The following is an 81,188-nucleotide window of genomic DNA, read 5'->3' as shown; positions in this document are numbered from 1 at the left end:
CGCCGGTTCAGGAGGCCTTCCTTGCGGACCTGCTTCAGCAGCACCGAGTAGGAGGCGACGACGTCGTTCGGCCTGGAAATACGGACGGTACGCGCAGCTGCGGGGGAATCCGGGCGGGTCGGCAGTGCACCAGTGGTCGCGGTGTCGGTCATGATCGTCCTTCGTGGGTGAGGGAACGATCACGCCGGCCGGTGCACGGCGGAACGTCCCCTTCAGGTCCTGAAACGGCTGATGACCAGTGAGGCCCAGGCGTCATTGAGGTAGGTACTTCGTTGTGGGGGCGTTCCCCGATGGGTGTTCAGCCGATGATGGACAGGACCCGGGGCACGCTGTCGATCGTGATATCCGTCTTCGCTTCCACGGATTTCACTTCGCCGTCGATCTGGTAAGGCATGGGTTTGACCGTCGAGAACCGGTACTGCGCGTAGCTCGGCTGGTCGCCCAGTCCCTTGGTCGTGGCGCGCAGGGCTGTGAGCAGGACCCGCCACTTGGCCATATGGGGGAACGTGATGACCTCGAACTTCCCGTCCGCGGGGTGGTCCCCGGCCTCGCTCAGGGTCGCGTACTTCGCCATCTGTGAGATGTTCGCGAACACCAGGCTGTCGAAGGTGCGGTGCTTTCCGTCGCTCTGGCGGATCTCGAAGGGTTTGAACTTCCGGAAGGTTCGCGCGACGGAGAACATCTCCTTGATCGCACCCTTGCTGCCCTTTTCGAGATCGATCGCCATGACCGGCGTCAGGCCGAAGCCGATGTAGGAGTGTGCATAGACCGCCGTCGCATCCGGTTGGCCCATGCTGATGCGCAGCAGGTCGATCCGGCGTACCTGGCCCTCGGTGATGGCTTCGGCCAGGGGTTTGCGCCCGACGACGCGGCTGTGGTCATTGGCATTGCCTGCAGCCAGGACCGCACACACGGCGTCCTCGCTGCCGCTGTCCATGACGCCGTTGACGACCTCGTTGTACCCGCCATCCCCACTGACGGAGACGATCAGCGCATTGCCGGCGGATGCCGCCTCGCGAGCCAGATCCACCGCATGCCCGGCATGCTCCGTGGGCCGCAGCGTTACATCCGTGGCCGGAAGTGCTGCTGTCAGCTCATGGTGGAGGTCCTCAGCAAGCTTCGGGGCGTCCCCGGTGCTGTTCGGATTGAAGATGATCCTGATCGTGTCGAACCTACGCGGCGAATCCATTGCCAACCTCTCCTGATCATTGCACCTGGCAATGGAACGGCAACACCTGCCTCCTCGTATAGTAAGCGCCCTTTGCAGTATTACGTGCATGGCAGAACCGTGCCATGGGAGACGTTGACGTCATGCGCCTCGCTGGTCGTGCTCGTGCCGGTTCCTTGAGACTCAGCGTCGGAGGATCACCTTCGACGTCTCTCCGTCGATCGGCGCCGAGGTGTGCTCGTGCACGATGAGCCATCCGTCTCCCCGGCGCTGCAGGACCCAGGTCAACCGGTTCTGCATGGAGCCCACCTCGTTTCCGGCAGCATCGAGCTCCCGGTAGGTGATGATCGCGTGCACGCTCGCGAGGTCGTCGGCCACGGAGGAACGGACGTCGTCGAAGCCGACGCCCACCTTCTGCTCCCCGAGCGAGCCGAACCACTCGCCGATCGCGCCCCGCCAGGCTTCCTTGCCCTCGTAGGTCCACTCGGACCACAGGTCGAAAACCCGGACGTCGTCGTCGTACAGGGCCAGGAGGGCCTCGGCGTCCTGGTCGAGAACGGCTGCGGTGTAGGCCGCGAGGACGTGGTCGATGCTGGTTTGCCCGGTCATGATGCTCCCTTTGATCGCTGTGCCGGATGATGGCTCATGCCTATGGGACGAGGCGCGGAGCCGGGAATCATCGCTGGGTCCGAACCTGCTCGCAGTGGGTGATGCGGTGGGCGCCCCGCACCATCATCGGAGTCAGGACAGTTCCGACCGTGATCACGATCAGTGTGTTCGGAATGCAGTGCAGGACCGTGCCTCTCCTACCGCGCGCTTTTCTGGCGTGCCTCGGCTGCCCGGTCCGCCCTGTCGATGCTCGCAGGGTCCGCCAGGTCCACGCCGGCACGCGACGCCGCCTTCCGGGCGGCAGGGCTCTTCAGATCCGGCAGTGCGAACTCCTTCGGGGTGATCCGGGCGTCCTGGGCTGCATGCTCCGCCTGCTGCTCGGCGAGGGCCGGCGCCGCGTCCTCGGCGGACCTCAGCGTTTGCTGCGTGACGCTGACCCGGCTCCCTGTCAGGGAAGCACCGATCAGCGGGACATACCCCGAGGCATGTCCTGCCCGGTTCGGGTGGTAGGAATCGGCGACGGGCCGCGAAAGGCCATTCAGCCATTCGACGTCGTCGCACACGGCGTGGCCGGTGAAGGGCGTCGTCGGAGTCCGGAACGTGAATCCCGCGGTGGCGGCAGCGGCCGCAGCCGTCCGGTTGAGGAGGTCGGCCGTCTCGTTCAGCCGGGCCTCCTCCCCGGGCGAGAACCAGGTGCCCGCGTTGCAGTCCTCCCCGTTGAAGATCCGGGGGTAGCCCGCGACCGTCACGGACGCCAGCGGTACGCGCGCCCTGATCTGCGCGTACAGCGACGCGAGGCTTCCCGGCAGCTGGGCCGATATGACGGCCTGGGCGCGGTCGATCGCCGCATTGCAATCGCTCATCCACGCCGGCTTCGCGCACTCGGTCAGCACCGCGACGAACGAGGCGTCGTTTCCGCCGACACTCAGGGAGACATACGACGTCGTCGGCGTCAGTGCCTCGAGCTGGGTCGCTACGACGTCGGCGGTGGTTGCGCCGGAGCACGCGCGCAGGTTCAGCGCGTACCCCTTCGCGCTCGCGATGAGCGACGGGTAGGCGTAGGCGGATCGCTGGCAACTCGTCCCGTCGGCCAGGTAGGCCCGCGTCCCTGTGCCCGAGGAGTAGGAATCGCCGAGGGCTACATAGGAGGCGCCCGCAGCGGTGGCCGGCGGAGCAGGAAGCACGACGGCGGCCAGCAGGACCAGGGCCGCGACGACCGGACGGTAACGCAACATCGACATCGGGCTCCAGGTGCTCGGTGGGTACACGCCTACGCTAGCGCCGCGACGGTGCGGGCGCAGGGCGGCACGCCCCCTTTCGGTACGAACCTTCCCCGGCAGGTCGCGGCCCGTTCTTTGCCTCTCCTCCGCGCCGCGCGGTAAGCTGTGGGACGGCTCACGCCGTTGAACCCCCAACTGAATACGCCCTTGATCTGCAGCGGGAGAGTTTGCCGTTGACTCACACACCGGCAGGCGCCGTAGGAGCAAATCCTCCCCAGGAATCTCTCAGGCCCAGTACCGCTGCGGCTAGGCAACTCTGGAAAGCAGCCCCGGGACTTCTCCGGCGCTCACCGACGGTGCAAGCAGGCGACGAGCCATGCGGAAACTCTCAGGTCCCCTACAGAGCGGGGAGGAACCCGACCAGGCACGCGCGCGCCCGCGCCCCCTTCTGACGTACGGAGTTCCCATGACCGCCTCACCCGACACGGCATCCGGCACAGTACCCGCCCCCGCATCGACATTCGCCGACCGCCACATCGGCCCGCGGTCATCGGATGCAGGGCACATGCTGGAGGTCCTCGGCTACCCGAGCCTCGACAAGCTCGTGGACATGGCCATCCCCGCCGGCATCCGCCTGGACCGCGCGCTCAACCTGCCCGGGGCCCTCAGCGAGACCGAGGTCCTGGCGCAGCTCCGCCGGATCGCCGACCGCAACCGGACTGCCGTGCAGATGATCGGCCAGGGCTACTTCGACACCGTCACACCGCCGGTCATCCGTCGCAACGTCCTGGAATCGCCCGCCTGGTACACGGCCTACACCCCCTACCAGCCGGAGATCTCCCAGGGCCGCCTCGAGGCCCTCCTGAACTTCCAGACGATGGTGCAGGACCTCACTGCCCTCGATATCGCCAACGCCTCACTGCTCGACGAGGCGTCCGCCGTCGCCGAGGCCGTCCTCCTCATGCGCCGGTCCGGCAAGAACAAGGGCCGCACCGTCATCGACGCCGACGCGCTTCCACAGACCGTCGCCGTCGTTCGTGGCCGCGCCGAGGCCCTCGGCTTCGACGTCGAGGTCGCCGACCTCTCCGCCGGCCTGCCCGACGGCGACATCAACGGCGTCGTCCTGCAGCAGCCCGGCGCGTCGGGAGCGCTGCGCGACCACGCCTCCGTCATCAGTGCCGCCAAGGAGCGCGGTGCCCTCGTCACGGTCGCAGCCGATCTCCTGGCCCTGACGCTCATCACCGCGCCGGGTGAGCAGGGCGCGGACATCGCCGTCGGCTCCGCCCAGCGCTTCGGCGTGCCCCTCTTCTTCGGCGGTCCGCACGCCGCCTACATGGCCGTGCGCAAGGGACTCGAGCGCATGCTCCCCGGCCGCCTCGTCGGGGTCTCGAAAGACGCCGACGGTGCCCCCGCCTACCGCCTCGCCCTGCAGACCCGCGAGCAGCACATCCGCCGCGAGAAGGCCACGAGCAATATCTGCACCGCACAGGCGCTGCTGGCCATCGTCGCCTCGATGTACGCCGTCTACCACGGGCCGGAGGGGCTGAAGGCGATCGCCCGCACCACCCACCAGCGCGCCGTCGAGCTCGCCGCCGCCCTCAAGGGCTCGGAGGCCACCGTCGTGCACGGCGCCTTCTTCGACACCCTCCTGGTCTGCGTGCCAGGCAGGGCGGTGGACTACGCCGACGCCGCCGAGGCCGCCGGCTACAACCTCCGCCGCATCGACGCCGACCACCTCGGCATCTCCTGCGACGAGACGACGACGCCGGACCACGTCGCGGCCGTCGCCGCCGTGTTCGGAGGCACGGTCGACGGCGCGGCCTCCCTCGGCGGGCACATCCCGGAGCAACTGCGCCGCACCTCCGGATTCATGACCCACCCCGTCTTCTCGCTGCACCGCTCCGAGACCGCGATGCTCCGCTATCTTCGCAGGCTCTCCGACAAGGACCTCGCCCTGGACCGCACCATGATCCCGCTCGGCTCGTGCACCATGAAGCTCAACGCCACCGTCGAGATGGAATCCATCTCCTGGCCCGAGTTCGCCTCGATCCATCCCTACGCACCGGACAGCCAGACCGAGGGCTGGCGCGAGCTGATCACCGACCTCGAGGAACGGCTGGCGGAGATCACGGGTTACGACCGGGTGTCCCTGCAGCCCAATGCCGGGTCCCAGGGTGAGCTCGCGGGCCTCCTCGCCATCCGCGGCTACCACCGCTCGCGCGGTGACGAGAACCGCACCGTCTGCCTCATCCCGTCCTCTGCGCACGGCACCAATGCGGCTTCGGCCGTGCTCGCCGGGATGAAGGTCGTGGTGGTCGGCACGGCAGCCAACGGCAACATCGATCATGACGACCTGCTTGCCAAGATCGAGCAGCACGCCGGGAATCTCTCGGCGATCATGATCACCTACCCTTCCACCCATGGCGTGTTCGAGGAGGACGTGCGCTGGGTCTGTGAGAAGGTCCACGAGGCGGGCGGCCAGGTCTACATCGATGGCGCCAACCTCAACGCCCTCGTGGGTCTCGCCCAGCCCGGCGAGTTCGGTGGCGACGTCTCGCACCTGAACCTGCACAAGACGTTCTGCATCCCGCACGGAGGCGGCGGACCCGGTGTCGGCCCGGTCGCCGTCGCCGCGCACCTGGCGCCGTTCCTGCCGGGCGACGCGAACCGCGACGTCGCCACGGACGGCGGACCCGAGGCCGAGGGCGGTACACCCGTCTCCGGGTCGATGTACGGCTCGGCCGGCGTCCTGCCGATCTCCTGGGCGTACATAGCGCTCATGGGATCCGAGGGACTCACGAGCGCGACGGCGCATGCCCTGCTCGCCGCCAATTACGTGGCCGCGCGCCTGACCGAGCACTTCCCGGTGCTCTACACGGGAGTGCAGGGGCTGGTAGCCCACGAGTGCATCCTCGACCTGCGCCCTCTGACCGCGGCCACGGGCGTCACGGCCGAGGACGTGGCCAAGCGCCTCATCGACTACGGCTTCCATGCGCCCACGCTGTCCTTCCCCGTCGCGGGAACCCTCATGGTGGAGCCCACGGAGTCGGAGGACCTCGCGGAGCTGGACCGTTTCGTCACCGCGATGATCGCGATCAAGGGTGAGATCGACCGCGTGGCCGCGGGCGACTTCACGATCGAGGAGAGTCCGCTGCGGCAGGCCCCGCACACGGCGCAACTCCTCGTTGGTGACGAGTGGACGCAGGCCTACCCGCGCGAGCTGGCCGCCTATCCGTTGCGCTCGCTCCGCCACGACAAGTATTTCCCTCCGGTGCGCAGGATCGACGGCGCCCACGGCGACCGTAACCTCGTCTGCTCCTGCCCGCCCATCGAAGCCTTCGAAGACTAGGATCACGCCCTTCATGAGCGAAGAGAGCAAGCACACCTCCCTGTACACCCGGCACAAGGCGCACGGTGCGGCCTTCACCGACTTTGGCGGCTGGCAGATGCCCCTGAAGTACCGCAGCGAGCTGGAGGAACACCACACCGTGCGGAGAGCCGCGGGCCTCTTCGACCTCTCGCACATGGGAGAGGTCCTCGTCTCCGGTCCCGAGGCCGCGGCGTTCCTCAACTACGCGCTGGTGAGCAACCTCGCGGTCATCCCCGTCGGCAAGGCCAAGTATTCGCTGATCTGCAACGCCGAGGGCGGGGTGATCGACGACCTCATCACCTACCGGCTCGCCGAGGACGCCTTCCTCGTGGTTCCCAACGCCTCGAACGCCCCCGTGGTCGCGGAGGAACTGCGCGTCCGGGCCGCCGGATTCGACACCGTCGTGGAGGACCAGTCCGAGACCACGGCGCTGGTCGCCGTGCAGGGGCCTGCCGCGGAGGCCGTACTCCTCGACCTCGCGCGTCCGGAAGACGCTGGAACCATCCGAGAACTGAAGTACTACGCCGCGGTGCGGGTGGAACTTTCCGGGCTCCCCGTGCTGCTGGCCCGCACGGGCTACACGGGCGAGGACGGTTTCGAGCTCTTTCTCGGCAGCGACGTCGCTGGGCGCCTGTGGGATGCGGCCCTGCAGGCCGGCGAGGTCCACGGGCTCCTGCCGTGTGGCCTCGCGGCCCGCGACTCCCTTCGGCTGGAGGCCGGTATGCCCCTCTACGGGCACGAACTCGGCCTCGAGACGAATCCCTTCGAGGCGGGCCTCGGTCCCGTGGTCAACACCAAGAAGACCGACGACTTCGTCGGGCGCTCGGTGCTCGAGCCGCTGAAGGCGGTAGAGCCCACGCGGCGACTCGTCGGCCTTCGCGCCGTCGGCCGCCGCTCGGCGCGCGCCGGGTACGACGTCGTCGTGGACGGCGTGCCCGTGGGCACCGTGACGTCGGGCCTCCCCAGCCCCACGCTGGGCTACCCGGTAGCTCTTGCCTACGTCGAGTCCGCCCATGCCGCACTCGGCACCGAGGTGCTCGTGGACCTCCGCGGCCGGCCCGAGCCCTTCACGGTGATCCCCACGCCGTTCTACCGGCGCGAGACGCTTGCCGGGCCCGCGAAGTGACGATCAGCGCGTTCGACCTCTTCAAGATCGGGATCGGTCCCTCGAGCTCGCACACCGGCGGACCGATGACTGCGGCCTACCTCTTCACGGAGGTGCTCCGGGCCGACGGCCTGCTGGCCGACGTGCATCGCGTCCAGGTGGACCTCTTCGGTTCGCTCGGAGTAACCGGACACGGCCACGGGACGGTGAAGGCTGTGTTGCTCGGTCTCGAGGGGGACCAGCCGCACCTCATCGATCCGACCTCGGCCGATGCCCGGGTGGCTCATATCGGCGAGAGTCGCTCCCTCAACCTCGCTGCGGAGCACCGCATCACTCTCGATCCCGAAAAGGACGTGCTGCTGCACCGCCGGCAGCGCCTCGACTACCACACCAATGGCATGCGCTTCTCGGCATATACAGCCACGGGTGAATTCATGCGGAGCAGGGAATACTTCTCGGTCGGCGGAGGATTCGTGCTGGACGAGGACCAGATCGGCGCGGAGACGGCGATCCTGAAGCCCGTGCCGGTGTCCCACCCCTTCGACACGGCGGATCAGCTGCTCGACGTCTGCCGGACCATCGGCTGGTCCTTCTCCGACGTCGTCCTCGCCAACGAATTGTCCTGGCGCACGGAGGAGGAGGTGCGGGCGGGCCTGCTGGACATCTGGTCCGTCATGCAGGACACCATCCGCAGGGGAACCACCACCGGCGGAATCCTGCCCGGGGGCCTCAGCGTGCGCCGCCGGGCCGAACGCCAACGGCAGCTGCTCGAGAAGGCCGACGATCCGAACGACCGTCTCGGCACCATGGAGTGGGTGACGCTCTTCGCCCTGGCAGTCAATGAGGAGAACGCTGCGGGTGGACGCGTGGTGACCGCGCCGACCAACGGCGCCGCCGGCATCATCCCCGCGGTCCTGAAGTACTACGTGGACTTCGTGCCGGGAGCCGACGACGACGGCGTCGTGCGATTCCTCCTGGCGGCCACGGCGATCGGTTCGTTGTTCAAGAAGAACGCCTCCATCTCCGGTGCGGAGGTCGGCTGTCAGGGCGAGGTCGGCTCGGCCTGCGCCATGGCGGCAGGGGCGCTGGCCGAGGTTCTCGGCGGCACTCCCGAGCAGGTCGAGAACGCCGCGGAGATCGGGATCGAGCACAACCTCGGGCTGACGTGCGATCCCGTGGGCGGACTCGTGCAGATCCCATGCATCGAGCGGAATGCCGTCGGTGCGATGAAGGCGATCACCGCCGCTCGCATGGCCGTCCGCGGTGATGGTCAGCACCACGTCTCACTCGACGTCGCCATCAAGACGATGCGTGATACGGGTGCGGACATGATGGACAAGTACAAGGAGACCGCCCGGGGTGGGCTGGCCCTGAACGTCGTGGAGTGCTGACGCTCCGTGATTGACGTGCCTGTCCGGGTCGAGGTCATCCCCGGGAAGGACCTCGTGGAGCGTCTGCGCACCCACCTTGCGGCTCCCGCCGTCGTCACCGTCACGTGTCTGCCGCATCATGGGCCGCGCGAGGCCGTCGAGGTGGCGGTGCAGTTGGCCGATGCGGGGTACACCGTCATTCCGCACCTGGCCGCGCGCTCGATAGGGAACCGTGCCGACGTGGGCCGCTACGTGGCCCAGTGCCTGGACGCCGGCATCAGCGACGTCTTCGTCATCGGCGGCGACGCTGCGGAGGCTGCGGGCCCCTACGCCTGGAGCGGGGCGCTGATGGAGGACATCGCGGAACTGTCCGCCGGTGCGCTGGGCATGGGGATCGCCGTCTACCCGGAGGGTCATCCGGCCACCGGGGACGAGGAGTTGGCGACGGCGCTCCGTGCCAAGCAGGAGCTCGCCTCCTGGTGCGTCACGCAGCTCTGTTTTTCCCAGCAGACACTGAGGGCCTATCCCGCACGCTTGCGGCGCGACGGCGTCACCCTGCCCGTCTGGGCCGGAATTCCCGGCCCCGTCCGCATGAGCCGGCTGCTGCGCCTGGCCGGGAACATCGGGGTGGGCCAGTCCCTCGGTTTCGTCAAGCGTTCCGCCGGAGGTGCCAATACCGGGTCCGTGGTCCGGCAACTGCTCTCGTCTGCGTCCTACGATCCGGCGCCGTTGGTCGACGCGCTGGACGGCGCCGGCTACGAGGGTCTGCACGTCTACAGCTTCAACGACCTCGCGGAGCTGGCTGCGTCAGGCCTGACCGGGGCGCCCGCATAAATCCCTGTACGCAGTGTCCTGCTGGGTAGGACGACCGCTCAGGCGGTTCCACGGGAGTGCTACGTGTGGTTCAGTAGTGGCTTTCCGCGTAGCCGGGACGTATTGGCCGGAGCTGGACGTTCCTTCGCTGCATGCGCTTGCCCGGCGAGGACACCAGTGACGAGTTCAGTGAGTGAATCGGAAGGTCGGAGTCCCATGTCTTCCTCGAGTTTTTCCTGGTAGCGCTGGTAATTCCGAAGCGCTGCGGCAGGATTGCCGTGCTGCAACTGACCCTCGATGAGTATTCGGACAGCCGCCTCATACAGAGGTTCGATCTCCAAAGCCGCCTCGGCGGCCGCGCCTGCGGTTTCGCAGTGTCCTTGGTCGAGGGACTGCATGGCGATGACGGTGAAGGCGCGAAGACGCTCTTGCTGTAACCGGCCCTGTTCGAACACGACCCAGTCGTCATACCAACCGGGTAATAGCCTTGCATCGCGCAGATCACCCAACAGTGCGGCTGCACATACCTCTGAGGTCACGCTCCTGAAATCTCGAAGACGCGCTCGGACGGTGTGCAGATCCACGTCGACCCGGTCGCTCAGGGACAGCATCGGGCCGTCGTTCACGATCAGGCCCGGAAGCTGACGGGAAACCAGGTGCATGCTGACCCGTAGACTTTCCAGGGCCTTTGCGTCGGGGTACTCCGGCCACAGCAGACCGACGAGGTGACTTCGAAGGCTTGGGCCCTTCACGGCGAGCGCAGCGACAAGACGCTGCTGGCGTGTAGCGACGTGAACGATCACTCCATGCCTGTAGAGCATCCAGGTCCGCAGAAGGTGGAGTCTGAATTCTCCACAGTCGGAGTTGCCCATGGAACCTGATTCCGGTTCGTCGGAACGATGGGGTGTGCAGGAACTACGATCCTCACCCCGCTGGACGGTGTCAACGGGACCTCGCACTATTTCGCCCCGCTCATTTCTCTGGACTCCTTCAACCTCTGTATCAGCTCGAATCGACTCGGCTGCCGTCCGCAGCGATGGCGACCGCCCGGCGACCGGCTGCGACCGCTCGCCGCCTCGTCGTGGGAGATGCGGGTGGTAACGGCGCAGTAACGCCGCGGTAACGCCAACGGCGGTGCAATGGAACCTCGGCGCCCGTCTCGGTCGTCCGGGCCCGCCGCCAGGGTAGCTGCGAGATACAGCTGCTCCATGGTCGTGGGCGGCAGCACCTTCCACCTGGGAAAGCAGGAATTGTCGATGTCACCTCAACCCCCGGCCGCGGAACCCGGCCCCCATACCGCCGGCGGGCGCCGTCGCACGGCAACGCTCGCGGCGCTGCTGTTGTGCGTGGCCGCACTTCCGGCCCCCGCCGCCGCAGCCACCGAAGTATCCCCGGGATCGGCCCAGGAGGAGTCCTCCCAGGGCGGCAATGATTTCCAGCCCGGGACACCCGGGCTGGGTGATTCCTATTTTCCGCTCGACGGCAACGGCGGCTACGACGTCGAACAGTACGAATTGGATCTGAGCTACGATCCGCTGACCGACGTGCTGGGCGGGACGGCGACCATCACCGCCGAAGCCACACAGGATCTCTCGGCCTTCAACCTGGACCTGGAGGGCCTGACCGTCCGCGAGGTGACGGTCAAGGACAGTTCGGCCGAATTCACGCACGACGCCGGCGAACTCACCGTTACTCCGCCACGGGGTATCAGGGACGGCAGTCGATTCATCACCGAGGTACGCTACGACGGCGTTCCGGAACCCCTCACCGACCAGTTCGGGCAATCCGGGTTCTTCCACACCGACGACGGCTCCCTGGTCATCGGGCAGCCGCACGTGGCAGCGACCTGGTTCCCGGTCAATGACCATCCGCTGGACAAGGCCTCCTACACCTTCCGGATCACCGTTCCCGAAGGGCTCGAAGTCGTGGCCAACGGGCGCCTGCGGGACGAACGGACCCGGGACGGCCTCACGACCTGGACCTGGGAGGCGCGCGAACCGATGGCGTCCTACCTCGCCACGGCCAGTGTCGGGGAGTGGGACTTCGATCAGTACGAGGTGGAGGGGATCAACTACCTCGACGCGCTGGACCCCGACCTCTTCGACCCGGTGGCGGAACCGCGGACCGGCACCGATTTCGCCTGGTCCCAGGCATCGGACAATTCCTACAAACGGCTCACCCGAACCATCACCGTCCCGGCCGGCGGGGCGCAACTGTCCTTCTGGCTGACCCGTGACACCGAGTCCAACTGGGACTTTGTCTTCGTGGAGGCCCGTACGGCCGGTGCCGACGACTGGACGACCCTGCCCGATGCCAACGGGCACACTTCTGAGGAGACAGGCGCGGTCTGCCCCGCGTGGCACGAACTCCATCCGTTCCTGACGCATTATCAGACGGACAACGGTGCAGGCGGTTGCACGGCGGCGGGCAGTTCCGGCGCATGGCGGGCTGCCAGCGGTGCCAGCGACGGCTGGGAACAGTGGTCGGTCGACCTGGCCGGCTTCGCCGGCAAGAACGTCGAAGTGTCCATCAGCTACGTGGGTATCACTTCGCGCCCCGGCGTGTTCGTCGACGATGTGGTGGTCTCCTCGGGCGAGGGCAGCACCTCCTTCGAGAAGGACGACAATACCCTGGACGGGTGGACCGTACCCGGTCCGCCTGCGGGTAGCCCGGGCAACGAGAACGACTGGATCGTGACGGCCGATTCTCCCCCGGGCATCGGTGAGAACGTGCGGGCCTCCTTCGCCAGACAGCCGGAGATCATCGAGTTCCTCGAAGGCTACTTCGGCCGGTATCCGTTCCGGGACGCCGGCGGGATCGTGGACGACTTCCGGGGGCTGGGCTTCGCTCTGGAGAACCAGACGCGGCCCATCTACGCCAGGGATTTCTTCACCGACCAGCAACTGGGCGATTCCGTGGTGGTGCACGAGCTGGCGCACCAGTGGGTGGGCAACAGTGTCTCCGTTGAGGACTGGCGACATATCTGGCTCAACGAGGGAAGCACCACTTTCACCGAATGGCTGTGGAGTGAACGCGAAGGCCTGGGAACCGTACAGGAGATCTTTGATTCCTTTGCCTCGATTCCTGCTGACAGTCCGTTCTGGAGCGTCAGGATCGGCGATCCTGGGGCCGACGCACTCTTCGACTACGCGGTCTACGCCCGGGGCGCCATGACCATGCACGCGCTGCAGCAAGCGGTCGGCGACAAGGATTTCTTCCGTATCCTGCGCGAGTGGGCGCAACTCAACGCCGGCGGCAACGTGTCCACGGACGAGTTCATAACCCTCGCCGAGGAAATCTCGGGCGAGGAACTGAGCCCGCTCTTCGACGAATGGCTGTTTAGCGGCGAAAAGCCGGCCGGTCTGGTGGCGGCGGAGGCGCGCAGCGCGGCACCCGGCACCAGTGCGGCACCCGGCGTCAACGATGTGCCACCGGCCGTCCGGAGCCTCGAACGCAGGACCGGCGACGGCAAGAGCCGCTGACCCAGCGGCACAGCTCCAGTGCGCAGGTAACGCCCTCGCGGAAGGGCGTTACCTGCGGTTCCTGGTTCAGGGAGCCCACCGCACTCATACCCACCCTGATCGCGCCACGTCCCCCAACCGCTTCACCAGCCATCAAGATGCGGGCCCTCCCGGTCAGGTGGAGAAATGCGTCCGGGCCGGTTCCGCGGAGATACCGGCGACGATCCGCTGGGCGATATCCCGCACCTTCACGTTCTGGGCGTTCGAGGCGCGGTTGAGGATGGTGTACGCCTCGGCCTGGGTGCAGCGGTTCTGGCCCATCACGATGCCGATCGCGATGTCGATGGTCGTCCTCGACTCCATGGCCGCCTTCAGGTTCGACGAGGTGTTGGCGTGCCTGGACACACGGAGCACCATCTGGAGCGCCTTGGCCGCCTGTAGGGCGAAGCCTTCCGCGAGTACCTGGGCACTGCTCGTGAAGGTCTGTGGCTTCGCGGCATAAAAGTTGAGTGCCGCCCCACCATCGGGTCCGAGGACCAGGGGAACGCCCATCATGGCGAAGAACTCGTGGCCGGCCACCACCTCGAAGTAGTCCGGCCAGCGGCCATCGGTACGGACGTCGTCGACAACCACGGTGCTGCCCGTGCTGATGGCGTGCAGGCAGGGGCCGTCGCCGAAGCCGTACTGGATCTCGTCCAGGACACGCGCCTCGTCGCTACTGCAGGCCACTGTCGTCGCCAGGTTGCGGTGGCGGTAGGTGACCCCGCACTGGACCTCGACCGAGTCACCCAGGACCCGGGAGGAGAGGCTGGCGAGGTCGTCGAGGAACTGGTCCACGCTCTCGTTGCTGAGCATGAGGTCCTGCAGTCGAGCGATCGCCGTAGCTTCGTTCTGTTCGTCGTTCACCCGGACATTTTACGGCACCTAGTTAGACTGTCTAGCAAAGATCCGCCCGGCCTACTCCTTCACCACGCGGATGGTCTTCAGGGAGGCGTCGCCCGGGTCGGGGAGCACCATCCCGGCCTCGACACCGCTTCGCAGGTACCTCACCGCGGCCTCGTTGATGCGCTCGCCTGGCAGGAAGACGGGGACACCCGGGGGATACGGCGTCGCGAGTTCCGCGACGATCCGGCCGACCGAATCCTCCACGGAGATATCCTCGACCGGTCCGAAGAAGGCATCGCGCGGCAGCATGACGGTTTCCAGATCCAGTTCGCCCTCATCGGGAATGAGGATGGGAGGGGATTCGGGAAAGTCCGGTGCTGCGTCGATCAACAGCCGGAGCCCGTCCATCAGGCGCTGGACGGTGGACTCGTCGTCGGCGATGGACATCGTGATCTCGAAACGACGGTGATCGGTGGTGCCGAAATCGAGCCGGCAGTTCTCCCGCAGCCAGTCGTGGGCCTGGTAACCGGTGATCCGCAGGCCGGACACGTCGACCAGGATGTGCATGATGTCGAGATCCTTCGAGGCCTCGTGGGAGGTGAGCTCCTCCTCGAGCACGTGCAGGCCGGGCAGTTCCTCGATCTGTTCCCGGACACGGCGCGTGAGGGCCAGGGCGCGGTCGATCATGTCGTGCCCGTCCTGGACCATCTGGCGTCGCCAGCCGTCCATCGCCGCGTAGATCAGGGTGCTCGCGCTAGTGGTCGCGAGGAAGTCCGCGCAGTGCGCGAGCCGGATCGGGTCCACGAGATCTCCCTGGAGGTGGAAGACGGAGCCCTACTCGAAGCCTGTGCCCATCTTGTGGACGCTCACGACGCAGACATCCGCACCGGCGGACATCGCCCAGGTGGGGTGTCGGAATGGAAGGGAAGCTGAGCCCCCCACGCTTCGTCGATGATCAGCGGCTTGCCGCGGTCGTGGCAGATTTTGGCGATCGCCTCGATGTCGGCGCAGGTCCCGTAGGGCGTCGGGCTCACGATGAGCGCAGCTGACGCATCAGGGTATTTCTCCCACATCGCCTCGACCTCCCGGGGAGTCGGGGGATGGGCGAGCTTCAGCTCGTTGTCCCAGCTCGGCCGGATCCACCGGGGCTGCAGACCGCCGAGCACGAGCGCTGACACCACGGACTTGTGGGCGTCGCGGCCGATCAGGATCTCGCCTTCGCCATGAGTGACGGCAAGGATGGCCGCCTTCACGGCCAGCGAGCTGCCGCAGGTGGAGAAGAACGTCATATCCGCTCCGACCGCGTCCGCCATGAGGTCCTGGGCCCGCTGGAGGTAGCCGTGGGACGTCGTCCTGTCATCGAGCCCCGAACTGGCGAGGACGTCGGACTTGAAGGTCTGCTCGCCCAGGACCTCCAGGACCCGCGGGTCCACGCCTCGTCCCTGGCGGTGTGCCGGCGGCGTGAAGCCGTAGCGGTCCACCTTCTGGTGTTCGGCCAGGGCGGTGAGGACGGGCGTCTCGTTCTGATCCATCAGATTCCCTCAATCGACTACTAAGCATACTGATCGATCAAACCTGTCAAGCAGGTCAGGGCACGTCAAGGAGGAATTGGCGCACCGCTGGCAACCCCACTGTGTAGGGCGGGTCGGGTGACAGAAGAACGGCCGTCCAGAAGGACGGCCGTTCTCGGTGCTTCGGAAGGATCAGGAGCCGTCGATCAGACGATGGCGGCTGTCGGCTTCTGCCGCTGCGGAGCGAGTTCGCCGACGATGCCGTGCAGAAGGCTGCGCAGCTCGAAGGACTCGAGGCCTTCTCCGACCATCAGGGTGCGCTCGATGTCCTCGGCCTGGGCGAGGGCGTGGGTACCGGCAGGGCTGATGGTGATCCGCTGGCTCCGGCGATCGATGCTGTCACGGATGCGGGAGATGAAGCCCTGGCGTTCGAGCTTCTCGATGGTCTTGCCGATGGTCTGCGCCTGGACGTGCACCGCGAGAGCGAGTTTTGCTCCCGTCATCGTGCCCTCGCGGGAGAGGACACCCAGCGTCGTGTAACCGGCATGAGTGATTCCGATGTTCAGCAGCCTCTCGTTCCACGCGTGGTCGACGAGACGTGCGGCAGTAGTGAGCAGGCGGCTGGTTGACCACTCTTCCAATTCGGACATGCGATGTTCCTCCAGAGGACTTGGAACACCCGGCCGGTACTGCTTACCAGCTCGGCCGGGTGTCGTGTCGTTGCAGCTGATCGGTGAAACAACGGACGGAACCAACTGTTGTACGTCTACTATGCGCCCCAATCTTCAAGTTCTACCGCCGACCCGTCCGAAGCTTGGGTCAAGGGGCGCGCTCCGGTCCTCGTGGACCGCCGGCTGAAGGCCGCGATCTCCGCCGCGACAGCGCCCGCGGCAGAGTGCTGCACGACGTGTGGCTGGCCCTCGATCTCGACCAGGGCACCGTCCTGGGCACGGTCCGCGAGTTCCCGGCACCACCGCCGGCGCGCTACCGGATCCCGTCCGCCTCGGATGATCAGCACCGGACAGCCCACGCGCTCGATGGCACGCTCCAGCGGGTATTCCATCATGGGTACCAGCTGGCGCATGTACCAGCGGAGTCCCGTCCGCACGTAGTCCGTGTACACGATCAGGTTGGCGGATGCACTCTCGCGAAACGTGTCCTGCCCGAGCGACACCGCCTGCTGCACCACGGTGCGTCGAAGCCGATCGACGACCGGCCCGATGAGAACGATCCGCTCCACGACGGCGGGTGCCTGAAGGGCGGCAGCTGTGACGAACTGCACACCCATCGAGTGCCCCACCAGAGTGCAGGAGCTGATGCCCAGTACGCCGAGCGTCCCGATGATCAGTGCTGCATGGTCCTCCACGCCGAGGTGCACGCGCGGTTGCGGGTCCCGACCGAAGCCGGGCAGGTCCAGGGAGTGCACGACGGCGTCAGCCGCCAGTGCGCCGCGCAGCCGGTCGAGATAGCGGTGGGTCATGCCGAGGCCGTGGACGAGGACGTACGGACCCCGGGGCGGCGAGGAGTCCTCCGGTCCCGGCGTGGAGTGCACGCGGACCGTGAACCCGTTCACCTGCGCGGTGGAGAGGCTGGCGGAGGGCATCCGGGAATTCTACGGTGCCAGGCGGGCCTCGGGAGAAGCCGGAAAAGTATCGCGCCTGGCCCTGCTCGGGACCGATGTATGAAATTCTTGGATCATGTCCGTTACCACGCAGCAGCGCACGGCGCTGATCGTCGAGGACGATCCGGATATCCGCGAACTGCTCTGCACCACGCTGCGCATGAACGGCTTCACCATCGTCGAGGCGTCCTCCGGACACGAAGGCCTGCTGGCCGTGAGGGAGCACCAGCCCGACCTGATCACGCTCGACCTCAACCTTCCGGACCTGGACGGCGTCGAGGTGTGTCGTCAGTGCCGGGCGGTGAGTGATGCCTACATCGTCATGGTGACCGCCCGGCAGGACGAGATCGACCGGCTGGTCGGCCTCGAAACCGGAGCGGACGACTTCCTAGGCAAGCCCTTCAGCCCACGGGAGCTCTCGGCGCGGGTGTCGGCGATGTTCCGTCGTCCCCGCACGGGCGCGGCGATGGCGGCCTCGAGCACGATGACGGGCGGACAGCCGACCGCCGGTACGACGGCGGCGCCCGAGGTCGGGGGCCGATTCGCAACCAACGAGATGCTCCGCCACGACGACCTCCTGATGGACGTCGAGGGACGCGTCGTCACCCTGGACGGCCGGGAGCTCGCGCTGACCCGTATCGAGTTCGACCTCCTCGAGACCCTCATGACCGGTTCCCAGCGCGTCTGGACGAGGGAAGCGCTGCTCAGCCGGGTGTGGGGAGATGGTTGGAGCCAGGATCACCACCTCGTCGAGGTCCACATCCGGAACCTGCGGAAGAAACTCGGAGAGGACCGGACCGCCCCCCGATTCATTCGGACCGTGCGTGGGGTGGGTTACCGGATGATGCCGGTCGACGCCCAGCGCTGAGTGCGGGCGCGCGTGCAGCCGGCTCGTTCCTGGATGGAAGACTGGAGGGGTGGCACACCTCGACATCTCCGGCATCGACTACTTCCTTTCCGACGGCAGGCAATTGCTCAACGGCGTGTCCTTCAAGGTCGGTGACGGACACAAGACGGCGCTGATCGGCCCGAACGGCACCGGCAAGACCACGCTCCTGCGTATCGTCTCCGGTGACCTGGTACCCGACGAGGGCTCGGTCAGTCACTCCGGCACCATGGGCATCATGCGGCAGTTCGTCGGCCAGGTGCGCGATGACACCACGGTCCGCGACCTGCTCGTCACCGCAGCCCCGCCGATTCTGTCCGCGGCGGCGGCGAGGATCGATGCCGCAGAACTGGCCATGATGGAAGCCGACGACGAGCCCACGCAGATGGCATACGCGCAGGCGATCGCCGACTGGGGCGATGCAGGCGGCTACGAGCTGGAAACCACCTGGGACGAGGTCACCATGGCGGCGCTCGGCGTCCCCTTCGACCGGGCCCAGTACCGGGCAGCGTCGTCGCTCTCCGGCGGTGAGCAGAAGCGGCTGGTGTTGGAGGCCCTGTTCTCCGGTCCGGACCAACTCCTCCTCCTCGACGAGCCGGACAACTACCTCGACGTCCCCGGCAAGCGATGGTTGGAGGCGAAGCTCCGCGACTCGAAGAAATCCGTGCTCTTCGTCAGCCACGACCGCGAGCTCCTCGCCAACGCGGCAACGCGCATCGTCACCCTCGAGCCCGGGGCCCTCGGAGCGTCGTCGTGGACGCACGGCGGTGGGTTCAAGACCTACCTGAAGGCGCGGGAGGACCGGAACGCGCGATTCGAGGAACTGCGCAAGCGCTGGGACGAGGAGCACCTCAAGCTCAAGGAACTCGTCAACATGTACAAGAACAAGGCTGCGTTCCGCTCCGACATGGCCAACAGGTATCACGCCGCGCAGACGCGGCTCGCGAAATTCCTCGAGGCAGGGCCGCCCGAGGCAATCCCCCTCGAGCAGAACGTGTCCATGCGGCTGCAGGGCGGACGAACCGCCAAGCGCGCCGTCGTCGCCCAGAAGCTCGAGCTGACCGGCCTCATGAAGCCGTTCAGCACGGAGGTCTGGTTCGGGGACCGTGTCGGGGTGCTGGGCTCCAACGGCTCCGGCAAGTCCCACTTCCTGCGGTTGCTGGCCAGTGGCGGCTCGGATCCGGACAAGGAGCACATGCCGGTGTCCGACGTCGACATCGCGCCGGTTCCGCACGAGGGCTCCGTGAAGCTGGGCGCGCGGATCCGGCCGGGCTTCTTCGCGCAGACGCACTCGCGCGCCGACCTCCTCGGGCGCACGCTCATCGACATCCTGCACCGCGGTGACGAGCACCGGTCGGGGCTGGGCCGTGAGGCCGCCTCCGCCGTACTCGACCGCTACGGACTGGCACCGCAGGCCGAGCAGTCCTACGATTCGCTGTCCGGGGGCCAGCAGGCCCGCCTGCAGATCCTGCTGCTGGAACTCTCCGGCGCCACGCTCCTGCTGCTCGACGAGCCGACGGACAACCTGGACCTGCACTCGGCGGAGGCCCTGGAGCACGCCATCGACGCGTTCGAGGGAACGGTGATGGCCGTGACGCACGACCGCTGGTTCGCACGGAGCTTCGACCGGTTCCTCGTCTTCGGCGCAGACGGCAAGGTCTATGAGACGAAGGAACCCGTGTGGGACGAGAGCAGGGTGGTCCGGGCGCGCTGAACTGCGCTCGTCCACACGCTACCCACAGGGTTATCCACAATCGGTGGATAAGTTCGACGGGAATCACCACGCGCCGCGCCTTCCGCTGTGCGCAGTGCGTCCTTGTACAGTGAACGGCGGCGTCGACGGATGCCGGAGCCGACCGGAACGGGGGATCGATGGAGACGGGCGCGACAGAGCTATCAGCTGATGCACCGGTGTCAGCGGATGTACTCAGGGCTCCCTCGAAGGCCCGGCGTGTCAGGGCGACCGCCCTCGGTGGCGCCGGTGTCCTCATCGTCCTGATCGCGGGATTCGTCACCGTAAACGTTGTCAATACCTCTGCGTTCGGGCCCCACCGGCCGGTCGAGGCCTACCTCGATGCCCTTGTGGCGGGGGATGCCGACCTGTCCCGCACCCTCATCAGCAGCGGTGTGGGTGGCGACGAGGACGCACTCCTGTCCGACGCCGTCTACGGGGAGGCAGGGGGCCGTCTCTCCGGATACGAGGTGCAGGAGGTCTCCACCACCGACGGCACGGCTACCGTGACGGCCGATGTGGTGCAGGGAGGGTTGACCACGAGCATCGACTTCACCCTCACGCGCACCGGAAGGGCGGTGCTGCTCTTCGACGAGTGGCGACTGGACGGCCCCGAGCCAGTCCGGGACATCAGCATGGTGGTTGCCGAGGACCTTCAGGCCGTCACCGTGAACGGTGCGGAGGTGGCACTGCCCTCGGGCGGGACCGGGCCCTACGCCGGCCTGAGGTCGGTCGCCCTGCCGGCGCTTCCCGGGGACTATGTCGTCTCGCCGCCCGCGCCGTCCACCTACCAGTCCTACGGCGACGAGCAGCGGATCACGGTGTCGGTGGACGCCGACTCCGCCCTGAGCGGCGTCCTGTTCCGGGCCGAAGCGACCCCGGCCGCCGAGTCCGAGGCGATCGCCAGGGTCACCGAGAGGCTGGCCGCATGCCTCGCCAGCACGGAGCCGGCCCCGGGAGGATGCCCCAACCGGTCCTTCATGTTCGGCGATCCGGAGGACGTCAGGAGCCCTCGCTGGACACTCGACAGGGAGCCCACCTTCGTGTTCGAGGAGTCCTACGAGCCCGGCGTGTACGGTCTCAGGTCCGTCGACGCCGAGGCCACGTTCTCGTACGAGCGCAACACGGAGTTCGACCGCACCAAGCCGCCGCGGTGGGAGCGCGCGGAGGACACGCAGACCCTGCTGATCAGTGCGACGGTGACGGTGACCGGCGAGGAGCTGCAGGTGGAGCTGGACTAGGGCGTTCCGTGGAAGCGTCCCGTTTGTGGCCCGCGGCGTGTCCGCCTACGGTTGCTTAGGTGAAGCCAGCCGTCCGAGCCGCAATGTTCGCCACCTACGCCATCTTCGGGCTGAACGGTCTCGTTTTCGCGAGCTGGGCCGCACGGATCCCCGCCGCCTCGAACACCCTCGGCCTGGGCTCGGGCCAGATGGGCGCGCTCCTGCTCGTGGGCGCCATCGGTTCGGTCCTGTCCCTTCCCCTCGCCGGCATCCTCGCCGCGAGGTTCGGCACCGCCGGCACCGTCCGCATCGGTGGGGCCGCTGCTGCCATTGCGGCAGGTGCCGTGGCGATGGGCCTGGCCGCCGTGTCGGTGCCCCTGGTGGCCGTGGGCCTGTTCCTGTTCGGGTGCGGGGTAGCGCTCTGGGACGTGGGCCAGAACATCGAGGGGGCCGACGTCGAGCGCCTGGTCGGCCGGACCATCATGCCGCGATTCCATGCCGCGTTCAGCGGAGGTGCTTTCGTGGGGGCGCTGGTCGGGGCGGGTCTGTCCGCGCTGGGTGTGGGTCTCTCGGTGCACCTCGTCGCCGTCGCCGTCCTAAGCCTCACCGTCTCCTTCTGGACACCCCGCCACTTCCTGCCCGAGGCGACGTCGGCCGAATCAGGGACGGCGCACGACGGCGCCCGCGGCAGGGGGTTCGGGGCGTGGGGCGAGCCGCGCACGCTGCTGATCGGCCTCGTGGTGCTCGGGGCCGCCCTGACCGAGGGGGCTGCGAACGACTGGGTGGCCAAGGCCAGCGTCGACGGACTGGGCACCAGCGAGAGCACGGGCGCGATCATGTTCGCCGTATTCGTCGCGGCGATGACGGCGCTGCGCTTCGTGGGCGGAGGACTGATCGACCGCTTCGGTCGCGTGCGGGTGCTGCAGGCGAGCCTCGGTTCCTCCCTCGTGGGGCTCGTGGTGTTCGTGGCCGCACCGGGCGTGCCCCTCGCCGCCTTCGGAGCGATCCTCTGGGGTGCGGGTGCTGCCCTCGGTTTCCCCATGGGGATGTCGGCGGCCGCTGATGAGCCCGAGCGAGCGGCAGCGCGCGTCTCCGTCGTCTCCACCATCGGCTACACGGCATTCCTCGCAGGTCCACCCCTCATCGGTTTCCTCGGCGATGTCGTCGGTATCCGGAATGCGTTGCTCGCCGTCGGGATCGCGGTTCTCGCGTCCTTCCTGGTGGCTCCGGCAGCTCGCGAGCGGGCCGCTCTTCCCGCCACACCATTGCGGACAGCTTCTGACCAACGGCACTAGGAAAGCCCTGTCTGCGGTCCTAGCCTTTCGGCATGGCGATTATCGAGGCAGAACGTCTGAAGAAGACATATCCATCGAAGAGCGGGCCGGTCCACGCGCTGGACGGCATGGACCTCTCCGTTCCCCAGGGAACGGTCAAGGCCCTGCTCGGGCCGAATGGTGCTGGAAAGACCACCGTGGTCAAGATCCTGACCACCCTCATCCAGCCGACGGCCGGCACGGCGCACATCAACGGCATCGACGTCCTGCGGGACCCGAAGGCCGCACGCCGCATCATCGGCGTCTCCGGGCAGTACTCGGCCGTGGACGAGAACCTGACGGGGTTCGAGAACCTCGAGATGGTGGGGCGGCTCTACCACCTGGGCGCGCGTGAATCGAAGCGCCGTGCACAGGAGCTCATCGACCAGTTCGAGCTGACCGAAGCCGGCAACCGGCCGGTCAAGGGTTTCTCCGGCGGCATGCGGCGGCGGATCGACCTCGCCGGAGCCCTCGTCAACCACCCGAAGATCCTGTTCCTGGACGAGCCGACCACCGGCCTGGATCCGCGGAGCCGGCTGTCCCTGTGGGGCATCATCAAGGACCTTGTGAGGGACGGCACCACGCTGCTGCTCACCACGCAGTACCTCGAGGAAGCGGACCAGCTCTCCGACGACATCGCGGTGATCGACGGCGGCAGGACCATCGCTGAGGGGACTGCGGACCAGCTCAAGGCCCAGATCGGCGGACACCGGGCGGTGGTGTCCCTCGTCGATGCCTCCGACGCAGCTGCCGCGCGGCAGATCCTCGGCCGGCATGGCGACGGCGAACCCGTCATCGGGGACGACGGCCGCAGCATCGAGGTCGCGGTGATCGACGGACCGCGGGCACTCCAGTACATCCTGTCCGACCTCGGCGAGAGCGGCATCGACCTGCACGACGCCTGTATGCGGCGCCCCAGCCTCGATGACGTCTTCCTCACGCTGACGGGCCGCCGAACCGAGGACACCGACGAAACAGCACACCAGAAGGAGGCGGCAGCATGAGTGTCATCGCACCCGAGGGTAGGCAGCCCGAGAACCAGCAGCCCCGGTCCCACCGCCCCGCACCGCTGGAGCCGCCGGCGGATCTCGCCATGTGGTTCTCCGACGGCTGGACCGTCACCAAGCGGAACCTCACCAAGCTCAAGCGCTCGCCGGACATGCTGGTCTTCGCGATCCTCCAGCCCATCATGTTCGTGCTGCTCTTCAGCCAGATCTACGGTGGGTCCATCCAGGTGGAAGGCAGCAACTACACGCAGTACCTGATGGCCGGCATCTTCGCCCAGACCGTGATCTTCGGATCGACGTTCTCGGGTTCGGCGATGGCCCAGGACCTCAAGGACGGCATCATCGACCGCTTCCGGACGCTTCCCATGAGTTCGTCAGCTGTTCTGGTCGGTCGGACCAACAGCGACCTTGTGCTCAACACGCTCTCGGTGATCATCATGATGGGCACCGGTCTTCTCGTCGGCTGGCGGGTCAACACCTCTGTCGGCAGCGCACTCGCAGGGATCGGCCTCCTGCTGCTCTTCTCCTACTCGTTCAGCTGGGTGATGGCGCTGCTCGGGATGTCGGTGAAGTCCCCGGAGGTCATCAACAACGCGTCCTTCATGATCCTGTTCCCGTTCACGTTCATCTCGAATGCCTTCGTGCAGGCGCAGAATCTGCCGGGTCCGCTGGAGACGTTCGCCAACTGGAATCCGGTCTCCGCGCTGGTTCAGGCCGTGAGGGAGTTGTTCGGGAACACGGGGACGGTTCCCGTTCCTGACGCCTGGCCGATGCAGAACGCACTCCTGACGGTCCTGATCGGCGCCACCCTCATGCTGGTCGTCTTCGTGCCCCTCTGCGTCCGCAAGTTCGCGTCGATCAGCTCCCGCTGATGCGGGGTGGTCGTCCGAAAGAGGTACGACCCTCCCGTCCGTGATCATCCCTGGGGCCGGTGACCCGTCACCGGCCCCAGGCCTACTGTGGGTTGTACCGGGACTCCGCGCACGCGGGATCCGTGTCACCACCAGTCGAAGGAAGCACCCATGATCGAGGCACAGGCCCTATCGAAGCGGTACGGCGCGAAGGCCGCCGTCGACGCCGTCTCCTTCACCGTGCATCCGGGCAAGGTGACCGGGTTCCTCGGCCCCAATGGAGCCGGCAAGTCCACCACGATGCGCATGATCGTGGGCCTCGACCTTCCGAGTGGCGGCCGTGTGACGGTCAATGGTCGGCCCTACGCGCAGCACAGGGCGCCCCTCCGCGAAGTGGGAGCGCTGCTGGACGCCAAGGCCGTGCACACCAAGCGCTCCGCCTACAACCACCTCCGGGCCATGGCGGCGACACACGGCATCCCCAACAGCCGCGTCAAGGAGGTCATCGAACTCACCGGTCTCGGCCCCGTCGCGAAGAAGAGGGTCGGTGGGTTCTCGCTCGGCATGGGTCAGCGACTCGGCATCGCAGCAGCCCTCCTCGGCGATCCACACACCGTCATCCTCGACGAGCCGGTCAACGGCCTTGATCCTGAGGGTGTGCAGTGGGTGAGGCACCTCGCTAGGGGACTCGCCTCCGAAGGCCGTACCGTCTTCCTGTCCTCACACCTCATGTCGGAGATGGCACTGACGGCTGATCACCTCATCGTCATCGGCCGCGGTCGGATCATCGCGGACGCCCCCATCCAATCGATCATCGACGGCCAGGGCAGGGCGCGTGTGAGGGTGAGAGCCGACCGCCCCCAGGATCTGCTCGGGAGTCTCGCGGGAGAAGGAGTCACCTCACAGGTGCTGGAACCGGAGCTGATCGAGATCACCGGTGTCGATGCCCGCCGCATCGCGGAGGTCGCCCTGCGCGAGCGCGTCCTCGTGTACGAACTCACGCCGCTGCAGGTGTCCCTCGAGGATGCCTACATGCAGCTCACCCAGACCGAAGTCGAATACCACTCACACGACCTGCCTGCCGTCGGCCAGACCACGGCACCAGTGGAAGGACGCTGACCATGGCCACGTCGATCTCACCAGCCCCGGCCCAGCAGAGGCCGCGGCAACCCAGCACTACCGGCTCCGGCGTCACCTTCGGACGTGTCCTGAGGTCCGAATGGATCAAGGTCACCACCGTCCCCTCGACCGTCATCCTGATCGCCTCCACCGTCGTCGTGATGGTGGGGCTCGCGGCCCTCTTCGCCTGGTCACTGACCATCATGGCGCAGTCCATCAATGACCCGAGCGTGCCGGCCGAGTTCCAGGCCCCCACCGAAGGACCGGGCAGCGCCGCCTTCCAGGCGTTGACGACGCCGTCATCGGGGCTGGTGTTCGGACAGCTGCTCATCGCGTCGCTCGCCGTGGTCCTGATCGCCTCCGAATGGGCCACAGGGATGATCCGGTCCACGATGGTCGCGGTACCGAAACGTACCCCGGCCCTCCTGGCGAAGGCCGTCATCGTCGCAGTGGTTGCCTTCCTCGTCGGATTCGCGAGTGCGTTCCTGTCCTACCTGATCGCCCAGCTGATCCTGCAGAGCGAGAATCTCGATTTCGCGCTCACCGAGGACGGCGTCTTCGCCAGCGTCATCAACACCGGGACCTTCCTCGCGCTCGTAGCGGTGATCTCGATGTCCATCGGCATCCTGCTCCGCAATACGGCCGGAGGCGTGGTCACCGCAGTAGGTATCTTCTTCGTCCTGCCGATCATCGTGCAGCTCATCTCGGGTCTTGCCGACTGGATCCCCGACGCCGCACGCTTCCTTCCCGCGGACGCGGGAACGCAGATGGTCGCCGTCACGACTGCAGATGAGGCGCTCACCCAGTGGGAGGGTGGCCTGGTGATGGGAGCATGGGCCCTCGTGCTGCTGGTGGTAGCGCTCATCACGGCGAAGAAGCGGGACGTGTAGCGACGAAGCCACTGACGACGCTCCTTGCTCCGGCCGATGATTGACAGGCCCTTGGTGAAGGACACCGCGGAAAAAACGGCCGCGGTGTCCTTCACCGAGCTCAACGCCCGCCGGCTCGGCCCCATCCGGCGGTTCTTCCGTAGGCATCCGAGGGCGATGGACATCGTCGTGATCCTCGCGTTCCTGTTCCTGGCCTTACCCAGCGCAGTGATCCTCATCGTGGAGCAGGGAAAATGGCTCGGCCTCACAGGGGTGGTCATCTCCGCGACGGCGCTCGTCTTCCGCCGGGACCATCCGCTCCTCGTCCTGGCCGTCGTCGCCGTCCTCGACATCCCCATGAGCATCCTGACGGAGGGCACGGGCAGCAGCGGCATCGCGACGATGTTCGCGCTCTACGCCGTAGCCGTGACCTACCCGCTGCGCACGGCGCTCTTCGCGGCCGCTGCGGCGTCGACACTCTCCGTCGCCTCGCTGTTCCTCATTCCACCGGAGGCATACGAGGAGACGCCGGGGGTGATCTGGCTGCTCAGCGGATTCGTGGTTATGTTCCTGGCCGTCGCAGTCGGTGTCGGGGTGACGGTCCGCCGCGACCGCGAGCACGAAAGCGAGATGCGCGAGTGGGCCGCCCGCAACGCCGAGCTCGCCTCGGCGGGGGAACGAAACCGGATCGCGAGGGAGATGCACGACGTCGTCGCGCACTCCCTGACGGTGATGGTCGCGCTCTCCGACGGCGCTGCCGTCGTCATGAAACGCGATCCGGACCGCGCCTCCGCCGTCCTCGGCGAACTCTCTCGGACGGGACGCGCCGCCATCGCGGACATGCGGCGTGTCCTCGGGGTCCTCCGGGCGGAGGCCGCCGGCGGGTCACTCGAACCATTACCGGCGTCGAGCTCGCTGACCCAGCTCCTCGACGGATTCCGGGCGGCAGGACTGCCACTGAGAGTGACCACGAGCGGCCCGAGGCTGCCGGACGATCCAGCCTTCCAGCTGACCGTGTACCGGATCCTGCAGGAGTCGCTGACCAACGTCCTGAAGTACGGCAAGGGGGTTACGCTGGTGGACATCTCGATCGCCAGGGCAGGCCACGCCGTGTCCCTGCGGGTCGCCGACGACGGCCGGGGCGTCATGGGTCCGGTGGTGTCGCTCGGATCCGGTCAGGGCATCGCCGGCATGCGTGAGCGGGCCGCCATCTACGGTGGGGAGGTCGAGTGCGGCGTCCGCCCTTCGGGTGGCTGGATCGTCGAGGTGCAACTGACAGTCCCCGATGCCGACGGCGGAGCGGGGAACCAACGGGGGAATGAGAAGGATGACCACGCAGCACAGCACGGTGGGCACACCCATCAGGGTTCTGCTCGCTGACGACCAGCCCCTCCTGAGGATGGGCTTCAGGCTCATCCTCGAGGGCGAGCCGGACCTCGAGATCACCGGAGAGGCATCGACCGGCAGCGAGGCCGTGCGGCTGGCCGCCGAGCTGGCGCCGGATGTGGTGCTGATGGACGTGAGGATGCCGCAGGGCGACGGTATCGAGGCCACCCGTCAGATCACCGCTTCGGGCTCGAGCGCCCGCATTATCATCCTCACCACGTTCGACCTCGACGAATATGCCTTCGCGGGGCTCCAGGCGGGCGCTTCGGCCTTCCTGCTCAAGGATGTGGCCCCCGAGGAGTTGGTCCATGCCGTGAGGGTGGTGGCCAGCGGGGACGCCGTGGTCGCCCCCCGCGTCACGCAGCGGCTGCTCGAGACCTACGTCCGCTCCCTGCCGTCTGCGCATTCGACGAGGGTGCCGGATCGTCGGCTCGTGGAGTTGACGCCGCGGGAGCGCGAGGTCCTGGAGGCCATAGCGGAGGGACTGTCGAACGCCGAGCTCGCCGGCCGGTTCTTCCTGTCGGAGGCGACGATCAAGACCCACGTGCGGCGCATCCTCACGAAGCTCGATCTGCGGGACCGCGTCCAGGCCGTGGTGTACGCCTACGAGAACGGCATCGTGGTGCCGGGGCCGGCGCACTGACACTCCCCACGACCTGTGACCGGATAGAGGAAGAGCCCCGGGTAGAGGCCTGTCCTACAGGTCGTCCAGATCGGCACCCTGCGGCCTTTGAGAAGTCGCCGAACGGTACACACGCGCGATTAGGCGCACGAGGGGGCCAGGGCTGACGCTGCGGTTCCTCGGGCAGGTCGTGCAAGAGCTCGTGGCGCGTGAGCGCGCCTGGTCCGTGCTGCATCGCAGGCAGACAGCGAAGCGCCCCAGGAGAGTCGGCTCCTGGGGCGCTTCGGGGTGTTGCGATCAATCAGACGAGGCAACCGCCCAGGGCAATCGTCCCGTCGATGACGGCGATGCGGTCCAGGACCGTCTTGTACTGGGACTGCAGACCGGAGAGGACGACCTTCTGGGCGGCGACGGCGTCGCGGTTGACCTTCTTGGCGCTCTCCAAGGTCCGCAGCGTCGCGGACTCGGTGACGATCTTGGCGTCGAGAGCGCTCAGGTCAGCCTTGGCGGTGGTGAGCGCCGCCTCCGTGCCGCTGATCGTCTTGTTGATCGTGTTCAGCGAGGTCTGCAGCGGGGTGAGCTGGTTCTGCAGGGACAGGATGGTGTTCTCCGCCGCGGTGATCGCAGTGTTGACCGTTCCGAGGCTGGCGACCAGTTTGTTGACCTCACCGTCGACCCTGGTGACCTCGGTGGACTGCGCGATCACCGCGTTGTTCGCCGCAGTGAGTGTGGCCTGCAGCCCCGGCAAAGCGTCCTCAAGAGCCTTGAGCTCGCCCTGCTCGCGGAGGATGTCCGCCTTGATCGCTTCGAGATCGCCCTCTCCAGCCGCCAGCAGGTCCTCCAGACTCTTGATCTCGGCCTTCTGCGCCGTCACCGCGTTGTTGGCGTTGGTCAGCGCGGTGTTCGCGGCGGTCTGCGCCGTCTTGGCGTCGGCCAGGTCCGTGGTGGCACTGGTGAGCTGCTGGTTGGCGCCGGCAAGGCTGGTCTGCAGCCCAGGAAGCTGCTGCTGCAGGTTGCTGGACTCCTGCTGCTTGGCCGACAGCGACGAGTTCAGCGTCGCGAGCTGGCCCTGCAGCTTGGTCAGGTCACCGTTCAGAGCGTTGATCAGCGCGGTCTTGTTGGCAGCTGCCAGCTCGGCGGCGGCGATCTCGGCCTTCTTGGCGGTGATCGCGGCGTTCAGCTCCTGCTTCTTCTTGTCCGAGTTGCTCTTGAGGTCGGCGAGCTCCTTCTCGAGCGCGGCGAGCTGGGTCCGCAGCGCGGCGGCGTCGGCGACCGGCGTCTCGGTGGCGGCGGCGATCTCCTTCTGCTTCGCGAGAATCTCGGCGTTCTTGGTGGTGATGTCGCCCTGCAGCCCGGCGATCTCGGTCCGCAGCTCGGGGAGCCTGGCGTCGATGGCACCGATCTGCTGGGTGAGGGTGGTGACGCTTTGCTGGGCCAGGCGCAGGTTCTCCTCCGCCTTAACCACGGGGGCGGTCGCCGCAGCAGCGTTGGTGTCCGCGGTCTTGGCGACACCCTCAAGCCTCACCAGCTCAGTGCGGGCGTCCGCCACCTTCTTCTCTGCGGCGTCCACAACCGCTTGCGCGGCGTTGCCCTGAGCGACGACTGCGGCCAGCTCCGCGCTTGCTGCGTCGATCGCCTTCATCTGAGCGTTCACAGCGTTCTGAGCAGTCGTCGCGGCCGCGGTCAGGTTGTCCAGCTTGACCTTCGCGGCGGCCAGCTCGGCCTCGCTGGTGACGAGGCTCGCCACGACACCGGCCTTCTGGGTGGTCAACCCGGCCCGCTCGCTCTGCGCGGCGGTCAGCTGGGTCTGCAACGGAGCGATCTTGCCTTCCAGCGTGGTCTTCTGCGCCTGCAGCGTCGTCAACTCGGTGTTCGCGGCCTTGATCGCGGCGTCCAGCGTCGCCTTGTCCGACTCGAGCTTGGTCAGCGACATCGTCACGGTGTCGATCTGCCCGACGAGCGTGGCGAGCTCGGCGTCCAGCGCGGCGATCTCCTTCTCAGCCGCGGTGATCTGCGTCGTCAGGGTGTTCTGCGTGGTGACCAGCGCGGTCCGCTCGGCGGTCAGCGTCGCGATCTGCGCGGCGTTCTGACGCGCCGCGGCCTTGAGCAGGTTCGGCTGCACCATCCCGCGGTGCGCGAGCTGGTTCGTCACACCGTTGCAGATACCCGAAGGGGTGGTCTCGGCCGACGCCTGAGGGGCGAAAACCAGCATGCTGGTCAGGACTCCCGGCAGGATGACTGCGCTTGCAACGCGGCGGACAAGGACGGACTTCGCATTGATTTTGCGCAAGGAAACTCCTGGAGACCTAAGGGGAACGTGGGGGTGACCTCCAGAACCTACGGGTATTAGTTGCACGGAGACACAGTATCGGGTACGCAGTTTTTCACCTCGGTACTCGTTTTTCGCGCCTTAACTACCTGCCCGCACAATCTGGTGCAATCGGGGGAATGGAGGACCGACCGCAGTTGCGAGCCCACACTGGGATCCGCCAGGGTGCCGTCATCAGGGTCTGGTTGAATCGGGGGATGAGCACTTCAGCGCACATCCAGGACCTCGGCGCCTTTGTCGTGGCGTCCCCGTCCAGTTTTCATGCCGTGGCGGAGGCCGGGCGGCGGCTTGCCGCAGCAGGATTCAGCGAGCTGGCGGAGCAGGACGCCTGGAAGCGTGGTGCAGGTAGCTTCTACGTCATCCGTGACGGCGCGCTGATTGCCTGGACAGTGCCGAAGGCCGCCGGGCCGACAACGGGGTTCCACATCCTCGGCGCCCACACGGACTCTCCCTCGTTCAAGCTGAAGCCCAAGCCCACCACCGGGAAGTACGGGTGGCTGCAGGCCGGCGTCGAGGTCTACGGCGGGCCGCTCCTCAATTCCTGGCTCGACCGCGAACTGGCGCTCGCCGGCCGCCTGACACTGCATGACGGCACCGAACACCTCGTGGCCACGGGCCCCTTGCTCCGTTTCCCACAGCTCGCGATCCACCTCGACCGAGCAGTGAACGATGGCCTGGCGCTCGACAAGCAGCGCCACATGAATCCGGTGTGGGGGCTCGGTGACCCCGGAGACGCCGACCTCCTCGGTCTCCTTGCCGCGGGTGCGGGAGTGGACCCCTTCGACGTCGGCGGGTTCGACGTCGTCGTCGCCGACACACAGGAGCCCCGCGTCTTCGGGGCGCACGACGAGTTCCTCGCTTCCGGCCGCCTCGACAACCTCTCGTCGGTACACGCCGGCCTCACGGCGATCATCGCCGCCTCGTCGGGTAGCCCGGCGGACGGGCCGATCGCGGTCCTCGCCGCGTTCGACCACGAGGAGGTGGGCAGTGGGTCCCGGTCCGGCGCCAGCGGTCCCTTCCTCGAGGACATGCTCCTGCGGATCTCGCTCGGTCTCGGGTCCGGCGCGGAGGACCGGCTGCGCGCCCTTGCGTCGTCGTTCTGCGTGTCTGCCGATGCCGGTCATGCCGTGCACCCCAACTACGCGGAGCGGCACGACCCCGTGAACCTCCCCGTCCTCAACCGCGGGCCGCTCCTAAAGATCAACGCGAACCAGCGATACACCACGGACGCACCCGGCGCCGCCTACTGGGCCTCACTGTGCCGTTCGAGCGGAGTGCCCTACCAGGAGTTCGTCTCCAACAACGTGATGCCCTGCGGGTCGACCATCGGTCCGCTGACGGCCACGCGGCTCGGGATCCGAACGGTCGACGTCGGTACGCCGCTGCTCTCGATGCATTCGGCACGTGAACTGTGCGGGGTCGAGGACCCGGGTCACCTCACCGTGGCGACCACGGCGTTCTTCCGCGGCGACCAGTAGGACTTCTCCACAGGAGTTCGTCCCCACCGCTTCGTCCGGTAACATTGATACGTCTGTGCCACAGCCGGGCAGCGGAAGATACCGCTGACGGCGGCCGGACCAACGCTAAAGAACCTCCTGTTGCGGAAAGACCGCGACCGTTCAGCCCAGAGGAGGTGGGTTCACACATGCGTGCATATGAATTGATGGTAATCATCGACCCCGACGTCGAGGAACGCTCCATCGACCCAACACTCGAGAAGTTCCTGAATGTCGTCCGCAATGGCGGCGGCACCGTGGACAAAGTGGATATCTGGGGACGCCGGCGCCTTGCGTACGAGATCCAGAAGAAGACCGAGGGCATCTACGCCGTCGTCAACTTCACCGCGACCCCGGCCGTGGCTTCCGAGCTCGACCGCCAGCTGAGCCTCAACGAGACGATCATGCGCACCAAGATCATCCGTCCTGAGGAGCAGAAGGTTTCCGCCGAGTAGTTTCGGCAGATCCCTCACCCATCCATCCCGCTCCGGCGGGTAGTGACTCCAGGAGGCACCATGGCAGGCGAGACAGTCATCACGGTGATCGGCAACCTCACCAACGACCCCGAGCTTCGGTTCACGCCGTCGGGATCAGCGGTTGCCAACTTCACCATCGCGTCCACTCCCCGTACGTTCGATCGCCAGACCAATGACTGGAAGGACGGCGAAACGCTGTTCCTCCGGGCTTCGGTATGGCGTGAGGCTGCGGAGAATGTCGCCGAGACCCTGACCAAGGGAACCCGAGTGGTTGCCCAGGGCCGACTCAAGTCACGTTCGTACGACACCAAAGAGGGCGAGAAGCGCACCGTCATGGAGCTGGAGGTGGACGAGATCGGTCCATCCCTGCGCTATGCGTCGGCGAAGGTCAGCCGCACCCAGCGCTCCGGCGGCGGGAACGGCGGGGGCTTCGGCGGCAATTCAGGTGGCGGCAACTCCGGTGGGAACTCCGGCGGCTCGAACTCCGGTTCGGGCTGGGGCGGCGGCCAGCAGGCCCAGCAGCCCGCGGAGGACCCATGGGGCGCCCCTGCAGGCGGGAATTCGCAGGGCTGGGGCAACGGCCCCGACTCCGAGCCGCCTTTCTAGGAACTCCAGGCAGAGTCCCGTCCCCGGGGCTCCTGCCGCAGTCACTCACGTGACTGGCATGTCCCATCCCGCAGAATCGTTCTGCGGGCTCCAAGCAAAAAAAGGAGCACCACGATGGCTAAGGCTGAACTTCGTAAGCCCAAACCAAAGTCCAATCCCTTGAAGGCCGCAGACGTCACCGTCATCGACTACAAGGACGTAGCACTGCTGCGTAAGTTCATTTCCGATCGCGGAAAGATCCGTGCCCGTCGCGTTACCGGCGTGACCGTGCAGGAGCAGCGCAAGATCGCTCAGGCCATCAAGAACGCCCGCGAAGTCGCCCTCCTGCCGTACTCCGGCGCCGGTCGCGGCTAGGAAAGGGGACACACTATGTCGAAGCTCATTCTGACCCAGGAAGTCACCGGACTCGGTGCAGCAGGCGATGTCGTCGAGGTGAAGAACGGTTACGCACGTAACTTCCTTCTGCCCCGCGGGTTCGCCCTGACGTGGAGCAAGGGTGGCGAGAAGCAGGTCGATTCGATCAAGGCTGCCCGCTCCGCCCGCGAGCACGCATCACTCGAGGACGCCCAGCGCCAGGCCGCCGCACTGTCGGCCAAGCCCGTCACCCTCACCGTCAAGGCGGGCGGCTCCGGCCGCCTGTTCGGCACGGTCAAGGCCGACGACGTCGCCAAGGCCGTCGAGGCCGCCGGCCTCGGCAAGATCGACAAGCGCAAGGTCGAACTTCCGGCTCACATCAAGTCGGTCGGTTCGTACCAGGCCAACGTTCGTCTCCATGAGGATGTCGCAGCAGTTATCGATCTGGACGTCGTTGCGAGCTAGCAGCCTCGCCAGCAGATGACGTTGCAGTAGGACCAGGTCGGTCAGGAAGCTCTCGCCCAGGCGGGGGCTTCCTGTATTTAAGCCGTAGATCCTTCACTCTCGCTTCACGATCACGGGACGCTTCAGACCGCCTTCGGTACCATCGCCGGGCGGGCATGCTTCCACCCAGGATGCATCCCGTCCCAGTGATGGAGCCGGGCTCGGGCACGCTCGAACGTACGTGCCGAGGCATACTCCCACGTGCGGCCCGAGTGCACCTCCGGACACCGCTGTGCCGGCCGCAGCCCGTGAGTGATATAGGCCACGGAAGACGCTCCCGAACTGGTTCGGCCGATGTTGTCAACAGCGCACCTGTGGATGGAGCAGCAGGAAACTTTTCTTTCGTGCACAGGCTATGGACGACGTTTCCGCAGGTCAGGGGCCTGTCGGCCTCGGAAGTATTTTTCTATCCACAGGGTTCTCCCCATCCTGTGCACAAGATACGCCGCGTAATCCACAGCTTATTCACACTTACCCACACCCCCTGTTGGTTGGGCGCTTTGCGGCTCCTGGAGAGGGGGCTACCGTTGCGGAAGATTCCCAATAGTGAGGGTGTCGGGTGATAGGCCTGTCCTGTCGGACCCGGCCCGGGTGTCCGGTAGCCGTTCCTACGGCAGCCGCTTCGACAGTAGGAGAAAGGCCCCTCAGTGTCCCTGGCACATGCAGACTCAACAACGGACACTCGTTCTCCGGAATTCGCCCGTACACCCCCTCAGGACCTCGTCGCGGAGCAGTCCGTGCTGGGCGGCATGATGCTCTCGAAGGACGCCATCGCCGACTGCGTGGAGGTCCTTCGCGGAATCGACTTCTATCGGCCCGCTCACGAGAGCATCTACGAGGCCATCATCGACCTCTACGGGCGCGGTGAGCCCGCCGACGCCGTCACGGTATCCGATGAGCTGACGAAACGTGGCGAGATCTCGCGCATCGGCGGTCCCGCCTATCTCCACACGCTGATCCAGTCCGTCCCGACGGCCGCCAATGCCGGCTTCTATGCGGAGATCGTTCGCGAACGGGCTGTCCTGCGACGGCTCGTCGATGCCGGCACGAAGATCGTGCAACTCGGGTACTCCAACGACGGCGAGGTCGACGACCTCGTGAACGCTGCCCAGGCGGAGGTCTACGCGGTGGCCGAACGCCGGACGGCGGAGGACTACGTGGCCCTGAAGGACATCATCGAGGGCACGGTCGACGAGATCGAGTCTGCCGGGCACAAGGGCGAAGGCATGACCGGAGTGCCGACGGGCTTCTACGAACTGGATGAGCTGACGCAGGGCCTCCATGGCGGCCAGATGATCGTCGTGGCGGCCCGCCCTGCCATGGGTAAGTCGACCTTCGCGCTGGACTGGGCGAGATCAGCGGCCATCAAGCACAACATGACCACGGTCTTCTTCTCGCTCGAGATGGGCCGGAACGAGATTGCGATGCGCCTGCTGTCTGCCGAGGCGACGATCGGCTTGCAGGATCTGCGCAAGGGCACCATCAAGGACGAGCAGTGGGGGAAGATCGCGACGACCATGGGCCGTATGAACGATGCCCCCCTTTTCATCGATGACAGCCCGAACATGTCGTTGATGGAGATCCGCGCCAAGTGCAGGCGGCTGAAGCAACGTCACGACCTGAAGCTCGTGGTGCTGGACTACCTCCAGCTCATGTCCTCGGGCAAGCGCGTTGAATCCCGCCAGCAGGAGGTTTCTGAGTTCTCGCGAGCGCTCAAGTTGCTGGCGAAGGAATTGAATGTCCCCGTCGTCGCGCTGTCCCAGCTCAACCGTGGGTCCGAGCAGCGGACGGACAAGCGACCCCAGGTGTCGGACCTCCGTGAGTCCGGCTCCATCGAGCAGGACGCCGATATGGTGATCCTCCTGCATCGCGACGATGTCTACGACAAGGAGTCAGCGCGAGCCGGTGAGGCTGACGTCATCGTTGCCAAGCACCGCAACGGCCCCACGAAAACGATCGTCGTGGGCTTCCAGGGACATTACTCGCGCTTCAACAACATGGCTGCGGACGGCGGGGGCTACTAGTCCTTCTTGGGCCCGAGCTCGTTGATGACAGTCTTCAGGCGGTCGCGCAGATCCTGCGAGGCGAGACCGTCCTCCGCCATCAACTCGTGCTCGATGTTCTTGGCACGCTCGAGGGCCTTGAGCCCGGCTGAGGTGATGGTGATGCGCTGGCTGCGGCGGTCGGCCGTGTTGCGAAGCCTGGTCACGAGTCCGCGCTTCTCAAGGCGGTCCAGGGTGCGTCCCACGGTCTGGGCCTGTACGTGGACGAGCTGGGCGAGGCGCACACCCGTGAGGGTCCCCTCGCGTTCCAGGACGCCGAGCGTGGTGAGACCAGCATGGGTGATGCCGATTCCGAGGAGCTTCTCGTTCCATGAGTGCTCGACGATACGGGCTGCGGTCGTAAGCAGGCGGCTGGTCGACCAATCGTTCAACTCCGGCACGATGGCGTGTCCTTCCCCTCGGTCCTACGCAGTGAATTCGCTTGTTCCTGCTACTTACTCTAGACAACTTCACCCGAAATAGACAGCAGGCTTATTATCCTTCTGCGCAGCAGGCACTATGGCTGGTCGGATGTGGACGCAGCGTAATTGCGGTGGTGCCGGCAGGGCGGATCGACGACAGGAGGGCCCGGGGCCATGCCCCGGGCCCTCCTGTGTCACATGTATCTGCTAGAGGTTATTGCCCCGGCGAGTGTCATCCGCGCCTTCGACTTCAATCTCTTCCTTGCGGACTTCGCCACTGACCGTTTCGTTGCTCGTCACGGTCTCCTTGTCGAGACGCACGCGCTCGACCGGAACGGCTTCCTTGTCGACGACCGGGCGCTCCGCGTGGAGGGTCACCTCGTGCTCCTCCTCGCTGATGGCGGGACCATCGTAGGCATTGTCGCGGTTGGCGTCCGTGATGGGCTCGCGCTCTACGCGGACCTCCTCGCGGCTGACGGGGACGGTCTGCGTGACGTTCTCGGTGACGACGTACTTGCGCAGGCGGGCGCTGCCGACTTCGCGGCGTTCCGTGCCGACGCGGAGCTGCTCTTCCGAGCGTGTCATCGCCTCATCGGTGGTGGGACCGGAGGTGTCGTGACCGACCGTGCCACGCGTGTCGGTCGTGTTCGAGCGGGTGCTCGCGTCCGTGTCGGTGCGGCCGGAGTGACGGCCCGACGTCGTGTCGATGTCGACATCGCGATCACCCTGGCCGACGGTGCCGCTCGTCGTCGTGTCGGAGTAGCCGCTGGTACCGCTGGTCGTCGTCGTGTCGGAGTAGCCGCTGGTGCCGCCGCCGATCTCGTAGTGGCGGTAGAGGCGATCCTCTTCCTCCGGGCTCAGGTTGCCGTCGGACTCGACGCGGGGTGCGTCCTTCACCTGGTGCTTGCTGTAGGGCACGCGGACGTCGTGTCCTTCGACGTCGGCGCCCTGAAGCGGAACGAAAGATTCCGATGTACCGAACAGGCCAGTCTTCGCGGTGACCCAGCTGGGCTCGCCCGTCTGATCATCGAGGTAGACCTGGCCGATCGACCCGATCTTCTCTCCATCGGCTCCAACCACGTTGCCGCCGTTGCCGAGCAGGGTATCGATGTGGTTCTGGGTAATCATTTCCTTCTCCTTCTGAGTGATCTCACGGGGGTTTGGAATTCTCGGTTGAGGTTCCGCAGGGACCGGAGTCCCTGACGAACCACCGACCTCTAGAGTAAGCACACTTAGTACTCGATGAAAAGCCTGCTTAGCTTCCCCTCGGCTCCAGTAGTGTCCAGGCCCCTCACCACGTATAGGCGGCGCTTCCCCCCGCTCATCCTGTTTCGTAGGATGGCCGAAAGGTCCAACCACCGGATCGACCCACTCCTTGGGTCGGATGCGGCGGAACGTGGAACTGCGGAAAGGCCATGGTGTCAGCAGTACGTCTTCCCTCCCGCGAGGAGGTCGAGTTCGAGCGCGACGGACCCGGCAGGGCCTTGGTGCGGATCATCCGTCAGGCTCTGACCGATGGATCAACATACTTCGCGCCGGCTTCCGCGACAGTGGGGCGGGTTGAAAGGCGGCAGGCGCTCGTCGAGCAGCCGCTCCGTCGCCGCTGTGAACAGCATGCCGCCCTCTGACGCGTCCTCGGCAGCCACCACCCGTAACAGGACGGCCCTGCTGGTCATCGACATGCAGAATGCTTTCTTTGAGGACGAGTTGCTTGCACGGTCCCGGTCCGCCCTGGTGACGGCCTGCAACACGCTCATCGACACAGCGGTCCGGAGCGGTGCCCCGGTTCTCGTGGCACGCACGGAGCACCTGAGCGATCGTTCCTCGTGGACGCTGTCGATGCTCGACGACGACCAGGGCTTCATCTTCCGCGGATCCCACCAGGCCGACCCCGTGCAGGGGCTTCGCGTGGACGGGCTGGAGACGGTGACGAAGACCCGGGACAGCGCCTTTTTCGGTACCGACCTGGCAGAGCGGCTGCGAAGCCTTGGGGTCGAACACCTCGTACTCGCCGGTGTCTCGACGCACAACTGTGTGGCGCATACCGGCGCGGACGCGTTCGCAGGAAACTTTCGGGTGGCCTACGTGCGGGACGCCATCGGCAGCACCAATGAGCAGTACGCCGAGGCAATGCTCGAGATTCTCTCCGTGGAGTATCGGCAACCCATTGTCGGTCTGGCGGAGGCAGGGGTGATGCTCAGCTGATGGTGCCTTGCTGCAGGCGCACCGGAGATAACGTCAGCGTCTACGGACGCCTCGGTGGGATTCTCGGTGGAATGTTCGGTGGGATTCAGGACAAAAAGCCGAGGGAGGTCGCCGGACGAATCCGACGGCCTCCCTCGTGAGCTCTGGAACGTATATCAGCTCTGCTGGACGCTGGACTTCGCGCCCTGGGCGCTGCCCTTGACATCACTTGCAGCCTGCTGGCCCTGGTCCTTGACCTGACCAGCGGCGTGCTGCCCCTCGCCCTTCACCGTCTGGACCGAATCGGTGGCCGACTCCTTGACGGACTGCACGGCCTCCTGGGCAGGCTCCTTGACCTCCGCGACGACCTGCTTGGCTGCCTCGGTGACCTTTTCCTTCAAGGGAGCGACCTGCTCCTTGAGCTGCGAAGCGGCCTGCTGCTCCTTCTGAGTCGCCGGGATGATGCTGGCGACGAGAAGGCCGGCGCCGAAGGCGATCAGGCCGGCAGCGAGCGGGTTGCCCGCGGCCTTGCTGCTGAGCTGGTGAGGTGCGCCCTGGGCGGCCTGGCCGGCGCTGTGCAGCTTGTCCTTCGCGGTTCCGGTGGCTGAGTGGGCATTGCCCAGGCCGCTTCCGGCCTTGCCCTTGGCATGCCCGGCCTTGTCCGCAACCGTGTCCTTCACGTCCTCGGCCTTGCCGAGTACGGAATCCTTGACGTCCTCGGCCTTGCCCATGACGGTCTCCCTGACGTTACTGAAGCTGTTCTTGACCTTCTCGGTCTGTCGGTGTGCGATGTTGGCAGGGTTGACCTTGTCTGCCACTGCGTCGACGTCGGTGCCCAACTCCATGCGGGTACGTTCGATATCTGCGCGGATTTCTTCTGGCGTCTGGCTCATCGTGTCTGCTCACCTGGTTTCAGTGTCGGTGGGATCTCTTTGACGGTCTCCGCGGTTTGGGGGAGGCCCTTGACCTGCTGCATTTCCTTCTTGCCCTTGGCTGCCAGCACTGCGGCGATGATGCCCCAGATGACGGCGACGATGACGGCGGCCCAGCCGATCGGCATGAGTGCGTCGAGTCCCCACATGAGGGCGAGGGAGAGGAACAGGAGGACGAAGTGACCACCGATCGCAGCTCCGGCGAACATGCCGGCACCCTTTCCGGCTACCTTCGCGGACTCCGTGGCTTCGGCTTTCGCCAGCGCGACTTCCTGCCGCATCAGCTTCGAGAGGTTCTTCGTCACCTCCCCGAGCAGTTCGCCGACCGTGGCGTCGGCCGAGCGCTGCTCGGCCTCGGTCGGCAGGGGGGCGGCGGCCTGATGCGCGCCGCTGGTGTATGCCTCACTCATCAGCGCAGGCTCCCGTCATTCGGAAGGGTCCCTACGGGAGGGGTGCCCGGCGGGATGGTCGGGTAGTCGTCCGTGGGGTCGACGAAGGCCGGATTCGAGCCGGCCACGTGCTGACCGCGGGTCTCACCGAAACCACCCGTGGCGGGAACTCCGCTGTAGCTGTCGGAGCCGACCTCGGTGTAGCCGCCGTACGTGCCTGCAGTGCTGGTGCCGGTAGACGAGGCGTTCTGGCCGCTCGACGTCGTGTTCGAGTCGCGGTTGCCCGTCATTCCGCGGGTCAGACGTCCGACGAGGAGCCCGGAACCGGCTGCGATTGCGAGGAACGCGCCGGGCTTGCGCCGGGCGAAAGCCTTGACGTCCTCAAGGATGTCGGTGGCGTCGCGGCCTTCGAGCCAGCTGGCTGCGGAGCCGGTGCGCTGCGATGCCTGCTGAACGATGTTGGACACCATGTGATTGTCCGACTTCTCGGCCATCGACTTGAGCTCGTCGGAGATGCCGCGAATACCTTCGGTGATCTTCTGCTGCTGCGTGCCTGCCTGGTTCTTGACCTCGGAGGTGACCGTGCCCAGGAGATTCTTGGCCTGCGAACCCGCCTCGGCGGCGACATTCTTCGCCTCGGATGCGGCTGTGCCGGCGACGTTCTTCGCCTCGGACGCGGCGGTGCCGGCCACGTTCTTCGCTGCTTCCTTGCCGTCCTGGCCTACCTGCTTGGCCTGGTCCTTCGCGACGGAGGTCTTCGAGTCGTTCGAGCCGGTAGTGCCGCCGGTGAGATCCGAGGTGCCGAGCTGGTGGGCTCCGAGGTCAGAGGTGGACGCCTCGTTGCCGGTCGTGGAGGGAACCAGGGGATCCTGCGGCCAATTCTGCGTAGTCATGGTGATTCCTTACGTTGATATTGCCGTTAAAGCGGACGCTCCATCGTGTTCTCGATGCGATGGTCCGGCATCTCGTGCTGGACGTGTCACTGAAGCTAAGCATGCTTACCATCAACCATGCAAGCTCTTTGTCGAGAAACCGCAACTTCTAAATAAGTACGCTTACTATCTACCGAAAATCCTAGTTGCATGGCTAGCGTGGAATCAAGAGGACCCCTCCGCGGCCGCTTCCAGAAGGGGCGGACCAACCCCTAGGGGACCTGACGTTGGGAGGAAACCACCCCGTGTTTTTCCACAAACAGGAACTCCAGTACAAGGCCAACCCGGACAAGCCCGACGCCGTCTACGCTCGTAAGCTCCAGGAGGTGCTCGGCGGCCAGTACGGCGAGATCACCGTGGCGCTGCAGTACAGCTTCCAAGCCTGGAACGCCCACATCCCCGGCAAGTACCGTGACCTGCTTTTCGGCATCGGTGCGGAGGAGATGGGCCACGTCGAGATGCTTGCGACGATGATCGCGCAGCTCCTCGAGAAGGCACCCCTGGGTATAACGGAGGACTCCATCCAGGCCGATCCAGCGGTCGCAGCGGTCATCGGGGGAACCGATATGCAGCAGGCCATCGTGGCTGGAGCGGGGGCACGTGCCGCGGACAGCAATGGCAACCCCTGGCAGGGAAGCTACATCACGGCGAGCGGAAATCTGCTCGCGGACTTCACCGCAAATGCCAACGCGGAGATGCAGGGGCGGCTCCAGGTAGCCCGCCTGTACCACATGACGGACGATCATGGCGTGAGGGATATGCTCTCCTTCCTCCTGGCGCGCGACACCATGCACCAGAACCAGTGGATCGCCGCTGCCAGGGAGCTGCAGGAATCCAAGATGGAGGAGCTTCCGGTGCCCAGCAACTTCCCGATCAAGAAGGAAGCCCGTGAGGTGTCCTACCAATACCTGAACTTCTCGGATGGCAAGACGGCGTCCGAGGGCAGCTGGGCCTCGGGTCCGACGCCGGACGGCAAGGGTGAGTTCACCTACCACGAGGGTCCGACGACGTCGGCCCCCATGCCTCCGCCCACCCACCCGGATGCGCGCTTCTACGGCACCACCGAGATCCCGAACACCGTGGAGAAGATGGCCGGCACCGTCCAGGACAAACTCAACCGCGAATAACTGTTCGCACTATCCGAAGAGAAGGAGATCGTCATGACAAGTACGAATAACCGCACGGATAACGGCCGGACCACCCTGCAGCGGGCTGCGCAGGCAATGGGCGCCGTCTTCCTGCTGGTCGGAATCCTCGGATTCATCCCGGGGATCACCTCCAACTACAACACGATGATGTTCGCCGGCCACGAGTCGCAGGCGATGCTGCTCGGCATCTTCCAGGTCTCGATCCTCCACAACATCGTGCACCTCCTCTTCGGTGTCGCGGGTCTCGCGATGGCGAAGACGGTATCGGGGGCCCGCAACTACCTCCTCGGTGGCGGCATCATCTATGCCATCCTGTGGATCTACGGGCTCGTCATCGGCCAGGACTCCGCGGCCAACTTCGTGCCTGTGAACAGCGCGGACAACTGGCTCCACCTCTTCCTTGCTGTGGCCATGATCGCTCTAGCGCTGGCCCTGAGCCGCAAGCGGGACACCACGCGCCGGGCCTAGTACAAAGCGTTCCCGGCCCAGCGAAGAACACTGGAAACGACGCCGGATCGGCAGGTTCCCCCGAGAACCGGCGGTCCGGCGTCGTCGTGTCCATCCGGGCCGTGGTGCAACCCGGCCCCGAGGTGCCGGGTGCACGAGCGAGGAGCACTTCCCACCGATAGAAGCAAAGTACGCTTAGCATTACTGCCGCACCCAGCGCGTACGCACGTCGACAGAAGAGGCCTTTGATGAAGCAACCCTCCCCGCGCGGAGAGATCAGCACCCTTGTCCTGAACACCATCACCGGAACGGTCGACGCCGGACAGGACTCCCTCGCCCGATTGGCCACGCTCGTCGAGGAAGCCGTGGCCGCTGTACCGGACATCCTGTATGACGACGACCTGCAGCTCGCGCTCTTCTGTCTGTACGAGCTGCACTACAGCGGCATCGATGAAGCCGGCGACGACTGGGAATGGAATCCGGATCTGCTGCGCGTGCGACAGCAGATCGAGAAGGCATTCGAGCGCAGGGTCCGCGACGAGGTGATCCTCGGCGACCTGCCCGGCACCACGAGTGAGGCCGTGTGTGCGGAGCTCTTCCGCATGACGGGTGCGGACTCGGGGCCCAGCATGTCCCGCTTCGTGGCGAAGTCCGCCACGGATGACCAGTTGCACGAGTTCGCCGTGCACAAGTCCATCTTCCAGCTCAAGGAGGCGGACCCGCACACGTTCGCCATCCCGAGGTTGTCCGGCCGTGCGAAGGCGGCCTTGGTGGAGATCCAGGCGGACGAGTACGGCAACGGTCTTCCGGCCCGCATGCACTCCGCCCTCTTTGCCCGCACCATGCGAGAGCTCGGTATGGATGACACGTACGGCGCCTATCTGGACGCCGCGCCTGCGATCACGCTGGCCACGAACAATGTGATGTCACTCTTCGGGCTGAACCGCAGGCTGCGGGGAGCGGCGGTCGGGCATCTCGCCGCGTACGAGATGACCTCTTCCCAGCCCAATCGCCTGTACTCACGCGGATTCAAGCGCCACGGGTACGGGGAGGGCGCGACGGAGTACTTCGACGAGCACGTCGAAGCGGATGCCGTCCACGAGCAGATCGCCGGCCGGGACATGGCGGGCGGCCTGGTCGAGTCCGATCCAGGCCTCCTGCAGGACGTGCTGTTCGGCGCTGCCGCCGGACTCGCCATCGACACCCGGATGACGATCCACATCATGGAGGCCTGGGAGAGTGGCCGCTCGTCCTTGCGACCCTCGGCTGCGATGGCGTCGTGACTGCGGACATGACGCCGAAGGCACCGGTCCCCGTGCCCGAGCGGTCACTGAATTCCGGCAACGCCGCCCCGGTGTCCATCGTCGCCTGTCCCAATGGGCCACTGCTCATCCGCGGCGATTTCGAACTGGTCGGCGCCGACGGCGAGGAACTGCCCCGGACCCGCCGGACCGTAGCACTCTGCCGGTGCGGAGCGTCCGTGCTGAAGCCCTACTGCGACGGCTCGCACAAGCTGACCGGCTTCCGGTCCGAGCCCTGAAGCCCGTGTCTCCACGGGGCTCCGGGTGGAAGCCTTCTCCTGGCGCTGCCGGAGGGCATGTTTGACTTGACCATGACTGGAATCCGAGACGAAGGCTGCCAGTGGCAATCGACCTGAACAGCGACGTCGGGGAATCCTTCGGCAACTGGACGTTCGGTGATGACGCGCGCATCATCGAGTCCGTGTCGAGTGCGAACGTGGCCTGCGGCTTCCACGCCGGTGATGCTACCGGCATCCGTGCCACCTGTGCAGCGGCCGCGGCCGCCGGTGTCAGCGTCGGCGCGCACCCCGGATACCGGGACCTCGCCGGGTTCGGGCGGCGGTTCATCGACGTCGAGCCTGCGGAACTGACCAATGACGTCGTCTACCAGATCGGGGCCCTGCAGGCGCTCGCCCGCGCGGCCGGGACAACGGTCAGGTACGTCAAGCCCCACGGCGCCCTCTACAACACCATCGCCGTCCACGAACTCCAGGCCCGTGCGGTGGTTCAGGCTGTCCGTGAAATCGATGACGCACTTCCGCTGCTGGTGCTGCCGAACACCGTGATCGAAGCCGAGGCGCGTTCGGCCGGGTTGCGCACGGTCGTCGAGGCCTTCGCGGATCGCGCGTACCAGCCCGACGGCGCCCTCGTCTCCCGGCGCGAAGCGGGGTCTGTACTGCACAGCGAGTCCGACGTCGTCGATCATGTCCTGCGAATAGCGACCGACGGTGAGGTCCTCGCGATCGACGGGTCACGCATCGGAATCAACGCCGAGAGCATCTGCGTGCATGGTGACACTCCCGGTGCAGTTGCAATGGCCGCAGCAGTGCGCAAGGCCCTGACCGCCGCGGGCGTGGACATCGATGCCTTCGCCTGACGGCTTCGGCCGCACAGACCACGCAGGCATGACCCTTCGGCCTGCAGGCGATCGCGGGCTGCTCATCGAGTTGCCCGGCCTGCCCGAGGTGCTCAGTGTCCAGGCGCACCTGCTCGCGCACCCCGTCGAGGGCCAGGTGGACGTGGTCGCCGCCGCATGCACCCTCCTCGTCCTGCTGGAGGGAGCACACCAGGTCGGCGCCCTCGCGGCACGGCTCCGGCTGATCGACCCGTCCGTCCCGGCCGACCGGGACGACGCCCTGGTCACCATCGAGGTCCAGTACGACGGCGCCGATCTCGCCGATGTCGCTGCCCGGACCGGCCTCAGCGAGGCGGCCGTCGTCGCGGCCCACACCTCGATCCCCTGGGTCGCTGCCTTCGGAGGCTTCGCGCCCGGCTTCGCCTACCTCACCGGGGGTGATCCGCGGCTCGAAGTATCCCGACGCGATTCACCACGGACCGTCGTGCCTGCCGGATCGGTAGCGCTCGCCGGGACGTTCTCTGCGGTGTATCCGAGGGATTCACCCGGAGGCTGGCAGCTTATCGGCAGGACGAACGCCGTCCTGTGGGACACGCACCGGAAGGAGCCCGCCCTCATCAAGCCCGGCAATCGCGTGCAGTTCACGGCCGTACGCGAGCTCGTCGAGCTTCACCCGTCGCCAGGAACCGAGGGCTCGGCAGCGCTTCCGGGCGCAGCCGTCGTCACCGATGGATCCGGTGTGTCGACCGGGCCCGGCGCCGCGGGGCTCACCGTCGTCGACCCCGGCCTCTACAGCACGATCCAGGATCTCGGCAGGATCGGTCTGATGGCCCTCGGGGTCGCCGGGGCGGGCGGACTGGACCGAGCCGCGCTGCGACAAGCGAACAGGCTGGTGGGTAATGGGCTGGATTCGGCGGCCATTGAGAGCCTCAATGGGGGATTGGCAGTCGAGGCGAGGGAGGACCAGGTGCTGGCCGTGACCGGTGCCGACGTCGGCCTCACCATCGTCATGCCGGACGGGCGCGAGCGCGAGCCCGCCCTGTGCTCACCCTTCCTGCTGCGGAATGGAGAAGTGCTGTTGCAGTCGCCGCCGGCATCAGGCCTCCGAGCCTATACATCGGTCCGGGGAGGCATCGTGGTCGAAGAAGTGCTGGGGAGCCGCTCCACCGATTCGATGTCCGGGCTCGGGCCACCCGCACTCGCCAGGGGTTTGCAGCTCGCCGTCGGGGATCCGGTGCCGGGTTCGACGGTCGGTCATCCCGAGGTACCGCGACCGGTGCTGGCCCCGGAAGTGCTCCGCGTGGTTCCGGGGCCACGGGACGACTGGTTCGACGACGAGGCACTCGACCGCCTGTGCGCCACACCATGGTGGGTGACACCACAGTCGAACAGGATCGGTCTGCGGCTCGAGGGGCCGGCGCTGGTGCGGACGAGGAAGGGAGAACTCCCGAGTGAAGGCACCGTGCGGGGAGCCCTGCAGGTTCCGCCATCGGGCCTTCCCCTGCTGTTCCTCGCCGACCACCCGGTGACGGGCGGGTACCCGGTCATCGCGGTCGTCGTCTCGGCGGATCTCGACCGGGCGGCGCAACTTGCCCCGGGGTCATCAGTGCGGTTCCAGATTATCCCCCGGCGGCCGATCGCCGGCGCCTGAGTGGTCGGGTAGTAGTCGAGGCCGGCGCCACGGTGGGAACTCGTGCACACGGATTTTCGCGCACGGAAATGCTGCCGAAACCGCAGCTCCGTAGCGTAGGGAAGCACACCCTGTCCACAGGAGGCTGCCGTGCAGACGTTGAGAGTCAGACAGGTCCCCTGGACCAACCCCGTAGCCATGGGGCTGCGGGAAGCGCTGCGCGCCGAGACCGACCGGGGCCGGGCACCGGCCGCCCTCACCATGACGGACGATGATGGATCCGGCATAGCCGTCTTCCTTATCGCCTATGAGTTGGCGACGGGACAGCCGGTGGGGTGCGGGGGCCTCCGACTGCTGGATCCCGGACGGGCAGACCTCGACTACATCTACGTGCTGCCCTATGCAAGGTGGTCAGGCATTTCCAGGGCTATCACCGAGGAGCTGACCTCATGGGCGCGTGTGCACGGCATCGCGACGGTCGGCCCTGACGGCGCCCTCGCCGAACTCGATGCCCTGCGGCTCTGACCGCCCCCTCGACGGTCCTTCAGCGCGTAGGCGGACGGTTTCTCCAACCCGCCGATAGGGCGCTCCCGGCACACGCCGACAGTGCGCCCTGTCCCATCCACGGGTATGTCCCGACCACGAACAGGTGAGCACTTACATGGGAACGGGCGCCACCACGACCGGTGACGCCCGTTCCCTTGTACGTGCGAGGTCCTACGTGTGCGCTTCCTACTTGCGCGGCGCGCCGAGGTCCACAGGATCTTCGTCCGTCAGGTACGCGAACTCGGAGTGGGTGGCGATGTCTATGCCGCGCAGCTCGTCCTCCTGCTCGATCCTGAGGCCGACGGTGCGCTGGATGGCCTGAGCAATCACCCAGGTGACCACGAAGGAGTAGACCAGCACCGCGATGGTTGCCAGTGCCTGGATGCCCAGCAGCTCGAAGCCCCCGCCGTAGAAAAGGCCCGAGACGCCGTTGGGGGCGTCCTCGGTGGCGAAGAAGCCGATGAGCAGGGTGCCCAGGATGCCGCCGATCAGGTGGACGCCGACGACGTCGAGCGAGTCGTCGAATCCCAACCTGAACTTGAGCTCGATAGCGAGGGAGCAGACGGCTCCGGCGATCGCGCCGATAGCGAGGGCGCCCATCGGACTGACGGCTCCACACGCAGGAGTGATCGCGACGAGAGCGGAGATCAGGCCGGAGGCAGCACCCATGCTCGTCGCGGCTCCGTTGCGGACCCGCTCCACCAGGGCCCAGGCGAGCAGGCCCGCCGAAGCTGCGATGGCAGTGTTGAGGAAGACCACCGACGCGGACTGTCCGGCGGAGAGAGCGGACCCTGCGTTGAAGCCGAACCAGCCGACCCACAGGAGCCCGGCACCGACGAGGACGAGAGGCCTGCTGTGCGGCTTGGCATGATCGACCTTCGGCCAACCGTGGCTGCGGCCGAGGACGAGGGACAGTGCAAGCGCTGCGATGCCTGCGTTCATGTGGACGGCGAGCCCGCCGGCGTAGTCGATCGCACCGAGGTTGTTGGCAATCCAGCCACCCACCACGCTCCCATCTTCAGAGCTGAACGCGAAGACCCAGTGGGCGATCGGGAAGTACACCAGGGTGGCCCAGACACCCGCGAAGATCATCCAGGCACCGAACTTCATGCGCCCGGCGGCGGCACCTGCCACCAGCGCCGTCGTGACGCAGGCGAAGAACAGCTGGAAGGCGGCGAACAGGATGGGAGGGATGGAGGCTGTAGGGTCCTCGGCGAGCAACTGCCCCAGGCCCGCGTACTCGGCGACGTTACCCACCAGCCCGAGACCGCCCACCGAGTTGCCGAAGGCCATCGAGTATCCGAACAGGGCCCACAGCACCGCGACGAGGCTGGCGCCGCCGAAGCACATCATCATCATGTTGAGGATGCGGCGCGAGCCGACCATTCCTCCGTAGAACAGGGCCAGGGCCGGGATCATCAGACAGACGAGCGCGGCGCTGGCAAGAATCCAAGCGACGTTTCCAGAATCCATGGGAGTCCATTTCCGTGATGGCGCTTCCGCGTGCCGGAGGGGGCTGGGCCCGGACTCGAACGGGGATGTGTAAGGAACCGGGAGGGCACGCAGCGCTGAGCAATGGTAGACAGCGGCACGTTTCCGCATCCGGCGGGTGTCGTTAACTTTGTGTTACGCCTTGTTCGGACCCTAGCCGCCGGCAACAGACTGGATGATCATGACGGTGGCTCCCGCAGGCACCGCTGTTGCAAGCCCCTCGAGGCGGCGCACGTCCTCGCCGTCCACGTAGATATTCACGTACCGGCGCAGGGCTCCGGTCTCCTCGCGGATCCGCTGATCCAGGAGGGGCCGTCCGGCACCGAGGCCGTCCAGCAGCGCTGCCACGTCGCCATGATCAGGCACGGTCATGCTGACCTCGCTACGACCGTCGATGTACGGGCGAAGGAGCGTAGGGATCAGAACGGTCACGGTCCTCGTGGTTGCTTCGATCATCGCGGACGGCCGTTCAGGCGGGGACGACCGCGGCACGGACCGACAGGACGTCGGGCAGGTGGCTCGCGACCTCCCGGAACGTGCGGCCCTCGTCCGCACTGGCGTAGACGCTACCGCCTCGGGTCCCGAAGTAGACGCCCGGGGTCTCGGCGGAATCCACGCACGCTGCGTCGCGCAGCACCGCGTTGTAGTCGGCCTGCGGCAGGCCGGCGTTGCTTGCCTGCCAGGTGGCTCCGCCGTCGTCCGTGCGATGCACCATCAGGTGACCGTCCGGTGGAATGCGCTCGCCGTCGGCCTTGAGCGGGATGACCCAAGCGGTGCCACTGCGGTGCGGGTGGGAAAGCATCACGAAGCCGAAGTCCGCCGGAAGGCCCTCTGCGATGGACTGCCAGGAGTCACCCCTGTCCGTGGTCGCGTAGACACCGTGGTGGTTCTGGGCGAAGAGGCGGTCGGGGTCGACGGCGTCCCGGGCCACCTTGTGCACACACTGGCCGAACTCCGGGTTCGGGTCGGGCATGAAGTAAGCGCTGATGCCACTGTTACGGGGCTGCCAGGAGGTGCCCCCGTCGTCGGACCGGTACACCCCACCTGTGCTCATGGCGACATGGAGGGTGTCGTCCGCCGGACTGGGAAGGACGGTGTGCGCGGCTGCGCCGCCGAAGCCTGCGCCCCATTCGCTCCGGTGGGGGTGGTCCCAGAGGCCGCGGTTGAGTTCGAACGTCTCCCCGTGGTCCGTGGACTTCCAGACCGAGATGGGCTGGCACCCGGCCCAGACGACGCCTGGACGGTTCTCGGAGTCGGGGTGGATCTGCCAGATGCGCTCGAGGGTGGCGCCGTCGTCCGCACCGAAGCGGATGCTGCCCTCCTGGGGCTCCGTCCAGGTCTCGCCGAGATCGTCCGAGTGGGCTATGCAGGGCCCGAAGTGCCACGACATGCGTCCCGCGAAGAGACGGGTGCGCCCGCCCCGGGTGTCGATGCCGACACTCGGGATCTCCTCCATCAGGAACATCGGTTCGGACACCGTCCAGGTCTCGCGGTCCGTGCTCGAGGCGAGCCACAGTCCCTTCTTGGTGCCGATGGCGAGAAGTGTTTTACCTGCTGCTGACATGACTGCCCCCGTTGGTGCCGGAGCGGCCGGCGAGCCGTTACTACGATGCGGTCACTTGGGACGATGCCACTCGCCACTCGTTTTGTACAGGGCCGACTACCCGCTTCTGTCCGTATTCGCCCAGCCGGCGGTTTCGCTGTGTGAGAGTTGAATCATCCGGTTGCTGGAGCGCGGATCCACCACACCTGGAGGCACCGTGTGAGTCAGATCGTCCTTGGAAACGCGGCGCCGCCGCGGCTCTGTCCCACGTCACTACGTCCATCCTTCGCCGCACCCTCTGCGTGTTCGCACTGCGCCGGGAAGTACTGTATCCAGACCCGTCCCGGCTTGCTCGTGCTCTGGTGGGCGCCGGGCTCGCTCCTCGATCTGGCCGACGTGATGGCTGCCTACGCCGTGATCCGGGATGTCTCGGAGGGGTACCTGCTTCCGCTCGTGACCCACCTGCAGGGCATGGTGGGCATCGCAGCGGACGCGCGGTCCGTCATCCTCGACTCTTTCCTGTCATCCCGCGTCGCGTTCGTCGGCAAGGGCCCTGTCGACCAGGTGATTGCCGCCTTCCTGGACCAGGCGCTGTCCGAGACACGCTATTTCGAGAGCCCCGTGGCCGCTGAGGCATGGGCGCGGGACAAGGCCGTCGACGATCATCGCGCGGCAGTACCTCGGTTGCCCATCTACTGAGCGAACCGCGGGAGGTCTCAGCGGCTTTCGTTGTAGGCATCGATGATGGACTGGGTGATCCGGCCGCGGGAGCTCGGGTTGCGGCCGTTGTCCTGGGCCCACTGGCGGATCTGCTGGGTGTCCTCGCGCTTGGAGCGGGACGACGGGGCCTTCGTGTTCGCGGACGGTTGCCCGGAACCGCCCTTTCGACCCTTGTCCACGTATTCGGCCAGGGCGCTCCGCAACGAGTCCGCATTCTTCTGCGTGAGGTCGATCTCGTAGTCCGTGCCGTCGAGCGAGAACCTCACGGTCTCCGTGGCTTCTTCGCCGTCGAGGTCGTCCACCAGTTGTACCTGTACACGCTGGGCCATCACGTTCTCCTGTGGTGTTCGGATGGGGCAATCATTACCGCGAACAGAACCTAGCCCGCGGAGGCGTCGATGGTCCTTCGCTCGTCGATGACGATCGGCAGCCCGAACGCCTCGAACATGTCGGGGTACAGGAAGTTGTGGTGGCCGACGATGTGCTCGCCGTCGGTCTCGATGACCTGGAGGGCGAAGGGCTTCCACAGGCCGGGCTCGACGAGATGGTAGTTCGCGAAGCCGCCGGAACCGTTGACGTCGATGGGTATGAGCCGCCCACCCTCGCACACGCTGCCCTCGCCGACGAACCAGGCGCGCACATCGGCCGGACCGCTGAGCCAGAGGTCGAAGGGCGGCATGGAGAGGACGACGTCGTCGCGCAGCAGCGAAACGAGGACCTCCATGTCATAGGCCTCGAAAGCCCGCATGTACCGGGCCAGCAGGTCCTTGTGGGCAGGATCCTCGAGGGGCATGTGGGCACTGGGCTGGTGGCCTGCCATCGTCCTGCGTGCCCGCTGCAGGGCGCTGTTGATCGAAGCCGTCGTCACCTCGAGCAGGGTGGCGACCTCCGCCGCGGACCAGCGCAGCACTTCGCAGAGGATCAGGGCGCTTCGCTGCAACGGCGGCAGGTACTGCAGGGCAGCGATAAAGGCCAGGCGAATAGTGTCACGGGCTTCGGCGACGACGGCGGGATCGCCCGAGGTGTCGATGACCCGGTCATCGGGGATGGGCTGCACGAAGGTGGCCTCCGTGAGCGGGGCGCCCAACACGGCGGCCGCCGTCCGGGTCGAGGGCCCGAGGTCCATGGGCCGGGCACGGCGCTGCGGGCTGCGGAGCATATCCACGCACACGTTGTGCGCTATGCGGAACAGCCAGGTGCGGAGTGAGGACTGCCCGGCAAAAGTCTCCCGTGCCGACCACGCCTTGATCATGGTTTCCTGGACGGCGTCCTCGGCCTCCGACGCCGCCCCGAGCATCCTGTAGCAGTAGCCGGTCAGTTCGCGTCGGGAGGCTTCCAGGAGCTGCTCGAACGGGGCCGTGTCCGGCATCTGGTCATGGTCGGATCCAGGCGGTGTCTTCTCGCGAGTCGTGGCGCTGGCGGGCTGCATGCCTCGAGCGTAGCGAGGCCGGAAGCAGTGCGGGAGGAGTCCGCCCAGAAACTTTGCCGAGGATCGATGATTTCAGGGCGTCCGTGCCGTCTACTGGGGACAACAGCGATCGATGAACACCTGGAGAACTCCATGCGCAGACTCACAGCAGGCTTCTTCTCTTCCGTGGATGGAGTGGTCGAGTCACCCCATCTGTGGCAGTTCGACAGCTTCGACGCCGAACTCGGCGCGGGCATGGGCGCCATGATCAGCCGGGTGGACACCGTTCTCCTGGGTCGACGCGGCTATGAGGAGTGGGCAGAGTCCTGGCCTGCCGCCGACGCCTCCGACCCGTTCGGTGGCTTCATCAACCCCGTCCGGAAGTTCGTTGCATCGCGCACCCTGAGCGGTGAGCTCGGCTGGACCAATGCATCCCTCATGGACGCACCCCTCGAGGAGTTCGTGCGGACGCTCAAGCAGACGGACGGCGGGGACATCGCGATCTGCGCCAGCATCTCCCTGGTCCGCCAGCTCCTGTTCGCGGACCTGCTCGACTCGCTGATGCTCATGATCCACCCGGTGGTCGCCGGCGCGGGACGTCACCTCTTCGAACCCGCCGATCCCGTCACGAAGCTGCACTTGCAGGAGGTCACCACCACGAGCAAGGGGAATGTCCTTGCTTCCTACGGTCTCCGGAGCCGCGCCTAGACTTCTGGTCATGGCAGTCCTGATCGATCCCCCGTCCTGGCCTGCGCACGGAACGGTCTTCTCGCACCTGGTGTCGACGTCGTCGCTCGCGGAATTGCACATGTTCGCCGAGGCCGCAGGCATCCCGCCCCGTGCCTTCGACGAGGACCACTATGACGTGCCGGCGCGGCGCTACCGGGACCTGGTGGAGCGGGGGGCCGTGGAGGTCAGTGGTAGCGAGCTCGTCCGGTCCCTGATCGCGAGCGGACTGCGGGTCCCGGCACGACGGCGGGGGCCGAAGCTGCGCGCGGTACTGGCATCCCGCTGGGACTCCGTCCTCCCGGAGCATCCGCAGCTCGGCGCGGAGCTCCTGGACCGGTGGAGCGAGCCGCACCGGCGCTATCACACGCAGACGCACCTCCTCGCGGTCCTGGAGGCCCTCGACCTCCTGCTGGTACCGGCGGACGCGCCACTGCGGCAGGCTGTGATCCTCGCCGCGTGGTTCCACGACGCCGTCTACGAAGGTACGGCGGGAGAGGATGAAAGCGCATCTGCCGCCCTCGCCGCCGATCGGCTGAACGGCCGGTTGTCCGGGTCGGCAGTGCGCGAAGTCGAGCGGCTGGTGCTGCTCACGGCGGGACATGATCCTGCTGGGGAGGACCGTGCCGGGCAGCTCCTGTGCGACGCGGATCTCTCCGTGCTCGCCGGCAGCGAGGCCGAGTACGGGCGCTACACCGCTGCCATCCGGGAGGAATATGCCCATATTCCTGTTGCTGCATTCATCACGGGCAGACGCGCAGTGTTGCACCACCTCCTGACGCTCGATCCTCTCTTCCGCACCGCGGCGGCGCAGGAACGCTGGACCGGCCGGGCACTCGACAACCTCGCGCGTGAACTCGATACGCTCGGCTGATGCCGATGCACAGGGAGTCGACACCCAGTGCGGCGTCCGCCCCTGCCCGCCCCGCTCCCTTGACGTCTCGATGTCGTGCTCCGCGATGCCGGCAGCGATGCCACCCGAGCTGATGCCGATGACGGCTCGACGCGTCCTAGGATGGCCTGAGACCGACCATGAGGGCGGTGTGGTTCTGACACCACGAAAGGCTGACCATGCTCGATGACGAGGAAGACGCAGCGGGCCTGACCCGACGATTGGTTCCCGAAGCAGCGGGGGCGCGGATCATCTGGGACTTCGACGGGGTGGTCGGTCACACGGAGCCGTTGCACGAGGCCAGCTATCAGGAGCTTGCGTCCCGGCGGGGTTACGTATTCGACGATGGTTTCTTCGATGATCTCGTAGGACACACCGAGCAGTGGATCTGGGAGCGTGTCATCGGTCAGGGGTTCCCAGCCGCGGTGGCCGAGATACCCGCGCTGCACCGTGAGCGGGGGGATGTCGTCGCGCACATCGCTTTGGGCAGCCTCGAGCCGTCGTGGCTGGCGGCCGATCTGATGCCGGCACTCGCCCCTGTGGCTTCCCGACAGATCGTCGTTTCCAACGGGGATCCCGACCTGATCGCGGCTCTGCTTGCGAACTGGAGTCTCGAGTCCTTCGTAGAGGTCGCTCGGCGGACCCCAGGCCGCGACAAGGAGGCGCTGTTCCGCGCCCACTGCGTCGCCCCGGCCGTCGTCCTCGAAGACAGCGACGCCTATCTGAGGCTGGGCAAGGAACTCGGTGCCTTCACGGTGGGAGTACGACACTCCCACAACCCGCGAGCCGCGCTCGATGCGGACCTCGTCACCCACCTGTAGGCCAATCCGACCCGTACTGAACGAGGACGCGATGAACACCTCCACTGCAAAACCTGTTGTGCTCCTTCGGCCGGCACCACAGAGGCGTGATCGCATCTTCACCCCCCAGGCGTTGGCAGCACTCCACGAGCTGTTCACCGTGGTCGACCTGGAAGATACCCCTGGGGATGAGATGTTCGACCGACACCTACCGGAAGCCTTCGCGATCATCGGGCAACCAGACCTCGGCGCGGAGAGGCTGGCCAAGGCGAGGAAGCTGAAAGCGCTCATCAACGTCGAGGGCAACTTCTTCCCCAACGTCGATTACGCCGCCGCATTCTCCCGAGGCGTCCGGGTCTTGGGGTGCGGGTCGGCCTACTCCCAGGCCGTTGCCGAGTACTCGCTGGGATTGGCCATCGATCTCGCGCGGGGAATCAGCAATCAGGATGGGGCGATGCGCGCCGGATCCGAGAAGTACGTCAGCGAGTCGAATACTGATGCGGTACTCCTGCATCGGGCGACCGTCGGGATTCTCGGGTACGGGAACCTGGGACGAAGCCTGCACCGCCTGCTGCAGCCCTTCCACAACACGGTCCGCATCTACGACCCGTGGTTGCCGCCGGCCGTGATCGAGGATACCGGTGGGATAGCGGCCGGCCTCGAGGAGACACTGTCCTCGAGCCAGTTCGTCTACGTCTTGGCTACCGCCACCGCGGACAGCGCCCACCTCCTCGACGGTCCCGCGCTGGATCTCCTGCAGCAGGGCGCGCGGTTGGTTCTCGTCAGTCGGGCGGCGGTCGTCGACTACGATGCCCTGCTCGATCGGCTTGTGGCCGGTCGATTCCTCGCCGCCATCGACGTCTGGCCCCTCGAACCCGTCCCCCACGACAGCCCGTTCCGGGGACTCCCCAATGTGGTGCTCTCTCCCCACAGGGCAGGAGGGATTACCCAGGCATTCCATTCAATCGGTGAGATGGTGGTTGACGATCTGACGCTCATGGCCCGGGGACTCGCGCCGGTGCGCCTCCAGGCAGCAGCTCCTGAACTGGTTGGTCGCTACCGGAACAAGCCGGTGACCTGACGCCGTCAGCAGGAAGAACGGTCAGCTTAAGGTTCCCAGCTGCGGAGGTTCCAGGAGCTGGCGGGCGACGTCGGAGCCCTTCCCGCGTCCCATGGCAGGCGGTTGGACGAGGCGGGCGACGCGCCCGTGATCACGATTGAGCGTTGTTCCGGGCCGTGCCATGGCTACCTGACCGCCGGCAGCCGATCATGGGGACATGACCTGGTCGACACGCGTAGGCATCGTGGCCCTCACCGCAGTGCTCCTGGCCGCCTGCGCGACTCCGGGCGATCCCGGCGGTGAACCGGACGCGACACCGGGTGTGTCACCCGCCGCCAGCCCTAGCCAGACACCCGCAGCTCCTGCCGGGGAGTTCTCTGCTCCCGCTGCAGACGGTGTGATGATCGGTCAGGGCACCGTCCTCCAGGTGGGCGGGGCAGCACCCCAGTTCTGCCTCGGCGGCATCGCGGAATCGTATCCACCGCAGTGCACGGGACCCGAGATCGCGGACTGGGACTGGGCGCAGGCGCAGCAGTCGGAGACGGCCTCGGATGTGACCTGGGGTGCGTACGCGGCCACCGGTACCTGGAACGGCACGGTGTTCACACGGACCGGGGTGCCGATTCCCTTAGCCCTCTACGACACCGTGCCCCTCGAGGATCCGCTCGCCGGCCGGCAGGGGAGCACAGGCCGGCAGGACCTCGACCGGATCCTGCAGGAGATCGGTGTCGGCGAACAGCTGGTCGCTTCGGGTGTGCGAAGCGGGTTTGTCACGGTCACGGTCGTGTACGACGACGGTTCCATCCAGGCTCACATGGACGCCGAGTACGGCCCCGACGTCGTCGTCGTGCTGTCCGCCCTGAGGTCAGCCTGAGCGACAGGCCATGACACGCCGACGTCTTCGGTGCGCTTTTAGCCCACGCCGGCGAACGTAGCCGGGCGAGTCACGCCTGACAGCCCTACCGGGACTGCAGGGCGTCGAGCGCAACGGCCATCGCCGCTGCAACCCGTCCGTCGAGTCGTGCGCCGGGGACAGTGACCACGTACCTGTCCCGGAGCGATCGTCCGCGTTCAGATGTCATCACCGTCTGTCCGGCCTGGTCAGTGAAGTCGAAGTGGAAAAGGAACGGTGAAGGAATGGCTTCCAGGACGGGCAGCATCTCCCAGATCCGCCGTGCGACGGCTACTCCGGCACTTCTTTCGCTTCCTCTCGCCTGGATCCCCGCGGCCTCGAGGTGCCACGTCGATCGTAGGATCGAGGGTCTGAAATCCTTGCGGAAGCTGCCGATGGGCTGCCCCGTCGCGTCCATCACATCGTAGGTAGCACCGACGTCGAGCCTTTGCCGGGCCTTGAAGGAGAACAGGGCCGTTCCCCGCGACTCGTCACGGTAGAACGTGACCTGCTCCCGGAAGGCGGCGCGCTTCTGCTGCGCGAAAGCCAGCAGCTCACCGGGAGTGCCGTTGTCGTTCACTGCCCTGATCTCGTAGCGGTTCACCATCATCGTGATCTTCTGCGCCACCGTGAAGCGTTCGACGCCGTATGCCAGTTCCATAGCCATCCTGTCTTCGTTCGATACGGCGCTCCGCCGTCCGGGGCAACTCTCCTCCCCGAACCTGGCCGGTGGGAACCTCGCAGCGCGCCGATCGCGGTCCGGGCAGGTGCCGAACCGTCAGGTCGCTCCTAGAAGGAGTCGAGAATAGTGCGTGCGGCGAAGAGGGAGTGCGTGTCCTGCACATTCGTGTGGGAAGCCTGGTCGATGATCGCCTGGGCTACCTCATTGACCCTGCGGTGCGTTTTCTGACTGCGCTGGCTGATGAGGCGGAAGGCGTCATCAGCGTTGATTCCGGTCTGTCCCATGAGAATGCCTTTGGCCTGTTCGATGACACCGCGCTCCCTCGCGGACCCGGCGACGGCCTCGCGCGTGAGCCTGTGGGAATCACCGTGGAGGAGGGCGGTCAGATCGAAGAGGAGTCCGGAGACCCCGATCACGGTGTCGTTCTCCTCGATGGTGTCACCGGTGATGAGGACCTGACGGAGGGAGCCCCCGGTGCTGCGGAGGGTGAGATAGACAGACAGTGGTCCGCCGAGGGTCGTGACGTCTTCCCGAAATGCATGTCCTTCGTTGCGTCGTCCGGGAAGGACGGAGCCTCGGAGGGGTTCGGAGGTCGGGTCGCTGCCACCACGCCGGTAGCTATGGATCTGGTAGATGTCGTCGGACCAGTGCAGCTCACAGGTGGACAGGTAGAAGCGGAAGCTCCCGGTCGGGCAGTTCCCGAATCCGTCGGTGCCGGGGACGGTGTCAAGGCCGGCTACTGCTGAAGTGTCGTCATGATGATGCACGGTAAATTCCGATCGGGACATGTTGGACTGCGCTGGCGTCATAACGTCGTCCCACTCAGACACTAGCAACGACCCGCATGCGTGTGCACCAAGAATTCCCGAGAGGTTGCCTGCGCGCATGGATCGATGCTCGCATGCAACCCTCGTTGCGGCCGTCGTCCTGGTGTTCGTGCGCGTTGGGTTCAGGTGTGGAGGTCGCGGCGGTAGGGTGCCCGAGTTGCCGGCGGGATCTCGTCGATCAGTTCGTTGATGGCGTGAGCAAGCTTGTCGCATTCGATGGCAGGTAGGTCGAACATCTGGTGGAGGTAGGCGTCGATGTCGTATTCGTCGCCGATGCCGGTGATGGAGAAGTACCGCAGCCACACGTCCGGCAGGCTCAAGCCCGCTCGTGTCATCGCACGCCCGATCTGGCGGCGCTGGGCGTCCTCGATCGATGCGGTTGAGTCCCGGTGATTCACGGTGCTGCGGTGAGGGTGTCCGGGCGGGTGTCGCGTCGGAGCACGGATTGTGCGTGCTCGTGAAGGGTCACGCCCTTGTTGCCGGCCTCGTTGAGGAGATGGCTCAGGGCTTCTTCCTCGGGAAGGTCGTGCCGTTCCATGATGATGCCGCGGGCGGCAGCAACCACGTCTCGTATTCGCAGGGTTTCCTTCGCCGTTTCGCTGATGCGCTGGGGGGTGTCGCTGGCCTGGATATGTCCCAGCAGGACCGCAGCCGACAGGGCGAGGTGAGCCAGCACCTTCTGATCCTGGACGGTGAAGGCGTGAGGGGCTGCAGCGTAGATCTTCATTGCGCCGATTCCGTGTGCCCCATTCTCCAGCGGAACGCTGAAGCAGGAGCGCACTCCGGTTCTTGCTGCTTCCGAGCTCCAGCGCGGCCAATGCTGGTCGGATTCGGTGTCCTCGACATAGGTGGCCCTGCCTTCGGACCACGCGGACAGGCACGGCCCATTGCCCAGCTCGTACTGAAGGTCATCGGCGCGAAGGACGAAGTTGTCCGTCGCACCGACGCTGGTCGGTTGGTTGCCCTTGATGAGGCTCACGCCGGCACCGAGGGCATGGGGGATTGCTTCCTTGGCTGCGGCTGCCAGGGCAGACACAGCCTGCTGGGCGGTTTGTTCCGTGAGGAAAAGTCCTTTGGCACGCCCGATGAGGGGCGCTAGTTCATTCAAGGGGGAAGAGTCGTCCATGAGGATCTTTCGGTGAGTAGTTGAACGGGGCTGGAAGTTCGTGCCGGTCAGGAATTGTCGAAGAGTTCCAGCAGGGCGCGGGTGCGGTGCGGACGGTCGCTGTCCTCGCTGAGCTGGCGGGCGCGGTCGATGATTTCCTGGGAGACGACGACGACCTTCCGGTTCGTGGTCTGGCTGCGCTGGCTGATCCGTTCGAAGGCTTCCGTCGCGTCGAGGCCGGCGCGACCCATGAGGATGCCTTTTGCCTGCTCGATCACGGCGCGGCTCAACGCTGACGCGGCGACAGCCTGGTTGGCGATCGCACGGGTTTCCACATGGATGGAGCGAGTGAGATCCGCGACCAGCGCCCACACGCCGACCGGGTCCTCATTCGGTCGGATGAAATCCCCGGAGATCAGGACCTTGCGCGTGCCACCATCAGCGTCGCGCAGGGATAGATAGATCGAGAGGGGGCCCCCCGTCGATGTCAGGGCCTCCCAGAAAGCCTTCGCGGCATCCCGGTCCTCGGGATAGATATGGGAGAAACCCAGGTCGAGGGTCGGAACGACGTCGCCCCGCGCGTACCCGTGGATGCGGTACAGCTCATCGGACCAGTGGAACACCGGGGAGTCGAAGTAGTGCTCGACAGTGCCCGTGGGGCAGTCGATGAAGGATTCGATACTCGTGTGAACGCCAGTGGTGTCCACCGAGGGCGTTGATAATGCAGAAGGCAGAGACATGCCAGTAACCGTCCGACGAACTCGACCAGGCCAGCTACTTGACCGGAAATCCAAGACATGAGGATAACAAACCGCCACAGACCCTCCAAAATCCGCAGGACACCGATTCAGCCGCACCCGGACAACCTGTTCTGCATGGTTGAAGGGACTACCCCAATCCTTGGTCTCTCCTCGCCGAATGCTAACGGTTCCTTAGTTTTCGTCGGGAAGAATATTCGTGGGTGGTAGTGACAAACTCGACTCGAACTCCACGACCTCACTGACGGCACCGAAGGAATGAGCACATGACTGGTCCGGACCCGCTGCAACACCCTCCTGTCGGGCATGCAGGAAGGGGCGCGACCAGCATGCTGGTGGAAGACCGCGACGGCCGGCGTGGCGAGATCGATGGTCGAGGCGAATGGCCTGCTGTGCTTGCGGAGGCCCGGACGGCAATCGCTGATATCGCGTTGATCACCGATGCTGATCAGGCGGTGACGTTCGTATCGTCGTCCTTCACGGCGATGACGGGGTATGAGCCGGCGGACATGGTGGGCCGCAATTGTCGTCTCCTGCAGGGACCCGGTACCGATGCCGGCACGCCACATCAGATGAGGGAGGTCCTGGCCGCAGGTGAGGTGTTCGAGGGGGAGATCCTCAATTATCGCAAGGACGGCTCCGCCTTCTGGGCCGCGCTGAAGATCGTTCCGATGCGGGTCGGGGACAGCCTCGAGGTCACCCATTATGTGAGCGTCCAACGTGACATCAGCAACAGGGTTGCGTTGCTGAAGCAGTTGGAGGCCCAGGCCGTCCACGACCATGTAACCGGGCTTCCGAACCGGATCGCGGCCGAGCGTGCGGTGGAGGAAGCCGTGCAACGCTCGCCGGAGACGGATCTGACGGTCGCGGTCGGTCTGATCGATCTCGATGACTTCCGCATCGTGAACAACACGCTGGGTCATGCAGCGGGTGATGTGGTGCTGCAGCAGTGGGCAACCCGTGTCCTGGCGCGCCTGCGGGAAGGGGATGTGCTGGCCCGGATGGGAGGGGACGAGTTCCTCCTGATCCTGGGCAACATCGCCAGGGCTACGTCGGATGAGGATCTCCCGGGAATCCTGAACCGTCTGCATGAGACCGTTGAGGAGCCCTTCACGGTGGACGGTCGCCAGGTTCGCATCGGTATGAGCATGGGGATCGCCCTCGTGCCCGAGGACGGCACGGACAGCCGATCGATCCTTCGCAGCACTGACGAAGCGCTGTACCTGGCGAAGGGACGGCGGAACGACGGCGTGTCCTGGTGGGAGACCGCCGCCTACGCCCAATCCCAATCCCTCCTGGACAGCACCACCGCAGACGCCGTTGGAAGTCGTGATGCGGGGATGTACCGGAGCGCCCTGAGGAGCGGGAATATCCTGGTCCACTTCCAGCCCATCGTGGATCTACGCGACGGGTCGATCGCACTGTTCGAGGCCCTGGCGCGTCTGGAGTTACCCGGGGGGCGCATCGCCTTCCCGGACGAGTTCCTGTCCCATCTCAGCACCGAGAACCTGCGCGTCCTCTTCGATCATGTCCTCGATCGGGCATTGGGCCTCATAGCCGGCTGGGACCGGGCAGGCGTGCCTCCCAACGTGGCAGTGAATCTGCCCCCTGAAATCCTGCACGACCGCACACTACCCGCACTGGTCGGGCGCATGCTCCATACCCATGGCATCGAGCCGGGCAGGCTCGGGCTGGAACTCCTGGAATCGCAGACAATGGTCCTTGAGACGCAGCGGGCAGCGCTGCAGGAGCTAGCCGGCCTCGGCGTCCGTCTCGCCATGGACGACCTCGGGTCCGGATACAGCAGCCTGCAACGACTGTCGTCGTTCCCCTTCAGCGCCATCAAACTCGATCGTGGCCTGTTCATGCATGTGTACGACAGGCCTCTGGAGACGCTGAGCGTCATGGCGACCCTTATCCAGATGGGCAGGGACCTGGAGATGACCGTCGTGATCGAGGGGCTCGAGGATGAAAGTCTGACCGAGGCCGCGACCATCCTCGGCGCCCCACTGGGCCAGGGCTACTACTTCGCAAAGCCGATGGACCTGGAAGACTGTGGACGGTGGGCGGACTCGTTCGACCCGAATCTGCATCGGTCTTCGATACGAACACCGTTAGGTGCCCTCGCCTACCACTGGCAGTTCGCGCGGTTGGCCGCCCCGCACCCCCTGGAGCTCGAGCACTGCCCGCTCACACGATTCGTGAGGTCGATCGGTACGACAAGCGAGGCCGAGCCATGGCATGCGCTGCAACACTCAGCACAACAGATGCACCCCGCCTCCAGCCAGTACCTCATCCAATGGCTCACAGAACAGATCCACGCACCTGGGCCGCAGAACTCCCAGCAGGAAGCCCACCTCGAGTCCCGGTAGGAGAACTGCCCACCGGACGACGACGGACAAGGGACGGCCGTTGCGGGGAACGGACCGGGGGACTGGGATAGCCTGACGTGATGGAACGCGTAGCGGTGATCTCCGACCTGCACGGGAATGCCACCGCCTTCGCAGCGGTCCTCGACGATCTCGGACGCCGGGGAATCACCACCGTCTACAACCTGGGCGACGTCGCAGGAAAGGGACCTCGGGGCTCCGAGTGTGTCCGGCTGAGCCGCCTGCACTGCGCCGTGACGGTGCGGGGCAACTGGGACGACTTCCTGCCGAGCGAGACGCCCGAGTGGCGTGACGACGCCGGCTGGTGGTGGCACAACGAGTTGACGCCGGAGGACAGGCAGTGGCTGCAGTCGCTTCCCCTGTCCCACGACATCATGCTCAGCGGGCGTCGCATCCGGATGTTCCATGCGTCCGCGAAGAGCGTCTACCACCGTGTGCACGCCCGCCACACCGATGAGGACTTCGAAGGTATGTTCCGGGTGACGGAACTGACGGGTGGCGGACCCCTGCCGGACGTGGTCTGCTACGGCGACATCCACGACGCCTTCATCTCGACCTATCGCAGCAGGTCGCTCATCAACGTCGGCAGCGTCGGCAATCCTCTGGACGAACCACAGGCCTCCTACGTGATCCTCGAAGGGGAGCGCGACGGCGACCGCACGGACCCTTTCGGTGTCCAGTTCGTGCGGGTGTCCTACGATGTCGAGGCGGAAATTGCTGTCGCCGCGGAACTCGCCATGCCGGCCCTCGAGGCGTACGCCATCGAACTGAGGACGGCCATCTATCGCGGCCAGCATGAGCAACTCGGACTGCTCGGCAGGGGGGTCGGGCGAGCAGCCAGCCAAGGGCCGGCTGCTTGACCTCCGGCTGGCGCCCCATGTCCGTGCAAGCACATCGATGTTTTCAACGTCAGTCCACGGACAGGTCCGGGCCATTTGCTGCGTATGCCCAGTGTGCGCCGTGCTCCCCGACATGTGCAGTGGCTTGCGCCACCACCACCACCTGCTTGACAGTCGGGGCTGTTACCGGCCAGGCCGTGGCTACCCGGGGCCGGGGCCAGAAGGGCGCGGGTTGGTACCTCGCACCAGGTGGACGGGCGCGTCCTGGCGTTTCGTGCCAGGCACGGAGTGAGCGCCGGAACCGTCTTCGATGGGTAGAATTCTCAGGGTCGCTTAGCAGCAGGCGGCCCCCTCACCTTCTCCTTGCCCAGCATCACGCGCGAACGGCAGGGGTAGATCCGAAGGTTCACCTCTTGTCTGATCACCACAGCGCCGACGGCCACGATGACAGGGCCCCGGCGGTCTCGGTCCTGGCCCAGGACCTGGTCCTCGACAGCGGCGACGTCGGGGAATTCCTGACGAAACTGGTCACCATCGCCGGTCACACCCTGTCCGCCAAGGACGACGAAGTTCTCTGCGGCGTCACGCTCCTCAGGGAACGGACGAGGACGACGGTCGCGAGCAACGGCCCGGACGCCCAGAAGATGGACGAAGTCCAGTACGAGTACGACGACGGCCCGTGCCTGCGGGCCGCACGCGAAGGCTTCGTCCACTACGTCAGTGATTTCGAATCCGAGGAGCGCTTCCCCGAATACAGCCGGGCGATTGCCGGCCACGGCATCAGGTCCGCCCTGGGAGTGCCCATCCGGCTCGAGGGCGAGGCGACGGCTGCGCTGAACTTCTACTCGCCCCTGGTTGATGCCTTCAGCGGGGACGCCATAGAGGCGGCCGAGCGTTTCGCCGCGGAGGTCTCGGCGTCGCTCCGACTCGCCGTGCGCATCGCCAAGCTGACCGAGTCCGGCGCAAACATGCGGGCCGCTATGGAGAGCCGCACCACCATCGACCTCGCCGTCGGTGTGATCATGGGGCAGAACCGCTGCTCCCAGGATGCTGCCATGACCATCCTCAAGACGGCCTCCAGCTCCCGGAACATCAAGTTGAGGGACGTGGCCGCGTCCGTCCTGCAGTCACTGGGTCAGGGTCCCGCGACGACGCACTTCGACTAGGGCCCAGGGCGGGTTCTATGTCCGCATATGACGTCCTTGTGAATCGCCGACAGGTAACACCCCTAGTGTCTGAGCGACGGCCCCCGGGTCTCAATACCAACCAGTGACACGTCGAGGAGATTGCCATGACCCATGCCAGCATTGCATCAGAGGTAGCGCGATTCAACGAGGGTTTCGAGGCGCAGATAGGCCCCGACCTCGCTGGCACCTTCACCCGCGAGCAGGCGGACCTGCGCTCTGCGGGCGCTCCCGCAGCGGTGGTCTCCGTGGGTGATGTCCTCCCCGATGCGAAGCTGTTGACTGCAGCGGGTGACGCTATCCAGCTGTCGGCGGTCCGGGCGGGCGGTCCGGCCGTCATCGTCTTCTACCGTGGCGGCTGGTGCCCCTACTGCAACATCACCCTGAGGGCGTACCAGCGGGAACTCCTGCCAACACTCCTGGAGCAGGGGATCAAGCTTCTGGCGGTCAGCCCCCAGCATTCCGAGGGTAGTGAGGCGACGGCGCAGGGCGCAGAACTTGGGTTCGATGTGCTCTCGGACCCGGCAAACGTGCTCGCACGCGCGCTGGGGATCGTCACGGAGCCGAGTGCGGATGCACGGCTCGCCCACACCCGATTGGGGTTCGAGGTCTCGGACAGCAATGCTGACGGGACGGCTGCCATTCCCTACCCGGCCGTCCTCATCGTCGACGCCGCGGGGACCGTGCGGTTCGTCGATGTCCACGCCGACTACACGAAGCGCACGGAGGTCGCCCAGATCGTCGCGGCCCTCCGCAGCCTCTGAGTCCGAAGCTTCTGCGGCTCAACCTTCGGCGGCAGGCCGGTCGGAGAGTCGGACCTCGACGGTTTGCGTCTCGGACCCCCGGCGGGTCTCGACGGTGACCGAGTCTCCCGGCTCGCGCTGGCGCAGCGCCGACAGCAGGCCTTCGGGTGCTGATAGCTCGTCACCGCCGATCTTCGTGATGATGTCGCCCGGGCGGATCCCGGCGTCGTCGGCTGGTCCTCCCTCGGAGACGGACAGCACCACCACGCCTGTGGCGTCCTGCAGGTTCAGCCGCTCTGCGATCTGAGGTGTGATGGCGCCCGGCGCCAGCCCCATGTAGGCGTGCTCGGCCGTGCCGTCCTCGCGCAGTTCCTCGGCCACCTCGGTGGCGGTGGGTGCGGGGATGGCGAAGCCGAGGGCGACGGCTCCTCGGGCCGGAGGGATGTACGCCTCGCTGATACCTATGATCTCGCCGCGGCCGTTCACCACGGCGCCGCCTGAATTGCCCGGGCTGATGGCGGCATCGGTCTGGATGAGGTCCACGAGAGACTGGCTGGTGGAGGCCGACCCCGGGATCTCACGGTGCAGGCCCGAGATGATGCCCGAGGTCGCGGTGTTCTCGAAACCGAGGGGAGATCCGATGACGACGGCGAGTTCGCCGATGCGCGGAAGGTTGGACTGGAACGTGGCTGCGGGGAGATCCGTGCGATCGGCGCGTACCAGCGCGAGGTCGGAGACCGCATCGGCGGACTCGACCGTGCCGGACACGCGTTGTCCGTCGGCGAAGGCGACCTCGACCTCGTCGTTGCCCCGGATGACGTGCTCGTTCGTGAGGATGAGCCCGTCCTCCGTATAGATGACGCCGCTGCCGAGGCCGTTCTCGGTGAAGATGGTGACCACGGACGGCTCCACGGCCTCCACGATGTCGGGGATGCTCATGTCGCCCTGTTCTGCGTCGGCGGAACCGGAGGATGGCGCAGGAGCCGACGGGCTGCCGGACTCCCCCTGCACCTGCGCGGGTGCGCTCGGGGCGGAGTCCGCACTGTCCGTGAGGGTGCATCCGGAAACGGTGAAGAGGAGCGCGAGGCCCACAGTCATCGCGCACCTGGGGCGGCGGGTCCTGGACGTCATGGGGTGTTCCTCCTCCGATGGTCGTGTGCCGGTCGACACCGGCGCCGGCGATGCCCGAAGGCGCCGCCGGCCGCTACCTATGACCGTACGAAGGGTGCCCGCCGAGCGACAAGCGGGAAAAGGGGAGTGACCAGGGCTGGACAGGTAGCACGATCAGGAATTCGTGCCCGCGACGAGCACCGAGCTAGGGGCGTCCGTCTGCTCCCGGGTCCGGCCGGCGGAGGGGATGTTCACGCCACGATTCGTTGTCGGGCGTGCCGGGTCCGTACCCGGGCCGCAGCAGCGGCTCGTCGGGGTCGTCCTCCGGATTCGCCTTTCGTGGTCCGTTCGTGCGGTGGGTGAGCCAGTACCCCCGGGCGATGCAGGCGGCGGCTGCGAGGATGATGACGAGTCCGATGGCCAGGAGCAGAGGGGCCTCGGCCGGCGCCGGCGTGCCCGTGGAGTCCGCCCGCGCGAAGTCGGACACGGCCTGGGGAACGAAGAGGGTGCTGACGAACAGCAGGACGAGTCCTGCCAGGTACTGCCGGATGCCGAGCTTCATGACTCCCCTGGGCGTCGTCGCGTGTGGTGCAGGTCCTTGGTCCAGCTTAGGCGCTGCCCCGGACACCCTACGCTGGTCACGTGCATGACACCCTGCCCAGCAACCGCCGGCTCAGCCGCAGCATCCTCCGGCTCGCCGTGCCGGCACTGGGTGCCCTCATCGCCGAGCCGCTGTTCCTCCTGGCCGACTCGGCGATCGTCGGGCACCTCGGTGTCGACGAGCTCGCGGGAGTGGGCCTCGCCTCCACGGTGCTGCAGACGGCCGTCGGATTCATGGTTTTCCTCGCGTACTCGACCACCCCCGCCGTTGCCCGCCTCCTCGGTGCCGGCCGCCTGCCGGATGCGCTCGCGGCGGGGCGCGACGGCGTGGGCCTCGCCGTCGTCCTCGGGGTGGTCCTGTCCGTCGCCGGATGGGCCTCGGCGCCGCACCTGGCCTCGGTCCTCGGTGCGGAGGGAGCCGTCCACGCGTTCGCCGTCGACTACCTTCGTTGGTCCATGCCCGGGCTGACCGCGATGCTCGTGGTGCTTGCTGCCACGGGTGTGCTGCGCGGCCTGCAGGACACGCGCACGCCGCTGCTGGTGGCCGGTGCCGGATTCGGCGTCAACATCGTCCTCAACTACCTGCTCGTCTACGGTGCGGGGATGTCGGTGGCCGGGTCGGCGCTCGGCACGAGCCTCGCGCAGTGGGGCATGGCGGCCGTGTACCTGGTGATGATCGTCCGCGCATCCAGGCGGGAGCAGGTGTCTCTCCGGCCGACCCTGCGCGGCATCAGGGGCGCGGCGAGCGTCGGATCATGGCTCATGCTACGGACCCTCTCCCTGCGCGTGGCGATCCTCGCCACGGTGTTCGTCGCGACGTCGCAGGGCCCGCTGAGCCTCGCGTCCCATCAGCTGGTCATGACGGTCTTCACCTTCCTCGCCTTCGCACTCGACGCCCTGGCCATCGCGGCGCAGGCATTGATCGGCAAGGAGTTGGGGTCCGGGAACAGGCCGCTGGCCCGGGCCCTGACCCGGAGGATGATCGTCTGGGGCGTCGGCTTCGGCGTTCTCACCGGCGGCCTCCTCGCTGCCGCCGCGCCGTTCGTCGGCTGGATCTTCACCACGGATCCTGCCGTGCAGGCCGCCTTCGCCGCCGGGCTGTGGGTCCTCGCCGCATCGCAGCCGGTGTGCGGATTCGTCTTCGTGCTCGACGGCGTCCTCATCGGCGCGGGGGACGCCCGCTACCTCGCGATCGCCGGCGTCGTGAATCTGGTGGTGTACCTCCCGCTGCTGGTCCTCGTGGGCCGCGCGGACCTGACGGGCGGGGAGGGAATCGCCTGGTTGTGGCTCGCCTTCGGCGTCGGCTACATGGTGGCTCGGGCCGCGACCCTCGGGTGGCGGGTCCGGGATGACCGGTGGATGGTGACGGGCGCTACCCGGGGCCGGGCCTCATGACCCACTGTTCGTCATGACCCACCGCTCGTCGTGCCTTGTCCCGCGTCGTCGCTACGAGGCCAGCTGCTCGCGCGTCCCCAGCTGTGCCGTTGACGGCCCGGCCTCCCGGTCCGACCGGTTGATCTCGGCCCATACGGCATCGAGGGAGAGCCCGACGACGACGGCGATGGCTGCGATGGTCGGGAAGGCGGGGGTTGCGACGCGCCCCGACTCGATCTTCCGTAGGGTCTCCGGGGAGACGCCCGCGTCCAGGGCCGTCTCGAGCATCGAACGCTCACCCCTGGCGTGTCGCAGCAGGGCGCCGAGGCGCTGTCCACGTTCGACGTCGGCGGGAGTGAGCGGCAGTCTGACCATGGTTCCGATGATAGTACCGGGATAGTATTACCGGGATAGTTATTGGTGGAGTCTGAAAGGCATTCGCATGATCGAGATCCTGAGTACCTCCGAACTGGCCCGCGCACGGGTAACGGGAGCCCTGGTCGCGGATATCCTGCAGGCCCTGAGGAAGCGCAGCATCGCCGGAACCAACCTGCTGGAGATCGACCGCTGGGCCCGGGAGATGATCATCGGGGCCGGCGCCCAGTCCTGCTACGTCGACTACGCGCCCTCCTTCGGCCGCGGGCCTTTCGGCCACTACATCTGCACCGCCGTCAACGATGCGGTCCTGCACGGACTGCCGCACGATTACGCGCTCGCTGACGGCGACCTCCTGACGCTCGACCTCGCCGTCCTGAAGGGAGGAATCGCCGCCGATGCAGCGATCAGTTTCGTCGTCGGTCCATCGGGGCGCGCGGAGGACGCCGTCATGATCGCCACGACGGAGCGTGCCCTCGCCGCGGGGATCGCCGTGGCACGTCCCGGGGCCCGCACCGGCGACATCTCCTACGCCATCGGAGCGGTACTCAGCGCGGCCGGCTATCCGATCAACACCGAATTCGGCGGACACGGGATCGGGTCGACGATGCACCAGGAGCCCCACATCACCAATAACGGGCGCCCGGGTCGCGGTTACGCGCTGCGCCCCGGGCTGCTGCTCGCCCTGGAGCCGTGGGTCATGGCGGATACCGCCGAGCTCGTGACGGATCCCGACGGCTGGACACTCCGCAGCGTGACGGGTAGCCGGACAGCGCACAGCGAACACACGATCGCCATCACCGACTCGGGCGCGGAGATCCTTACCCTGCCGACGTCCGCGACCCAGTAGGGAACAACCGCCGCCCGGGGTGCTTCAGCGCCAGACATTTCAGCACGAGGTCAAACGTTCGTGGAGCGTTGCCCGATGCAGGGGATCAGGCCATCGGGGATGATCCTCAACGCCTTCGCCATGAACGCGACCAGTAGGCGTAGGCGATAGGGAGGGCGAAGCGGGGCGAGCAGCCTAGGGCTCGAACCGGGCGCAGGCTGCCTCCAGCTTGTCCGCAAGTGACGAGGCGTCCGTGAAGTCGCTTGCCCGCCCATCCGCAACAGCCTGGATGGGAATCCGGATCCCATCGATCAACGAGGTGAGGTCATCGTCTGCGTCTTCAGCGATGGTGACCAGGGCTGCCGAGATCACGGACGCTCTCTTGGCCTGGCCGCCGAAGACCTGACCATCATTAGCCGCGGCCTCGTCGATCAGCATTCTGGCTCCTTTCAGGGGACTTACATCGCCGCCTTTGTAGAGGCTCTTGCAGGTCGCGCTTGCTTTCGGCGAGAGTGAGGCCGACCCGCCTGAAGCGGCTGTCATTTCCGGCCCGCCGGCATCAGGTCCGGGATCGGAGTCGCAGGCGCTCAGGACGAGGGCCGAGGCAAGAAGGGCGGCGGCTGCAGCAGCTTTCATGATGATCCTCGAGGGTCCTACGACTAGATACGGATGGCTCCTGAGAGGGTCGAAATCCACGCATACACTCGCCGCGGTTCGATATATCCGCCCAGAATAACGTCTACATTCAAGAGCCATATCCACGGATATGGTATTAAATGTTGACGCCTTTATCCCTAGCTGCCAGTAACTTAGCCTCGATGATGGAAAATAGCCAGAGGGGCGGTGTTTTATGCTTTGGTTTTTGGTGATTCTCTTGCAGACAGGCCATCGGATTGGAACGATGCGCTTGTCCCAATCACTCGATATTGGAGTTAACTGTGAACCATGTCCGCCGTAATCCACGTAGAATATTTGGCGCTGTCGGAGCAGGGGTGATGCTTGGTGCATTGATTGTCGCGACACCGGCCAGCGCCGCTCCCGGTGATGCAACTGCCCCTGGGCAGGGAACCTGCAAGACCTCCGACGACCCGCAATTCAGCGGCTGGACCAGCTACGAACAGCTCGGTTCAGAGCTGGAGAATATCGAGAACAACAGTAAGGGCCGGGTGCAGGTCGACGTCGTCGGTCAATCCGAGTTGGGCCGCGATCTCTACACCGCCCGGGTCGGCACGGGGGAGCGTGTACTGCTCGTCCAGAGCGCTATCCATGGCAACGAGCGGACCGGGACCGAGGCGCTGCTGGGCATACTGAAGAAGCTTGGTTCCAGTAATGACCCGGTGACCCAGCGTGTGCTGGAGAACGTCACACTTGTGGCTATGCCCATGGCCAATCCCGATGGTGGGGAGCTCAACCGCCGTATGAACGTCATTTCCTGGGACGAGGTAGAACGCCGACACCCCCAGCTGGAAGGCTCGAACCGCGCTTGGTACCACCAATTGACCGGGGACGGCATCGATCTACCGGGCTTCGATCTGAATCGCGATTTCAACGCCGACCTCGACTACGTCCCGCAGCCAGGTGACCTGCCCGGAGATCCAAAAGACGCAGGTTTCTACCTCTCACCGGAATCCCAAACCATCAGGGATGTCTATGTGAGCCTCCAGGATGAATTCGGCAACGTCGACGCCGTCGTGGACCTGCACCACATGGGCCCGTGTGATCAGCAGACCGGAGGCGAACAGGACGGCAGGCACATCTCGGTGGCGCTCGACTACCCGCCCCTGGGCATCAACGACGGCGCTGCATACAAAGAGGACTGGCCGCTCCTGGACCAGGACAAGTCCCGGCGCTATGCACTAGCGGTCGCTGACGGCGTCAAGGACAGCTATGGTACCCAGTCGCCGCTGGCCGCCGCCGGCCGCTACTTCCATCCTGACGAGCGCGAATATGCAGGACAGGGACGTTCAGCCTTTGCTCTTAACGGTTCGGCCACTGTCCTGTTCGAAGTCAGAGGACAATCGGATGATTTCGGCCAGAAGATGAAGGGCATGCTCGTTCAGAGCGTCCAGACCGGCCTCGAATCCCTCATCGACTCCATGGCCACCGGCGAAGTCGATGCCCTCGACGGAGACGCCTTCTTCGACTATCCCGACTATCCCGACTATGGGTGGGACACACCGCAGGACTGAGCGATACAGCATCTGCCCGTGAATCGCACCTGAAGGAGACGGCATCGGGGGCCTCGGTAGTTCACATGGCCCCCGATGACTGAGGTTATTAGCCCTTCAGAACGCTTTCAAGCGCCCACCGGGGGTGCTGTGAAGCCTGGAACGTCTGTACTCTTCCGGCTTGCCACGGTAAATCCCCTTGCTCGGTTGGTTGGCGTCATGAAGTTGCCCCGCCTGAGTCATGAACTCACACCGTCAACATCACGGCAAGCGGGGCGGGGTGAAACTTGGTGAAACTACTTGCGAGGCCTCACTGCTCCACCGCGCGCACGGTTAGCGGCAGGTGCCTTGGCCCGGGTGTCGGTAACCCTGGCCCCGATGTCAAGCCTTGGGGGCTTCATCGGCCTTGGCCAGGTTCGGCACGTCCGGTCCATCGGCATCCTTGAACTCGGCAGTGTCGGCCTTGTCATCTGCCGTGGCATTGGCCTTGGGGGCTTCATCGGCTTTGGCCAGGTTCGGCACGTCCGGTCCGTCGGCATCCTTGAACTCGGCAGTGTCGGCCTTGTCATCTGCCGTGGCATTGGCCTTGGGTGCCTCATCGGCCTTGGCCAGGTTCGGCACGTCCGGTCCGTCGGCATCCTTGAACTCGGCCGTGGCGGGCTTGTCCTCTGCTGTGGCATTGGCCTTGGGGGCTTCATCGGCTTTGGCCAGGTTCGGCACGTCCGGTCCGTCGGCATCTTTGAACTCGGCAGTGTCGGCCTTGTCATCTGCCGTGGCATTGGCCTTGGGTGCTTCATCGGCCTTGGCCAGGTTCGGCACGTCCGGTCCGTCGGCATCCTTGAACTCGGCCGTGGCGGGTTTGCTGACAGTCGTGGCGTTGGCCTGGGGGGCCTTATCGGCCTTTGTGGTTGTTGGTCCGAACATTGCGTCGATGTCTGCCATTTCCATGTCAGCGGTGGCCTGGATCAGTTCCAGCAGTTCCGGGTCGAGACCGGGGGCGAACTCCTCCAACCGCTCAGGGGCGATGACGGAGGGCACGCCCTCGGGAGCCTGCTCGCTGGCGTCGAGGTTGGTACCGTCCTTCGACGGCGATAGCCCCTGGTAAATTCTCCCGGCCTCGGACTGGCCCTTGAGGTCGAAGGTGTACTGCTTGCTCTGCAGTCCAAGGTCGAGGAGTTTCTTGACCTCGGGGAATTGCTCGGCGTTCGTCTTGGGGATCGGCAGCAGCGACTTCCAGTTCACCCCGAGGGTTTCCAGGGCTTTGGCGTATCCGTTCTCGTGCGCTTGATCGCGGACGATCAGGTACGCAATGGTGGACCGTGCCGTCTTGTTGTCGGTCATCTCGTACATGCGGCACTTCTGCAGCCGGCCCGTGGCCTCGAGCATCAGGTTGTACAGAAGGTCCAGGGGCAGGTTGCCGGAGTTGTAGACGTAGCTGCCGCTCCACGGGTTGCCTGCCGAGTCCACGGGCAGGGCACCCTGAGCGCCGACGAGGTAGTGGTGGATGTTCCCCTGGGACAGGGCAAGGTTCAAGGGGATCGACCCGCCGGCCCCTGGGGTATCGAGGGGGTCTTCCTGCTTGCCCTGATAGCGGGGTGAGCCATCGAGGAGCCGGGCGATCGTGGTGCCGATCAGCTCAACGTGGCTGATCTCCTCGGTGCCGATGCCCTGAATCAGGTCACGGTAGGGTTTAGCGGCCGCGCCGCGGAAGTTCATGGCCTGGAACAGGTACTGCATCATGGTGCGCATCTCACCGAACTGGCCGCCCAGGCCCTCCTGCAGGGCATTGGCTGCGGCGGGATCCGGCTCGTCTGGGATGATCTCGTTGATGAGTTGCTGGACGTGGAAGAACATGGGACCTCCTAGTAGTGAGCGGCAAAGGAAAGCCGCCTTAGCTTTAGCCTTCACTGCGCAGCCCAAGACCACAAGGGTGGAGCGTCAAATTGTGTGGAGGACCTCGGCGGCGATCAGTAGGACCGCGCAGGCGCTCCACAGGCCAAGCATCCGTGCGCAACCGATACGACGGTCGTGTCCTCCCGCCTGTCACTTGTGGTCGCTCTGTTTATTGCCGCGTATGGCATAACGACGGAGGACGGAGTGCCGCAGTAGCAGCACCCCGTCCTCTTGACTCTGAGGCGTTCGCTCCTCAGGCTGTGTGTCTAGCGGGTGGGTCCATCCGTGTCGATGCGCTCTTCGCGAACCTGCTCGTTGACAGTTTCCTGCTCGGTGACTGTTTCCTTGTCCAGCCGGACACGCTCGACAGGGACAGCTTCCTTGTCGACGACGGGACGCTCAGCAGTGAGGACCACTTCGTGTTCTTCCTCGCTGATCGCCGGGCCGTCATAGGCATTCCCGCGGTTCGCGTCCGTGATCGGCTCGCGCTCCACCCGGACTTCCTCGTGGCTCACCGGAACGGTCTTGCTGACGTTCTCGGTCACGACATGCTTGCGCAGCCGAGCCCGCCCAGTCTCCTGGGTTTCGGTGCCGACGCGGAGCTCTTCCTTCGACCGCGTCATTGCCTCGTCCGTGGTCGGACCCGATGTGTCGTGACCGACAGCCTCACGGTTACCACTGGATGTGCCAGTCGTGCCGGCAGTCGTGCCGGCGTCGACCTGGCTGGTCGTGTCGGTGTTCGTGGTGCCGGTGCCGGTGCCATGGACGCTGTAGTGGCGGTACAGCTCTTCTTCCTCGGTCGGGCTGAGGTGTCCGTCCCGCTCTACCGAGGGTGCTGCCTTGACGAGGGACTTGTCATACGGGACCCGAAGGTCATTGCCGTCGATGGAGGCGTCCTGAAGAGGCACGAAGGTTTCCTTGGTGCCGAAGAGCCCGGTGTTCACGGTGACCCAGCTGGGCTGTCCTGTGGTGTCGTCGACATAGAGCTCACCGATGGAGCCGAGCTTCTCGCCGTCGTTCGTGTAGACCGTTCCCTTGCCCTTGGTGAGCTGGTCGAGGTTGTCATTGCTGATCATGATCTCTCCTTACCGTTGCTTACCGTTGCTACGCGGTTGTAGTTGTCCGTGCTCGAGGCGATTGAGCGCCTTTCGTCCACCCTAGGCAGGACCGATCCGGGATTGCAAGCAGACTTACTATCAGCCTGCGTAGGGAGGTCCGGAGCCGATGTAGGCGGACGGTGATTGCTGGTCGGCGTTCGGGCTGACCGTGGGTAGGCCGGTGTCGTCGCCCTTCCAGGTGCTATCGCTCGCGCTTGTCACGCCCTGCTTCTCGAGTCCGTCGACTACTTCCTTGAGGTTCCGCACTGACCGACGGAGGTGGTCCAGTTTCGTGACGACGAGGGTGTCACCGGCGCGTAGGCAGTAGGGCTTCAACCGCCTTGGAACCCGGGTGACCTACGAGGCGTCGGAACGCACATCTGCGGAGCTCGGGCATTAAGGAAGCGTAGGGATGTCGGGCTTCGCCGTGAGGAAAGCGTAAGGATCGGCTTTTCGATCCGGTTCGGGGTATGTAATCGAGCTCGTGCCTTCCAGGGCACCCGTTCGGCAGGAAGCCGGCGGACCGAAGTGCACTATCCCGTCCAATGGAGTTCCTTGTGCTTGACGTCGTCTCTTTCGTGGGTATCGCAGCCCTGTTCAGTGTGGTCGCTCTGATCGCCCGGGCGGTGGAGGGACTGTGATCGTTTTCAACCTGATCGCCGTCGTTCTCGGTATCGCGGCCCTGGGCTACCTGGTCTATGCCCTCGTGCGCCCGGAGCGTTTCTGATGACTTTCGCCGCAGCGCTTCTGCCGCTGCTGACCGTCGTCGTCGTACTCGCCCTGCTCTACCGTCCGCTGGGCGATTACATGGCCCGGACCTTCACCGGCATGAAGGACCTCCGCGTGGAGCGGGGGTTCTACCGCATCCTCGGCGTCGATTCGGCGTCGTACCAGCCGTGGCGCTCCTACCTCACCGGCGTCCTCTCCTTCTCCGTGGTCGGTGTGCTGCTCGTGTACGTGCTGCAGCGCACGCAGGCCGTGCTGCCCTACTCGCTCGGACTGCCGGCGGTGCCCGAGGGCCTGGCCTTCAACACGGCGGTCTCGTTCGTGACCAACACCAACTGGCAGTCCTACTCGCCCGAGGCCACCATGGGCTACGCCGTGCAGATGGCGGGCCTCGCTGTGCAGAACTTCGTGTCCGCCGCCGTCGGGCTCGCCGTGGCTATCGCTTTCGTGCGGGGACTAGCGGCCCGTCGCAGCGCAACGCTCGGTAACTTCTGGGTGGACCTGACTCGCGCTCTTCTGCGGATTCTGCTGCCGGGTGCCGTCATCGCTGCTCTCGTGCTGCTCGCGGGCGGTGTTATCCAGAACTTCGCCGGCTTCACCACCGTCACCACACTGACAGGTGCCGAGCAAAACCTGCCTGGAGGTCCTGTGGCCTCGCAGGAGGCTATCAAGATGCTCGGCACCAACGGCGGAGGGTTCTTCAACGCCAACTCGGCTCATCCCTTCGAAAACCCCTCACCCTGGACCAGCGTGTTCCAGGTCATCCTCATGCTCGCGATCCCCTTCAGCCTGCCGCGCACCTTCGGCACCATGGTCGGGCAGCGCCGGCAGGGCTACGCGATCCTCGGAGCGATGTCCGCGATCTTCCTGCTGTCGCTGACCGCGGTGACACTCGCCGAACTGGCAGGGAACGGCAGCGCTTCGCAGGCCGCGGGAGCTGCGATGGAGGGCAAGGAGCAACGGTTCGGGATCGTCGGGTCCACCCTGTTCGGCTCTGCCAGCACGCTCACCTCGACAGGCGCCGTGAACTCGATGCACGACAGCTACACGGCAATCGGCGGGATGCTGCCGATGGTCAACATGATGCTCGGCGAAGTCGCACCCGGTGGTGTGGGCTCGGGACTGTACGGCATGCTGATCCTCGCGGTCGTCACTGTCTTCATCTCCGGGCTCCTGGTAGGCCGCACACCCGAGTACCTCGGCAAGAAGATCGGCGCACGGGAGATCAAGCTCGCGAGCCTCTACATCCTCACGATGCCGACACTCGTCCTCACGGGAACGGCCCTGAGCTTCGCGGTGCCCGCCCTCCGGTCGGACATCGACGGCACATCCATCCTGAACCCGGGCCTGCACGGTTTGTCCGAGGTGCTGTACGCCTTTACCTCCGCGGCCAACAACAACGGCTCGGCGTTCGCGGGCCTCACGGCGAACACGCCCTGGCTCAACACCGCGCTCGGAGTGGCGATGCTGCTGGGGCGTTTCCTGCCCATGGTCTTCGTCCTCGCCCTCGCCGGTTCCTTCGCCGCCCAGGACAGGGTGCCCGCCACAGCTGGGACGCTGCCTACCGACCGCGTCCAGTCCGTCACCCTCCTCGTCGGCGTCACCGTCGTCGTCACCGCCCTCACTTTCTTCCCCGTGCTCGCACTGGGGCCCCTTGCGGAAGGACTGCTCTAGATCATGTCCACCATCACTGAAAGACCTGCCGGCAGCAGCAGCGATAGCGCCACACCCCAGCCCATACCCCGGAAAAAGGCCTCGGCATCTTCCGCCGCGCATCTTGCCACGGCGCTGCCGGGCGCCGTCCGAAAGCTCGACCCGCGGCAAATGGTCTGCACGCCCGTCATGTTCGTCGTCGAGGTGGGCGCGGCCCTGATCACCGCCATCGCCATCGCCGAACCCTTCCTGGGAGGGCCACAGTCATCAGGTGGCAGTGAGGTCCCGTCCTCGTTCTCCTGGCTCATCGCCATCTGGCTCTGGCTGACGGTCCTGTTCGCGAACCTCGCCGAGTCCGTCGCCGAGGGCCGGGGCAAGGCGCAGGCCTCCAGCCTCCGCCAAGCACGGACCGGGACGACGGCGCGCGTCCTCGGCGACTACGCGGCCGATGCGGACCCGGGCGCCCACGGGGCGACCGTCACCGAGGTGCCGTCCTCGGACCTTGCCCTCGGCGATACCGTGCTGATCGAGGCCAACGAACTCGTGCCGGGCGACGGCGAGATCATCTGGGGCATCGCCTCGGTGGACGAGTCCGCGATCACCGGCGAGTCCGCTCCCGTGGTCCGCGAGTCCGGCGGTGACCGCTCTGCCGTCACGGGCGGCACGCGTGTCCTGTCGGACCGCATCGTCGTCCGCATCACGAGCCGGCCCGGGGACACCTTCGTCGACCGCATGATCCGGCTCGTCGAGGGCGCCGAACGGCAGAAGACGCCCAATGAGGTGGCCCTGAACATCCTGTTGGCCACCCTCTCGATCGTCTTCACCGTGGTGGTGCTGACCATCAACCCGATCGCCAGTTCCTCGAATGTCACGGTCAGCGTGCCGGTCCTCGTGGCGCTGCTCGTCTGCCTGATTCCCACGACCATCGGCGCCCTGCTCTCCGCGATCGGCATCGCGGGCATGGACCGCCTGGTGCAGCACAATGTGCTCGCCATGTCCGGCCGCGCGGTCGAGGCGGCCGGCGATGTCACCACCCTGCTGCTCGACAAGACCGGCACCATCACCTACGGCAACCGGCGGGCGAGTGAGTTCATCGCCGTCGCCGGATCCGACCGCCAGGAGTTGATCACGGCCGCCGCTCAGTCCTCGTTCAGCGACCCCACACCGGAGGGGACCTCGATCGTGGACCTTGCGGTCACCGAGGGCTTCGTCCGCAAGGAGGTGGACGGCGACGTCGTCCCGTTCTCGGCGCAGACCAAGATGAGCGGCGTCGACTTCGCGAACGGATCGAGCGTCCGGAAGGGCGCCGGCAGCGCGGTCCGAGCATGGGTCGCCGCTGCCTCCGGCCTGGTCACTGCGGAGCTCGACGAGGCGGTCGACCGCATCTCACAGCTGGGTGGCACGCCACTCGTGGTCGCCGTCCGGGACGCCACTGGCAAGGCACGGGTCCTCGGCGTCGTGTACCTCAAGGACGTCGTGAAGGAAGGGCTGCCCGAGCGCTTCGCGGAGCTCCGCACCATGGGTATCCGCACCGTCATGATCACCGGCGACAACCCGCTCACGGCGAAGGCCATCGCCACGGAGGCAGGCCTTGACGACTACCTCGCCGAAGCGACGCCCGAGGACAAGATGCGCCTCATCCGCAAGGAGCAGGAGGGCGGCGCTCTCGTCGCGATGACCGGTGATGGCACCAACGATGCACCGGCCCTGGCACTCGCGGACGTCGGCGTGGCCATGAACACCGGTACCTCGGCGGCGAAGGAGGCGGGCAACATGGTGGACCTGGATTCGGACCCCACGAAGCTCATCGATATCGTCCGGATCGGCAAGCAGCTGCTCATCACACGCGGGGCGCTCACCACGTTCTCCATCGCGAACGACATCGCCAAGTACTTCGCGATCATCCCCGCCATGTTCATCGGAGCCTTCCCGGGCCTCGCCGCCCTCAATGTGATGCAGCTGCATTCGCCGTCCTCGGCGATCCTCTCCGCGATCATCTTCAACGCACTGATCATCATCGCGCTGATCCCGCTGTCCCTGCGCGGCGTGAAGTACCGCGCCGCGTCGGCGTCCAGCACGCTCAACCGGAACCTGCTCGTCTACGGGCTCGGTGGCATCATCGCGCCGTTCATCGGCATCAAGGCGATCGACCTCGTGCTCACCCTCATCCCCGGTTTCTGATCCCCGTCCACAGTCGTCCACGAAAAGGGACTCCCATGAGCTCTTCGCGCAGCACCGTCCGACAGCTCGGCACCGCCGTCCGGGCCCTTTTCGTCCTGACCCTCGTCCTCGGCGTCGCCTACCCGCTCGTCATCACCGGCCTGGGCCAGGTGGCCCTGAAAAACCGCGCCGACGGGCAGCCCCTCACCCTCGACGGCCGCACCGTCGGCTCCGCGATCATCGGCCAGGGCTTCACCGACGCCGACGGCGCGGCCCTCCCCGACTGGTTCCAGTCCCGTCCGTCCGCGGCAGGGGACGGGTACGACGGCGGGGCGTCCAGCGGCAGCAACCTCGGCCCCGAGAACCCGGATCTGGTCGCGGCCATCGAGGAACGCCGGACCGCCGTCGCCGAGCTCGAGGGTGTGGACCCCGCCGCGGTTCCGGCCGATGCCCTCACAGCTTCGGGCTCAGGCCTCGATCCGCACATCAGCCCCGAGTACGCCCGGTTGCAGGTGCCCCGGATCGCCGCGGAACGCGGACTCGGCGAGGCCGACGTCGAAGCCCTGGTGGAGGAGTACACGCAGGGACCCGACCTCGGGTACCTCGGCGAGCCGACGGTCAACGTGCTGGAGTTGAACATGGCCCTCGCGCAGCTGGACACTTAGGCCATGACGCGAGGCCGGTTGAGGGTGTTCTTGGGAGCGGCCCCCGGGGTCGGCAAGACCTATGCCATGCTCGAAGAAGGCCGGCGGCTCCGGGTCGAGGGCCGCGACGTCGTCATCGCCATCGTCGAGACCCACGGGCGCACTGCGACGCAGGCCATGGCGGACGGACTCGAGGTGATACCCCGGCGGACCATCGACTACCGAGGCGTTCACCTGACAGACCTGGATCTCACCGCCGTGCTGGCGCGGGCGCCCGAGGTGGTGCTGGTCGACGAGCTCGCCCACACCAACGCCCCGGGTACCAGCCACGACAAGCGGTGGCAGGACGTCGAGGCACTGCTCGACGCCGGGATCGACGTCATGTCCACCATCAATGTGCAGCACATCGAGTCCCTCAACGACGTCGTCGAACGCATCACCGGCGTCCCGCACCGCGAGACCATCCCCGACGAGGTGCTCCGCCGGGCCGACCAGGTGGAGGTGGTGGACCTCGCGCCCGAGGCGCTGCGCGGCCGGCTCGCGGAGGGGTGCATCTATCCGTCCGGGCGGATCGACGCGGCGCTCTCCAACTACTTCCGTGTCGGCAACCTCACTGCGCTGCGCGAGCTCGCGCTCCTGTGGCTTGCCGACGAGGTGGACAGCTCCCTCCAGCGGTACCGCGCAGAGCAGGGTATCGATGACAAGTGGGAGGCGCGCGAGCGGGTCGTCGTCGCCCTCACCGGCGGACCGGAGGGTCGTACCCTGCTCCGTCGCGGCGCCCGGATAGCCTCCCGGTCCGCGGGCGGTCAGCTGCTGGCCGTGCACGTCACCAACCAGGACGGGCTGCGCGACGCCGATCCGGCCGAGCTCGCGGCCCAGCGTGAACTCGTCCTGAAGCTCGGCGGCACCTACCACGAGGTGGTGGGCGGCCAGACGTCGAAGGCCCTCGTCGACTTCGCCAAGGGCGCCAACGCGAGCCAACTTGTCATCGGCGTGAGCCGCCGCTCACGCCTTGTGGCGCTGGTGACGGGACCTGGGATCGGCGCCACCGTCATCCGGGAGTCCGGCGAGATCGACGTGCACATCGTCAACCACGCGTCGGCCGGCAGCAGGTTCGCGCTGCCGCACACGGGAGGGGCACTGTCCTGGCGGCGCCGCGTGCTCGGGGCCGTCGTCGCCCTGCTGGGGGGCCCGCTCCTGACGTTACTGCTGACGGTCTTTCGGTCCGAGGAATCCATTACCGGGGACGTCCTCGGTTACCAGCTGCTGGTGATCGTCGTGGCCCTGATCGGCGGGATCTGGCCGGCGCTGATCGCCGCCGTCCTGTCCGGGCTGACGCTGGACTTCTACTTCATCGAACCAGTCCGCACTTTGACGATAGGTGAGCCCGCGCACTTCACGGCGCTTGCCCTCTACATCGTCAACGCCGTCCTGGTCAGCTACGTCGTGGACCAGGCAGCCCGCCGTACCCGGGCGGCCTCGCGCGCCGCCGCCGAATCCGAACTGCTCGCGACCGTCGCGGGCGGGGTGCTCCGCGGGCAGGACACG

At 66.3% G+C, this 81,188-nt stretch carries 79 protein-coding genes, 1 pseudogene and 1 riboswitch (1 of these 81 cut by a window edge); of the genes and pseudogenes, 48 read left to right on the top strand and 32 right to left on the bottom strand.

Annotation, left to right across the window (positions count from 1 at the left end; translation table 11 throughout):
* Window positions 1–298: 298 nt before the first annotated feature.
* The 3 genes from D6T63_RS14960 to D6T63_RS14950 all read right to left on the bottom strand — a co-directional run bounded on the left by D6T63_RS14960 (window position 299) and on the right by D6T63_RS14950 (window position 3,018).
* Complete coding sequence (locus D6T63_RS14960; protein ID WP_120149858.1) at window positions 299–1,189, bottom strand: diacylglycerol/lipid kinase family protein; 891 nt, start codon at window positions 1,187–1,189, stop codon at window positions 299–301.
* Window positions 1,190–1,351: 162 nt separating this feature from the next.
* Window positions 1,352–1,777: a YybH family protein gene (locus D6T63_RS14955; protein ID WP_120149857.1), complete on the bottom strand. Its 426-nt coding sequence runs from the start codon at window positions 1,775–1,777 to the stop codon at window positions 1,352–1,354.
* A 197-nt stretch (window positions 1,778–1,974) separates the two neighbouring features.
* Complete coding sequence (locus tag D6T63_RS14950; RefSeq protein WP_120149856.1) at window positions 1,975–3,018, bottom strand: SGNH/GDSL hydrolase family protein; 1,044 nt, start codon at window positions 3,016–3,018, stop codon at window positions 1,975–1,977.
* Window positions 3,019–3,205: 187 nt separating this feature from the next.
* Window positions 3,206–3,307, top strand: a riboswitch (glycine riboswitch).
* 156 nt (window positions 3,308–3,463) lie between these two features.
* Between D6T63_RS14950 and gcvP the strand changes: the two genes are divergently transcribed.
* The 4 genes from gcvP to D6T63_RS14930 are packed head-to-tail and all read left to right on the top strand — an operon-like array spanning window position 3,464 to window position 9,676.
* A complete protein-coding gene (gene gcvP, locus D6T63_RS14945) occupies window positions 3,464–6,346 on the top strand; it encodes an aminomethyl-transferring glycine dehydrogenase (RefSeq protein ID WP_120149855.1) in 2,883 nt (960 codons plus the stop codon).
* A 13-nt stretch (window positions 6,347–6,359) separates the two neighbouring features.
* A complete protein-coding gene (gene gcvT, locus D6T63_RS14940; protein ID WP_120149854.1) occupies window positions 6,360–7,493 on the top strand; it encodes a glycine cleavage system aminomethyltransferase GcvT in 1,134 nt (377 codons plus the stop codon).
* Complete coding sequence (locus D6T63_RS14935; RefSeq protein WP_120149853.1) at window positions 7,490–8,863, top strand: L-serine ammonia-lyase; 1,374 nt, start codon at window positions 7,490–7,492, stop codon at window positions 8,861–8,863. The genes gcvT and D6T63_RS14935 overlap by 4 nt, the downstream gene beginning before the upstream one ends.
* 6 nt (window positions 8,864–8,869) lie before the next feature.
* Window positions 8,870–9,676: a methylenetetrahydrofolate reductase gene (locus tag D6T63_RS14930; protein WP_120149852.1), complete on the top strand. Its 807-nt coding sequence runs from the start codon at window positions 8,870–8,872 to the stop codon at window positions 9,674–9,676.
* 59 nt (window positions 9,677–9,735) lie between these two features.
* On the opposite strand, the gene D6T63_RS14925 is transcribed toward D6T63_RS14930, so the two are convergent.
* Window positions 9,736–10,458: an AfsR/SARP family transcriptional regulator gene (locus tag D6T63_RS14925; protein WP_235830779.1), complete on the bottom strand. Its 723-nt coding sequence runs from the start codon at window positions 10,456–10,458 to the stop codon at window positions 9,736–9,738.
* 453 nt (window positions 10,459–10,911) lie between these two features.
* Between D6T63_RS14925 and D6T63_RS19290 the strand changes: the two genes are divergently transcribed.
* A complete protein-coding gene (locus tag D6T63_RS19290; RefSeq protein ID WP_220725948.1) occupies window positions 10,912–13,137 on the top strand; it encodes a M1 family metallopeptidase in 2,226 nt (741 codons plus the stop codon).
* 153 nt (window positions 13,138–13,290) lie between these two features.
* Here the strand turns inward: D6T63_RS19290 and D6T63_RS14910 are convergent, their stop codons facing one another.
* The 5 genes from D6T63_RS14910 to D6T63_RS14895 form a co-directional block, all read right to left on the bottom strand.
* The gene (locus D6T63_RS14910) at window positions 13,291–14,022 is read right to left on the bottom strand and encodes a GAF and ANTAR domain-containing protein (protein ID WP_120149850.1); all 732 of its coding nucleotides are present in this window, start codon (window positions 14,020–14,022) and stop codon (window positions 13,291–13,293) included.
* Window positions 14,023–14,073: 51 nt separating this feature from the next.
* Window positions 14,074–14,805, bottom strand: a complete 732-nt coding sequence (locus D6T63_RS19555) for an Orn/Lys/Arg family decarboxylase (protein ID WP_220725947.1) — start codon at window positions 14,803–14,805, stop codon at window positions 14,074–14,076.
* Between the two features lie 62 nt (window positions 14,806–14,867).
* Window positions 14,868–15,533 (bottom strand): aminotransferase class I/II-fold pyridoxal phosphate-dependent enzyme, encoded by a 666-nt coding sequence (locus tag D6T63_RS19550; RefSeq protein WP_220725946.1) that lies wholly within the window; start codon window positions 15,531–15,533, stop codon window positions 14,868–14,870.
* 185 nt (window positions 15,534–15,718) lie between these two features.
* Window positions 15,719–16,162 carry a MarR family winged helix-turn-helix transcriptional regulator gene (locus tag D6T63_RS14900; protein ID WP_120149849.1) on the bottom strand — a complete coding sequence of 148 codons (444 nt, stop codon included), beginning with the start codon at window positions 16,160–16,162 and terminating at the stop codon, window positions 15,719–15,721.
* 119 nt (window positions 16,163–16,281) lie between these two features.
* Window positions 16,282–17,115: an alpha/beta fold hydrolase gene (locus D6T63_RS14895; protein WP_120149848.1), complete on the bottom strand. Its 834-nt coding sequence runs from the start codon at window positions 17,113–17,115 to the stop codon at window positions 16,282–16,284.
* A gap of 94 nt (window positions 17,116–17,209) precedes the next feature.
* Between D6T63_RS14895 and D6T63_RS14890 the strand changes: the two genes are divergently transcribed.
* From D6T63_RS14890 to D6T63_RS14845, 10 genes are all read left to right on the top strand, one after another.
* Window positions 17,210–18,001, top strand: a complete 792-nt coding sequence (locus D6T63_RS14890; RefSeq protein ID WP_120149847.1) for a response regulator transcription factor — start codon at window positions 17,210–17,212, stop codon at window positions 17,999–18,001.
* Window positions 18,002–18,050: 49 nt separating this feature from the next.
* Window positions 18,051–19,733, top strand: a complete 1,683-nt coding sequence (locus D6T63_RS14885) for an ABC-F family ATP-binding cassette domain-containing protein (RefSeq protein WP_120149846.1) — start codon at window positions 18,051–18,053, stop codon at window positions 19,731–19,733.
* Window positions 19,734–19,930: 197 nt separating this feature from the next.
* Window positions 19,931–20,992: a hypothetical protein gene (locus tag D6T63_RS14880; protein ID WP_147394389.1), complete on the top strand. Its 1,062-nt coding sequence runs from the start codon at window positions 19,931–19,933 to the stop codon at window positions 20,990–20,992.
* A gap of 83 nt (window positions 20,993–21,075) precedes the next feature.
* Entirely contained in the window at window positions 21,076–22,266 is a 1,191-nt protein-coding gene (locus tag D6T63_RS14875) for an MFS transporter (protein ID WP_120149844.1), read from the top strand.
* A gap of 32 nt (window positions 22,267–22,298) precedes the next feature.
* The gene (locus tag D6T63_RS14870; RefSeq protein WP_120149843.1) at window positions 22,299–23,288 is read left to right on the top strand and encodes an ATP-binding cassette domain-containing protein; all 990 of its coding nucleotides are present in this window, start codon (window positions 22,299–22,301) and stop codon (window positions 23,286–23,288) included.
* Between the two features lie 89 nt (window positions 23,289–23,377).
* Complete coding sequence (locus D6T63_RS14865) at window positions 23,378–24,163, top strand: ABC transporter permease (protein ID WP_182977030.1); 786 nt, start codon at window positions 23,378–23,380, stop codon at window positions 24,161–24,163.
* 150 nt (window positions 24,164–24,313) lie between these two features.
* Window positions 24,314–25,261 (top strand): ABC transporter ATP-binding protein, encoded by a 948-nt coding sequence (locus D6T63_RS14860; protein ID WP_120149841.1) that lies wholly within the window; start codon window positions 24,314–24,316, stop codon window positions 25,259–25,261.
* Window positions 25,262–25,263: 2 nt separating this feature from the next.
* Entirely contained in the window at window positions 25,264–26,151 is an 888-nt protein-coding gene (locus D6T63_RS14855; protein WP_120149840.1) for an ABC transporter permease, read from the top strand.
* Window positions 26,152–26,187: 36 nt separating this feature from the next.
* Entirely contained in the window at window positions 26,188–27,510 is a 1,323-nt protein-coding gene (locus D6T63_RS14850; protein WP_120149839.1) for a sensor histidine kinase, read from the top strand.
* On the top strand, window positions 27,458–28,159 hold the full coding sequence (locus D6T63_RS14845) for a response regulator (protein ID WP_120149838.1): 702 nt from the start codon (window positions 27,458–27,460) through the stop codon (window positions 28,157–28,159). Before D6T63_RS14850 ends, D6T63_RS14845 begins: the two co-directional genes overlap by 53 nt.
* A 280-nt stretch (window positions 28,160–28,439) precedes the next feature.
* On the opposite strand, the gene D6T63_RS14840 is transcribed toward D6T63_RS14845, so the two are convergent.
* The gene (locus tag D6T63_RS14840) at window positions 28,440–30,428 is read right to left on the bottom strand and encodes a coiled-coil domain-containing protein (RefSeq protein WP_120149837.1); all 1,989 of its coding nucleotides are present in this window, start codon (window positions 30,426–30,428) and stop codon (window positions 28,440–28,442) included.
* Between the two features lie 236 nt (window positions 30,429–30,664).
* Between D6T63_RS14840 and D6T63_RS14835 the strand changes: the two genes are divergently transcribed.
* From D6T63_RS14835 to dnaB, 6 genes are all read left to right on the top strand, one after another.
* Window positions 30,665–31,945 carry a M18 family aminopeptidase gene (locus D6T63_RS14835; RefSeq protein WP_120149836.1) on the top strand — a complete coding sequence of 427 codons (1,281 nt, stop codon included), beginning with the start codon at window positions 30,665–30,667 and terminating at the stop codon, window positions 31,943–31,945.
* Window positions 31,946–32,112: 167 nt separating this feature from the next.
* On the top strand, window positions 32,113–32,418 hold the full coding sequence (gene rpsF, locus D6T63_RS14830; protein ID WP_043442549.1) for a 30S ribosomal protein S6: 306 nt from the start codon (window positions 32,113–32,115) through the stop codon (window positions 32,416–32,418).
* 60 nt (window positions 32,419–32,478) lie between these two features.
* On the top strand, window positions 32,479–33,045 hold the full coding sequence (locus D6T63_RS14825; RefSeq protein ID WP_120149835.1) for a single-stranded DNA-binding protein: 567 nt from the start codon (window positions 32,479–32,481) through the stop codon (window positions 33,043–33,045).
* Between the two features lie 114 nt (window positions 33,046–33,159).
* Window positions 33,160–33,399, top strand: a complete 240-nt coding sequence (gene rpsR / locus D6T63_RS14820) for a 30S ribosomal protein S18 (protein WP_005273147.1) — start codon at window positions 33,160–33,162, stop codon at window positions 33,397–33,399.
* A gap of 15 nt (window positions 33,400–33,414) precedes the next feature.
* On the top strand, window positions 33,415–33,864 hold the full coding sequence (gene rplI, locus D6T63_RS14815) for a 50S ribosomal protein L9 (protein ID WP_120149834.1): 450 nt from the start codon (window positions 33,415–33,417) through the stop codon (window positions 33,862–33,864).
* Between the two features lie 686 nt (window positions 33,865–34,550).
* Complete coding sequence (dnaB, locus tag D6T63_RS14810) at window positions 34,551–35,927, top strand: replicative DNA helicase (protein ID WP_120149833.1); 1,377 nt, start codon at window positions 34,551–34,553, stop codon at window positions 35,925–35,927.
* On the opposite strand, the gene D6T63_RS14805 is transcribed toward dnaB, so the two are convergent.
* Window positions 35,924–36,346 carry a MarR family winged helix-turn-helix transcriptional regulator gene (locus tag D6T63_RS14805; RefSeq protein WP_182977029.1) on the bottom strand — a complete coding sequence of 141 codons (423 nt, stop codon included), beginning with the start codon at window positions 36,344–36,346 and terminating at the stop codon, window positions 35,924–35,926. The genes dnaB and D6T63_RS14805 overlap by 4 nt on opposite strands.
* Window positions 36,347–36,574: 228 nt before the next feature.
* The gene (locus tag D6T63_RS14800) at window positions 36,575–37,495 is read right to left on the bottom strand and encodes a DUF2382 domain-containing protein (protein ID WP_120149831.1); all 921 of its coding nucleotides are present in this window, start codon (window positions 37,493–37,495) and stop codon (window positions 36,575–36,577) included.
* A 287-nt stretch (window positions 37,496–37,782) separates the two neighbouring features.
* On the opposite strand from D6T63_RS14800, the gene D6T63_RS14795 reads away from it, so the two are divergent.
* Both D6T63_RS14795 and D6T63_RS14790 read left to right on the top strand, forming a co-directional pair.
* Complete coding sequence (locus D6T63_RS14795) at window positions 37,783–37,995, top strand: hypothetical protein (protein ID WP_120149830.1); 213 nt, start codon at window positions 37,783–37,785, stop codon at window positions 37,993–37,995.
* A complete protein-coding gene (locus D6T63_RS14790; RefSeq protein ID WP_120149829.1) occupies window positions 37,982–38,572 on the top strand; it encodes a cysteine hydrolase family protein in 591 nt (196 codons plus the stop codon). The genes D6T63_RS14795 and D6T63_RS14790 overlap by 14 nt, the downstream gene beginning before the upstream one ends.
* Window positions 38,573–38,727: 155 nt before the next feature.
* On the opposite strand, the gene D6T63_RS14785 is transcribed toward D6T63_RS14790, so the two are convergent.
* From D6T63_RS14785 to D6T63_RS14775, 3 genes are read right to left on the bottom strand one after another with little or no spacing between them, the layout of a single operon-like run.
* Complete coding sequence (locus D6T63_RS14785; RefSeq protein WP_120149828.1) at window positions 38,728–39,444, bottom strand: DUF3618 domain-containing protein; 717 nt, start codon at window positions 39,442–39,444, stop codon at window positions 38,728–38,730.
* Complete coding sequence (locus D6T63_RS14780) at window positions 39,441–39,893, bottom strand: phage holin family protein (RefSeq protein WP_120149827.1); 453 nt, start codon at window positions 39,891–39,893, stop codon at window positions 39,441–39,443. Before D6T63_RS14780 ends, D6T63_RS14785 begins: the two co-directional genes overlap by 4 nt.
* On the bottom strand, window positions 39,893–40,765 hold the full coding sequence (locus tag D6T63_RS14775; RefSeq protein WP_120149826.1) for a hypothetical protein: 873 nt from the start codon (window positions 40,763–40,765) through the stop codon (window positions 39,893–39,895). The genes D6T63_RS14780 and D6T63_RS14775 overlap by 1 nt, the downstream gene beginning before the upstream one ends.
* Window positions 40,766–41,049: 284 nt before the next feature.
* Between D6T63_RS14775 and D6T63_RS14770 the strand changes: the two genes are divergently transcribed.
* The 7 genes from D6T63_RS14770 (at window position 41,050) to D6T63_RS14740 (ending at window position 46,930) form a co-directional block, all read left to right on the top strand.
* On the top strand, window positions 41,050–41,931 hold the full coding sequence (locus D6T63_RS14770) for a manganese catalase family protein (protein WP_120149825.1): 882 nt from the start codon (window positions 41,050–41,052) through the stop codon (window positions 41,929–41,931).
* A 33-nt stretch (window positions 41,932–41,964) separates the two neighbouring features.
* Window positions 41,965–42,420: a DUF4383 domain-containing protein gene (locus D6T63_RS14765; protein WP_120149824.1), complete on the top strand. Its 456-nt coding sequence runs from the start codon at window positions 41,965–41,967 to the stop codon at window positions 42,418–42,420.
* Between the two features lie 227 nt (window positions 42,421–42,647).
* Window positions 42,648–43,682, top strand: a complete 1,035-nt coding sequence (locus D6T63_RS14760) for an iron-containing redox enzyme family protein (RefSeq protein WP_120149823.1) — start codon at window positions 42,648–42,650, stop codon at window positions 43,680–43,682.
* Between the two features lie 8 nt (window positions 43,683–43,690).
* On the top strand, window positions 43,691–43,939 hold the full coding sequence (locus D6T63_RS14755; protein WP_120149822.1) for a CDGSH iron-sulfur domain-containing protein: 249 nt from the start codon (window positions 43,691–43,693) through the stop codon (window positions 43,937–43,939).
* Between the two features lie 101 nt (window positions 43,940–44,040).
* Window positions 44,041–44,796, top strand: a complete 756-nt coding sequence (locus D6T63_RS14750; RefSeq protein ID WP_407923754.1) for a LamB/YcsF family protein — start codon at window positions 44,041–44,043, stop codon at window positions 44,794–44,796.
* Entirely contained in the window at window positions 44,783–46,426 is a 1,644-nt protein-coding gene (locus tag D6T63_RS14745; RefSeq protein ID WP_182977028.1) for a 5-oxoprolinase subunit B/C family protein, read from the top strand. The genes D6T63_RS14750 and D6T63_RS14745 overlap by 14 nt, the downstream gene beginning before the upstream one ends.
* A gap of 129 nt (window positions 46,427–46,555) precedes the next feature.
* The gene (locus D6T63_RS14740) at window positions 46,556–46,930 is read left to right on the top strand and encodes a GNAT family N-acetyltransferase (RefSeq protein ID WP_147394388.1); all 375 of its coding nucleotides are present in this window, start codon (window positions 46,556–46,558) and stop codon (window positions 46,928–46,930) included.
* Between the two features lie 207 nt (window positions 46,931–47,137).
* Here the strand turns inward: D6T63_RS14740 and D6T63_RS14735 are convergent, their stop codons facing one another.
* The 3 genes from D6T63_RS14735 to D6T63_RS14725 form a co-directional block, all read right to left on the bottom strand.
* Window positions 47,138–48,424, bottom strand: coding sequence for an ammonium transporter (locus D6T63_RS14735; RefSeq protein WP_120149819.1), 1,287 nt, complete (start codon window positions 48,422–48,424; stop codon window positions 47,138–47,140).
* A 171-nt stretch (window positions 48,425–48,595) separates the two neighbouring features.
* Complete coding sequence (locus D6T63_RS14730) at window positions 48,596–48,898, bottom strand: MoaD/ThiS family protein (protein WP_120149818.1); 303 nt, start codon at window positions 48,896–48,898, stop codon at window positions 48,596–48,598.
* A gap of 13 nt (window positions 48,899–48,911) precedes the next feature.
* Window positions 48,912–50,006: a WD40/YVTN/BNR-like repeat-containing protein gene (locus D6T63_RS14725; protein WP_120149817.1), complete on the bottom strand. Its 1,095-nt coding sequence runs from the start codon at window positions 50,004–50,006 to the stop codon at window positions 48,912–48,914.
* A 327-nt stretch (window positions 50,007–50,333) separates the two neighbouring features.
* Here D6T63_RS14725 and D6T63_RS14720 point away from each other — a divergent pair, with 327 nt between their 5' ends.
* Window positions 50,334–50,684 (top strand): hypothetical protein, encoded by a 351-nt coding sequence (locus D6T63_RS14720; protein ID WP_120149816.1) that lies wholly within the window; start codon window positions 50,334–50,336, stop codon window positions 50,682–50,684.
* Window positions 50,685–50,701: 17 nt separating this feature from the next.
* On the opposite strand, the gene D6T63_RS14715 is transcribed toward D6T63_RS14720, so the two are convergent.
* Together D6T63_RS14715 and D6T63_RS14710 are read right to left on the bottom strand one after the other, a co-directional pair.
* Window positions 50,702–51,034 (bottom strand): histone-like nucleoid-structuring protein Lsr2, encoded by a 333-nt coding sequence (locus D6T63_RS14715; RefSeq protein WP_120149815.1) that lies wholly within the window; start codon window positions 51,032–51,034, stop codon window positions 50,702–50,704.
* A gap of 50 nt (window positions 51,035–51,084) precedes the next feature.
* Entirely contained in the window at window positions 51,085–52,134 is a 1,050-nt protein-coding gene (locus tag D6T63_RS14710; RefSeq protein WP_120149814.1) for a sigma-70 family RNA polymerase sigma factor, read from the bottom strand.
* A gap of 132 nt (window positions 52,135–52,266) precedes the next feature.
* Between D6T63_RS14710 and D6T63_RS14705 the strand changes: the two genes are divergently transcribed.
* The 5 genes from D6T63_RS14705 to D6T63_RS14685 all read left to right on the top strand — a co-directional run bounded on the left by D6T63_RS14705 (window position 52,267) and on the right by D6T63_RS14685 (window position 56,465).
* Window positions 52,267–52,821 (top strand): dihydrofolate reductase family protein, encoded by a 555-nt coding sequence (locus D6T63_RS14705; RefSeq protein WP_120149813.1) that lies wholly within the window; start codon window positions 52,267–52,269, stop codon window positions 52,819–52,821.
* A gap of 10 nt (window positions 52,822–52,831) precedes the next feature.
* Window positions 52,832–53,713: a DUF4031 domain-containing protein gene (locus D6T63_RS14700; RefSeq protein WP_120149812.1), complete on the top strand. Its 882-nt coding sequence runs from the start codon at window positions 52,832–52,834 to the stop codon at window positions 53,711–53,713.
* A 197-nt stretch (window positions 53,714–53,910) separates the two neighbouring features.
* Complete coding sequence (locus tag D6T63_RS14695) at window positions 53,911–54,552, top strand: HAD family hydrolase (protein WP_120149811.1); 642 nt, start codon at window positions 53,911–53,913, stop codon at window positions 54,550–54,552.
* Window positions 54,553–54,583: 31 nt separating this feature from the next.
* A complete protein-coding gene (locus D6T63_RS14690; protein WP_120149810.1) occupies window positions 54,584–55,612 on the top strand; it encodes a hydroxyacid dehydrogenase in 1,029 nt (342 codons plus the stop codon).
* A gap of 196 nt (window positions 55,613–55,808) precedes the next feature.
* Complete coding sequence (locus D6T63_RS14685) at window positions 55,809–56,465, top strand: hypothetical protein (RefSeq protein ID WP_120149809.1); 657 nt, start codon at window positions 55,809–55,811, stop codon at window positions 56,463–56,465.
* An 85-nt stretch (window positions 56,466–56,550) separates the two neighbouring features.
* Here the strand turns inward: D6T63_RS14685 and D6T63_RS14680 are convergent, their stop codons facing one another.
* The 5 genes from D6T63_RS14680 to D6T63_RS14660 form a co-directional block, all read right to left on the bottom strand.
* The gene (locus D6T63_RS14680) at window positions 56,551–57,144 is read right to left on the bottom strand and encodes an LURP-one-related/scramblase family protein (protein ID WP_120149808.1); all 594 of its coding nucleotides are present in this window, start codon (window positions 57,142–57,144) and stop codon (window positions 56,551–56,553) included.
* A gap of 128 nt (window positions 57,145–57,272) precedes the next feature.
* A complete protein-coding gene (locus D6T63_RS14675; protein WP_182977027.1) occupies window positions 57,273–57,974 on the bottom strand; it encodes an ANTAR domain-containing response regulator in 702 nt (233 codons plus the stop codon).
* Window positions 57,975–58,114: 140 nt separating this feature from the next.
* Window positions 58,115–58,390 carry a hypothetical protein gene (locus D6T63_RS14670; RefSeq protein ID WP_120149806.1) on the bottom strand — a complete coding sequence of 92 codons (276 nt, stop codon included), beginning with the start codon at window positions 58,388–58,390 and terminating at the stop codon, window positions 58,115–58,117.
* Window positions 58,387–59,100 (bottom strand): GAF and ANTAR domain-containing protein, encoded by a 714-nt coding sequence (locus D6T63_RS14665; RefSeq protein WP_182977026.1) that lies wholly within the window; start codon window positions 59,098–59,100, stop codon window positions 58,387–58,389. Before D6T63_RS14665 ends, D6T63_RS14670 begins: the two co-directional genes overlap by 4 nt.
* Window positions 59,101–59,165: 65 nt before the next feature.
* Complete coding sequence (locus D6T63_RS14660; protein ID WP_120149804.1) at window positions 59,166–59,837, bottom strand: PAS and ANTAR domain-containing protein; 672 nt, start codon at window positions 59,835–59,837, stop codon at window positions 59,166–59,168.
* Window positions 59,838–60,184: 347 nt separating this feature from the next.
* On the opposite strand from D6T63_RS14660, the gene D6T63_RS14655 reads away from it, so the two are divergent.
* The 4 genes from D6T63_RS14655 to D6T63_RS14640 all read left to right on the top strand — a co-directional run bounded on the left by D6T63_RS14655 (window position 60,185) and on the right by D6T63_RS14640 (window position 65,032).
* Window positions 60,185–62,227 carry a putative bifunctional diguanylate cyclase/phosphodiesterase gene (locus tag D6T63_RS14655; protein ID WP_182977025.1) on the top strand — a complete coding sequence of 681 codons (2,043 nt, stop codon included), beginning with the start codon at window positions 60,185–60,187 and terminating at the stop codon, window positions 62,225–62,227.
* 80 nt (window positions 62,228–62,307) lie between these two features.
* Complete coding sequence (locus D6T63_RS14650) at window positions 62,308–63,105, top strand: metallophosphoesterase family protein (protein ID WP_120149802.1); 798 nt, start codon at window positions 62,308–62,310, stop codon at window positions 63,103–63,105.
* Window positions 63,106–63,497: 392 nt separating this feature from the next.
* Complete coding sequence (locus D6T63_RS14645) at window positions 63,498–64,250, top strand: GAF and ANTAR domain-containing protein (RefSeq protein WP_235830778.1); 753 nt, start codon at window positions 63,498–63,500, stop codon at window positions 64,248–64,250.
* Between the two features lie 125 nt (window positions 64,251–64,375).
* The gene (locus D6T63_RS14640; RefSeq protein ID WP_120149800.1) at window positions 64,376–65,032 is read left to right on the top strand and encodes a peroxiredoxin-like family protein; all 657 of its coding nucleotides are present in this window, start codon (window positions 64,376–64,378) and stop codon (window positions 65,030–65,032) included.
* A gap of 18 nt (window positions 65,033–65,050) precedes the next feature.
* Here D6T63_RS14640 and D6T63_RS14635 read toward each other — a convergent pair whose 3' ends face one another.
* Both D6T63_RS14635 and D6T63_RS14630 read right to left on the bottom strand, forming a co-directional pair.
* Window positions 65,051–66,142 (bottom strand): S1C family serine protease, encoded by a 1,092-nt coding sequence (locus tag D6T63_RS14635; RefSeq protein ID WP_120149799.1) that lies wholly within the window; start codon window positions 66,140–66,142, stop codon window positions 65,051–65,053.
* Between the two features lie 184 nt (window positions 66,143–66,326).
* Window positions 66,327–66,683, bottom strand: a complete 357-nt coding sequence (locus tag D6T63_RS14630) for a hypothetical protein (protein ID WP_120149798.1) — start codon at window positions 66,681–66,683, stop codon at window positions 66,327–66,329.
* Window positions 66,684–66,763: 80 nt separating this feature from the next.
* Here D6T63_RS14630 and D6T63_RS14625 point away from each other — a divergent pair, with 80 nt between their 5' ends.
* Window positions 66,764–68,116: an MATE family efflux transporter gene (locus D6T63_RS14625; protein WP_235830777.1), complete on the top strand. Its 1,353-nt coding sequence runs from the start codon at window positions 66,764–66,766 to the stop codon at window positions 68,114–68,116.
* Window positions 68,117–68,167: 51 nt separating this feature from the next.
* Here the strand turns inward: D6T63_RS14625 and D6T63_RS14620 are convergent, their stop codons facing one another.
* Window positions 68,168–68,470, bottom strand: coding sequence for a helix-turn-helix domain-containing protein (locus D6T63_RS14620; RefSeq protein WP_120149797.1), 303 nt, complete (start codon window positions 68,468–68,470; stop codon window positions 68,168–68,170).
* Between the two features lie 67 nt (window positions 68,471–68,537).
* On the opposite strand from D6T63_RS14620, the gene map reads away from it, so the two are divergent.
* Window positions 68,538–69,320: a type I methionyl aminopeptidase gene (map, locus tag D6T63_RS14615; RefSeq protein ID WP_120149796.1), complete on the top strand. Its 783-nt coding sequence runs from the start codon at window positions 68,538–68,540 to the stop codon at window positions 69,318–69,320.
* A gap of 174 nt (window positions 69,321–69,494) precedes the next feature.
* On the opposite strand, the gene D6T63_RS18995 is transcribed toward map, so the two are convergent.
* Window positions 69,495–69,935, bottom strand: a complete 441-nt coding sequence (locus D6T63_RS18995; protein ID WP_147394387.1) for a hypothetical protein — start codon at window positions 69,933–69,935, stop codon at window positions 69,495–69,497.
* Window positions 69,936–70,294: 359 nt separating this feature from the next.
* Between D6T63_RS18995 and D6T63_RS14605 the strand changes: the two genes are divergently transcribed.
* A complete protein-coding gene (locus tag D6T63_RS14605; protein ID WP_120149794.1) occupies window positions 70,295–71,488 on the top strand; it encodes a M14 family zinc carboxypeptidase in 1,194 nt (397 codons plus the stop codon).
* Window positions 71,489–72,379: 891 nt separating this feature from the next.
* Here D6T63_RS14605 and D6T63_RS14600 read toward each other — a convergent pair.
* From D6T63_RS14600 to D6T63_RS19830, 3 genes and pseudogenes are all read right to left on the bottom strand, one after another.
* Window positions 72,380–73,321: pseudogene (locus D6T63_RS14600) on the bottom strand (manganese catalase family protein); the annotation flags it as partial.
* Window positions 73,322–73,626: 305 nt separating this feature from the next.
* A complete protein-coding gene (locus D6T63_RS14595) occupies window positions 73,627–74,436 on the bottom strand; it encodes a DUF2382 domain-containing protein (protein WP_120149793.1) in 810 nt (269 codons plus the stop codon).
* A 120-nt stretch (window positions 74,437–74,556) separates the two neighbouring features.
* The gene (locus D6T63_RS19830; protein WP_235830776.1) at window positions 74,557–74,793 is read right to left on the bottom strand and encodes a recombinase family protein; all 237 of its coding nucleotides are present in this window, start codon (window positions 74,791–74,793) and stop codon (window positions 74,557–74,559) included.
* Between the two features lie 301 nt (window positions 74,794–75,094).
* Between D6T63_RS19830 and kdpF the strand changes: the two genes are divergently transcribed.
* The 5 genes in view from kdpF to D6T63_RS14565 are tightly spaced (at most 35 nt apart) and all read left to right on the top strand, a layout consistent with a single transcriptional unit that may run on beyond the window.
* On the top strand, window positions 75,095–75,184 hold the full coding sequence (gene kdpF / locus D6T63_RS14585) for a K(+)-transporting ATPase subunit F (RefSeq protein WP_120149792.1): 90 nt from the start codon (window positions 75,095–75,097) through the stop codon (window positions 75,182–75,184).
* Window positions 75,184–76,857: a potassium-transporting ATPase subunit KdpA gene (gene kdpA, locus D6T63_RS14580; RefSeq protein WP_120149791.1), complete on the top strand. Its 1,674-nt coding sequence runs from the start codon at window positions 75,184–75,186 to the stop codon at window positions 76,855–76,857. The genes kdpF and kdpA overlap by 1 nt, the downstream gene beginning before the upstream one ends.
* Window positions 76,858–76,860: 3 nt before the next feature.
* Entirely contained in the window at window positions 76,861–79,017 is a 2,157-nt protein-coding gene (kdpB, locus tag D6T63_RS14575) for a potassium-transporting ATPase subunit KdpB (RefSeq protein ID WP_120149790.1), read from the top strand.
* 35 nt (window positions 79,018–79,052) lie between these two features.
* Window positions 79,053–79,661 (top strand): potassium-transporting ATPase subunit KdpC, encoded by a 609-nt coding sequence (gene kdpC / locus D6T63_RS14570; protein WP_120149789.1) that lies wholly within the window; start codon window positions 79,053–79,055, stop codon window positions 79,659–79,661.
* A 3-nt stretch (window positions 79,662–79,664) separates the two neighbouring features.
* Window positions 79,665–81,188: the 5' portion of a DUF4118 domain-containing protein gene (locus tag D6T63_RS14565; protein ID WP_120149788.1), read on the top strand. It continues 1,008 nt past the right edge of the window; only the first 1,524 of its 2,532 coding nucleotides appear in the window; the start codon lies at window positions 79,665–79,667; its stop codon lies beyond the right edge, outside the window.

Source organism: Arthrobacter cheniae, from assembly GCF_003602275.1.
GTDB classification, from domain to species: Bacteria; Actinomycetota; Actinomycetes; order Actinomycetales; family Micrococcaceae; genus Arthrobacter_D; species Arthrobacter_D cheniae.
The sequence above is the reverse complement of the archived record's forward strand: the minus strand, read 5'-3'. Positions and strand labels throughout refer to the sequence as shown.

Bases quoted from the DNA above. Each gene is read 5' to 3' on its own strand.
- kdpC (WP_120149789.1), top strand. From the start codon at position 79,053: ATGAGCTCTTCGCGCAGCACCGTCCGACAGCTCGGCACCGCCGTCCGG.
- D6T63_RS14605 (WP_120149794.1), top strand. From the start codon at position 70,295: ATGCTTGGTGCATTGATTGTCGCGACACCGGCCAGCGCCGCTCCCGGT.
- D6T63_RS14700 (WP_120149812.1), top strand. From the start codon at position 52,832: ATGGCAGTCCTGATCGATCCCCCGTCCTGGCCTGCGCACGGAACGGTC.
- D6T63_RS14890 (WP_120149847.1), top strand. From the start codon at position 17,210: ATGTCCGTTACCACGCAGCAGCGCACGGCGCTGATCGTCGAGGACGAT.
- D6T63_RS14785 (WP_120149828.1), bottom strand. From the start codon at position 39,444: ATGAGCCAGACGCCAGAAGAAATCCGCGCAGATATCGAACGTACCCGC.
- D6T63_RS14835 (WP_120149836.1), top strand. From the start codon at position 30,665: ATGAGCACTTCAGCGCACATCCAGGACCTCGGCGCCTTTGTCGTGGCG.
- D6T63_RS18995 (WP_147394387.1), bottom strand. From the start codon at position 69,935: ATGAAAGCTGCTGCAGCCGCCGCCCTTCTTGCCTCGGCCCTCGTCCTG.
- D6T63_RS14730 (WP_120149818.1), bottom strand. From the start codon at position 48,898: ATGATCGAAGCAACCACGAGGACCGTGACCGTTCTGATCCCTACGCTC.
- gcvT (WP_120149854.1), top strand. From the start codon at position 6,360: ATGAGCGAAGAGAGCAAGCACACCTCCCTGTACACCCGGCACAAGGCG.
- D6T63_RS14745 (WP_182977028.1), top strand. From the start codon at position 44,783: ATGCCTTCGCCTGACGGCTTCGGCCGCACAGACCACGCAGGCATGACC.
- D6T63_RS14635 (WP_120149799.1), bottom strand. From the start codon at position 66,142: ATGACGTCCAGGACCCGCCGCCCCAGGTGCGCGATGACTGTGGGCCTC.
- map (WP_120149796.1), top strand. From the start codon at position 68,538: ATGATCGAGATCCTGAGTACCTCCGAACTGGCCCGCGCACGGGTAACG.
- D6T63_RS14620 (WP_120149797.1), bottom strand. From the start codon at position 68,470: ATGGTCAGACTGCCGCTCACTCCCGCCGACGTCGAACGTGGACAGCGC.
- D6T63_RS14795 (WP_120149830.1), top strand. From the start codon at position 37,783: ATGGTGTCAGCAGTACGTCTTCCCTCCCGCGAGGAGGTCGAGTTCGAG.
- D6T63_RS14695 (WP_120149811.1), top strand. From the start codon at position 53,911: ATGCTCGATGACGAGGAAGACGCAGCGGGCCTGACCCGACGATTGGTT.
- D6T63_RS14775 (WP_120149826.1), bottom strand. From the start codon at position 40,765: ATGACTACGCAGAATTGGCCGCAGGATCCCCTGGTTCCCTCCACGACC.
- kdpA (WP_120149791.1), top strand. From the start codon at position 75,184: ATGACTTTCGCCGCAGCGCTTCTGCCGCTGCTGACCGTCGTCGTCGTA.
- D6T63_RS14895 (WP_120149848.1), bottom strand. From the start codon at position 17,115: ATGCCCTCCGCCAGCCTCTCCACCGCGCAGGTGAACGGGTTCACGGTC.
- D6T63_RS14955 (WP_120149857.1), bottom strand. From the start codon at position 1,777: ATGACCGGGCAAACCAGCATCGACCACGTCCTCGCGGCCTACACCGCA.
- D6T63_RS14760 (WP_120149823.1), top strand. From the start codon at position 42,648: ATGAAGCAACCCTCCCCGCGCGGAGAGATCAGCACCCTTGTCCTGAAC.
- D6T63_RS14595 (WP_120149793.1), bottom strand. From the start codon at position 74,436: ATGATCAGCAATGACAACCTCGACCAGCTCACCAAGGGCAAGGGAACG.
- rpsF (WP_043442549.1), top strand. From the start codon at position 32,113: ATGCGTGCATATGAATTGATGGTAATCATCGACCCCGACGTCGAGGAA.
- D6T63_RS14950 (WP_120149856.1), bottom strand. From the start codon at position 3,018: ATGTCGATGTTGCGTTACCGTCCGGTCGTCGCGGCCCTGGTCCTGCTG.
- D6T63_RS14715 (WP_120149815.1), bottom strand. From the start codon at position 51,034: ATGGCCCAGCGTGTACAGGTACAACTGGTGGACGACCTCGACGGCGAA.
- D6T63_RS14870 (WP_120149843.1), top strand. From the start codon at position 22,299: ATGGCGATTATCGAGGCAGAACGTCTGAAGAAGACATATCCATCGAAG.
- D6T63_RS14630 (WP_120149798.1), bottom strand. From the start codon at position 66,683: ATGAAGCTCGGCATCCGGCAGTACCTGGCAGGACTCGTCCTGCTGTTC.
- rplI (WP_120149834.1), top strand. From the start codon at position 33,415: ATGTCGAAGCTCATTCTGACCCAGGAAGTCACCGGACTCGGTGCAGCA.
- D6T63_RS14650 (WP_120149802.1), top strand. From the start codon at position 62,308: ATGGAACGCGTAGCGGTGATCTCCGACCTGCACGGGAATGCCACCGCC.
- D6T63_RS14860 (WP_120149841.1), top strand. From the start codon at position 24,314: ATGATCGAGGCACAGGCCCTATCGAAGCGGTACGGCGCGAAGGCCGCC.
- D6T63_RS14705 (WP_120149813.1), top strand. From the start codon at position 52,267: ATGCGCAGACTCACAGCAGGCTTCTTCTCTTCCGTGGATGGAGTGGTC.
- D6T63_RS14900 (WP_120149849.1), bottom strand. From the start codon at position 16,162: ATGTCCGAATTGGAAGAGTGGTCAACCAGCCGCCTGCTCACTACTGCC.
- D6T63_RS14755 (WP_120149822.1), top strand. From the start codon at position 43,691: ATGACGCCGAAGGCACCGGTCCCCGTGCCCGAGCGGTCACTGAATTCC.
- D6T63_RS14765 (WP_120149824.1), top strand. From the start codon at position 41,965: ATGACAAGTACGAATAACCGCACGGATAACGGCCGGACCACCCTGCAG.
- gcvP (WP_120149855.1), top strand. From the start codon at position 3,464: ATGACCGCCTCACCCGACACGGCATCCGGCACAGTACCCGCCCCCGCA.
- D6T63_RS14845 (WP_120149838.1), top strand. From the start codon at position 27,458: ATGACCACGCAGCACAGCACGGTGGGCACACCCATCAGGGTTCTGCTC.
- kdpB (WP_120149790.1), top strand. From the start codon at position 76,861: ATGTCCACCATCACTGAAAGACCTGCCGGCAGCAGCAGCGATAGCGCC.
- D6T63_RS14640 (WP_120149800.1), top strand. From the start codon at position 64,376: ATGACCCATGCCAGCATTGCATCAGAGGTAGCGCGATTCAACGAGGGT.
- D6T63_RS14790 (WP_120149829.1), top strand. From the start codon at position 37,982: ATGCCGCCCTCTGACGCGTCCTCGGCAGCCACCACCCGTAACAGGACG.
- D6T63_RS14800 (WP_120149831.1), bottom strand. From the start codon at position 37,495: ATGATTACCCAGAACCACATCGATACCCTGCTCGGCAACGGCGGCAAC.
- D6T63_RS14855 (WP_120149840.1), top strand. From the start codon at position 25,264: ATGGCCACGTCGATCTCACCAGCCCCGGCCCAGCAGAGGCCGCGGCAA.
- D6T63_RS14780 (WP_120149827.1), bottom strand. From the start codon at position 39,893: ATGAGTGAGGCATACACCAGCGGCGCGCATCAGGCCGCCGCCCCCCTG.
- D6T63_RS14735 (WP_120149819.1), bottom strand. From the start codon at position 48,424: ATGGATTCTGGAAACGTCGCTTGGATTCTTGCCAGCGCCGCGCTCGTC.
- D6T63_RS14675 (WP_182977027.1), bottom strand. From the start codon at position 57,974: ATGACGCCAGCGCAGTCCAACATGTCCCGATCGGAATTTACCGTGCAT.
- D6T63_RS19550 (WP_220725946.1), bottom strand. From the start codon at position 15,533: ATGGATCAGAACGAGACGCCCGTCCTCACCGCCCTGGCCGAACACCAG.
- D6T63_RS14660 (WP_120149804.1), bottom strand. From the start codon at position 59,837: ATGTCTCTGCCTTCTGCATTATCAACGCCCTCGGTGGACACCACTGGC.
- D6T63_RS14680 (WP_120149808.1), bottom strand. From the start codon at position 57,144: ATGGAACTGGCATACGGCGTCGAACGCTTCACGGTGGCGCAGAAGATC.
- D6T63_RS14875 (WP_120149844.1), top strand. From the start codon at position 21,076: ATGTTCGCCACCTACGCCATCTTCGGGCTGAACGGTCTCGTTTTCGCG.
- D6T63_RS14865 (WP_182977030.1), top strand. From the start codon at position 23,378: ATGTGGTTCTCCGACGGCTGGACCGTCACCAAGCGGAACCTCACCAAG.
- D6T63_RS19290 (WP_220725948.1), top strand. From the start codon at position 10,912: ATGTCACCTCAACCCCCGGCCGCGGAACCCGGCCCCCATACCGCCGGC.
- D6T63_RS14725 (WP_120149817.1), bottom strand. From the start codon at position 50,006: ATGTCAGCAGCAGGTAAAACACTTCTCGCCATCGGCACCAAGAAGGGA.
- D6T63_RS14850 (WP_120149839.1), top strand. From the start codon at position 26,188: ATGATTGACAGGCCCTTGGTGAAGGACACCGCGGAAAAAACGGCCGCG.
- rpsR (WP_005273147.1), top strand. From the start codon at position 33,160: ATGGCTAAGGCTGAACTTCGTAAGCCCAAACCAAAGTCCAATCCCTTG.
- D6T63_RS14690 (WP_120149810.1), top strand. From the start codon at position 54,584: ATGAACACCTCCACTGCAAAACCTGTTGTGCTCCTTCGGCCGGCACCA.
- D6T63_RS14825 (WP_120149835.1), top strand. From the start codon at position 32,479: ATGGCAGGCGAGACAGTCATCACGGTGATCGGCAACCTCACCAACGAC.
- D6T63_RS14710 (WP_120149814.1), bottom strand. From the start codon at position 52,134: ATGCAGCCCGCCAGCGCCACGACTCGCGAGAAGACACCGCCTGGATCC.
- D6T63_RS14685 (WP_120149809.1), top strand. From the start codon at position 55,809: ATGACCTGGTCGACACGCGTAGGCATCGTGGCCCTCACCGCAGTGCTC.
- D6T63_RS14960 (WP_120149858.1), bottom strand. From the start codon at position 1,189: ATGGATTCGCCGCGTAGGTTCGACACGATCAGGATCATCTTCAATCCG.
- D6T63_RS14655 (WP_182977025.1), top strand. From the start codon at position 60,185: ATGCTGGTGGAAGACCGCGACGGCCGGCGTGGCGAGATCGATGGTCGA.